The sequence below is a fragment of the Arthrobacter sp. UYEF21 genome, assembly GCF_040546085.1.
Lineage (GTDB): Bacteria > Actinomycetota > Actinomycetes > Actinomycetales > Micrococcaceae > Arthrobacter.
The window spans coordinates 56,002-171,344 of the sequence record NZ_JBEPNF010000005.1; the positions used below are offsets into that span (position 1 = coordinate 56,002).

A 115,343-nucleotide genomic window follows, 5' to 3' on the forward strand; every position below is an offset into this window, starting at 1 on the left:
TAGAGGCGGTCCGCCAAGACCACAAAGCGCAGGGCAACGGCCTGCTCGGTGATGGTTTCCACGTTCCGCCACACCACACCGTCGATGCCGTCGATGAGCTGCCTGTACCGGCTCGGGTGCACACCGGCGAGGTGTCCGATCAGTGCGCCGAATTCATCCTGGGCCACCGTCTTGCCGTCAAACTCGGCCTTCATCTGGGCCGAGAGCTGGCTGTTTTTCAGCGGCGCCGGGGCGGCCGGCAGGCCTCGATGGCGGAAGTCCTCCCCGTCGATGCGGATGACATCGAACTGGTCCGCCAGGACCTGGATCTCACGGGCGAAGTCGACGGCGGCAAATCGACCGTCACCCAGCGAGCCCGGCAGGGTGTTGGATGTCGCAGCAAGTTTGACGCCGGCGTCGGCCAATTCACGCATCAAACGGGACATCAGTACTGTGTCGCCAGGATCATCGAGCTCGAATTCGTCGATGCACACCAGTTTGTAGTGGCTAAGGGCCTCAACAGTCTTGCGGAAGGACAGGGCGCCCACCAGGTTGGTGTATTCCACAAAGGTGCCGAACGCCTTCGAGCCAGGGGCGGCGTGCCAGAGTGAAGCCAGCAGGTGGGTCTTGCCCACGCCGAATCCACCATCCAGGTAGATCCCTGCCCTTGTTTCGACCTTCTTGGCGAAGAGCTTCTTGAACAGCCCGGCGCCGTCGCCTGCTCCGACACCGGCGGCGAACGCTTCCAGCGCCTTGACCGCCCCGGCCTGCGAGGGCTGGTTGGGGTCCGGCCGGTAGCTGGCAAAGGAGACCTGGCCAAACCTCGGCGAAGGAAAAAAGCCCTTGAGGAGCTCATCCACCGACACCGCCGGAGTGCGTGCGGCGAGCTGTTCGATCTGTACCAAGGTGGTCCGTTCTGCTGGTGGGATGTCCCCAGAAAGGATACCGGCAATGGCCCGGGCCTCCCCCGCCGGGCTGCCGTCTATGACCCTGGCGTGACAAAGAGCATATGTCCCCCTGTTAACACGGAGCGGACACGGGGGCGTGCCGTGGCTAGGGTGGAAGGAGGTTTCCACTGCATATGTGCAGATCCGCCGCACGCCTCGATGAAAGGCCATCACCATGTCCTACGCCGTTGAACAGAACGAGAAGTTCGCCGCCTACGCCAATCCGGAGCGACTGGTGTCCACTGAATGGCTTGCCTCCGCGCTGGCGTCAGGCGCCGTTGCGGACGGCAAGCTCGTAGTGGTCGAATCCGATGAAGATGTCCTCCTCTACGAGACGGGCCATATCCCAGGATCCGTCAAGGTTGACTGGCACACCGACCTTAACGACGAAGTGACCCGCGACTACGTGGGCAGCGAAGCCTTCGCTGCCCTGGCCGCTTCGAAGGGCATCTCCCGTGACACCACGGTGGTCATCTACGGCGACAAGTCCAACTGGTGGGCCGCCTACGCTCTCTGGGTCTTCACCCTCTTTGGCCACGAGGACGTCCGGCTGCTCGACGGCGGCCGTGACAAGTGGATCGCCGAAGGCCGGGAACTCACCACCGAACGGCCCGCGCCTGCTCCCGGCGACTACCCGGTGGTGGAGCGTAACGACGCACCGATCCGCGCCTTCAAGGAAGACGTGCTGGCGCACTTCGGGAAGCCGCTTATCGACGTCCGCTCCACCGAGGAATACACCGGCCAGCGGACTCACATGCCGGCCTACCCGGAGGAAGGCACCCTCCGCGGCGGCCACATCCCCACCGCAGCATCCATTCCGTGGGCCCGCGCCGCAGCTTCGGACGGAACCTACCGCAGCCGCGACGAACTGGAGGCCCTGTACCTCGGCGAGGCCGGGCTGGTGGCGGGCGATGACGTGGTGGCTTACTGCCGCATCGGCGAGCGGTCAAGCCACACCTGGTTTGCCCTCAAGTACCTGCTCGGCTTTGACACCGTCCGCAACTACGACGGTTCCTGGACCGAGTGGGGCAACGCAGTCCGTGCACCCATAGTCAAGGGCGCGGAGCGCGGGACGGTCCCGGCGTAAGCTGGAACAAATGACTACACATGACCTGCCCGCCGCGCTGGCGGAAATCGTAGATGACTTCCAGGCGCTGACCGAGCCCGAGCGGCTTCAGTTGCTGCTTGAGTTTTCGCGTGAGCTGCCGGAGCTGCCGGACCGGCTGAAGGACCACCCAGAACTCCTGGAACAGGTGGTGGAATGCCAGTCGCCTCTGTTCCTGACCATCGAAATGGAAAAGAACGACGCCGGCCCGGCCGATGCCGTTCGCCTTTACTTTAAAGCGCCGCCGGAAGCCCCCACCACGCGGGGTTTCGCTGGGGTGCTGCACGAGGGACTCGACGGTCTCAGCGCTGCGGAAATCCTGGCTGTTCCGGACGACATGCCTGAGCTGCTGGGTCTGACCCGGGCCATCACACCGCTGCGGATGCGGGGCATGGCCGCCATGCTGGGCCGCATCAAGCGCAAGCTTTCCAGCACAGCCCGGCTCAAGGCCTAAGTGCCTGACCCAGGCTGACCATGATGGGACGCAAAAACTCTTCGCAGGGAACGCCGGCAACTGCAGCATTGACTGCGGCCGGCGTTCCTTTTGCGCTGCATCCGTATGTCCACGATACCGCCGCGGCCAGCTATGGCACGGAAGCTGCCGAAGCCCTGGGCATCGCGCCGGAGAAGGTTTTCAAGACCCTTATGGTCGAAGTGGAGGGCCGGCTGGCGGTGGGAGTGGTGCCGGTCAGCGGAAACCTGGACCTCAAGGCCTTCGCCGCGGCACTGGGAGCCAAGAAGGCTTCCATGGCAGACCCGGCGGCCGCCGAGCGCCGCACAGGCTACGTCCTGGGCGGGATATCGCCGCTGGGCCAGCGCCAGGCATCACCAACAGTGATTGACGGCAGTGCCCTCAGCCTCGGGACCGTGCTGGTTTCCGGGGGCAAACGCGGCCTGGACATCGAATTGGCCCCAGCCGACCTTATCCGGCTGACGTCCGCGGTGACCGCCCCAATCGGCACGCGCACGCTCTAGCCGCGTTCCTACTCCTGGCGCTGGCCGGGATTGGCGCGCGGTGCAAGCTGGGACCGGAGCCACGCTTTGACGAGGTTTTCCCAGCGCTCCGGATCCACGTTCCATTCCTTGGTGTGGCGGGCACCGTTAAACGTTTCGAACGTGACCATGCCCGGATTCCGTTCAGCCAGGAGGGCCGAAGGCTCATAGGGAACGTATTCGTCGTCCACGCTGTGGATGATTAGAGTGGGAGTCCGGACCTCCACGGCGCGCGCCACCCAGTCCATGGCCTTGAGGTCCACGGGTGCGGACAGCCCGGTCAGTCTGCGGCCCAACGGGTGGCCCAGCATCAGTTGCCCATAGCGGCCCACCAGGGACGGAATCCTGTTCAGCTGCGCGTGGTGCGCCAACACATTCACCCAGTTAATGACTGGCGCGTCCAGGACCATCGCCCGGATCAGCTGGCGGTGGCGCGACAGATCGGCCGTCTGCAGGCAAATGGCGCCACCCATGGACCAACCAAAAAGCACGATCTCCTCGGCACCGTTGGCCAAGGCATAGTCCATGGCGGCTTCCACGTCGTGCCATTCCGTGGAACCCAGGCCGTACCGGCCGTCCTCGGCAGAAGGGGCCAGCCCATCGTTCCGGTAGGAGACCAGAAGGCTGCTCAGCCCCAGTTCCCGCGCAGGAGCCACCGCGCGCAGCGCCTCTTGGCGGGTTGCCCCGCGGCCGTGAACCATAAGGGCCCAGGTCCGGGCAGAACCCTCTGCCCGCACCAGCCACGCCGGCGCCTGGCCGCCGTCGACCTCGATCACCACGTCCTCGGCCGCGATCCCCGCGGCAGCAGGATCCGGATAGAGCGCCCCGCTCCACCACCCGCGGCGGGCGGTGTCGAAGTCGCCGGCGTAGACGGCCTCCACCTCCCGCAGGACTGTGCCGTCGGCCGGCGCGTAGGACACGATCCGCCCGATCCGTGCGTGCCCTTTGCCGCCGTCGAAAAAGAAGCCGTAGACACCCTCCACTGTGGTCTCGGGCGTGGCGGCCAGAATAACCTTCGTTCCTTCGCCGTCGCGGATGACAGCCAGGACTTCCTGGTCGGATGCCCGCTGCCGGACCGGAGTGATGACGCGGCGGGCAAAATAGAGGGCGAGGGCGGAGGAGCCCGTCGCCAGCATGCCGGCCAGGGCCCCGCCACCAATGACGCCGCCGAGGGCCCACTTGGCACGGAGCGACATGCGGCCGTCAGCCTGCACCGGAGGGATCGCCGTTGGAGTTCGTGTGGAAGGTGCCATGGAACCATTCTTACCGCCGCGGGCGTGTTGGCCCTATTTCCAGTGCCCGTGGCGCCCCATCCGGTTGGCTCCGCGGGGATGCTGCAACGGACGCCTCACCGCCGGTCCGGCCCAAATAAGTGCAGTGGCCCGTGCGCACGACTAGGCTGATGCCATGAGCGATCCAATCGTCATTTTGACTGAAGAGCCCCTGGGTGCGGATGACCGCGTCAACATACAACGGCTGGTGGACGGTACAGACACCCCCCTTGTCCTGCTGGTCCCCGGAAACACCGAGCGGCATTTGCTGGTGGATTTCCTCGAGAATCTTTCCTTGCTGGATGTTGCCAAGGCCTTCCGCGAGCTGACCGCCCAAGCACCGGACCCCGGTGCTGAACGGGCCGAGGCCGCCGAGACACTCGCCGTCTCGCTGGCAGCCCTGGAAGGGCTGGGCAGCGGAGTCACTGGCGAAGTGGTGGATGGCGGCGCCGTCAACGGCCTTGTAGCCAAGGTCAAGCAGCTCGGCGCAGCCCAGGCGGTAGTGATCACCCGGCCCCATGCGGTTGCGGACACGTTCCATACGGACTGGGCCAACAAGGCCCAGGACGAGCTGGGCCTCCCCGTGCTGCACCTGTATGCCGGTTCGGGATTTATCGGCGACTCCTGAGCGTTGAGCAGACTATGAGCATCTTTGGAAAGAGCGTTTTCGGGAACAAAGCCACCGATTCGATCCCCGCATCGTCCTTGGACGCCGCCGCCGGCGGGCCGGAACCCGCCGTCCGGAAATCGGATGACGAGTGGCGGCAGGAACTGACACCCGAGGAGTATCACGTACTGCGGCAGTCGGGAACCGAGCGCCCCTTCACCGGCGAGTACGTGGACATCCACACAGAGGGGGTCTACCAATGCCGCGCCTGCGGGTCTGAGCTCTTCCGGAGCAACGAGAAATTCGACTCCCACTGCGGTTGGCCGTCCTTCTGGGCACCGCTGGCCGACGGTACCGTCCGCTACATCCACGACCGTACCCTTGGCATGGAACGGGTGGAAGTACGGTGCGCGAGCTGTGACTCCCACCTTGGCCACGTGTTTAAGGGCGAGGGCTACGGGACCCCGACTGACCAGCGCTACTGCATCAATTCCGTGTCCCTGAAGCTCATGCCCCTCGGTGCGGACGGCGACAGCTCCGCCGAGTCCTGATCCTGCCAACCAAGGGTCTGACCGCATCTCGGGCTGTCTAAGGGCACACTGAGCACGAGATTATCTTAGGCTTAGGCATAATTTGAGTTAGGGACTCTGGTTGCTTGCTACGCTCGCCGTAGATGCCCAAGCAACGAGAAAGGCAGTCGCACATGACCGTCACCATCACCGGCGCCCCCTCCCGAATCACCGCCGAAGTTCCCGCCTGGCTCCAGCTCAGGACCGCCGCCGAAGCGCTGCAGGCGCTGCAGGGCCAGGACGGTGCCGTGCCTGACCCGGACCACCACGCTGCCGCTGCCCTCGAAGTGGCTTCCATCACCGGGGCCGTCACAGAACTGGCGCCGCTCTTCCCGCACGACTCGACCTACCTTGACGCGGTGGTCGCGGACTTTGAGGCTTGGGCCAGGGCCGGCTTCGGCATGCCGGACTTCCTGTCCTCGCTGCTGGCCTTCCAGCCGCAGCTGCAGCGCCAGGACGGGCTGGCGCACGTTGTCATTTTTCCCATGTACACCCAGAACGGAAGCAGCAGCAGGCTGGTGGAAGCCGTCCTCGTAGAGGTCATCTGGCCCGACTTCGTAGCCGAGCTGGAGGCCGGCGACTACTCCAACAAACTCTTTGTGCCCATTCGGTTCCTGGACTTCACCCGCGGCTACAACAGCAACTCCGCCGTGCTGTTCCCGGAAACGGTGGCGGTGCAGGAAACGCCCACCTTTACCTGGGGCGCAATTTTCGCGGACCGTGAAGCTGCCCGGTTCCGCCGTGTCCTGCGGGCCGCTGCGGACGTCACCACCCTGGACCTGCCGGCAGGGGCCGTGGAGCTCCTGGCGGACCAGGAACTGGCCGAGACCACGTTTGTGATGTGGGACCTGATCCATGACCGGACCCACATGCGCGGCGACCTGCCGTTCGACCCGTTCATGATAAAACAGCGCATGCCTTATTTCCTGTACTCGCTGGAGGAGCTCCGCTGTGACCTCACCGCGTTCCGGGAGTCCGTCCGGATCGAAAGTGACGGCGACGCCCGGCCCGAAGCGCGCCGGCACGCGAAGCTGGTGCAGTACGCCATCATTTTCGACCGGATCTTCCGCTTTGCGATCACCGGAAGCCGTGTGCGCAACTACGACGGGCTCGGTGGCCAGCTGCTCTTTGCCTGGCTGCACCAGCACCACGTCCTCCACTGGACAGACACCCGGCTCCGTATCGACTGGGACCAGGTGGCGGATGCTGTGATCGCGCTCGGATCTGCCATCGACGACCTCTACTGGCGCTCCATCGACCGGCCCAAGACAGCCCATTGGCTTGCTGCCTATGAGCTGATTTCCGCCACCGTCACACCGAGCCCCGCATCAGTCTGGGCCAAGGGCCCGGACGCCCTCCCGGTGTCCGGTCCCCCGCGCGGGCTGACGGACCAGGTACTGGACGACGAATTCCCGCTGTCCATGTTCTACGAGGCGTTGGAGAAGAAAATGCGCCCCGTCATCGAGTCAACCGCCGGTATCACCGGAACCACCGCCCTATGAACCGGACCGGGAGGGAAAGTCAACCCTTAAAGGTACTGGTCACCGGCGGCAGCGGACCCTCCGGGATCGCGGTGGCACGGGCCCTGCAGGAGGCGGGATTCCGCGTCTTCACCGTGGGCTCCGACCGGGCAAGGATCGAAGCTGCTGCTGCAGAAGCGGGCGACGGCGTCACTCCCCTGGCGTGCGACCTTTCGGATTTGTCCGCTGTCCGGTCCCTCCGCGAGGCCGTTGGGCAGGAAGCGGGAGCGGTCGACGCCGTTATCCACCTGGTGGGCGGCTGGCGCGGCGCGAAAGGCATTGCAGATCAGAGCGACGCCGACTGGGACTTCCTGGAAAGCGGCGCCGTCACCACGGTGCGGAACGTGTCCCGGGTCTTCTTTGACGACCTGGCTGCCTCCGCGACGGGCAGGTTTGCCATCGTATCCTCCACCGCGGTGGAGAACCCGACGGCGGCGGCCGCCAGTTATGTGGCGGCCAAGGCTGCCGCGGAAGCCTGGACGATGGCCACGGCGGAAGGCCTGGCCCGCTCGGCCGCTGGCCAGGGCAGGGAGCTTCGCGGCGCCGCCGTCGTGCTGGTGGTGAAGTCGCTGGTGGACGCTGATCTGCGGCAGGAGCACCCGGAACGGACCTTCGCCGGGGCCACCGACGTCGAGGACCTGGCGGCCGCCGTCGTCGGACTCTTCAGCCGCCCCGCAGCCGAGCTGAATGGCCGGCGCCTGAGGCTTTAACCTGGCCCCTGCTTCCGGGACCCGGCCACCCCGGACCCGACCTCCTTAGACTGAGAACGTGAGCAAAGCAATGACAACCACGGCACACGCCGCCGCCCCGACCCACACCGCCACCGCACGGCTGCATGATCCCGATGTCCGCGGCTTCGCGTCGGACAACTACTCGGGCGTCCACCCGGAGGTCCTGGCCGCACTCGCGGCAGCCAACGAGGGCCACCAGGTGTCCTACGGCGAGGACGAGTACACGGCCCGCCTGCAGGAACTGATGGAAGAACACTTCGGCTTCGGCATCGAATGCTTCCCGGTTTTCAACGGCACGGGCGCCAACGTGCTGTCTCTGCAGTCGCTGCTCCCCCGCTGGGGCGCTGTGGTGTGCGCGTCGACCGCACATATCAACATGGACGAGAACGGTGCCCCCGAACGCATCGGCGGCATGAAGCTGCTGCAGGTCCCAACCCCCGACGGAAAGCTCACGCCGGATCTGATTGACCGCGAAGCGTGGGGCTTCGGCGATGAGCACCGGGCGCAGCCACTGGCCGTCTCCATCACCCAGACCACGGAACTGGGCACGTGCTACACCCCCGACGAAGTCCGCGCGATCGCCGAGCATGCCCACGCCAAGGGCATGAAAGTCCACATGGACGGCGCACGGCTGGCGAACGCGGCTGCCCACCTGGGCGTGCCCCTGCGGGCCTTCACACGCGACGCCGGCGTGGACATCCTTTCCTTCGGCGGCACCAAGAACGGACTGCTTTACGGCGAAGTGGTGGTGGCACTGAACCCTGAAGCGGCCCATGGCCTGGTGTTCCTGCGGAAGATGAACATGCAGCTCGCCTCCAAAATGCGCTTTCTGTCGGCACAGTTCATCGCCTTGCTCGAAGGCGACCTATGGCTGCGTTCAGCAGCGCACGCCAACGCCATGGCCGCCCGCCTTAGGGCTGCTGTGGAGACGATCGACGGCGTGGAGCCCACCCAGAAGACGGAGTCCAACGGCGTATTCGCCGTCCTGCCGGCCGGGGCGGCGGACCGGCTGCGGGAGTCGTTCCGCTTCTATGACTGGGACGAAGCCGCCCGTGAGGTCCGCTGGATGTGCTCCTTTGATACCAGCGAGGCGGACATCGATGCGTTTGTGGCCGCGATCCGCCGGGAACTTGCGGCCCATCCTGAGGGCAAGGCGGCCACATAGCATGGACCGGCCGACGGCGAGCCTGCCCTGCCTGCCCGCTGCTGTTGCGTAATCTGCGAGGGTGAACGCACTAGCCCAGGTTCCCCCGGAATTTCTCAACGCCTTGGGAACCCTCAGGAAGGCCCAATGCCGCGGTGAACTGCGCCTGGCGGAGATTCCGGCTCCGGCGCGGCTGGCACCGTACGCCGTGGCACTCGGAGCCGAGGTGATGGCGCCCGGTCCCGGCAGCGCCACCACCCCCGTGCATGGCCCGGCGGCCATGGCACTGGCCGCCGCGTCCGGCACCGAGGACAGCGACGACACCGAACTGGCCACGGGCCGCTTCATCCTGCTGCACGACCCCGAAGGCTCCGCGGTCTGGGACGGTGAATTCCGCATTGTCACTTACATCCGGGCCCAGCTTGAGCCCGAAATGGGCAATGACGAGATGCTCGGCACGGTGGCCTGGACCTGGCTGGTTGAAGCCCTCGAAAACCATAAGGCCCCCTACCGGGCGGCCGGCGGGACTGCCACCCGGGTCCTGTCGGAGAGCTTTGGCACACTTTCGGAACGGCCCGGCTCGATCGATATTGAGCTGCGCGCCTCCTGGACGCCGGCGTCCTCGGACGTCACTGCACATCTGGAGGCGTGGTCGGACATGGTCTGCACGTTCGCCGGCCTTCCGCCGCTGCCCGACGGCGTCTCCGCCCTTCCGCGCCGCCGCCGGAACTAGGACCGCCCATTGTCGGTAAACTGAAGGCACCATGACCCCTCACATTCCGGATAACACCACGGCCGGCGCTCCGGCTGCTGAAACCACTTCCCATATCACGGTGGAAGGCTTCGACAGCCAGGTCCCCGTTGTCATAGACCTCGATGCACCCCGCGACGGCGTGCCGCTGGTCATCGAAACCCAGTCCGGGCTGGAGCGGTGCGCGGCTGCCATCGCCGCCGGAACAGGACCGGCGGGGGTTGATGCCGAGCGTGCTTCAGGGTTCCGGTACGGCCAGCGCGCGTTTCTGGTCCAGATCCGCCGCGAGGGCTCCGGTACCTGGCTGATCGACCCTGAAGCGTTCGAGGACCTCGCCATCATCAACGATGCGCTCCAAGGGGTGGAATGGATCCTGCATGCGGCCAGCCAGGACCTTCCGTGCCTGCTGGAACTTGGCATGTGGCCGGACAAACTTTTCGACACGGAGCTGGCCGCACGGCTGGCTGGCTTGCCGCGCGTTGGGCTGGCCGCCGTCATCGAACAGCTGCTGGGTTTCGGCCTGGCCAAGGAACACTCTGCCGCGGACTGGTCCACCCGGCCCCTGCCTGAGCCGTGGCTGCGCTACGCCGCCCTGGACGTAGAAGTCCTGACGGAGCTGCGCGAAGAACTCGTCGAACTGCTCCAGGCGGACGGCAAGCTGGACTACGCGGAACAGGAATTTGCCGCGATCCTCGCCGCCGGAGTGGCGCCGCCACGGATTGACCCATGGCGGAAAACCTCTGGCCTGCATCAGATCCGCGACCGGCGCCAGCTGGCGGCGGTCCGTGAACTATGGCTGGAGCGCGATTCGCTGGCGCAGAAGCGTGACGTTGCCCCGGGCCGGCTGATTCCTGATTCCGCCCTGGTATCGGCGGCCAAAGCTATGCCCGCCACCGTGCCCCAACTTCTAGGTACCAAGGGTTTCCACGGCCGGGCCGCACAGCGCGAAGCGCCCCGGTGGCTTCGGTGCATTGCGGCAGCCAGGGACCGCGAGGAACTTCCGCCGCTGCACCTGCCCACCAACGCCCCTCCCCCGCCGCGTATTTGGGCTGACCGCGATCCCGAGGCCGCCGAGCGCCTCTCCACCGCGCGGCCGCTACTGCAGGCCAAGGCCGAAGAGCTGAACCTGCCAATGGAAAATCTGCTGACCCCGGACTACCTGCGTCGCGTGACGTGGCGTCCGCCGTCGGACCTCAACGAAGAAACGGTGGCCGCCGAACTCCGCTCCCTGGGTGCCCGCGAGTGGCAGATCGGTCTGGTCGCGCCGCTGATCACAGACGCGTTCCGCAACCCACAGCCGCTGCCGGACAAGGAAACCACAGCCGCGGCATCCACCGAATCCCCGGCCAGCTAATCCCAGGTTCGCCGTGGCTCGACGCGTCGGGCACCGGCCCGGCCGCCAGGACGGCCCCCGGGCTTGATGAAGCCAGGATCACCGCTTGCATGCGGTCACGCACCCGCAGCTTGGCCAGCAGCGAGGCGACTGGGTCTTGACCGTTTCCTGGCTCAAGTACAGGGCCGACGCGATCTCGGCGTTGTTCCGCCCGACGCTACAGTCCGCCCGGCCTGGATGATTTCCTCCGGCCGTGAACGCTTGAGCAGAATGCGCGCAGCTCCGCACCTTAGGGCTTCATAAACGTAGTCGACGCTGCCGAAGGTGGTCAGTACCAGGACCTTGGGGGCGTCCCTGCGGGCACCGTCACCAAGCAGCGCACGGGTGGCCTGGATACCGTCCACCAGCGGCTTTCGGACATCCATCAGCACCACATCCGGAGGAAGCCGCGCGACCAAGGCCGGGACTTCCGCCCCATCGGCGCCCTCCCCCACAACCGTCAAGTCCCCTGCCCCTTCGATAATGGCCCGCAGCCCGGAGCGGACCAGCGGCTCGTCATCCAGTGTGGGCAGCGTGATCATGTCTCTGTCCTTTCCATGGGAATTCCGAACTCAATTGCCACACACCATCCAATTCGCCGGCCCGGAACGTGCCGCCCAGCAGCACCGCTCGCCCCCGCAGGCGGGCCAGCCCGGCCCACCCTGATTGGCCTGACCCCGCTGCTTGGCCTGATTCGTGGAGAGCTCGTTGCTGAGGCGGATTCCCAGCCTTCCAGTGTCCCGCCCGCCCGACACTGGCACCGCGACTTCGCACGTCGCCCCGGTCCCATGCTCCAGGCCTGGAGGACGCGATACGCCTCGCGGGCAAGCAGCACCGGCACCGCCGACGTATCAGCGGTGACCTGCAGTTCCACAAGGAACCCCGCAGAGCGGTGCCGGTCCACCAGCTCCTCCAGCTCTGTGAGCGGGCGAGGGTCCAGGTCCGTCGTCGGGCGGGGGATCGAACCGGCCGCGGGGACAGGCTTCCGGTACTGGATCCCAGTCCCCGGACCTGCTGATGCCCCGATCGCTTCGGGATCAACAGGAGCCCGGAGCACGCCCAGTACATGGTCCAGTTCTCCCAACGCAGTCCTCCCTGCCTTCTCACGGCAACCACGGCCGCGGCTGCTTTGGCGGGGCCTTCGCAACCAGCCGATGGGCGATGCAGGATGCCAGGAGGTTGCGGCGGACATTGCGACCCGCACGCGGGAACAGTTTTCCGCGGACTTTCGTTTTGGTTTGTAGTCATGGTTCCAACATCCCGTTCGGGGAGCCGCCGTTCCTCCCCGGAAAGGGTGGTCCCCTTCCCCCATTCGGGGGAACCGGCAGTAGTGGGTCCTTGCACTTCGGTGCAGTTCCTTGCGCAGCATGTTACTCATGAGTAACGTAGTGCCTACTGCCGTCCGGGCGAGTGCTGCCCCTTTGCCTCCGGCCGGCGCCAATGTCTCGATGAGGAGTAAACGTGAGCCACCACGGAAGCAGCGGGTCACCGCGCACTGTCCGCGACGTCGTTTTTGTTGACGGCGTCCGTACCCCCTTCGGGAAGGCCGGCGAGAAAGGCATCTATGCCGGAACCCGTGCCGATGACCTGATGGTGAAGTGCATCCGCGAACTCTTGCGCCGCAACCCCACCCTGCCCGCGGCGCGGATCGACGAAGTGGCCGTAGCCGCCACCACCCAGACCGGAGATCAGGGCCTGACGCTCGGCCGCACGGCCGCCCTTCTGGCCGGGCTCCCCCGTACGGTGCCCGGCTTCGCCATAGACAGGATGTGCGCCGGCGCAATGACCGCAGTCACCACGACGGCGAGCGGCATCGGTTTCGGCGCGTACGACGTCGTGATTGCCGGGGGTGTGGAGCACATGGGCAACCACCCGATGGGCTCCGGCGCCGATCCGAACCCGCGCTTTATGGCCGAGCGCCTGGTTGATCCGGCCGCCCTGAACATGGGCAATACGGCGGAAAACCTGCATGACCGTTTCCCCGATATCACCAAGGAACGCACGGACGCCTACGCTGTTGCCTCCCAGGACAAGCTGGCGGCGGCGTACGCCCGCGAGCAGATCCAACCTGACCTCGTTTCTGTGGCGGCCCTGAAGCCGGGCCAGGGCTGGACGCTGAACAGCGTTGACGAGCCGCCCCGCCCAGGCACCACGCTGGCGGACCTCGCCGCCCTGCGCACTCCTTTCCGCGCCCACGGCCGCGTAACGGCGGGCAACGCCGCCGGCCTCAACGACGGCGCCACCGCAGCCGTTTTGGCATCCTCCGAGGCCGCCGCGGAGCTGGGCCTGTCCATCAAAATGCGCCTGGTCAACTACGCCTACGCAGGGGTTGAGCCGGAAGTCATGGGCATCGGGCCCGTTCCCGCCACCGAAAAGGCCCTGAAGAATGCTGGACTGGCCATTGAGGACATCGGGCTTTTCGAGATTAACGAAGCCTTTGCCGTCCAGGTGTTGAGTTTCCTGGACCACTTTGGCATTTCCGACGACGATCCCCGGGTTAATCGCTACGGCGGCGCCATTGCGGTGGGCCACCCGCTGGCCTCCTCCGGCGTCAGGCTGATGAACCAACTGGCGCGGCAGTTCGAGGAAGACCCGTCCGTCCGGTACGGCATCACCACCATGTGCATCGGTCTGGGCATGGGCGCCACCGTCATCTGGGAAAACCCGCACCACGCCGACTACAACGGCGCCGTCGCAGCAGAGGCCCACGAAGCAACTACTGAAGCAACCACCGAAGGAGCTGCCTCATGAGCGCCGCAGATTTCACCAAGCTTGCCGAACTATTTCCGAATGAAACTGTGACGCACTCCTACGTCCAGGACGTCGAACTGCCGGCGGCACCGAGCCAGCGAAGCCCTGGAGTCGTTGCACTGATCACCCTCGATAACGGCCTGGACCACTCGAAGCCCACCACCCTGGGCCCGAACACCCTGGTTGAACTGGGCACCGTCCTGGAGGGGCTAAAGGAGCGTGCCGCCCGCGGTGAGATCGTCGGCGTCGGCGTCACCGGCAAGCCCTACTTCCTGGTGGCCGGCGCAGACCTGTCCGCAGTCAAGTCACTGGAGAACCGCGAACACGGTTTGTGGATGGCCCAGCTCGGCCACGAGGTTTACACCACGTTGGCCAACCTCGGCGTACCCAGTTTCGCCTTCATCAACGGTGTTGCCCTGGGCGGTGGCCTGGAGATCGCTCTGCAGTCCACCTACCGCACCGTATCTACGGGGGCCGGCGCGCTGGCGCTGCCTGAAGCCTTCCTCGGCCTCGTGCCCGGCTGGGGCGGGGTCTACATCCTGCCGCGGCTGATCGGTCCGGAGAATGCGGTCAAGGTGATGATCGAAAATCCACTCAGCAACAACCGCACCCTCAGCGGGCCGCAGGCCTTCGAGCTCGGCATCGCCGATGCCTTGTTCGAACCGGCCGACTTCCTGGAGCAGTCCCTCCTCTGGGCTGCAAAGGTCATCACCGGCGAGGTCACTCCCGAGCGGGCCAACGCCGTCGACCCTTCCGACCCCGCCGTCGCCGCCCGCTGGTCAGCGGCCGTCAAAGCAGGGCGTGCGCTGGTGGAGGCCAAAACGTCCAACGCGTCCCCTGCGCCGGGCAAGGTCTTGGACATCCTGGAGGCTAACCGCACTACGAGCCAGGCCGAGTCGTCGGCCCTCGAGTGCGAGACCCTTGCCGGGCTGATGCAGAGCGATGAATTCCGCTCCACGGTCTACGCCTTCCTGGACCTGGTCCAGAAGCGGTCCAAGCGGCCGGCGGGCGCCCTGGACCGGAAGCTCGCACGGCCGGTAAACAAGGTAGGCGTGGTGGGCGCAGGCCTGATGGCGAGCCAGCTCGCGTTGCTGTTCGCCCGGCAGCTCAAGGTCCCCGTGGTCATGACCGACATCGACCAGGCCCGCGTGGACAAGGGGGTGGGTTACGTCCATGCCGAGGTGGACAAGCTCCTTGGAAAGAAGCGGATCAGCCCGGACGCAGCCAACCGCACCAGGGCACTGGTCACAGGCTCGGTATCCAAGGAAGCCTTCGCCGACGCCGACTTCGTCATTGAGGCCGTTTTCGAAGAGCTGAACGTCAAAAAGCAGGTCTTCGCCGAAGTGGAAGCCATCGTCTCGCCGGACTGCATCCTCGCCAGCAACACTTCATCCCTGTCCGTCACCGCCATGGCCGAGGACCTAGCCCACCCCGAACGGCTGGTCGGGTTCCACTTCTTCAACCCGGTGGCGGTCATGCCGCTGCTGGAAATCGTCCGTGCGCCCAAGACCGACGACGCCGTGCTGGCCACCGCGTTTGAGCTGGCCAAGGGCTTGCAGAAGACGGCCGTACTGGTCAAGGATGCGCGCGCCTTTGTGGTCAACAGGGTCCTGCTGCGCCTTATGGGCGAAGTGACAGCGGCGTTTGATGAAGGCACCCCCGCCGACATTGCCGACAACGCGCTCCGGCCCATGGGCCTGCCGATGACCCCGTTCACGCTGGGTGCCATGGTGGGCCTGCCGGTGGCCCAGCACGTCCAGGAGTCCCTGCACGCCGCGTTCGGCGACCGCTTTGAGGTGTCCGCCAACCTGCAGAAGCTGATCGACAACGGCGTAAAGTCGATCTGGGCCCCCACCGCTGAGGGCTCCCAGGAAATCCCCGCGTCCACCCTCTCTCTCATGTCCTTCGGCACGTCCCCCTCCACCGGAGCTGAAGTCCTGCACCGGGTCCAGGATGCCCTGGCAGAGGAAATCGGCCTCATGCTGGACGAGGGTGTGGTGGCCGGCCCCGAGGACATTGACCTGTGCATGATCCTTGGCGCTGGCTGGCCCATGTTCCTGGGTGGCATCACGCCGTATCTGGACCGCGTTGGCGCCTCGGAGCGGGTGAACGGCCAGCGCTTTCACGCACCGGGCGTTGCTTCCAGCACGGCCGCGGCCTCCCCGCCTCCCGCTCCCCCCGCCTGAAGAGTTTTTGGTCAGATAACGCCTCCTAACGGCCTTTAAATCCGTGTTATCTGACCAAAAACTCCAAGGTGAGGCTACTGGCCGCTCAAATCCGCCGCAGCCGGCCGGCGTCGAGCCGCACCAGCCGGTGCGCGATAGACCGTGCATAGTCCAGGTCGTGGGTGACCAGCACGACGGCGGTGCCCTCCGCCGTCGTGCTGCGGACCACCCGGTCCAGCACGGCCAGTCCATGGCCGTCAAGGGCTACCGTTGGTTCATCCAGCGCAAGGACTGATGGACGGCGGGCCAGCACTGTGGCAAGCGCAAGCAGGCGCTGCTGGGACGCGGGCAGCTCCGCAGGATGCCGTCCGGCAAGGTGCTCCAGGCCAACGGCGGCGAGGGCTAGCTGCACCGCCTCGTCCGCCCCTGACCGCCGGCGGTCCAGTCCGAAGCGGACTTCCCGTTCGACGGTCCGCTCAAACAGCTGGTCCCTGGGCTGCTGGAAAAGGAGCCCGACGTCGGCCGCCACACGTCCCACCGGCTGCCCTCCAATGTTCCGCCCCTTGACCAGCACGCTGCCTGCTGTTGGTTGCAGCAAGCCGTTGAGGTGCCGAAGCATCGTGGATTTTCCAGCTGCGTTGGGCCCTGTCACAGCCAGGATCTCGCCGGCGCTGACGGTCAGGCTGAGTCCGTGCAGGACCGGGTCAGCCGGCGGACTCGGCTTTGTCCTGAACCAGCCTCCACGCTTGGTCCGCCGGTACGTGAAAGCGATGTCTCGAAGTTCCACGGCCGGCGGACTGTCGACGGCGGCTGGATAGCTGTCTGCCCCCAGCGGCGGCATGCCGGTGTAGGGTCCGGGGCAGACCACGCCCGCCCTTTCCAGCACCCCGGCAGCCACGATTTCGGCCGGGGTGCCTCCCGCAGCTACGGCACCGCCGGCAAGCACCAGCCAGGTGTCGGCGTTGTGCAGGAAGGCATCGGCCCGCTGGCTCAGGATCACGACGGCGGTGCCGTCCTGGACCAGGCTCCACACCAGCGCTGCGAGGTCCGCGGCACCGTCCGCGTCAAGGGAGGCGAAGGGCTCGTCCATGATAAGAACTGCCGGGCGCGGAATGACAGCGCAGCCGATGGCCAGGCGGCGCAGCTGACCGCCTGAAAGCATGGCTGGGTCCTGGTCCAACAAGTGGGTCAGGCCGGTCAGTGCTGCTGTGCCCAGGACGGCGTCCGCCATCTTCCCGCGGTCCATCCCCGCGTTTTCGAGTCCAAAGGCCAGCTCCTCGGCAACCGTGGCACGGACCGTGGACAGGGCGGCCGCAGGATCCTGCGGCACCAGACCCACCTGGCGGCCCCAGCTGCCGGGATCGATACGGTGATCGGCAGCCGTCCCGGTGAAACGAAGGCGCGTTCCTGCGAGCTCAAGAAATCCGGTGAGGGACCCGCCGTTGCCGGGCAGCAGCCAGCCGGCGAGCAGGCGTCCTACCGTTGATTTTCCGCTGCCGGAGCCGCCCAGCACGGCGGTCATCGTGCCCGCGGCGAAGGACAGCTCAATGCCCGTCAGGACCGGTACCTGCTCCCCGGTGAAGACAAATTCTTCGATCCCCGCTGCCAGTGCCGGCGGTGAGGTATGCGCCACAGCTAAGCACCCGCCGTCGGCTGCAAGAGCCGCGCGGCGATGGCCGCCACCGCCGCGAGCAGCAGGACCAGGCGCACCCACCGCTGTGCCGGAGGATCCGGCACTTCCCGGTAACTGGTGTGCGGCCCGGCACTGCCAAAACCGCGGGCCTGCAAGGCCGCCGCGCGTGAGCCGGCCTCTTCCACGAGGGCCAGCACCAAGGGAACCGCCTGCCACCGGAACGCGCCCGCACGCCCGACAATTCCAGGCCTGATCACCAGGCCTCGCGCTTCCTGGGCTTGCCGGATCCGGGCCAGCCGCGAGCTGATGGCCGGCAACAGTGTCAGGGTGGAGGCGACCACAAACGCGAACCGCGCGTGGACGCCGCGAGTGGACAGGGAAGCCACCAGGTCCGGGACGCTCATGGTGAACGAACAGAGCAGCAGCACCAGCACTGCTGCGGAAATCTGCGCAGCCCGTTGGAGGGCAAACTGCAGTCCTTCGACGGTGACGCGGGCCGGTCCCCACTGCGCCAGGACCGTGGTGCCCTCAGGAAAGAACAGTCCGTGCAGGGCAAGCAGCGACAAAACCAATGGAATAAGGATGACCGCCGCCGCCGGCAGCATCCGGCGCGCGGCTCCCCCGGCGACTGACAGAACCGCGGCCGCGGCGATCACGGCGAGGGACAACGGCCAGCTTGCGGCCGCCGTCGTGATGATTGCGGTGCTGCCAGCGGCCGCGAGCGATGTCAGAGGGTGGAGGCGCATCAGGGCGTGGGTCAGGAATCCCGGACGACGGGCTGGTCGGTGGAATTGCCGGCGGGCTGGTCGATGGATTTGCCGGCGAGCTGGTCGATGGATTTGCCGGCGAGCACGCGGCGCCCCCGGACAAAAGGGAACTGCAGGAGGGTACGGCGTGGCAGGGCGTACACCAGGACGGCTACGAGCGTAAAGACGATGGCCTTGTCCATGGGGTCCGAGATCAGGGCCTGCTTGGTGATCGCGGCCAGGAGCGTGTCGCCCATGGAGCGGAAAGCGCTGACGATGGCGCCGGTGGCCAGCCCTGAGGTGCCGCCGAAGACGAACGCGGCCACGGGGGCGGAGACCACACCGCCGATGATGCCGGTCAGGAAGCCGGCCACCGGCGCCAGGTAGAAGCGACGGAACAGGCCGTAGCGGGCGGCGAGGCCGGCCAGGCAGCCGATCAGGGCGGCACCGGCGGCGAAGGGCAGGACTGTCGGGTTGAAGAATGACCAGACAATGCTGCTGAGGGCGCCCGTGGCAGCACCTGCGGCAGGTCCGGCCAGAACGGCAATCAGGACGGTGCCGATGGCGTCGAGGTAGAACGGCACCAAGGTGCTGCCCACGAACTGGCCCAGGACAATGTTCAGCACCAGGGCCACCGGAATCAGAACCAGCGTGGAGACGGGCAGCGTGGGCAGGACGCCGATGATCAGCAGCGCCGCGCCCACGAGGAAGCCGGACAGGGCGATCAGGGCTGAGGCGCTGCCCGGGCCGCCGGTGATGTCCGCGGGCTGGTTCAGCACCAGATAGATATAGGTGCCGGCAATGGCCACGGCACCGAGGATTTCGAGCAGGCGACGGTTCCGGGCAGTGGCCGGCGTGTGCGGCGGCAGTGTGAGGGGGTGCGATGACATGGCGTTCCTTCGAAGGATGCGGGCTGTGGCGCCCGGATGGCCCCGGGCGTTGCGGAACGCCGCCTATGTCACCTCGGCGGCAGCCGGGGGCGTCTGCGCCGGCCCGGTCCCGCCCATCATTCTACCGGGAAGGGCCCGGTCTCAGCCGACCCTGCGGGCCAGGCGCCCGAGGGAGGACACCAGTTCGTCGAAGGCCTGCGGCGGGTTGTTGTCCGAGACGATCCGGGCGTTGGGCGGATGCTTCCACAGGTTCCTGTAGTCGGCCACGGTGGTCCCCATCAACAGCGCCGATTCAACCTCGACATCCACGGTGGCCAGGCGGGTTGCATAGTCGAGGGTCCCGGCCGCCACACCGGCGGCGAAGTAGTCGTGGACGTGCGCCAGGTAGCCCTGGCCATGGAGCCGGTGAAACTCAAAGTAGAAGCGCAGGGCATCGGACAGGTGCCGTACCAGCGGACTGTCCGCAGTGCTCCTGAGCCCTTCAGGCTGCTTTGGCAGCACCAATTCCGGCTCGCCGCAGCCGGCAGCTTCCGCAAGCCGCCACACATGCTCGGGCCGCAGCTCGATCCGCTCAGTGGTGTCCAGTGAACAGACAATGGGCAGCCGGTCCACCGGCAAGCCGCGGTAGGCCGCATAAACTTCCTTGGCCGCCTGCGGATCAACGTGCGTATTCCATTCGGCTGTAGGCGTGGTGTTCCCCTGGTGGTAAAAGCTGCCGCCCATGATCACCACCTTGCCCAGCAGTTCGGGCAGCCGCGGTTCACGCCGGATGGCCAGCGCGAAATTCGTCAGCGGTGCCGTAATCAGGGCCGTCAGTTCCCCCGGACTGGCCCGGGCCGCCTCCACCCATAAATCGGCCGCGTGCCGCGGCGACACCGTCCCGGACGGCCGCGGCAGGACCGCATACCCAAGCCCCTGGGGGCCATGTGTCTCCGGTGTTGTCACCAGCGGAATGGTGAGTGGACCTTCCGCGCCGACCACGACCTCAACCCCGGTGCGGCCGCACAGTTCCAACATGGCCAGCGTGTTGCGTGCCACCTGGTGCGCATCCACGTTCCCGGCCGACGCCGTGACGGCCACAAACTCCACGTCGGGCAGCGAGGCCAGGTAGGCCAGCGCCAGGGCGTCGTCGATCCCGGTGTCAACGTCCAGCAGGAGCCTGGTCATCGGTGGGATCCCTAGAAGAGTGCCACTTTGGGGACCTTGGGAAAGATCCCGTCCAGTTCCTCAAGCTCCGCCGGCGTAGGCACCCATGCCACGGCCTCGGCGTTCTGGCGGATCTGTTCGGGCCTGGTGGCCCCCGCGATCACGCTGCTGACGGCAGGCTGCGCCGCGAGCCAGGAGAAGGCCACCTGAATCTCGGTCAGCCGGCGTTCCGCGGCGAAGTCGCTGAACCGCTGGAGCTGGCCCCAGTCGGCGTCGTGCACCATGTGGGTTCGGGTATGGCTGAGCCGGGAACCTTCCGGCGCCTTGTCCGGCGCGTATTTTCCGGTGAGCAGCCCGTTGGCCAGCGGGAAATACGGCAGGACGCCCAAGCCGTAGGCTTCCGCCACCGGAGTGACTTCCAGTTCGGCCCGCCGATCCAGGAGGTTGTAGTGGTTCTGGGTGGAGATAAAGCGCGCCCCGCCGGCTGCGCGGGCCACAAATTCGGCCTCGGCGATCTGCCAGCCGGCGCGGTTTGAGTGCCCGATGTAGCGCACCTTGCCGCTGGTGACGAGGTCATCGAGGGCGGACAGGGTTTCCTCGATGGGGGTCAGCGGGTCCGGAGTATGGAACTGGTAAAGGTCGATCCAGTCAGTACCGAGGCGGCGCAGTGAGGCTTCGGCGGCGCGGATGATGTAGCGCCGGGAGCCCCTGGCACCGTAGTCTGGTCCGTTGGCTCCGCGCATGTTCATCCCGAACTTGGTGGCCACCACGGCCTCATCGCGCCGGCCGGCCAGGGCCTTACCCAGCATCGTTTCGCTGAGTCCGGGCTCGCGCCCGTAGTTGTCGGCAACGTCGAAGAGCGTCACCCCGGCGTCGAGGGCGGCATGCACGACGGCGTCCGTCCCCTCCTGTGACTCGGTCACCGTTTGGGCGCGGCCCAGGTTGTTGCAGCCGAGCCCCACCACGGAGACGGTCAGCCCGGACTTTCCCAGGCGGCGGTATTCAGTCACGGAGATCCCCTAAACGCTGAAGCTGTTGGCGGGTTTCGCCGAGTGCTTGAGTTTGAAGTTGGCCGGTTCCTTGCAGGGTGCGGCGCCGATGCTCAGCTTGGTGAAGTCCAGGTCCTCACCACGGCTGCAGATCTTGATGGCGCTGACAGCCTTGTTCACCTCAGGGCAGAGGCAGAAGATGTTCAGCTTGTAGTCGCTGAACTCGGAGCGTTCAACGGTACCCAGTCCACGCCAGGCCAGATGGCTGATGAGGGCGTCCTTGGCTTTCTCCTCAAGGTAGCGGTCCCTCTCGGTGCCGTCCTTGGTCTTGAGGGCGAACTGGGCAACCACCCAGAACTGTTCTTCCTCAGGGATCTCGGCGTAGCCGTCCTCGCCACACTGGACCGCAAAGGCGTCCATCAGTCCCTCCGCGGCAGCGGCGTCCGCAACGTCTGTCTCTTCGGTCTTGCTCTGGTGGCCCACCACACCGTAGTTCATCACAAACTGGCTGTAGTCCTCGTCAAACCAGCCTTCGCGGAAGTGCAGCGCTCCCTCGTCGTCCCGTTTGTAGACCCTGATAATTCCGCTCATGCCCGTCCCTTCGTGAACCATTCGACGTGGGTGCCGTCGAACGGTGCGTGCTGTGCCTTGACGGCCTGATATAGCTCGTCCGCGGCCGCCTGGATATCGTCCACCAGCCGGTCCGGGTAGTTCATGGCGATCCGGTGCTCGGCGAACTCGTCCTGGTCGTCAATGAAGACGCCACGCCCCGCCATCCGGATGACGTCCAGGTCCATGTCGATGACATGGAACTCGGTGACGGCCGCCCGGATCTCCGTCCACTCATGGGCAACTGCCAGGTCGACGTAGACCCGGACCCCGCTGGGGTGGGCCGAATCGTAGAACGTTGCAACCCAGTCTCCGGAACGCGGTACCAGCAGCACGGCATCGGACTGGGTGTAGAACGCCGCACCGGGCCGGGAGCAGAACTCGTTCGTCCCTTGGAAGATCCACCAGCCGTGCCGGTCCTCCCCCAGGTAGCGCCCCGGAACCACCCAGTGGGCTTTGCCGTTCCATTTCCTGTTGCGCGCCACCACCAGCTGGCCGGGCTGCAGGTCGGCTGGAACCCGCGTGGTGCTGGTATGCGTCGCCGGTCCTCTTTCCGCTGCTGCGCCCGGATACTTCAGTGCGTCTTCTTCCCTCACAGAATCGGAAGACTGCCGGTGGTGGGGTGCTCCTGGCCGGGCAGGGGCCGCGCAAACGGGACCTTTGTGCCCAAAACCTGGGCGACGACGTCGTGCGTGACCTGCTGTGCTGTCAGTCCCACGCGTTCCATGACCTGGCTCCGGGTACCGTGATCCAGGAATTCAGCAGGAAGCCCCACCTCGTTTAAGGCGGTGTCCACCCCGGCCGCGCGCATCTCCTGCCGGATGCGTGACCCTACGCCGCCGGCCCTGACGCCATCCTCGATGCAAATGACCAGCCGGTGGTGGGAGGCCAGCGCAATGATGGAACGGCGCACGGGCAATACCCAGCGCGGATCCACCACGGTGGTGCTGATGCCCTGGGCGCCGAGCCGGTTGGAGACGTCCAAGGCGAGTTCGGACATTGCGCCGACGCTGACTATCAGGACATCGTTTTCGCTGGAACCTGCGGGGCGGCGGGCCAGCACGTCGACACCGTCGCTCAACCGTTCGAGGGCTTCCACTTCGGCGCCCACCGAGCCCTTGGAGAAACGCACCACTGTGGGGGCGTCGTTGATGGCCACAGCTTCGCGGAGTTCCTCCCGCAACCGGGAGGCGTCCCGTGGCGCGGCAAGGTGCAGTCCGGGCACAATCTGGACCATGGCCATGTCCCACATGCCGTGGTGGCTGGCGCCGTCCGGCCCGGTCACGCCGGCCCGGTCCAACACGATGGTGACGCCGGCCTTATGCAGGGCGACGTCCATCAGGAGCTGGTCGAACGCACGGTTCAGGAAGGTGGCATACAGGGCCACGACGGGGTGGAGGCCACCGAAAGCCATGCCCGCTGCGGAGGTGAGTGCGTGCTGTTCGGCAATGCCGACGTCGATCACGCGGTCCGGGTGCTTGGCGGCGAACTTGTGCAGGCCCACGGGGATCAGCATGGCCCCCGTGATGCCCACAATGTCAGCGCGCTCATCGGAGATGACCGAGATCTCGTCGGCAAAGACAGACGTCCAGGACTGTGCACCGGAGGCTCCGGTGGGTTCTCCGGTTTCGGGGTCGATAATGCCTACGGCATGGAACTGATCGGCCTCATGCGCCCGGGCCGGAGCGTAGCCATGGCCCTTTTCGGTCATGGCATGGACAATCACGGGCCCTGCATAGGTCCGGGCGGTGGAGAGGGCGTGCTCCATGGCCTGGAGGTTGTGGCCGTCCACGGGGCCGATGTACTTCATGCCGAGGCCCTCGAACATCCCCTGTGGAGCCCACCAGTCCTTGATGCCTTTTTTCATGGCATGCAGACTCTTGTAAGTGAACTGGCCCATCGGGCCGCCACTCTGGAGTTTTTTCTTCCACCAGTCCAGCGTGCCCTCATAGGCCGGAGCAGCGCGAAAGGAGTCGATAGTGGGGCGAAGCGAGGCCAGATAGTCCGCGAAGCCGCCGACCGTGGGCGCATATGAGCGGCCGTTGTCATTAACAACAATCACTACGCGGCGGCGTTTGTCCGCCGCAATGTTGTTGATGGCTTCCCAGGCCATGCCGCCGGTCAGGGCACCGTCACCGACGACGGCAACCACGTAGCGGTCACCTTCCCCGGTCAGCTGCCTGGCGCGGGAAATACCGTCCGCCCAGGACAGGGAGGAAGACGCATGCGAGCTTTCCACGATGTCGTGCTCTGACTCGGCGCGGGACGGGTAGCCGGACATCCCGCCCTGCTGGCGCAGGGTGCGGAAGTCCTGGCGACCGGTCAGGAGTTTGTGCACGTAGGACTGGTGGCCCGTGTCGAACACGATACTGTCCCGCGGCGAATCGAAGATGCGGTGCAGGGCCAGCGTCAGTTCCACAACACCGAGGTTGGGACCCAGGTGTCCACCCGTCTGGGAGACATTGGTGATCAGGAAACTCCTGACCTCATCAGCCAGTTCTTCGAGCTGCCCCTGGGACAGTCCGTTCAGGTCCTGCGGATTCCGGATGGTGTCCAAGATTCCCAATGACCCCTCCTTCGGGTGGTAGACGTGCCTAATAACTCTAACGCCTTGGTTGAAATGCAAAGCCGAAGCCCCGGCTGGTCGGTGACCGGCCGGGGCTTCAAAAGGCTGCTGCGTGGGTTCAGTTACCGGCTAGTTTGCGGAGATCTGGCGCAGGACGTACTGCAGGATGCCGCCGTTGCGGTAGTAGTCGGCCTCGCCCGGGGTATCGATGCGGAGTACTGCATCGAAGGACTTGGCGGAGCCGTCTTCTGCTGTGGCCGTGACCTTGAGGGTCTTGGGCGTGGTGCCTTCGTTCAGGGCGGTGACGCCCTCAACCGAGAAGGATTCCGTGCCGGTCAGGCCCAGGGTGGCGGCAGATTCTCCAGCCGGGAACTGCAGGGGCAGGACGCCCATGCCGATCAGGTTGGAGCGGTGGATGCGCTCGTAGCTTTCGGCGACGACGGCCTTGACGCCCAGGAGCGCCGTACCCTTCGCAGCCCAGTCGCGGGAGGATCCGGAGCCGTATTCCTTGCCCGCCAGGACTACCAGCGGGGTGCCGGCTGCCTGGTAGTTCTGAGCGGCGTCGTAGACGTTCGCCTGCGGACCGTCTGCCTGGCTGAAATCGCGGGTGAAGCCACCCTCGACGCCGTCGAGCAGCTGGTTCTTGATGCGGATGTTCGCGAACGTGCCGCGGATCATGACTTCGTGGTTGCCACGGCGTGAGCCATAGGAGTTGAAGTCCTTGCGCTCCACACCGTTGGCCAGGAGGTACTGGCCGGCGGGGGTGTCCGACTTGAAGGAACCGGCCGGGGAGATGTGGTCGGTGGTGACCGAGTCGCCCAGCTTCAGCAGCACGCGTGCGCCGGTGATGTCCTGGACGGGCTCCGGCTGTGCTTTAATGCCGTCGAAGTACGGGGGCTTCCGCACGTACGTGGAGTTCGGATCCCAGGCGAAGGTGTCGCCGGCCGGCGTGTCGAGCGCCTTCCAGCGTGCGTCGCCGTCAAAAACACCCTCGTAGCCGCGGGCGAACATGTCCTTGTCGATCGAGGAATCGATGACCTGCTGGACCTCGACCGGGTTGGGCCAGATGTCCTTCAGGAAAACGTCATTGCCGGCTTCGTCCTTGCCCAGGGAATCGGTGTCGAAGTCGAAGTCCATGGACCCGGCCAGGGCGTAAGCGATGACAAGCGGCGGGGAGGCCAGGTAGTTCATCTTCACGTCCGGGTTGATCCGGCCTTCGAAGTTGCGGTTACCGGAGAGCACCGCGGTGACGGAAAGGTCGTTGGCCTGGATGGCTTCCGAGATTTCGGCGTCCAGCGGGCCGGAGTTGCCAATGCAGGTGGCGCAGCCGTAGCCCACGATGTAGAAGCCGAGCTTCTCCAGGTACGGCGTCAGGCCTGACTTCTCGTAGTAGTCGGTGACTACCTTGGAACCGGGGGCCACGGAGGTCTTGACCCACGGCTTCGACACCAGGCCCTTGTCGACGGCGTTGCGGGCCAGCAGCGCGGCTGCCAGCATCACCGACGGGTTGGACGTGTTGGTGCAGGACGTGATCGAAGCGATGGAGACCGCTCCGTGGTCCAGTTCGAACTCGCGGCCATCTTCAGTCTTGATGTGCACCGGGCTGCTCGGACGCCCGTCGGCGCCGTTCGCGGCGGACACAACACGGCTGGTCTCGGTGGTGTGCGAGTCGGCGTGCGTGAAGGACGGTGCGTCCGAGGCCGGGAACGATTCGTCCAGGGACTCGTCCACGCTGCCGTCTTCGATGGCGACGTAGTTGTGGATGTCCTTGCGGAACTGCTCCTTGGCATCCGTTAGCTCGATGCGGTCCTGCGGACGCTTCGGGCCGGAGATGGACGGAACAACCGTGGACAGGTCCAGTTCGAGGTACTCGGAGAACTTGATCTCATGCGACGGATCGTGCCAGAGGCCCTGTTCCTTCGCGTAGGACTCCACGAGTGCCACATTCTCGTCCGAACGGCCGGTGAGCCGCAGGTAATCCAATGTGACGTCGTCGATCGGGAACATTGCGGCGGTGGAACCGAATTCCGGGCTCATGTTGCCGATGGTGGCACGGTTCGCGAGCGGCACCGCGGCAACGCCCTCGCCGTAGAATTCCACGAACTTACCAACAACACCGTGCTTGCGCAGCTGCTCGGTGATGGTCAGCACAACGTCGGTGGCGGTGGCGCCGGCCGGGATGGACCCGGTCAGCTTGAAGCCAACAACACGCGGGATGAGCATCGAGACAGGCTGTCCCAGCATGGCCGCTTCGGCTTCGATGCCACCCACGCCCCAGCCCAGGACACCCAGGCCATTGACCATGGTGGTGTGCGAGTCGGTACCAACGCAGGTGTCGGGGTAGGCCCGGACAACGCCGTCGATTTCGCGGGTCATGACCGTGCGCGCCAGGTATTCGATGTTGACCTGGTGCACAATGCCGGTTCCCGGCGGAACAACCTTGAAGTCATCAAAGGCCGTCTGGCCCCAGCGCAGGAACTGGTAACGCTCACCGTTCCGCTGGTATTCGATCTCCATGTTGCGCTCCAGTGCGCCGGAGTTACCGAAAACGTCAATCTGCACGGAGTGGTCAATGACCATTTCCGCGGGGGCCAGGGGGTTGACCCGCTTGGGATCGCCGCCCAGTTCCTTGACGGCTTCACGCATTGTCGCCAGGTCCACCACGCACGGGACGCCGGTGAAGTCCTGCATGATCACGCGGGCAGGCGTGAACTGGATTTCTGTATCGGGCTGGGCATTAGGATCCCAGCCCGCCAAGGCGCGCACGTGATCGGCAGTGATGTTCGCGCCGTCCTCGGTCCTCAACAGGTTTTCAAGCAATACCTTGAGGCTGAACGGAAGGTTTTCTGCACCTTCAACGGAGTTCAACCGGAAAATTTCGTATTCGGTTCCGGCTACATTAAGTTTGCCTTTTGAACCGAAGCTGTCCACAATGCTCATCGCAGGACTCCTCTCGCAACAGTTTCATCTTTGTCGTGCGGTACACCGCTTGCTAGTTAGGCAGGCCTAATCAGCGCAGGCCGCCAGAATTCAGGGGCCAGCCATGGGAATACCAGGCGCGACGCGGGATTACTACCGCCATCGTAGTCCACTCAGGCGTGCTGTCACTGGTGAGGCGTCAGCAACGCGACCGTCTCCAAGTGGTGCGTGTGCGGATACAGGTCAAAGCCGCGAAGCCCGGCCAAGGACCACCCCGCCTGCTGGAAGTACCCCACATCGCGTGCAAATGATGCCGGATCACAGGAAATGTAGGCCACCGCCCGGGGCCCCGCAGCTATCAGCTGGCTGACCACGGCCTTGCCGGCCCCCGCCCGGGGCGGATCCAGCACAATGGCGTCGAAATTCCGCTGTTTCTGGCGGAGAATGCGCTCCACCCGTCCCTGCACAATTTCCACCTGCGGCGCTTCGTGCAGGTTTTTGCGGGCGTCCCGACTGGTTCCCGGAGCACCCTCCACGGAGAGCACAGACCCGGTCTGGCCCACCGCGTCCGCCAGCGGTGCCGTGAACAGCCCGGCTCCCGCGTACAGGTCGGCCACCACGGAGCCCGGCGCGAGGAAGCCGCCGTTCTGGAGGAATTCTGTGACGGCACCCACAAGTGTCCCGGGCGCGTCGCGGTGGATCTGCCAGAAACCAGCACCGGTCACCCGGTAGTCGTGGCCGGCCGCTGACTCCTGGACCCATGTGCGGCCCCGCAATTGCCGGACTTCTTCGGTGAGGGGGTCGAAGGCGGCCACAGAGACATGGTCCGGAAGCTGGGACGCCACGGCATTGAGCCGCTTGGGGCTGGTGCCGGGAGCGGGGGCGAGCAGCACCAGGGGGCGCGAGCCGTTTGACGGCGCGGCCACCTCAACGCGCTCGATGCCTTGGAAATCCAGGTCCCACAAGCGCAGCTGGTTGATACCGGCGGCTGCCAGGGGCATCTCCCGGACAGGAATGATGTGGTCCGAACGGTGGGCGTGCATGCCCAGTTTCCCAGCGGTGGTGACCGAAAAACTGACGCGGGTCCGCCACCCCAGGCCGGTGCCGGCGTCGTACGTTGCGTCCGTCCCTGACCCTGCCTCCGCGCCCGCACCGCTCCCCTCAACGGCCTCCACCAGGTTTCCGGCGTCCTGGCCATCGGGCAAACGTTCGACGCCGGCGAGCCGCTTAAGCTGTTCGGCCAGGACCGCCGATTTAAGTCCGCGCTGGCGGGCCAGCGCGATATGGCCGAATTCGGCGCCGCCCACCGGCGGGTGCCCGTGCTGCCAGGAACGGAGGGCGTCCGCCGCGTGCCAGAAGTGGCCTACGCGGTCCGGGGAAGCGGCCAGCACCTCCACCACATCGGCGCGCCAGAATTTTGCTGACTCCCCCGCCTCGGTCAGGCGGGCACGTATCTTTTCGCCGGGAATGCCGTGCCGGACAAAGATCACCCTGCCCTCGTGGCGGGCCACGCAGTGGCCGCCGTGGGCCACCGGGCCAACGTCGAGCACCAGCTCGACGGCCTCTTGTGCGGGAGCGGCAGTGGAAGGGGACTGGGACTGGGTGCTCATTGGGTATCCTGCAGGTTCTTTGCTTCTTCGGATGATTTAAGCTGCCACGGGACGCTGGCCACCATCACGCCAGGTTCGAAGTGCAGCCGGGTCTTGATGCGCAGTGCAGTCTGGTTGTGAACCAGCTGTTCCCACCACTTCCCCACCACGTATTCCGGTATGTAGACCACAATCAGGTCGCGGGGGGAATCGCGCCGCATGTTCTTCACGTATTCCATGATGGGCGTGATGGTTTCCCGGTACGGACTGGCGAGTACAGTCAGCGGCACGGGGATTTCCAGCTTCTCCCAATCCGCCACCGTGTGCGCGGTTTCCTCGGCGTTGATGTCCACAGTGATGGCGTCCAGCCGTGACGGCCGCGACGCCCGTGCGTAGGCCAAGGCACGCAGCACAGGTTTGCGCACATGCGAGACGAGCAGGACGGCGTGCACGCGAGAGGGCAGGGCGCGAGGGGAGGAATCCTCATCCACCGCCAACTCCTTGGCAACGTTATCGTAGTGCGCCCGGATGCTCCACATAATCAGGAACAGGATGAACATGGCCAGCAGCGCGATCCAGGCGCCCTGTTCGAACTTGGTGATCAGGACGATCACCAGCACCAAGGCCGTCATGCCGAAGCCGATGCTGTTGATGGTGCGGGACTTCATCATCCGGCGCCGGATGGTCTTGTCCTTGGCGAGCTTAAGATGCCTCCCCCAGTGCCTGATCATGCCCAGCTGGCTCGCGGTGAATGAAATAAAGACACCCACGATATAAAGCTGGATCAGCTTGGTGACATCGGCGTTGAAGGAAATGATCAGCACCAGAGCTCCGGCAGCCAGGGCCAGGACACCGTTGCTGAACGCCAGGCGGTCTCCCCTGGTCCGCAACTGACGGGGAAGGTAGCCGTCCTGGGCGAGGATGGAGCCCAGGACCGGAAAGCCGTTAAAGGCGGTGTTCGAGGCGAACACCAGGATCACGCCGGTAGCCGCCACCACGATGTAGAAGGCGATGGACCCGGGCCCGAAGATGGTCTGGGCGATCTGGCTGATGGCCGGATTCTGGACGTAGTCTTCGGGCAGCGGCTGCCCGTCCAGGAGGAACTCCCGCGCCGGATCGAGCACGATGTGGACCTTCGTGGCGTTGGCCAGGAACATGATGCCGGCCAGCATCGCTGCACCGATGGTGCCGAGCAGCAGCAGGGTGGTGGCCGCGTTTTTGCTCTTGGGAACCTTGAAGTTGGGCACCCCGTTGCTGATGGCTTCGACACCGGTCAGGGCAGCAGCGCCGGAGGAGAACGCCCGCAGCAACAGGAAGGCGCCGGCAAGTCCTACCAACCCTTCGTCGAAACCGGGAGCCGGCACAATCTCGAAGGCCGCCGAGGGCGCCTCACCCAACTGGCCGGTGGCGACCTGGAAGATGCCCACCACAGTCATGCCCAGGATCGAGGCCATAAAAATATAGGTGGGGACGGCGAAAACGCTCCCTGCTTCCTTGATTCCGCGCAGGTTGACCAGCGCGAGGATAACGACGCCGATCGTGGCGATGAGCGCCTGTTGTCCGTGCAGGGAGGGCACTGCAGTGGTGAGGTAGGCGGCCGCCGAAGACATCGAGACCGCAACTGTCAGGACGTAGTCCACCAGGAGCGCCGATGCCACCGTCAGCCCGGCAAACCTGCCCATGTTTTCGTTGGCGATCTCATAATCCCCGCCGCCGGAGGGGTACGCGTGCACGTTCTGCCGGTAGGACGCGACGACGGTCAGCAGGACCACCATAACTGCCAGCCCCACCCACGGCGAAAAGGCCACGGCACTGACTCCGGCCAATGCCAGTGTCAGGAGGATTTCGTCGGGAGCATACGCCACGGACGACAAGGCGTCGGAGGCGAAAATCGGGAGTGCAATGCGTTTGGGCAGCAAGGTGTGGGCGAGCCTGTCATTCCTGAAGGGCCTGCCCACCAGCACCCGTTTCACGGCATTGAGTATTGTCAGCACTCCACAAAGCTAGTCTTATTCCCTGCCCATGTCATGACGGCGCCCGGGCGGCCTCTGCACGCGCGGTGCCGGTAGAGTTCTAGCAGCAGCAACAAGCTACGGAAGTTAAGGAGATACGGTGGCGCATTTCGTGATTATGGGATGTGGCCGGGTAGGGGCTACTCTCGCGCACACGCTGGAGGACGCCGGTCATTCCGTCGCCATCATTGACCAGGACGACCGCGCATTCCGCCGGCTTCGGCAGGGCTTCACCGGACGCAAAGTCACCGGGGTGGGCTTTGACCGGGACACCCTGCAGCAGGCCGGAGTGGCCGACGCCTACGCGTTCGCCGCCGTATCGAGCGGCGACAACTCCAACATCCTGGCCACCCGCGTCGCACGCGAGACCTTCCATGTCCCCCACGTCGTGGCCAGGATCTACGACCCCGGCCGGGCCGAAATCTACCAGCGGCTCGGAATCCCCACAGTTGCGGCCGTCCGCTGGAGCGCGGACCAGGTGTTGCGCCGCATTCTTCCGGAGCAGCACCTCGCAGGCGACTTCCGCGAACCCTCCGGCCGGCTGGTGCTCGCGGAAGTGGATCTCGACGCCGGGTGGATCGGCCATCGGATCAGTGAGATCGAAAAAGCCGCCGACGTCCGGGTGGCATACCTGACCCGGTTCGGCGAGGGCACACTGCCCGAATCCGGCACCTTGTACCAGGACGGCGATACCGTGCACGCCATGCTGCCGGTGGACCGCAGTTCCCAGGTCGCCCAGATCCTGGCCAAAGCACCCGCTAAGGAGTTGTAGTGAAAGTTGTTATCGTCGGCGCGGGCAGCGTTGGATCATCGATCGCCAGGGAACTGCTGGCGCACAAACACGACATCCTGCTGATCGACCTCAAGCCTGAGGTCATTGGACGCAGCGGGCTGCGCGGCGCGCACTGGCTCGTGGGCGACGCCTGCGAGCTCAGCACCCTGCAGGGCGCAAAGTTGGTGGACGCCGACGTCGTGGTTTCAGCCACCGGGGATGACAAGGTGAACCTGGTGGTCTCACTCCTGGCCAAGACTGAATTCGGCGTGGGCCGCACGGTGGGCCGGGTCAACAACCCCAAGAACGACTGGATGTTCAACGATTCCTGGGGCGTGGACGTAGCCGTCAACACCCCCCAGCTGATGACCGCGCTGGTCGAAGAGGCAGTGGAAATCGGTGACCTGGTCAGGCTGCTGACGCTTCAGACTGGTGTTTCCGCGCTGGTGGAGTTCACGGTGCCGCACGATTCCCATGTCATTGGCCTGACGGTGGGCGACATCCGGTGGCCCGAGGACTCCACGCTGGTGGCTATCCTCCGGGACCATGCGCCCATCACGCCGAGCCGCGACGACGTGATCGACGGCGGCGACGAACTGTTTTTTGTCACCACCATCGCCGCCGAGGATGAGCTGCGAGCACTGTTGTCCCCGGAATCAGCCCAGGCTGCGGATGATTCCGGGGACCCGGAAGGCGCCCAGGCCGCCGAGGTTCAGGCCCCGGAGGACGACGGCTTCGGCGGCTGATAATCGGCGCCGGCCGGCGCCGGCCGGGTGACCAGCCACGCAATCCAGACGCCGAGGATGTACAGCGGCGCCGCCATGATCAGCCGTGTGGTGGCGAGGGCGGCCAGGCCGTCCTCCCCCATCAGGTACAGGGGAACCTGGACCACCAGCCGAAGCACCAGGACCGCCACGATGATCCACGTGCCCAGGCGGTAGGCCTTGAGCCTGACGGGGTTCTTGCGCCAGTCAAGGCCTTCGTTGCGGATGAAGCCGAACAGCAGGCCGGCCACTGGCCACTTGATCGCGATGGAAATGACCATGGCCAGAATGTAGGCGGCGTTGGTGAAAAAGCCGGGCAGATAAAAGTCCTCCACCTTTCCGGTGGTGTTGGCGAACCAGGCCGAAATGCCTACTCCCACAATGCCGGCCAGCGCCTGGGTCAGCGGGCGGCGCTGGACAAGACGCAGCACGGAAAAGACTGCGGCCGAAACCAGCGCAGCCACCAGCGCCGGTGTCAGGTCACGGGTGATGGTGAACGCCACCAGGAACACCAGGCCCGGCACGATGCTCTCCGCTATGCCCTGGACTCCACCGGCGGTCTTGAGGACATCGATGCGGCCGTCGTGGGTGCGGTGGAGGCCTGCTTTAGCGGCGTAGTCCGCCGCGAGGCCCGCCATGGGGGACGGATCTGTTCCGGACGCCTCATCGCGTGACTGTTCTGTCCCGTACGGTTTGGGGCGGGACGGTTCCATGCCGGACGCCTCGGGGCGGGGTGGCTGGGTGCGGGACGGCTCAGGAGGGAAGGGGCCTGGTCCGGAGGGCGGCTCCGGCAACTGGGACGGGGTCATTCGTGCTCCTGGGAGGAAAGTATTTCGTAGCGCGGATTGAAGATGGTGGGCAGTCCGTGGCTTTGCGTCACCATGCCCTCGACGCGGACTTCCGTCCCGGCGTCGATACCCTGCACCCGGCGCCGTCCCAGCCAGACCACGCGCAGGCGCCCGCCACTGCCATGTACCGGCCCGGAGCCGGAACTCGGAACGTCAGCGTCCGTGAGAGTGGCTGTGAACGCCGGGCTCTGGTCTGCGGGCATGTAGGTTACCGATTCAATGTACCCGTGGCACACCACACGGCCCTTTTCCGGGAGCCGGCTGACAGGCATCCCGGCACCCGACGGGGACGGGTCCAGTGAACCTTGGCGGGAATCAGCCAATCTGCGTAACTTCCGGGCCGCGCTCGGGCTCCTTGAACTGGGGGCCGCGCTCGGGCTCCTTGAACTCGGGGCCGCCAGGCGGCGGATTGACGCTGGCATCCTTGGGCAGGCGCAATTGCAGCAGGTCGCGCGGCGGCATGGGGCTGTCGCCGCGGATTACCACAATCCGGCGGAACAGGGCCTCCAGCGGAGCGGCGGCCTCACGCTCCATCGCGGCTTCCCCGCCCAGGACGCCGCGCAGGAACCACCGCGGTCCGTCGACGCCGATGAAGCGGGCTACCCGGTAGCCCTGGCTCCCGTCCGGGGCACCGGCGGGCAGCTTCGCCACCAGCTCGGTTCCGAAGGCACCCTGGACCTCTTCGACCTGGCCGCCCTGGCTTCCCACGGACTGCCCGATCTGCTCGCGGATCTCTTCCCAGAGACCCTCAGTCTTGGGGGCAGCAAAAGCCTGCAGCTGCAGGCTGGAGCCGTTGAGGTCCATGGTCACAGCCACCACGCGCTGGGTGGCTTCCTCAACCTCAAGCCGGAGCTGGAGCCCCTCGCTCGGCGCGATCAGAAGCGCACCGAGATCCACGTAGCCGTCGCGGCTGGCGACCTCGGAAACATCAAAGGGGCCATTAACCCGTGGACCGGTGTCCGCCGAACTGTTCCCGGCAGAATCCTCTGATCCCGCTGAGGCGGGGGATTCATCCGGTTCGGCGGCCTGTTCTTTCTTGGATTTCCGGCCGAGCCCAAAAACCATGGGGTTGTCTCCTTAGTTGTGAAAGTGCCCGGCCGGCCTTTGGGGCCTGCCGCAAATATTCGCTGCCGCCGCCAGCCAGCTCCAGGGTGCCACAGTGTGGCGGGTGTCAGGCGTTTTGCGGGGTGAATCCGCCGGTGGATCCGAATCCGCCAGCTCCCCGCACCGATTCACTCAATTCGTTGACCGGGACAAACTGGGCGTACTCCACGCGCTGGATCACCATCTGTGCAATTCTATCGCCGCGCCGCAGCTGGATGGCTTCCCGGGAATCAGTATTCAACAAGGTGACCGAAATTTCCCCGCGGTAGCCGGCATCCACGGTGCCCGGTGCGTTGACGATGGTCAGCCCGAGCTTCGTGGCAAGCCCTGAACGGGGATGGATCAGGGCAACAAAGCCCTCCGGAAGGGCGATGGCGACACCCGTGGGCACCAGCTTCCGCTCCCCCGGCTGCAACACCACATCATCCCTGGCACGGAGGTCCGCACCCGCATCACCGGGGTGGGCGTAGGACGGAGCCTCCAGCCCGGCGTCGAGCATTTTCAGCTGGACTTGCAGGGTCGGGGCACCGGCGGCCACGGCAGCTTCCGGCGCAGAGCCTCCCGGCGCACTGTCAGGAACGGTCTTAAGAGTGGCAAGTTCGTCAGTCACAATCACTCACTCTAACGCCCAGCCGCACTTCCCTCCTAGATGCGCTGACGGCCAACTGGCCCAAGGCCTGGCTGAAAAGGCCCGGACGAGGACGCCAAGGTGAATTACCGGGCCAAAGATGAAAAGCTGATGGCATGCCCGAATCCAGTTCCGCTGCCCACGTCCCCAATACCCCCTCTGCAGGCACCCCGGCGGTCTACCGGGAGAAGCTGTGGCCCAATATCTGGATCTGGATCATCGCGGCGGGCGTCTCCGGCGCCGGCATCCTCGTCTTCGCCCCGATCAGCTTGGGGGCGGGTTACACGGCCGCAGGGGTGCTCTTCGCGATTATCGCTGTCCTGCTGGTGATTTCCACCCCCACCATCCTGGTCACGGACGACGCCCTCACCGTTGGCCGGGCCACCATCGAACGCCGTTTCATCGGCGCTGCAGGAGCCTTTCGGGGCAAGGAAGCCACCGCCGAGCGGGGCACCAGGCTCAATGGTCTCGCCTACCTGTGCATCCGGGGCTGGATCGACCCGGTGGTGCGGATCGAAATCACCGACCCGTCAGACCGGACGCCCTACTGGCTGACCTCGTCCCGGCGGCCCGAGGAACTCACCGCCGCCCTGTCAGGGAAATAGCTCCCGCCGGAGAGGTCGGCCGCGGGAAGCCCGGAGCCTGCCACGCACCGCAGGTTGCTGCCCCGGCGCACGAAAGTCGCGGAATATTGCGGCGCGCCCTTGCTCCTCACCCAAAACTGCGCCCTTGAGTGGCAGAGTTTCGATTGATAGTAATGCCAGGGTGGAGGATTTGTATGCAGGATCTACGGCTTGTAGGCGTACACGACGACGGAGAGCATCTCCTGTTGAGCGGTGCCGGCGGCGAGATGTTCCAGCTGCCGATCGATGAAGCACTGCGGGCGGCCAGCCGGTCTTCGGCGAAAGCAGCATCGGCGGCTGCGCCCATTGCCATGTCCCCGCGGGACATCCAGGCGAGGATCCGCAGCGGCGCCACCGCAGCGGACGTGGCGGAGCTCTCCGGGCTGCCCCTTGCCAAAGTGGAACGCTATGAGGGCCCTGTCCTCGCCGAGCGGGACTATGTGGCCCAACAGGCGCGCAAGGTTGAGGTGGCTTCGCCCTCCCCCGGCCATGACGCCTACCGCTCCGTATTTGGTGAGAATCCTGCCACCCTCCACGACATGGTCAACCACCGGCTATCAGCCCACGGGATTGAACCGTCCTCGGTGGAATGGGATTCGTGGCGGCGCCAGGACGGCAATTGGACGGTGGCGGCCCGGTTCAACGCCAAAACGGCTGGCACGGCCGGCATCGGCGAGGAGCCCCCGGCGCTGTGGACCTTCAGCCCCGCCCGCAGGTCATTGCAGAACGCCAACCGCTGGGCCCAGCAACTCAGCGAGCTGGAGCCCCTGGACGGCCCTGTTCCGGCCCGCCGGCTGACGGCGGTCTCGGACCGGCCTTTCGACTTTGAAACCGATGCCGAAGCGGCCGCCCGCAACGCAACGGGCCCGCAGCCCATTCTCCAGGCCAAGGAATCCGACGGACTGCTTGATATGCTCCGTTCCCGCCGCGGCCAGCGCCTGGGCGTGGACGAGGACGCTGACGATGCTTTGGCGCTGCTGCTGACCCACGGCGTCCCGGCAGCGCATCCCCGTCCGTCGGAGGTAGTGCCTGAGCCGGAGCATGGAGCCGGCGAAGACACGGAAGAGGACAACCGGGAACCGGCTGGCATCGAAAGCACCGGTCCAGACAACACGGCGCCGGCTGGCCAGCCGGAGGCCCTGACTCGCAGGCGTGACGGCCGGCCGTCCATGCTCGCCCGCCTGAGTCTCATTCCGCCGCACCGCAACGATGATGATCAGGACAACCTGAAACTGCACGACGGCGTCAGCACCGAAACCAGGGAAATCACCATTGTGGCGTCCTCCCCTTGCCCGGCAGGGCCCGCGGTACCGGCCGAAGGACCTACGCAACCCGGACACGCTGCCCCGAGCGTGGGGCTGGACGAGCTGCTGGGCGGCGGAAGCCCCCGCCGGGCAGCCTACGCTGCCAGTCCCGACGAAGCCGGGTCCGGCCAGCACCATAACAACGGTGCAGAACTGCCTGAGCGGCAGCCGGCTAAGCCCAAGCGCTCAACCGTCCCCAGCTGGGATGAAATCGTCTTCGGCACCAAGCGGGAATGACGCGTCAGCGTCCACGGACCTTGCCTTCAGCCTTAAAGCACAGGAGCGGAACTTCGCGTTCGGCTTTGGTCAGCGAACCGTGCTGGCCCACCACCTCCATCGCGGCCGGCCGCACGCGTCGCGTGTCGTAAAACGCCAAAGCGTCCCGCGCGGCAACCAGTACGTCCCCGATGCGGGGCCCGACGGCGGGACGCAGCGTCCCGAACAGGCCGCCTGCTATGGCGTCGTCCCGGGTGAAAGCCCAGATCCTGTCGCCGAAACGGGCTCGCCAGGCGTGCAGCAGGCGCTCCCGGCCATGGACGTCGGCGGGGTCTTCAAGGTAGAGGTGCACCATCCGCGGCTCCCCCGCGGTATGTCGCACACCATCGATAAGTGCCGGGTCCGCTGTGTAGTCGATCCGCTGCTGTTCCGGCACGTCCAGCATGCCGTGGTCCGCGGTGAGTAGGACGGTGGTCCCGGCGGGAAGGGACGCATTGAGCCTTTTGACCGTGGCGTCGAGCTCTTCGAGCTGGTGTTCCCATTGTTCAGACTGGCAACCGTGGCGGTGGCCGGCCTTATCCAGTTCGTTGACGTAGAAGTACATCAGCGCGGGGCCGGCAGCGGCCATGGCGTCGGCGGCGGCAGCGGTGCGGGCATGGGACGTGACGGCGGAGACGAAATTCCCGCCCCGGAGGGCTGCCTGGGTCATGGGCGAGTTCCCGAACTGCGGCAGGCTGACGGTGGTCACGCTGACAGACTCAGCGGCCCGCTCGAACACGGTGGGGAACGGCTGCCAGGCGAGAGGGTCAACCTTGGGATCCCAGTTGCCCAGCATGTTGACCACCTTGTCCTGCTCCGGATCAAGCACGTCGTAGCCCACCATGCCGTGCTGGCCGGGCGGGAGCCCGGTGCCGAAGCTGGCCAGCGCCGCGGCGGTGGTCGACGGGAAGGTGGAGTCCAGCCAGACCGGTACCTCGCCCTGCCCGGCCTGCAGCACGGAGCGCAGGAACGGCGTGTGGGCGGACTTCTGCTTCAGCAGATTCCGGCCGAGGCCGTCCGCCAGGACCACGCAGACGCGCGATGCCGGCGGCAGGCCCAGGGTGTTGGTGAAGCCTTCCACGCCAAGGCTTGCCGCTGCGCTGGTGAGGACCTCAGCGACGGAGCGCTGGCCAAAAGCGGGAGCGGGCGGCACGTTTGGCCGGGTCATCCCTTCGGACGGGGCTGCCGGGACGGTTGTTTTCCCTTGGGCCGGCATCTCAGCGCTGGTGCCCGCGGCTGAGCCTGTTGGCGAACACGCCCGTCCGGGGCCGTGGCTGGAGCGTCTGGGCGGCGTAGGGCACAGGCGCCGCTGAGCCGGTGTTGACGGCCCGCAGGGCGCGGGCGAAGAGTTTTGCGTCCTGCACGGCCTGGGAGCCGTCCGCTTCGGCGCTGATCCGCAGGACAATGTCCTCCTGGGCAATGGTGCCGCTGTAGCCGTGGTCGGCCTCGCACTGCGGATCGCCGCAACTTGCGGGTCCCATGTCCAGCCGCTGGCCCCCGGACCAGGCGATGGCGAGGGTGACCTCCCGGACCGGATCCGAGGGCTTGTAGTTCTGCGGCTGGGAATACATGTAACTGAGGACCACGGAGCGGATCTGCGCCACAGGCACTGATTCGGTGGAAATCTGCGCGACGATTTGTTCGCCGGCATCATCAAGCTGCTGGTCATCCACGTGCGTGATCACCAGCATGTCGGAGGTGAGGACCAGAACGGTGATGTGGCGGCGGACCTCGGCCCGGTCAAAGTGGGTTTCCAGGTGCACCAGGTGGGCCACGCATTCGCGGCCGTCCAGGGCGTCGTCTACAACGTCGGCCACCAGGGGCGGGTAGAAGCCGGCCTTCTGGAGCGCGCCGTCCAAGCTCTGGGCCTGCGGCGTGTGGCTGTGTGAGCTGTGAGGTCGGGTTGCCTGGTTGTCATTGCCGGGCGTGGATGGCGTCGACTGGGAAGGCTGTGAGCTCATTCCCCCATTTTCACAGATCGGCCGGGGACATGCTAACCGCGCTCAGCCCAGCATGGCCCGGCGGGCGCTATCCGTGCGCCGGGCGGCGTTGCCGATCCGGATGTCTGCCGCGAGGATGGACGCGCCGCGGGTGCCGCACAGGACGGGGTTGAATTCGACCAAGGCAATTTCCGGATGGTTGTCCTTCATCCAGGCCAGCCTGGCGGCGAGATCTTCCAGGGCGTCCACATCGACGGCCGGAAGGCCCTGGTAGCCGAAGAGTTTGCGGGCGGCCCGCGGTGCACGGATGAAGTCCTTGACGTCCGCGGCGGACAGCGGCGGCACGCGGTGTGCCCAGTCGTCCAGCAGGTTGACGGCGTCCCCGGCCAGCCCGAAGGAGATTACCGGCCCCAACAGAGGATCCTCAATGGCGCGGAACGTACAGGCCTGCCCCACAGGTGCCATGGACTGCACCTCCAGGGACGACGAACCGTAGGGGGACAGCGAGCGCCGCATTTGCACGATGTTCCGGCGCAGTGAGTCTGTATCCTCGATGTCCAGGCGCACTCCGCCCAGATCCAGCCGGTGACGAAGGGCCGGGTCGGTGGTTTTCAGGGCAACGGGCCAGCCAAGCCCCGCCGCGGCATCAACCGCTTCATCCGCCGACTCAAAACCTGCGGACGGCAGCACCGCAATCCCATAGTGCGCCAGGAGCGACGCCGTGGACAACGGATCCAGGGCTTTCAGCTCGGCTCCGTGGACGTCGTGGAGCAGGCGGTCCAGGAGGACCTGCGCACTGTCCGGGTCGCAGCCGGCGGGCTCCACGAAGTGGCCCGCCTCCCGGGCGAGCCACTCCGAATAGCGCACCACGGCGGCGAGCGCCGCCACTGCTGCGCCCGCGTTGGCGAAGCAGGGGACGGCCTGCCCCGCGGCCCCCACCATGCCTTCCACGTAGACGGAGGGGTCGAGGATTCCGGTGAACGCGGCCACCACTGGCTTGCCGGCCGCGGCCGAGCATTCGGCCAGGACCTCGCCGATCCGGTCCACGGTCAGGCCCCGGACGGGCAGCAGCGCGGCCACCACGGCGTGGACAGCGTCCGAGGCGAGAGTGTGTTGGAGGCTGCGTCGGAGGGCCGGCAGTGCGAGGGACATCCCGGCCTCGAGATCCACGTCGGTGACGATGCCGTCCACCGCCAGGCCGTGCGCCTCAGCACTGTCCGCCACAACTTTGCCCAACGCCTGGGAGTTACTGAGGATGGCCAGCCCGGGCCCGGCGGGCAGCGGTTGGCCGGAGACAATCTGGGCGACGTCCATTAGTTGTTCGATGGTCTGGACCCGGATCACGCCGGCCTGGCGCATCATCGCATCCAGTGCCCCGGCGGGCGCCTGTGTGGTCCGGACGGCGTGGCCTGGCGGCAGCCGAAGGCCCATGGTCTCGGACTTCGCCACCACCACCGGTTTGGTACGGGCGAGCCGCCGCGCGATCCGGGAAAATTTGCGGGGGTTGCCGATGGACTCCAGGTAGAGCCCCACTGCGGTGGTGTCGGCATCGTCCTCCCAGAACTGCATCATGTCGTTGCCGGAGATGTCGGCCCTGTTGCCGGCTGACAGGAAGGTGGAGAGTCCCAGCCGCCGCCGGCTGGACGCCGCGTACAGGGAGACTCCGATGGCCGCCGACTGGCTGAACAGTCCCAGCCCGCCACGGAGCGGCATGGCCGGGGCCATCGACGCGTTGAGCAGAACATCCGGGTGGGTGTTCACAATCCCCAGCGATGCCGGTCCGATCACCCGCATTCCGCTGGCCCGAGCCTTCCGCACGAGGTCCCGCTGGCGGGCCAGGCCGCGTTCGCCGTCGTCCGCGAATCCCGAGGACGCAATCACCAGCCCCTTGACCCCTGCGTCGGCGCACTGGTCCACCACGCCCGGTACTTCCTCGTAGGGAACAGCGATCACGGCAAGCTGAACCGGGTCCGGAACTTCGGCAAGGCGGCCGAACGACATCATGCCGGCGAGTTCCAGCGCCTCAGGATTGATGGCGTACACCGGCCCGGCAAAGCCGCCTTCAATGACGTGCTCCAGCAGTTGGTGGCCCACAGTCCCCCATTTGCGGCTGGCACCGATGACCGCAATGGACGACGGCGTCAGCAGGTCCCGGACGCTCCTCGCCTCGGCGCGGTGCTCGCGTGACTCCATCACGGCCCGTGATTTTTCCGTGGGACCGATGTTGAATTCCAGGCTGACAACGCCGTCGTCGAAATGGCGTTTGACGTCGTAGCCGGCGTCGGCGAAAACCATCAGCATTTTCCGGTTTTCGGGCAGCACTTCCGCCGTGAACCGGCGGATTCCGTTTTCGTGGGCGGCCGCGGCCAAGTGTTCCAGCAGGATGGAGCCGATCCCCCTGCCCTGATGGGCGTCGGCAATGTTGAAGGCGACTTCGGCCTCGGTGCGTTCATCGAGCCTGTCGTAGCGGCCGATCCCCAGGATTTCGCCGCCGAAGGTAATCACCAGCGCCACGCGGTCCGCGTAGTCCACTTCCGTAAAGCGCTTGAGCTCCTTGCTGGACAGCCGGGCTTTAAAGGAGAAGAAGCGCATGTAGATTGAGTTCTGCGACTGTCCGACGTGGAATGCCTGGACGGCGTCCGCATCACTGGGGTGAATGGGCCTCAGGTGCGAGGTGCCTCCGTCCCGGAGCACGACATCGGCTTCCCAATGTTCCGGATATTCGCCGTCCCCGGGCTGATCCACCATAGGCTTAGCCTAACCACAAAGCGACGCCGCAGGCCGTCTGCCCAAAAAATCCTGCGCCAAACCAGAGCACCGCCAGTTACCCAGAAGGATCCACCAGCCCCATGGCCCGCCGCCAAAGCCCAGCCCCTGCAGGGGAAGCCACCCAGGATTTCGTCGATAATATCGTGGACATCGATGTCACGTCCGAAATGGAAGGTTCGTTCCTGGAGTACGCCTATTCGGTGATCTACTCCCGGGCACTGCCGGACGCGAGGGACGGACTCAAGCCGGTGCAGCGCCGGATCCTGTACATGATGAGCGAGATGGGCCTCCGGCCGGACCGTGGCCACGTTAAGAGCGCCCGGGTGGTGGGCGAAGTCATGGGTAAGCTCCATCCCCACGGCGACACGGCGATTTATGACGCCATGGTGCGCATGGCCCAGGACTTCTCGCTGCGCCTGCCGCTGATTGACGGCCACGGCAACTTCGGCTCGCTCGACGACGGACCGGCGGCTCCCCGGTACACCGAAGCCCGCCTCGCGGCGGCAGCCCTGACGCTGACGGACCACCTCGACGAAGACGTAGTGGACTTCGTCCCCAACTACGACAACCAGCTGACCCAGCCGGACGTGCTTCCTGCCGCATTTCCCAACCTGCTGGTCAACGGTGCCACGGGCATCGCCGTTGGCATGGCCACCAACATGGCCCCGCACAACCTGGTGGAGGTCATCTCCGCGGCACGGCACCTGATCGCGCATCCGGACGCCACCCTCGATGACCTCATGCGGTTCGTCCCCGGGCCGGACCTTCCCACGGGCGGCCGGATTGTGGGCCTGGACGGCATCCGCGACGCCTACGCCACCGGCCGCGGTTCGTTCAAAACGCGCGCCAAAGTGGAGATCGAGCAGCTCTCGGCCCGGCGCACCGGCCTGGTGGTCACCGAATTGCCGTACATGGTGGGTCCGGAAAAGGTGATCGAGAAGATCAAGGATGCCGTCAACGGCAAGAAACTGACCGGCATCAGCGACATCGTGGACCTCACGGACCGCAAGCATGGCCTTCGCCTGGTCATCGAGTTGAAGAACGGGTTCAACCCGAACGCCGTACTGCAGCAGCTGTACCGCTACTCCCCCATGGAAGACTCGTTCGGCATCAACAACGTGACGCTGGTGGACGGCCAGCCCCAGACCCTCGGGCTCGTGGATCTGCTGTCCGTCTACGTCGGCCACCGCATCGACGTGGTCCGCCGGCGGACGGCGTTCCGGCTAGGCAAGAAGAAGGACCGGCTGCACCTGGTGGAGGGTCTGCTGATCGCCATCGTGGACATTGACGAGGTCATCCAGATCATCAGGTCCTCTGACGAGGTCTCCGCCGCCCGCGAACGGCTCATGTCCATCTACGACCTCTCGGAAATCCAGGCCAACTACATCCTGGAGCTGCGGCTGCGCCAGCTGACCAAATACTCGCTGATCGAGCTCGAGAAGGAACAGGACGAGCTGCGCCGCGAAATTGCCGAGCTCGAAGCCATCCTCGGCTCCGAGCAGCGGCTGCGTGAACTCGTGTCTACGGAACTCGGCGAGATCGCCGAGAAATACGGTACGCCGCGCCGGACCGTCCTGCTCGAATCGGAGGCTGTCTCCCCGACGGTGGCCGCTGCCCTGGCCGCGGCTCCCGGCAATAAGGGCAAAGCTGCGCCGCTGGCCCTGGAGATCGCCGACGATCCCTGCTGGGCGATCCTCACGGCGTCGGGCCAAATCGCGCGCACGTCCAACCAGGAACCGCTCGCCGAGTCAGGCCCCCGCGTCAGGCACGATGTGTTCCGGTCGGTGGTCAAGACCTCCGCCCGCGGTGAAATCGCCGCTGTCACCTCGCAGGGGCGGATGCTGCGGCTCCAGGTCATGGACATGCCGGTGCTGCCGCCGATGTCCGGCCTGCCCAACCTTGCCGGGGGTGTCCCGGCGAAGGACTTCATCACCTTGCTGAAGGGTGAATCACTGGTGGCCTTTGCACCGCTGGATGGGATCCTGGCCATCGGTACGGCCCAGGGTGTGGTCAAGCGGGTCCAGCCGGACTACCCCCTGAACCGCGAGGACTGGGAAGTGATTGCGCTGAAGGACAAGGACGTGGTGGTGGGCGTGGCCCCGGCCGGGTCCGAGGACACGGACCTGGTGTTTTTGACCCGTGAAGCGCAACTGCTCCGGTTCGGCGCCGCCAACGTCCGCGCGCAGGGCAGAACGGCCGGCGGCATGGCCGGCATCAAGCTCGGTGCCGGCGACCAGGTCGTGTTCTTCGGTGCTGTGGCGCCGGACGATGACGCCGCCGTCGTGGTGACCATCGCAGGTACCGACGGCGCCCTGCCGGGGACCGCACCCGGCGCCGCCAAGGTGACGGCCTTCGCTGAGTACCCTGCCAAGGGCCGCGCCACCGCCGGTGTCCGCGCCCACCGCTTCCTTAAGGGTGAAGACACGCTGCTGCTTGGCTGGGCAGGGCATGGGCCGGCGAAAGCCTCCTCACTGGCCGGTGTTGCGAGGTCGTTGCCGCAGGAACACGGGAGGAGGGACGGTTCGGGCATTCCGCTGTCCCAGGCCGTGGACGCAGTGGGCCCGGGCATGGCATGGGCGGATCCGTCCTAGACTGCTGCCATGCCTATCATTCCTGATCAGAAGGACTGGACCTGGGTGCTCTCCCGGCCGTGCCCGGAGTGCTCCTTCGACGCTTCCACCGTCACCCCGGCTACCGTGCCGGGCAGCGTGGCCAGCATGCTGCCGCGCTGGCGGGCGGTCCTTCGCCGGCCCGAGGTTGCAGAACGCCCGGATGCGGGCACCTGGTCAGCCCTGGAGTACGCCTGCCATGTCCGCGACGTGTTTTCCCTTTTCGACCAGCGGCTGAACCTGATGCTCGCTTCCGACGACGCACGGTTCGAGAACTGGGACCAGGACCGCACCGCCGTGGAACAGGACTACGCCAACGCCGACCCTGCCGTGGTCAGTGCGGCACTGGCGGCAGAGGGCGAGCAGATCGCGGCGTCTTTCGCGGGCGTCCGCGAGGAGGAGTGGGGCAGAAAGGGACTCCGCAGCAACGGCTCGGAGTTCACGGTCCTGACGCTGGCGCAGTACTTCCTGCACGACGTCGTCCATCACCTCCATGACGTGGACGGCTGACTACAGCGCTTTATCCCACGCCATGCTGCGGTTCACCGCGTGGCTGGCCAGCTGATACGCCGCCACTTCACCGGCAGCACTGTCCAGGACCACGGCGCTGAGGTCCTGACGGGCCTGCGGGTGGCTGACAGTGAAGGACCAGGATTCCTCATCCCGGGGGTTCGCTGCCCCAGTGGTCCCGGAAGGCCGCATTCTGCGCCAGACGAACGAGTTCGTGCGGCGGCCTCCAGGAGCGTGGCCTAAAGCCGTGTGCCTTGTCTGAGTCCCGGTTCTTCGAGATCCCGGCGTACACCCGGAGGATTCCCGCACCGTCCAGGCCCGGCACCGTGTGGCTGGCCGCCGGATTCTTCCGCGACTGCACCTGTTGCTGCAGATCGGCCTCGCGTTCGTACCAGACGGGTTCTCGGTGGTCCGGGCAATCAGCGCCGCCCCAGGCCGGCACGTCAAAGTCTGCGGCCAGCAGCCAGTGCAGCGTGGAAAGTCCACCCAGGGCTCCCTCATGGCATCAGGCATGACATCAGGTTAGCGAAGGCTCCCCTCCGGTTGCGGAAGCCGGCGCCGCCCGCGGCGCCGGCCAGTGACGCGGCGGACAAGTCCAGGAGCGTGTCAGCGGGATCGATGTCAGCGGGGTTGTGGGTGACCATCACCACCGTGCGGCCCTTGAGGCCCGCGCGCAGGTCGGCCAGCATTTCCCGTCCAGCCTCCGCGTCCAGGTGGGCAGTGGGCTCATCCAGCAGGATCACCTCGGCGCCCGTCAGGATGGTCCGGGCCACGGCAAGCCGCTGCCGTTCGCCGCCGCTGAGGAACGAACCGCCGGGGCCGATCCGGGTATCCACCCCGTCCGGCAGCCGCGACACCAGGGCATTGAGTCCGACGGCGGTTAACGCCGCCGCCAGCTCCGCGTCACTGGAGGCGGAGGTGCCGTTCCCGCGGGCAGGCAGGCCCAGCAGCAGGTTGCCGCGAAGCGTCGAATCGAACAGGTGCGCCTCCTGCGGGCACCAGGCTGCCGTCCCAGTCACGGCGGCCCGGCCGGCGGCGGCCGGGAGGAATCCCAGCAGGACCGCGAGCAGGGTGGACTTACCCGCACCGGAAGGGCCGGTAACGGCCAGCCACGAACCGGGCCCGGCAACGGCCGACACTCCGGCGAAGACTGTTCCCCCTCCGGGCCACGAAGCCGCTAGGTTGTCCAGCTCCACGCCGGCAGCAGCACCGCGGCGGGGCGGGAGCTGGTGGACTCCGTCGCCTTCCGGAGCCTCCGCGTTAGTGGCGTCCAGCACACCTGACTCCGCGACCCGTTGCATGACTGCACGCAGCGCAGGATACTGGCGGACCGCCGTCGCCATGGCTGCGTAGGGTTCCACGAGGGCCAGCTGCAGGAGCACCATGACCGCAGCCGTGGCCGGTTCCATGGCACCGGCAATGACCTGGGGTGCGGTCAGCACGGCATCGGCCAGGGCCGCCGTTCCGCAGGCAGCCACCGTGATGGCCTGGCCAAGGCCTTCCGCCCAGGCTGAGCGCTGTGATGCCCTGGTTGCCCTGCGGTCCTCGGCGCGGAGCGCGTCAAGAACTGTTGCGGCGATGCCGTTCGCGTGGAGTTCCGCCCTGGCGTCCAGGGCTGCGGAGGTGCGCCGCAGTACTCCCGCCCGCAGGCGCTGTTCCGCTGTGGCCGACCGGCGGTCGCCCCAGAGTGCGGCCAGCGGTGCCACAACCAGGCTCAGTACTGCTGCCGTGGCAACGGCCGGCAGAGCGGCCGGCGCCACCAGCGTTGTGGCCAGCAGGGCAGACCCGGCCACGGCGAGCGCCGTGACGGGTGGCAGCACAACGCGCGGCAGCAGGTCCCGGACGGTGTCGACGTCGTCAATCACCGTGCCGAGGACATTGCCGCCCTGCAGGAGCCGCCGCAGGGACAAGGCCTTGCGGCTCAGCGATTCCCAGAGCCGGCCACGGAGCCTGGTCAGGGCGCCAAAGACGGCGTCGTGCAGCAGGAGCCGTTCCCAGAAACGAAGGACGGCGCGTCCGATCCCGAAGAACCGCACCCCCACGATCGCGGTGAGCAGGTACAGGATGGGCGGCTGCTCGCTTGCCCCGATGATGAGCCAGCCGGAGAGCCCGGACAGGGCCACGGCAAAGAGGGCTGCGAAGGTCCCCGCCACGGCGGCACCGGTGAACCGGCCCGCAACCGGCGCCAGCAGGCCGGCGAGGAGCCGGTTTGTGGGCGTGGGCCGTCCATCCCCTGCGACGGGCATGGCAGCAGGCAGGGCCGCAGTCCCGGGACTGTGCTGATCCTCGCGGACCCCGTCTGCGGGACTGCTGTGTTCGGTGGTGTGCCCAGCAGCGTGCGGCATGCCGGTGATCCCGGACGGTGCCGTGATGCCGCGCGCCGAGACGGGAACCAGATGGTCCGCCAGTTCGCGGGTCTGCTCGTCGTGGGCCACCAGGATGACCGTCACCTGTCCCCGGAGCTCCCGGATTGACTCCTGCACCAGCGCCGCCGAGACAGCGTCCAAGTGGGCGGTCGGCTCGTCAAGCAGCAGGACATTGGCGCCGGCACGCAGCCGCGCCAGGCCGCGGGCCAACGCCACGCGACGCAACTCCCCCGGGCTCAGCTCGGCCGGATGATGGCCGGCGAGGTGGCCCGCGGCAGCAGCGGCCAGGCACTCCAAGGCGACGTCCTGCACGCCCTGCAGGTGCTGGACTGGTCCGGCACTGTCGGAGGACCTGGCACTGCCGGAAAGCGAACTGACTGTTCCGCCATTGACGTAAAGCATGACCTCGTCGAGCACGGAGTCCGCCACCATGACCGGGTGTTGCGGAACCCACGCGACGGCGCCACGGTCCAGGCCGGAAATATGGCCGGACACGGTGGTCCCGCCGCCGTCGCCCACGGTGCCGGCCAGCACGCCAAGGACCGTGCTTTTACCGGCGCCGCTGGGACCATCCAGCGCGGTGATCTGCCCGTGCGGGGCGGTAAAGGCCAGGGGCCCGACGGCGGCAGCGGACCTGCCAGCATGCGTGACAGTGAGGTCGGTGACCGTCACTCCCCGGGAGACGTGCGCTGCGAAGCGGCCGCCGCCGTCGTCCGCCGGCAGCGGCCGTGGCTCCGGTGCTTCGGTGACGGTCCGCGTCGCGGCGAGGGCCGCCCGGCCGTCGTCGCTGGCGTGGTGCGCGGTGCCCAGCTCGCGGAGGGGCAGGTAGCAGTCCGGCGCGAGGATGAGGGCCAGCAGGCCAGCTTCGAGGACCATGTCGCCGTGCACCAGCCGGACGCCGATGAAGACGGCCACCACGGCCACCGAAATCGTGGCGATGAGCTCCAGGGCCAAAGCAGAGAGGAACGCCGTCCGCAGCGTGCCCATGGTCCGTGAACGGTATTCCTCCGAGATCTCCTCGAGCGCTTTGCGCTGCGCGGTGGCACGGCCCAGGCCCACCAGGACCGGCAGGCCTTTGGCAAGTTCCAGTATGTGCGCGGACAGCCGGGTGAGGGTTTGCTGCGCCTCGCGGACATGGTCCTCGGTGTACCGGCCGATCAGCACCATAAACAGCGGCACGAGCGGAACCGTCAGAACCACCACCACTGCGCTGACCCAGTCCGCGAAGAGGATGCGCGCGCCGAGCAGCAGCGGGATCGTGGCGCAGTTCACGAGGGCCGGCAGGAACTGCGTGTAATAGTTGTCCAGCGCGTCCAGGCCCCGCGTCGCCAGGACTGCCAGGCCGCCGTCGGCCGGCCCGGTGCTGCGTGCACCATTACGCAGGGCGCGCGCCAGGAGCCCGGACCTGAGCTCCTCCTTGATGCCCAATGCGGCGCGGCGCGCGGCAATACCTTGCGCCCACACCGCGGCGGACCGCAGGACGACGCCGGCCAGGCCCCAGGGCAACTGGTCCTGCCAGGATTCATTCCCGGTGGCCAGTCCGGCGAGCATGGCTGCCACCGCTTGCCCCGTCAGGACCAGGGAGAGCGCCTTCAGCGCAGCAAGCAGGCCAAGCCAGTAGATGGCGGAACGGGTGGCCGGTCCGGCCGGAATATCGGGGCGCACGCCGGGTCAGCCCTTCGTGGTGAAGGCCCTGACGGCAATGGCCGGCAGGAAACTGTGGGCCGGCGGGATGTGTGCGGCGCTCACGCGGCGGCGGAAAACCCAGTAGGTCCACGCCTGGTAGACGATCACCAGGGGCAGGCCCACCGCCGCCGCCACGCTCATGAGCCCCAGCGTGTAGTCGGAGGAAGACGCATTGGCGATCGTCAGGTCAAACGCCGGGTCCAGCGTGGAGGGCAGCACCACCGGGAACACGGCGCCAAAGATCGACGCGCTGCCCAGGAGCAGGAAGGCCCCCATCGCCATGAACGCCCTGCCCTCGGCTCCGCGCCGTGCCAGGAACCACGCGGCCACGGCCGCCACAACGGCCAGGATCACCACCGCCCAGGTCCACGGCTTGCCTTCCAGGAACTGGATAACAAGTGCCCAGGCCGCCAGGGGAAGCAGGAGGACCGGAAGCAGCCGGACGAACCAGGCGCGCGCCCGGTGCCGCACGTCGCCGTCGGTCTTCAGTGCCAGGAACGCCAGGGCGTGCAGCAGGGAGAACCCAACCACGGCCAGCCCGCCGAGCACGGCGTATCCGCTGAACCAGGCCATGGCACCGCCTTCCCTGTCACCGTTCGCGTTCAGCGGCAGGCCGGTGGTGGTCAGGGCCAGGGCGGCGCCAACGCCGAACGCGGCGAAGAAGGAGCCCAGGGCAATGGCCCAGTCCCAGCGCGTCCGCCAGCTGTCGCTGTCCATTTTCCCGCGGTATTCGAAGGCGACCGCACGGAAAATGAGGGCCACCAGCACCACCAGGAGCGGGAGGTAGAGGGCGGAAAACAGCGAGGCGTACCAGTGCGGGAACGCCGCGAACGTGGCGGCGCCGGCCGTGATCAGCCAGACCTCGTTGCCGTCCCAGACCGGGCCCACGGTGTTCAGCAGCACCCTTCGGTCGGTGTTGTTCCGTGCGAAGAGCTTCATCAGCATTCCCACGCCGAGGTCAAAGCCTTCCAGGAAGAGGTACCCGGTCCACAGCACCGAGATGACAATGAACCAAATGGTGGGCAGGAGCTCCATGTTGAATATCCTCTGCTCTTCTTAGTAGGCGAATGCCAGGACGTCGTCGGCCGGTTTCGCCGGGCCGGTGCCGTGGGGGCCGGGGTAGCCGTCCTCGTCTTCATCGGCCGGAGCATGGGCCAGTTCCGGCATCGCGGAGACCACGCCGCCACGGATGTACGTGACCAGGAGTTTGACCTCCACCACCAGCAGGGAGGCGTAGACGGCGGTGAGGACGATCAGCGAGGTCAGCAGTTCACCGGCAGAGACCCCCGGCGACACCGCGGCCGCGGTGAACATAAACACCTGGTCGATGCCGTTCAGGTCCGGGTTGGGTGCCACCACAAACGGCTGCCGGCCCATTTCGGTGAAAATCCAGCCGGCGGCGTTGGCGCCGAACGGGGCGAGGATGCCGAATACTGCCAGGCGCATCAGCCAGGGCGCTGCGGGGACCGTACCCTTTCTGGTCAGCCACAGGGCCCCCAGGGCGGCAAGGGCAGCCAGGCCACCAAAGCCGATCATCATCCGGAAGCCCCAGTAGGTGACTTCCATGACCGGGACATACTGGATCTCCTGGCCGGCCCGCTCGCCGTAGATCGGGTTGTCCGGCAGGTGGGTTCCGTAGTCGGCCTTGTACTGGTCGAGGAGACCGTTGACCCCCCGAACCTCGGTGGTGAAGTCGCCGTTGGCGAGGAAGGACAGGATGCCAGGAATCTCGATCAGGGCCACAATGTCATCGCAGTTCTTCGAGCCAAGGTTTCCCACGCTGAGCACGGAGAACCCCGTGCCGTCGTGGCAGGCGGCTTCGGCCGCAGCCATCTTCATAGGCTGCTGCTCAAACATCAGCTTGCCCTGCAGGTCGCCGGTGAGGGCGGTACCGGCGAAGGAGAGCATGGCGACGACGGCGCCGATCCGCAGGGAGCGGATCCAGACTTTGTAGTCGGTCAGGTCGCGGCCCGGGATGGCAGCTTCGCCGGGAACCACCTTGCCGTACGGGCCGATGGTGTCGATGCCGTCCTTGCGCCTGCGCCAGAGGTGGTACCAGGCGATGCCCAGGAGGAAACCGCCGGCCACGGCCAGGGCTCCCATCAGGGTGTGCGGGAAGGCCACCAGTGCGGTGTTGTTTGTGAAGACTGCCCAGGCGTCCGTCATCACCGGCCGGCCGTCGATGATTTCCGCGCCAACAGGGTGCTGCATCCAACTGTTGGCCACGATGATGAAATAGGCCGAAAAGACCGATCCCACTACGGCAATCCAGAGGCAGGCCAGGTGGATGGCCGGCTTCAGTTGCTTCCAGCCGAAGATCCACAGCCCAAGGAACGTTGACTCCACGAAGAAGGCCAAGAGGGATTCGAGCGCGAGGGGAGCCCCGAAGACGTCCCCCACGAACCGGCTGTATTCGCTCCAGGCCATGCCGAACTGAAACTCCTGCACAATGCCGGTGGCGACGCCCATGATGAAGTTGATCAGGAAGAGCTTGCCCCAGAACTTGGTCATCCGGAGGTACTCCACCTTGCCGGTGCGGTACCAGAGGGTCTGCATCACGGCGACCACCAGGCCCAGGCCAATGGTGAGCGGCACCATCATGAAGTGGTAGACGGTGGTGATGCCGAATTGCCAGCGTGCGATTTCCAGAGCTTCCACAGCAGTCCCTCGGTTGGCGGTTACACATTTCTACGTTACGTAGAACAATGACTTCTACAGAGTGTAGAACAATGGGCCGGGCATTGATAAACCAAGAGTTCCATCTCACTCCGACCCTAACGAGGTCGCGCCACGCCGAGTGTTCTACCGTACGTAGAAACTCTGGCCAAAAACAGGTAACTTGGTACCGTATCTGAAAAGACACATTTGCAGTCACCGCGGCAATCAGCCGACCGGTGCAGGGAATCGAGAAGGATGTAGGCAATGGCAAGTCTTGGGGAACTGGAACGGGCAGTGATGGATCTGCTCTGGGCGGGCCACGATGCAGCCACCGCAAATACCCTGCGCGACAAGCTGGCAACGAGCACCGAAGCAAAAGGGGACGCTGCGGGCCATGAGGGCAAGGAACTTGCGGTCACCACTGTGCTGACTGTCCTCTCCCGGTTGGAGAAGAAAGGTCTCGTTGAGCGGGAGCGCGGCACCAGGCCGCACCGCTACCAGGCGGTTTCCAGCCGGGAAGAACACACAGCCGAACTGATGCACGAAGTGCTGGGCTCCGCCCCAGACCGTGAAGCGGTCCTGGCACAGTTCATCGGGTCCGTAACACAGAGTGAAGCCGAAACGCTGCGCAAACTGCTCGGTCATATCTAGCAGGCCATGTTCTGGACCTCATACCTGCTGGCGGTCCTTGCGATAGTCCTGGCGTGGCCGGTGCCTGTCTTTCTTTCCCGCGCCCAGTGGCCCGGCCGGGCGCCCTCCACCGCGATGCTCCTCTGGCAGGCAATCGCCCTTGCCGGCGGGCTCTCGATGATCGGCGCGATGCTGGTGTACGGGCTCGAACCGGTGGGCGACAACCTGATTGCCGGGCTGCGGGCCCTCGCAGGCATGGTGCTGTTCAATGCGGCCACCACGGCGCTCGGATTCTGGCATCTCTTTGCCCTTTCCGCCGCAGCCCTGCTGACCGCACACCTCGTCTTCACCCTCTTGCTGACGTACTACAAGATCGAGCGGCAGCGTCGGCGCCACCGTGAACTACTGGCCCTCCTGGCCTCCCCTGCCGCGGACGGGACGGGAACCGTGGTCATCAGCCACGACTCGCCGGTGGCGTACTGCCTTCCCGGCGGGGCACGCTCTGTCACTGTCCTGTCCGACGGCCTGATGGCCGCCCTTGAACCGGCCGAACTACGGGCAGTCCTGATCCACGAGACCGCCCACCTGAACCAGCGCCACCATCTGCTGCTCTGGGCCTTCGCCGCCTGGCGCCAGGCACTCCCCTGGCTTCCCACCACCAGGCTGGCCCAGGAGTCCGTGAACTCGCTCATCGAGATGCTGGCCGATGACGTGGCGCTCAAGACTGAGAGCAGGGCAACCCTCATCAAGGCGATAGCGATAGTGGCCAGCGGTTCAGCGGGGGCTGCCGGTGGTTTCCAGCCTGTGGGCCAGGCACGCCTTGCGCTTGAGGGACTGGAAGCGGCGGCCGGCGTCACCGGCTCAGACTCAGCCCGCACCACAGCCTCCCGGGTCAGCCGGCTGCTCTCACCACAGCCTCAGCTGTCCTCCACCGCCCGCGGCGCGGTGCTTGCGGGCTGCGTCCTGCTCCTTGCCCTGCCCACGGCGCTGCTGATCGTGCCGGGCCTGCTGGGCTGACCCTGGCTGCCTGACCCCGCCTGCCGGTCAGGCGTCGATCCGCTCCCGGTCCAGGCTGGAGGCACCGGCGATGATGAAGTCCTTACGCGGGGCAACGTCGGAACCCATCAGCAAATCGAAGGTGTCCTCGGCCTGCTTGGCGTTGTCGATGCCCACCTTGCGAAGGGTCCGGTGCCGGGGGTCCATGGTGGTCTCCGCCAACTGTTCCGCGTCCATTTCGCCGAGGCCCTTGTACCGCTGGATTGGCTCCTTGTAGCGTTTGCCCTCCTTTTCCAGCCGGGCCAGGAGGACATGGAGCTCCGCCTCGGAGTAGGTGTAAATCATTTCATTGGCCTTCTGGCCGGCGTTGATGACTTCCACGCGGTGCAGCGGCGGGACGGCGGCAAAAACACGGCCGTTCTCGATCATCGGCCGCATGTACCGGAAGAACAGTGTCAGCAGCAGCGTCCGGATGTGGGCGCCGTCGACGTCGGCGTCGGTCATGAGGATGACCTTGCCGTACCGGGCCGCGCTGATGTCGAAGCTGCGGCCCGAACCGGCACCCACCACCTGGATAAGTGCCGCACATTCTGCATTGGAAAGCATGTCCCCAACGGATGCCTTCTGGACGTTCAGGATCTTGCCGCGGATGGGCAGCAGGGCCTGGAAATCGGAGGACCGTGCCAGCTTGGCGGTACCCAGCGCGGAGTCACCTTCGACGATGAACAGTTCGGAACGCCCGACGTCGTCAGTCCGGCAGTCCGCAAGCTTGGTGGGCATGGAGGACGTTTCCAGGGCGTTCTTGCGCCGCTGTGTTTCCTTGTGGACCCGTGCGGAGATGCGCGACTTCATCTCGCTGACGATTTTTTCCAGCAGCAGCGCCGAGTGGGCTTTGTCGCTGCGGTTTGCGGAGTTGAGCTTCGCGGTGATCTCCTGCTCCACCACCTTCGAGACGATGGCCCGCACGGCTGAGGTGCCCAGGATCTCCTTGGTCTGGCCCTCAAACTGCGGCTCCGCCAGCCGGACCGTCAGGACAGCCGTCAGGCCGGCGAAGATGTCATCCTTCTCGATCTTGTCGGTGCCCGCCTTAAGCTTGCGGGCGTTGGCCTCCACCGCCTTCCGGAACGTCTTGACCAACGCCTGCTCGAAGCCTGACTGGTGGGTTCCGCCCTTAGGTGTGGAAATGATGTTCACAAAGGTGCGCACCGTGCTGTCATAGCCGATGCCCCACCGCAGCGCCACGTCCACTTCACAGTCACGCTCCACCTCGGCGAGCTGGCTGTGGCCACGCTCATCGATTACCGGGACTGTCTCCTTGAACTTGCCCGAGCCGTGGAGCCGCCAGATGTCGGTGACGGCGGGATCGGCGGCGAGGAAGTCGACAAACTCGGAGATGCCACCGTCGTGGTGGAAGACCTCCTCATGGGCTCCGCCCTCACCGGGAGTGCCGGCCAGCCTGCGCTCGTCGCGGACCGTGAGCTTGAGCCCCGGCACCAGGAACGATGTCTGCCGCGCCCGGGCGGCCAATTCGTCGTACGAGAACTTCGCGTCAGGTGTGAAGATCTGGCGGTCCGCCCAGTAGCGGATCCGCGTTCCCGTCACACCCCGCTTGGCCTTGCCGATGACGTCAAGCACGGAGCCATCCATAAATGGTTCGAAAGTCGACGCGGGGTCAATTTTGCTGCCCTGATCCTTGAAGCGACCGGGTTCACCGCGCCGGAACGACATTTTGTACGTTTTGCTGCCACGGTCCACCTCCACGTCCAGGCGGGCGGACAACGCGTTCACCACGGAGGCACCCACGCCGTGCAGGCCGCCGGAGGCGGTGTAGGAGCCACCGCCGAACTTGCCGCCCGCATGCAGCTTGGTGAACACCACCTCGACGCCGGTGAGTCCTGTCTTCGGCTCCACGTCCACGGGGATGCCGCGGCCGTCGTCGTGGATTTCCACCGAGTTGTCCGCGTGCAGGATGATTTTGATGTCATGCCCGAAGCCCGCCAGCGCTTCATCCACCGAGTTGTCGATGATCTCCCAGAGGCAGTGCATCAGTCCGCGGGAGTCGGTGGAACCGATGTACATGCCGGGGCGTTTGCGGACGGCTTCGAGGCCCTCCAGGACAGAAAGGTGCCGGGCGGTGTAATCAGAACTTGGTGCCACGGGTTGTGAACTCCTTCAGTGACGGAACATCTGGCGCTGGGAACGCACGTTCCAGCCTAGTCGGCGTGGCAGCGGACGGCCTGCTGCCACACCATGCCAGGGCTGTGGGCGGGGCCACTCGGCATCTTGCCGCGACGCACATTTGCGGCTTGAGCCATTCTTGCGGCTACGCGGACAGCGAACTTGACCCGTCCTTGCGATGGGATTGCTACGAATGCTGGTTATATAGACATACAGATCTACCAAGGAGGCCGACATGACAACAGCAGTGGCAGACCGCACACTCAACGCACTGGACCGGTGCGATCGTTGCGGAGCTCAGGCATACGTCCGCGTTGTACTTCAGACCTCCGGCGGTGAGCTGCTCTTCTGCGGCCACCATGCCCGTGCAATCGAGGCAACGCTCAGGCCGTTGAGCTCCGACTGGCACGATGAGACAGGCAGGCTTCACGAGAAGGCTCCCGTAGCCGTCGACTGACCTGACAAACACACCATCAGGACCTCCTCCTTTGGGAGGGGGTCCTGTTTTGTTAAGCCCTGCCCCACGACCCCGTGTTTCGCAAAAACGCGGGGCCAGCCCCGCCCAGGCATCCGAGAATGCTTGGCGGACACTGACCCCGCGTTTGGTGGGTCCTGATCTAGTCCAGGTAGTCCCTGAGCACCTGCGACCGCGACGGGTGGCGGAGCTTGGACATGGTCTTGGACTCAATCTGGCGGATACGCTCACGCGTGACGCCGTAAACCTTGCCGATTTCGTCTAAAGTCTTCGGCTGGCCGTCGGTCAGGCCGAACCGCATGGCCACTACCCCGGCTTCGCGTTCGGACAGGGTATCCAGGACCGAGTGCAGCTGTTCCTGCAGCAGCGTGAAGCTCACGGCATCTGCGGGGACTACAGCCTCGGAATCCTCAATAAGGTCACCGAACTCGGAGTCGCCGTCCTCGCCAAGAGGCGTATGGAGGGAGATTGGTTCACGGCCGTACTTCTGGACTTCGACGACCTTCTCCGGGGTCATGTCCAGTTCGAGGGCAAGCTCCTCCGGCGTTGGTTCGCGGCCGAGGTCCTGAAGCATCTGACGCTGGACGCGGGCCAGCTTGTTGATGACCTCGACCATGTGCACCGGGATGCGGATGGTGCGGGCCTGGTCGGCCATGGCCCGGGTGATGGCCTGGCGGATCCACCAGGTCGCGTACGTGGAGAACTTGAAGCCCTTGGTGTAGTCGAACTTCTCCACTGCGCGGATCAGGCCAAGGTTGCCTTCCTGGATGAGGTCCAGGAACAGCATGCCGCGGCCGGTGTAGCGCTTTGCCAGCGAGACCACCAGGCGGAGGTTGGCTTCGAGCAGGTGGTTCTTGGCCCGCTTGCCGTCGTGGATGACAAACTCAAGTTCACGCTTGAACTTGGGTTCCATCGAGCCGTCGTCTGCGTTGATCTTCTCTTCGGCGAAGAGTCCGGCTTCGATCCGGAGGGCGAGGTCCACTTCCTGCTCTGCGTTGAGCAGCGCAACCTTACCGATTTGCTTGAGGTAGTCCTTGACGGGGTCAGCCGTGGCTCCGGCGGACATCACCTGCTGGACGGGGGCATCATCGTCGTCGGCATCCGAGTAGACGAAACCCTTGCCCGTGGCGGCCGATGCGGCCTTGGCGGCGTCAATCTCGCTGTCGTCGGCGCTTTCGATGCTGATGTCGTCAGGGTCTTCGACATCGTCGTCATCGGAATCCGATGCGCCGCGCGCAGCTTTCCCGGCGGCTTCGGCAGCAGCTTTAGCGCCGGGCTTTGGGCCGCGCTTCTTGGGTTCAGGCTTACCGTCGCCGGCGGATTCACCGGCGGTGGCATCCTTGACGGCTTTGTTGGCTGCCCGCGTTGCTGCTCGCTTGGCGTTCGTTGCAGCCTGCTTCTCCTCAGGGGACAAGTCCTGGGCGGCGGGTTCCTTCTTCGCGGAAGACGGGGTCACAGAAAACCTTTCTAGCGGCGGTCTGTGGAATCACCATACGGGCAACACCACTATGACCCTGTCAAGTCCGTGATCAACATCAGGTGCAACCACAACCGGCAGAGCCTACAAGTAGAACTGCCGGGGCGGCTGTAATGTTCCCGTCAGGGCGCCATTACAGGCACTTGATACACGGACCCAACCGGGTCTCGGCAACCATTGTCTCACGGTTTTCCGGAACCGGACTCAAAGCAGCGGCAGGACCTAGGCTGCGTCCGGTTCGAACTGCCGCCAGGCGGCCTCCTTCCGCGCAGCCCAGCCGCAGAGCGTTCCCCGCCGCACCAGTTCCAGCATGAGTTCGGCCAGCCGGTAGCCCGGCTCTACCTCAAGGGCCTGCTTAAGATAGGCGGCGGCGTAGGATCCACGGCCCCGGCACCACGCGATCCACCCCCGTCCGGTCAGGGCAGCTGCGCCGGGCTGCCCGCCACACGCTGAGAGTTGTCCCAGGACTGCGTCCAGGCTGTTCAGTGTGTGCCAGGCGGGAATTTCAGGCTCAAGCCCCAACAGGACCTCGCCGTATCCTGGCGACGGCTGCCCGTCATCGGCCTCGCCCGCGGCTTGCCGGGCCGGCTGGAAAGCGTTCTGGCCGGCTGCTTCAACGGCGGTCCCCTGGCCCGTGTGGATAGGCCCAACCGGCACCAGGCCGCAGCCGGACTCGAAGATACCGAACACTTCCGCGCCGGCAAGTGCGGCCGAAGTGCCGGCCGCGGCCATGACCAGGACGGCATCACGCCAGGCCGGGACGGCGAGCGAGGCGCGGAGGAACGCAACGTCGTCTGCCGGCAACATCCGGCCGGTTTCGTTGGTCAGGACGAATCCCCAGTGGGCCAGAAGCCTAGTGAATTGTTCCCTGCTCCCCCGGCGCCGTTCCAGCTGCGCTGCCCACGCTTCTTCCGACGCCAGGATGGCGGCGCGCTCGTCGCCGGAAACCGTGGGGGCCGGGAGGGCGCCGTTCTCCGGCGCCGGTCCCACGCTGCTTCCCCGAAAGACCATTTCGGCGTTCAGCATGCTGTCCCGGATTGCCTGCACGGATCTGCCCGGTGCCGGGCAGCACAACTCATCAGCGCATCTTGCGTTTCGCCAGTAGGTGTCTCCGACGTACCAGGCGTCGCGTACTGTCATCCCCGCGGCGTCCAGGTGGGATTCCAGGGCGTTCAGGAGCCCCCAGTACGTTCCGGGCGGTTCCGTCCAGCCGTCATTGCTGAAGATGGCCAGCAGGGCGCCATCGGCATTCTGGTCTGCCGCCAGGTAGTCGCGGACGGTCCGGGCGTAGGCCCGCGGGTCCGCCAGAGTCTCGGGACCGGGGAGGTCCAGCCGCAGGGTGGCTCCCAGCCTGTTTCCGTGCAGGGTCATGGCCACCAGGCTGTCTGCCGGCCAGTAGCCCAGGGAGTGTGGAATGAACCCGAGGATGTCTTCAGGGCCTCGGACGGTCAGGTGTTCTGGAGGTTTCATGACTCCAGCTTTGGCGCACCGGCGGCACGTGTAAAGCGCCTACTTCCCCTATGTCAACAACCGGCCCTGTGGGGGACGAGTGTCAGTCTTTGGCCGCCCCGTCCCGGTGGCGCCGCTGGGCCAGGTTCTCCCGCCGCTGCCGCGCCATGGCCTGGAGCAGCGGAGCAACCACTACACCGTCCGCGGCCATCTGCCGCCGTACTTTGCGCCGGCATACCACCATCATGATGGCCCCGAAGCCCAGCAACAGGAAGTGGACGCTCAAGGCGATCCGGAACGGTTCCAGCCCGTACAGGACACCGTCGGAATAGCCGCTGGCCAGGAGGAGGTCCAGCACCAGGCCGATCATAAAAATCGCCACCAGGGCCGCGATGAAACCTCCCACGTTAACGATCCCCGTGGCGGTCCCGATCCGGTGTGCGGGGTTGAACGTCCGGGCGAAATCAAAGCCGATCATGGACCCCGGACCGCCGATCGCCAGCACCACCACCAGGACGGCCAACAGCCACAGCGGGGACCGGCCCGGCGTCAGCAGGACTGCGGCCCAGGCTGCCGCCGTCGCGCCCGAGATCAGCAGCACCATGGTGGACCTGCGGAGTGGGTGCCGGGCGACAAAACTGCCGATGAAGGGGCCTACGGCGAGTCCGGCTGCAACATAGAGGGTCATGAGTCCCGCCACGGTTCCGGCATCCAGCCCTTGCCCGGAGATAAGGAACGGATAACCCCATGTCATGGCGAAGACGGTGCCGCTGAACTGGATGGTGAAGTGGCTCCACATGCCCAGCCTGGTCCCCGGCTGGCGCCAGGCCCGGGCCAAGGAGACTCCGGTGGCTCGCAGGCCCCGCTGGACCTCCGGCGCGCCGGCTCCGTGCGGCTGGTCCTTCAGGAGCACCACCACTAGGACCACGGCCAGTCCGGACATGCCGGCGAGCATAAGGAAGCCCGGCGTCCAGCCGAAGGAATGCAAGACGTAGGCGAACGGCAACACGCTGAACAGCTGTCCCAACTGGCCGGACATCCCGGTCAGCTGGGTGACCAGGGGCACCCGCGCCGGCGCGAACCACAGGGGAATCAGGCGGATCACGGAGATGAACGTCATGGCGTCGCCGGCACCCACCAGCACCCGCCCCGCTACTCCGCCGGGAATGCTGACCGCGAAGGCCAGCTGGAGCTGTCCGAGACCCATCAGGATAGCCCCGCCGGCGATCATGGCCCGTGAACCGAACCGGTCCACCAGGACGCCCACCGGTATCTGCAGCGCCGCGTAGACCAGAAGTTGCAGCACCGTGAAGAAGGAGATGGCGGATGCGCCGGCATTGAACCGTTCGGTTGCCTCCAGCCCCACCACGCCGAACGACGTGCGCTGGGAGACGGCCACCAGATACGCAAAGATGCCAATGGTCCAGATCAGCCAGGCTCGGGGTGAAGTCACTATCTCATTATGCCCGGGCTGCTTCGCTGGCCGGGGCACCTGTGTGATCGATGGACGCGCCTGTCCGGGCCAACACAGGACAGGCTGTTGACGGGCCAGCTAAATGCCGGGGTTCTCGCGCGCCAGGTAGGCCTCCACGGCAGCGCCGAGTTCATCCCCGTTAGGCAGTTCGTCGTTTTCGTCGGCCAGGAGCGAGCGCCGGACGGTGCCGTCGGCCTTCTCGTCGTACCGTTCCTCCAGCCGGGAGACCACCTGCCGCACCTCATCCGAGGCTTCGACCTGCTCGGCAATCTGGCGGCCCACTTCCCGGCCGGCTTCACGCAGCCTGTCGGTGGGGAGCATCAGGGACGTGGCCGCGCCCAGGAATTCGAGCCCGGCGACGGCGGCGGTGGGGTATTCCGCTTCGGCGAGGTAGTGCGGAACGTGGATCACGTAGCCGGCAACGTTGCGCCCGGCGTCCATCAGGCGCAATTCCAGGATGTGCCCCACGGCTGCCGGAACATCAACGGTGGGTTTCCAGACGGAAATGCCTTCGATGAGTTCGGGCCGGTTGCCGTGGACGGTGACACCCACCGGCCGCGTGTGCGGCACCGGCATGGGAATGGAGTGGATCCATGTCACCAGATTTACATCCAGTTTTTCCACGATTCCGACGACGGCGCGTGCGAACCGCTCCCACTGGAGGTCGGGTTCAAAGCCAGCCAGCAGGAGGAAGGCATTGCCCAGCCCGTCCTTAAGCTTGTAAAGGGCCAGCTTCGGCGCCTGGTAATCCTGGAGATGATCCTCTACGAAGGAGATGTGCGGCCTTCGGGACCGGTAGTCGATGAGCTGGTCGGCATCGAACACTGCCACCGTTTCGGTGTCCAGAGTGTCCAGCAGCTCCGCATTGATCTGCTTCACCACATGGCCGGCATCGGCGAAGCCGGTGAAACCCATCACCAGGTCCAGCCCGCGGAGCGCCGGACTGTGGAACAGCTCGATGTTGCTCGCGTAGAGCGCATCGGGGTCCAGCAGTGAGCCGGAAATCCGTTCAAGCACGGCGTCTTCCTTTCGAGGAATTCGGATGGATAAGTTATACAACGCCGCCGGGCCGTCCGGCATTCCGCCGGTTGGTGTGGCGCAGGTCTCAGGAGATTCCGCTCCCGCTGCCCCCAGCGGCTACGATCGACCAATGGCCTGCCGGACGGGTTTCGCCGGCACCCCGGCTACGTCCTGATCGGACGGCCACCGGATTTCCATGGCCAGCGCCAGACATCCATTTCTGCGCGAACAGCCTTTCGAGAATTGAGGACTTACCCCGTGGTCAAGAATACTGAAATCAACCTTAGTACCCTTGCGAAGGGCCTGTTGAGGGCCCCCAGTGACGCCGTTGTCATCGGCGTGGGACAGGGATCGGACGGCCCCGTGCTGCTTGATAACCCGCTGACCGCGAAGTCAGCTGAGGCGCTGGCCGATTCCCTCAAGGCTCTGGGGGTCACCGGCGCAGCGGACCAGGTGGTCCGGCTGCCCGGCCTTTTGGAGACGGGAGCCAGCGTGCTGGTTCTTGCCGGTGTTGGCAAAATTGCCGCGGGTAAACCCCTCTCCGAAGAGGCACTCAGGCGCGCCGCAGGCTCTGCCGTGCGCCAGCTCTCCGGCCTGCCCACCGTGGTGCTGGCATTCCCGACGACGGGACTCGCCGACGTCGCAGCAGTTGCCGAGGGTGCCGCGCTGGGCGCCTATGCCTTCACCGAGCACCGGTCCACCAGCAACGGACTCAAAGACCCAGTCCGCAACGCGGTGATTTACACGGACGTGACCGTCAACGACGAACTCCGCTCAGCCCTGACCCGGGCAGCCCTGGTCGGCCAGGCCGTCAACGCCACCCGGTCCCTGGTCAACCAGCCCCCCAGCCACCTCTACCCGGAATCGTTCGCCGAGGCGGCGAAGGAGCTCTCCAAGGGCCTGCCGGTGAAGGTAACGGTCTGGGATGAAAAGCGCCTGGAGAAGGAAGGCTTCGGCGGCATCATGGGCGTGGGCAAGGGCTCCACCCGCCAGCCGCGCCTGGTGAAGGTGGAGTACTCCCCTGCTAAGGCGACCAAAAAGATCGCCCTCGTCGGCAAGGGCATCACGTTCGACACCGGCGGGATTTCGCTGAAGCCGGCCCTCGGCATGGGCGACATGAAGAGCGACATGGCGGGCGCCGCCGTCGTACTTAACACTGTGCTCGCGATCGCTGGTCTTGGCCTTGCCATAAAAGCCACGGCGTGGCTTTGCATCGCCGAAAACATGCCATCCGGTGCGGCTTCACGACCCGCCGACGTGCTCACCATGTTCGGCGGCAAGACCGTGGAGGTACTGAACACCGACGCCGAAGGCCGCCTGGTCATGGCCGATGGCATCGTCGCCGCGAGCCGAGAATACCCCGATGCCATCATCGATGTCGCCACACTCACCGGCGCGCAGCTTATTGCCCTCGGCAACCGCACGGCCGGGGTCATGGGTTCGGACAGCGTGACTGCCCCGCTCAAGGCCGCCGCCGACCGCGCGGGCGAACTGGTGTGGCCCATGCCGCTGCCCGAGGAGCTGCGCCAGAGCATCGACTCCCAGGTGGCGGACCTGGCCAATATCGGCGAACGCCACGGCGGCATGATGACCGCTGCGGTTTTCCTGCGCGAGTTTGTGGGAAAGGGCAAGGACGGCGAGCAGATCCCCTGGGCGCACATCGACATTGCCGGCCCGTCCTTCAACAACGGCAGCCCGTACGGCTACACGCACAAGCAGGCCACGGGCTGTACCGTCCGGACCCTGCTGGCCTACGTCGAAGACGTCCTCGCGGCGGCCTGACCAACTCAAGGGGCTATGACGCGGCTTTGTGACACCAGGGTGATCCTGTAGGTCACAAGGCCGCGTGACACTCACCACAAGCGCCCCACAAACACGGCGGCGAGGTGGAGCATGGACAAGTGGTTCGCTAAGGTGAACCACCGTAGTCACAAATGAAAGCGAACCAGCCTGCTGGCATAATCACGGCAGTACAAGTTCCAAGACCAGATGATGCGCAAGCTCGCGTCATCGTTCACGCGAGGGAGCGTCTAAGTGGCCGATCAGGCAACTGCGCAAGAATTCGACATCCTGGTACTCGGTGGCGGAAGCGGCGGCTACGCCACCGCCCTCCGGGCCGTTCAGCTTGGCTTCACCGTTGGTCTGGTGGAGAAAGCGAAGCTGGGGGGTACGTGCCTGCACAACGGCTGTATCCCCACCAAGGCCCTGCTGCACTCCGCAGAACTGGCCGACCACGCCCGTGACTCCGCCAAGTACGGCGTGAATGTCACCCTGGACAGCATCGACATCACCGCTGTCAACGCTTACAAAGACGGGATCATCGCCGGCAAGTTCAAAGGACTGCAGGGGCTGATCAAGTCCAAGGGCATCACCGTCATCGAAGGCGAAGGCAAGCTGACCGCCCCGGACACCGTCACCGTCAACGGCACCGCCTACAAGGGCAAGAACATCGTGCTCGCCACCGGTTCGTACTCCCGCACACTCCCGGGCCTGGAAATCGGCGGCAAGGTCATCACCTCCGACGAAGCCCTCACCATGGACTACATCCCGAAGAGCGCCATCATCCTGGGCGGCGGCGTGATCGGCGTCGAGTTCGCTTCAGTCTGGAAGTCCTTCGGCGTGGACGTCACCATCATCGAAGGCCTCCCCTCGCTGGTGCCGAACGAGGACGCGACGATCGTCAAGAACTTCGAGCGCGCGTTCAAGAAGCGCGGCATCAAGTTCTCCACCGGCGTGTTCTTCCAGGGCGTGGAGCAGAACAACGACGGCGTCAAGGTCACCCTGGTGGACGGCAAGACCTTCGAAGCCGACCTGCTCCTGGTTGCTGTTGGCCGTGGCCCCGTCACGGCCAATCTGGGCTACGAGGAAGCCGGCCTCACCATTGACCGCGGCTTCGTCATCACCAACGAGCGCCTGCACACCGGCGTTGGCAACATCTACGCCATCGGCGACATCGTCCCGGGCGTCCAGCTGGCACACCGCGGCTACCAGCAGGGAATCTTCGTCGCCGAGGAAATCGCCGGTCTCAAGCCGGTCGTTGTCGAAGACATCAACATCCCCAAGGTGACCTACTCCGAACCGGAAATCGCGACCGTCGGCTACTCCGAGAAGGCAGCCAAGGAGAAGTTCGGCGAGGACCAGGTGGAAACCCAGGAATACAACCTCGCAGGCAACGGCAAGAGCTCCATCCTGGGCACCAGCGGCCTGGTCAAGCTGGTCCGCCAGAAGGACGGCCCCGTCGTCGGCGTGCACATGATCGGCGCCCGCATGGGCGAGCAGATCGGTGAGGCCCAGCTGATCGTGAACTGGGAAGCCTACCCGGAGGACGTCGCACAGCTGGTGCACGCCCACCCGACCCAAAACGAGTCCCTCGGTGAAGCCCACCTGGCACTCGCGGGCAAGGCCCTGCACGGCTAACACCCCCCCGTTTTACCGCAAGACATCAGAGTTTGATGCACCCGGCTCAATCTGCCGGGTGCACTAAGCTCGAACAAGGCAGCAATCATCCGCACTAAAGATCAATAAGGAGAACGGGGACGATATGTCTGAATCCGTTAACTTGCCCGCCCTCGGTGAGAGCGTCACCGAAGGAACCGTCACCCGCTGGCTCAAGCAGGTAGGTGACCGGGTAGAGGTGGACGAACCGCTGCTCGAGGTTTCCACCGACAAAGTAGACACCGAAATCCCCTCTCCGGTAGCCGGCATCATCGAGGAAATCCTCGTGGCCGAAGACGAGACCGCCGACGTCGGCGCTCCACTGGTCCGCATCGGCGACGGGTCCGGCGGCGGCGCAGCCCCCGACGCAACACCTGCCGCTGAAGAAGCGCCCGGAGCTCCGGCACAAAAAGCCGCAGCTCCGGCAGAGGAAGCTCCCGCCGCACCGGCTGAAGAAGCTCCTGCCGCGGAAGCCCCCGCTGCATCCGGCGGCGAAAGCCACGACGTTACCCTGCCCGCCCTGGGCGAAAGCGTCACCGAAGGCACAGTGACCCGCTGGCTGAAGGCCGTGGGCGACACCGTTGCTGTCGATGAGCCGCTCCTCGAGGTATCCACCGACAAGGTTGACACCGAGATCCCCTCCCCAGTTGCCGGCACCCTCCAGGAAATCCGGGTGAACGAAGACGAAACCGCAGAGGTCGGCGCTGTCCTCGCCGTCATCGGCTCCGGCGCGGCCGCTCCCGCAGCTGCCGCTCCGGCCAAGCCGGCACCCGCTGCCGCGCCTGCAGCCCCCGCCCCGGCCGCAGCCCCGGCACCCAAGGCAGAAGCGGCTCCGGCTGCTCCTGCCCAGGCTCCGACCGCTGCCCCGGCCCCGGCTGCTGTTCCAGCCGCGGAGTCCGCTGCCGGCAGCGAGTCGGGTTATGTCACCCCGTTGGTCCGCAAACTGGCCAACCAGCACGGCGTTGACGTCTCCTCACTGTCCGGCACCGGCGTCGGTGGCCGCATCCGCAAGCAGGACGTCCTGGCGGCAGCAGAAGCGAAGGCCGCCCCGGCTGCAGCTCCAGCCAAGCCGTCTGCCGCTCCTGCCAGCGCCGCTGCTCCCGCCGCTTCCACGCTGCGCGGCACCACGCAGAAGGCTCCCCGCATCCGCCAGGTCATTGCCCGCCGCATGCGCGAGTCCCTGGACGTGTCCGCCCAGCTGACGCAGGTGCACGAGGTGGACATGACGAAGATCGCCAAGCTGCGCACCGCGGCCAAGAACGGCTTCCTCGCCACCAACGGAGTCAAGCTGACGTACCTGCCCTTCATCGCCAAGGCTGTCGCCGAGGCACTGAAGCAGCACCCTAAGCTGAACGCTGAATACAACGAAGAGGCCCAGGAGATCACCTACCACAATGCCGAGCACTTGGCGATTGCGGTGGACACGGAAAAGGGTCTCCTCGTTCCCGTGATCTCCAACGCAGGAGACCTGAATCTGGCCGGCCTGGCCGGAAAGATCGTCGATGTTGCTGACCGCACCCGCCAGGGCAAGATCGGCCCGGACGAGCTTTCCGGCGGCACCTTCTCCATCACGAACATCGGCAGCGTGGGAGCCCTCTTCGACACTCCGGTCATCAATCAGCCAAATGTGGCCATCCTTGGCACCGGCGCGATCGTCAAGCGCGCGGTAGTCGTGGCTGATGAGAACGGTGACGACTCGATTGCCATCCGCTCCATGATGTACCTCTCCCTGACCTACGACCACCGCCTGGTGGACGGCGCGGACGCAGGCCGCTTCCTGCAGACCCTGAAGGCACGCCTTGAAGAAGGCGCCTTCGAGGCTGACCTGGGACTCTAACACCAGGTAAACGAACGACGGCGGTGCAGGGCTCCGGAGGGAAACTTCCAGAAGCCCTGCACCGCCGTCGTTCTTGAGCATTGCCCTGCGAAGGGGGCCTGCGTGGCTTTGCTACAGGAGGTAGAACAGACTGGCTAAGCTTGAACCATGACTATTCTCTTCAGCATTCTGCTGTTTCTGCACATCGTCGGCGCAGCCATGATCGTGGGGTACTGGATCGCCACGATCAAGCAGCCCACCGTGCACCCCCGCCAGCGCGACGGAGCATTCCTGCAGCTGCTCACCGGCATCGCCATGATGGGTATCCTTCCATTCATGCCCGACGCCCACCCCAACTACGCCAAGCTTGGCATCAAGTTCGTCATTGCCGTCGTGGTCGCAGTGCTGGCCGTCATCGGCACCCGCAAGGTCAAGAAGGGTGAACCGGTTTCCACTGGCCTCGCCCACGGGGTTGGCGGTCTGGCCCTGGTTAACATCGCGATCGCCACCATCTGGAACTGATCCCCCACTGCGCCACTTACGACGGCGCCGCTCCCTTCTCCGGGGAGCGGCGCCGTCGCGTTTTAATGACCGCCCGCGGTCATAATCCACTGAGAGCGGACAGCCCGTGCGCGGGTGCCCTGGAATCCCTAGGATAGGAACCGGCGGGGCCGGGCAAAGGCCGGCCCCGGTTCAAATCGACTTGAGGAGTGGACATGGCAGCAACACGCACCGCGCACACAGTATGGAACGGCGACCTGATGTCCGGATCAGGCCAGACCACGCTGGACAGCTCCGGCCTGGGCACTTTTGACGTCACTTGGAAGGCGCGCACGGAAGCCGCCGAAGGCAAGACCAGCCCGGAAGAACTGATCGCTGCGGCCCACGCCAGCTGCTTCTCCATGGCTTTCAGCAACGAACTGGCCAAGGCCGGCCACGCACCTGAGGAAGTCAACACCAAAGCGGACGTCACGTTCGTTCCCGGCACGGGCATCACCGGCAGCCACCTGACGGTGTCAGCAAAGGTTCCCGGCATCACTGAAGAAGAGTTCCAGCGGATCGCCGGCGAGGCCAAGGTCGGTTGCCCTGTTTCGGGCGCCCTCGCCAGCATCGAGATCACCCTGGATGCGAGCCTCGAGGCCTAGTCCACTTAGCGGCGTGCACAGCCACTGACAACAAGAGGCCCTGCCCCGCCCGGATGACCGGACGTGGCAGGGCCTTTTGTGATGGCTGGCGAAGAAACCCCGTCAGCCACCGTGCCGGCGGGCCGGCAGCGGGGCGGGCCGCAGGCGGCGGTAGCCTTCGCGCGCCGGGGGCGTGTCCGTGGGCAGCTCCTGGATCATTTCCTTGAGGGCGCCGATGCCGTATTCCAGCTGCGGGTCCGTACCGGCGGCATAGGCGTGCGGCGGGAATGTCACTTCAATGTCGGGGTCCACACCGTAGTTCTCCACGGACCACCCCACCCCGCCGCCGAACCAGGTGGCGTACCGCGGCTGGGTGACGCCGGTGCCGTCGGCCAGGGAGAACCTGTTGTCGATCCCCACCACTCCGCCCCAGGTGCGCGTGCCGATCACGGGGCCGATCCCCCGCAGCTTGGACACCTGGGTGATGATGTCGCCGTCGGACCCGGCAAACTCGTCGGCGAGGATGATCACCGGGCCCCGCGGGGCGTGGTGCGGGTACGTCCTGGGGCGTTCGCCGCGCGGCATGCTCCACCCCGTGACCTTCCGGCCGATCAGCTCGGCAACCAGCTGCGACGTGTGGCCGCCACGGTTGCGCCGGACGTCCACGATCAACCCGTCGAGGGCGGTCTCGGTGTCCAGGTCGCGGTGGAGCTGCGCCCAGCCGTTGGCCATCATGTCCGGGACGTGGAGGTACCCGTAGCGTCCGCCGGAAGCCTCCCGGACGGTTCTCCGGTTCGCCGCCACCCATTCCTGGTAACGCAGGCGCTCCTCGTCCCTGACCGGGACCACTGCGATGCGTCGCTGTTTCCCTTCCCCCGCTCCGTGGCCGGGGCCGTTCCGGAGGGTGAGCTCAACTGGGCGCCCGGCGGCGCCCACCAGCTGCATCGCTGGAGACAGCGTGCCGGACAGCGGAACGCCGTCAATGGCCAGCAGCACGTCTCCGGCGATGGCGGCAGCGCCCGGACGGGTCAGCGGGGAGGTGGCAAGCGGATCGGATGACTCACCGGCCAGAATGCGGGTGATTTCCCAGCCGGCGGGTGTGAAGGCGAGGTCGGCGCCGAGCCGTCCCTGGCCGTTGCTGCCGTTTTCCGTCACCATGGCCGGCCGGACGTAAGCGTGTGAGGTGCCCAGTTCCCCGTGGAGTTCCCAGAGCAGGTCCACCAGGTCGTCATGCGATCCCAGCCTGTCCACCAGCGGACGGTACCGCTTATGGATCGACTCCCAGTCCTGCCCGGCCATATCCTCTGCCCAGAAGAAATCGCGCTGCAGGCGCCACGCCTCGTCAAAGGCCTGGCCCCAGACGCTGGCCGGGTCCATCATCACGCGGATCCTGCCCAGGTCAACCTTGACGAGCTGGCCTGATTCCTCGTCGGCCTTCGCATCAGAGGGAACAACACTGACCTTCTTATCGCTGACCAGCACCACTTTTTTGCCGTCCCCGGATAGGCGGTAGCTGTCCAACGCCTCAACCAGCGTGGCGGGCTTGCGCCGGGCGAGGTCAAACCGGACCAGGCTGGGGCGGGCGTCCTGATCGTCCTTGCTGGCCTTGCCGTCGCCCGTAACGCCCGCAAGTGCCCAGTCCAGCCAGAGCAGGGCGCCGTCCGTGGCGGTCAGCGCGGTGTAGTTGCCCTGCGGTACGGGAACGCCGATGACGCGGTGGGACAGGCCCTCCGGGTCCACCCGGACCGGTGAAACTTCTGCCTCGTCAGTTTTCGCTTCCGGGCTGGCGGCCGGTTCCAGGTCAACGTCCGGGCCAAAGGGCGACGGCGTGGCTGCCGCCAGTGCCACGAGGTAAGGCTTGATGGGGCTGGGGAACGAGAGGTCGAACGAGTGGCCGTCGTATACCGGGTCAAAGCTCCGGTTGGACAGGAACGCCAGGAATTTCCCGTCCGGCGTGAAACTCGGCGATGCGTCGCAGAATCGGCCGTCAGTGACTTCAACTATGCCGTCGCCCAGTTTCATCACGCCGGCCAGGCGGAGCCGGCTCCTGGAGCCGAAGGAGGTGACCGGTTCAGACCACGCCAACCACTGCGAGTCGGGCGACCACGCGAGTTCCTCAATAGTGCCCTCGCCGATGCTGGTGACCAGCGAAAGATCACCAGTGGACGTGTTGGCCACAAAAACGTCGCCGAAAGCGGTCCCCACGGCAATCCACTTGCCGTCCGGGCTGGCTTCCATGGCGCTGGCGCGCGAAGGCTTTGGAAAAGCGATACGGAGCGGTTCGCTCCGCGGCCCGGCAGCGGCCGCGGACCCCGCGGTGCCGCCGGCAGAATCGGCACCGGACTCAGCACCGGATCCACCGTGCTCTGCGTCATCGGGCACCTGTATCACGACGTCGGCAGTCACCAGGGCGGCCGCGCCCGCCGCCGGAACAGGCCGTGGCAGAGCTGCGGAAGCTCCGCCGGACGCTTCGGTTGTGGCTGCACCCGGAGCTGCCGCCGTGGCCGGAGCTGCCGTCCCGGCAGGAACCGCAGGAGCGGGAACCGCCGGCGCGCCAACCTCGGCGGCGATTTCCTTAATGTAGATGGCTTCCACACCGTCGTGGTCGCCCACGTAGGCGAGGCGGCCGCCGTCGAGCGGACGGGGCAGCCGTGCCCGGACCCCGGGGGTGGCCTCAACGATGCGGGAGGGGCCGTCCTTGTGCCGGAGCCAGTGGAGGGTGCCGTGCGTCTCGACAGCGCTGGCGGACCCGGTGGCATCCGGCAGCACCGCGCCCAGGTGTTTGGCTGCCTTCAGCAGGCCCGGGCGCCGCGATTGCGAGGCTGAGCCCAGGGTGATGTCCAGCCGCACCGGGTCCGAGGACAGATCGTGGAGGACCCAGAGCTCACCCGCGGATTCGAAGATCACCCGTTTACCGTCGCTTGCGGCGTGCCGGGCGTAGAAGTCCTCGTGGTCGGTGTGGCGGCGCAGGTCGCCGCCGCCGGGCAGTACCGAATACAGGTTGCCGTACCCCTCGTGGTCGGACAGGAACGCCACACGGCCGCCAACCCAAAGAGGGTCCGTGAGGTTGCCGTCCAGCCCGGGAACCAGGCGTTCGAACTCACCGTTCCCGTCGGCATCAATCCAGAGCTTGCCGGCGGTGCCGCCGCGGTATCTCTTCCACCAGGCAGGTTCACGCGAGAGCACGCTTGCCAGGACAACCGGGCGTTCGTCCCCTACTTCCGGTCCGAACGCCACGGATTCGACGGGTCCGAAGGGGAGTTCCGCCGCCCAGCCGCCGGCGACGGGCACGCTGTAGGCGTAGGTATGCCGGCTTTCGGCCTGGCGGAAGGCGCTGGTCACGACGACGTCACCGCCGGCGGTGAAGCCCTTGACCTTGGTGCTGCCATGGCCGAAATAGGTCAGCTGACGGTAGCCGCCGCCGTCGACGTCCGCCGTCACCACTTCCGGCGCGGTCCCCTGGATAACAGTCCAGACGAGCCGCTTGCCGTCCGGCGTGAAGCGCGGGTTCCGGGCGGGCAACTGCAGTGACGAAACACGCCACGCCCGGCCCCCGCTGAGCGGCGCGATCCAGACGTCGTCCTCGGCCACAAACGTGACCAGATCGCCGTGGACGTGCGGAAACCGGAGGTAGCTCGAAGAAGTCATCGTTCGATCATAGTCAACCCGCGCTGGGGTCCATGGGAGGCGCCGCAGTTCCGTCTGGCTGTGCGGCATGGTGAGATGGGTCATGCACATTGTGATTGCCGGTGCCTCCGGGCTGATCGGGACTGAGTTGTCCGCAACGTTGCGCGCGGCCGGCCATGAGGTGGTCAGCCTGGTCCGCCGTGAACCGTCATCCGCCGCTGAAGTGCGCTGGGATCCCGCCGCGCAGCGCCTGGATCCGGCGGTGCTGGCCGGCGCCGGCGCCGTGATCAATCTGTCCGGGGCCGGTATCGGCGACAGGCCGTGGACCCGCCGCCGGATCAAGGAGCTGCTCAGCTCACGGCTGGGCGCAACGCGCACCCTGACTGAGTCCATGGGCAAGCTTGATGACCCGCCACGGGCATTCATTAGCCAGTCCGGTGCTGATTTCTACGGCGATTCGGGGTCCGCGCAGCTCCGGGAAGATGCCTCGCCGGGGTCCGGCATCCTCGCCCAAATCTGCGTGGAGTGGGAGGCCGCCGCCCATCAGGCGCCCGCCGGCGTCCGCGTGGTAACGCCCCGCACCGGGATTGTGTTAAGCCGCTCCGGCGGCTCGATGGGACGGCTGTTACCGCTGCTCCGGCTTGGCGTGGGCGGTCCGCTGGGCAATGGCAGGCAGTACTGGCCGTGGATCACTTTGCCGGACGTCGCCTCCGCTTTTGAGTTTCTGGCGGGCTCGGACATCCGCGGCCCGGTAAACCTGTGCGCACCGCAGGAAGCAGACGTGAACGCGTTGATCGCTGCGCTGGCCTCGGCCCTGCACCGTCCGGCTTTTTTCCGGGTGCCGGCACCGGTGCTGCGGCTGGTGTTGGGCAAGATGGCCGACGAACTCCTGCTGTCCGGCCAGCGGATGGAGCCGGCGGTGCTGGAAGCGGCCGGCTTCCGATGGCAGCATCCGGCCCTCGCCGAAGCTGCTGCCTGGGTAACCGGACCCTAGGGGTCAGGTGGCCAGGTAGCCTGACACCGGGCGTCAGGAACCCGGCAGGACATCCGCAATCCGCCACTGCCCATCCACGGCGACCAGTACAAGCCGAAGGGCCTGTTCCGCACCCGGGGCAGCGGTAGCCACGACCTGGCCGGAGCTGTCCTGTTCCACATAGGAAGATGTTGCGGACGTGACACCCACTACCGCCCGGCCTGCCGAACTCCCCGGCTGGACCTGGACATTTGAGACTGTGCTGGTGAAGCCGGCCAGGAGGTGTCCGGATGCCTGGAGCTCGTCCATAAGGTGTGCATCGGCGGCGGCGGCCGTGGAGCCCGGGGCGTTGACAAGGTCCAGAAGCTCCAGCCGGCCCGAGCTGAAAGCCAACGACCGAACTGCAGCCAGCCCTTGGACTGCCTCGGCTGGCTCAATCGAGCCCAGCTGCGCCGCGACGGCTGCCGGAATCCCCCTGTCAGCATCTCCAGTCGCCGCCGGCCCGGCCATGTGAACAGCGGAACCGTTCTGCGTACTGTCTGTGACCTCAGTGCCAGCCGGACGCGGTCCTGGCCTGGTCAGGCCTTCCAGGGGTCCGCCCGGGCCGAACGCGCCGGCAGTCCAAATGGCACCTGCCATCACCACGGCAGCGGCCGCGGACAGCAGCACGGTCCCACGTCTGTTAGCCGCCCTCCCCGCCCGGCCGCCCCGCCGTTGCGGACCTTGTCGTTGGGGATCTGGGCGACCGGGACCTGAGCGTTGGGCATCTGGGGTTTGCGGGCCGGGGGCTTGCGGACCTGAGGCTTGCGGACCCGGGCCGCGGGCAGGGAAGTCCGGCGCCCGCCGCTCGGCACCAGGTTCCACAGCGTGCCGGCCGCGCAGCGCACGTTTCTCCACTTCCGCCGTCCGGGCAGCCGTGGCCTGCCCGGCCATCTGGGTAGTCTTGGCCCGCATTACCGCCCTGGCCGCGCGCGGTCGCGCCGCGAACTCATCGTCCCCCTCGGGGAAAGGCAGCAGCTGGCGTGCCCCGGTGAGGCCGGACCAGCGCGACGTCGAGAGCCTGCGCCGCCAAGCCCGCAGCCCGTTACGGACGGCGCCGTCCGGGCGGTCCGGGATGCGACGCCGGGTCAGCAGCTGCGGGATAACGGTGGCGTGGACGGAGGAAGCGAGGTCTACGGGCAACGGCGGCGCGCTGCGGTAGATCGCCGTCGCCAGTTCCACGGCACCTGGCCGCAGCCGCCGGTCCTCGTTGAGGCCGGCTTCCAGGGCAGCGGCCAGTTCGGGGGGCACCTCCGGGAGCAGGAGCGACAACGGCGGCCGGTCGGCCGTCCGGCGCGGCGGCTCACCCGTCAGGCAGTACCACCCCAGCGCCGCCACCGAATACACATCGCGCTCCGGTTGAAGTCCGGCCCGCACGGCATCCACCGGGGCCGGGTCCATAAAGCCGGCTGTGCCGTGGTCTGGCACTGCCACAGCGTCTCCCACCATCCTGGCTATGCCGACGTCGGCCAGCAGCGGCTTGCCGTGACCGGTAAACAGGACGTTTCCCGGCGAGACATCGCCGTGCGTAAAGCCATTGGCGTGCAGGTAAGCCAGCACCTGGGCAATCGGAGTCAGAATAGTCACCGTCTCCCCCACTGGGAGTTTGCGCCGGCTGGCTATGAGCTCTGCCAGGGAACCGCCGGGCGCATAGTCCAGCAACAGGCCGATTCCACCGTCGCCCGCCTCCCCGGATCCTGCTGCTCCCTGTTTCGGCGTGAACCGGACCGCGTCGTGTGCCCTGATGAGATGTTGGTGGTCGAGCACCGAAAGGATCTGGATTTCGCGTCGGATGTCCTCCTCTGCGGCGGCATCCGGTAGTCCGACGTCAATGCCGTGCGCACTCCGGCCGTGCTTGACGCCAAGACATTTCAGTGCAAAGTCCCGGCCAGACCTTTCGTCCGTGACCAGCCACACTGTTGAACTTCCGCCGCGGCCCAACACACGCCCCACCAGGAAGCCGGGAACATCCGGGGCAGTGAAATCATCCATGAGCCATGTCTAGCGGAATCCTCAGCTCGCTGCAGAAGTTATCCACAGGCTGCGCCGCCGCTGGGTCAGCCAGCGCGGCATGAGACCTATGCCACTTATATCTGGCCCCTCACGGACCGGGGTCTAAGCTGGATGCCATGACTCTTGAGTTTTCACAGGTGGGTCTCGCCCCGGACTTCGTCGATTATGTCCAAGGTTGGGATTTGCAGCGCGAAATCCACGCCAAAGTCGTCGCAGCCGAGGCGCCCAGCACAGTCCTCATCCTTGAACATGGCGCTGTTTATACGGCAGGCAAGCTCACCGAAGAGCACGAGCGCCCGTTGGACGGCACCCCGGTGGTCCCCGTGGACCGCGGGGGGAAGCTGACTTGGCACGGCCCTGGCCAGCTGATCGCTTATCCCATCCTAAGACTGAAGAACCGGTCGGGCATCCGTGACTACGTCGAGCGGCTTGAAGCCGTGATGATCGCCGTTATGGCCGACTACGGTATCAACGCCGAACGCATCAAGGGGCGCGCAGGTGTGTGGATCACCGCGGACAGCAAGGGTCCGGACCGGAAGATTGCCGCCATCGGCATCCGCGTCCTGGACGGGGTCACCATGCACGGAGTCGCCATCAACTGCAACAACGACCTGGCACCCTATGCCCAGATCATTGCCTGTGGCATCACCGACGCCGGCGTCACCACGATGTCCATCGAAGCTGGCAAAAACATCAACCCGAGCGATATCGCGGACCGGTTTATGGACGAGTTCCGCAAACACGAAGAAGCGCTCGTTTCAAACCCCGAAGGAGCACTCCTGTGACATTGGCACCAGAAGGCCGGAAGCTGCTGCGCGTTGAGCAGCGTAACGCGGCTGTACCCGTGGAGCGGAAGCCGGAGTGGATCAAGGCCAAGGTCCAGATGGGTCCTGAGTATGTCCAGCTCAAGAACCTGGTGAAGAAGGAAGGCCTGCACACGGTGTGTGAGGAGGCCGGCTGCCCCAACATTTTCGAGTGCTGGGAAGACAAGGAAGCCACGTTCCTGATTGGCGGTTCCGAGTGCACCCGGCGCTGTGATTTCTGCCAGATCGATACCGGCAAACCCTCCCCGGTGGACATGTTTGAACCCACGAAGGTGGCCCGCTCGGTCCAGGCCATGCAGCTGCGCTACGCCACCGTCACGGGTGTGGCCCGTGACGACCTCGCCGATGAGGGTGTGTGGCTGTACGCCGAGACGGTCCGGAAGATCCACGAGCTGAACCCCGGTACCGGTGTGGAGCTGCTGATCCCGGACTTCTCCGGCAAGCCCGAGCACATTGCGGCGATCTGCGATTCCAAGCCGGAGGTCTTCGCCCACAACGTCGAAACCGTGCCCAGGATCTTCAAGCGGATCCGGCCCGCGTTCCGGTACGACCGGTCCCTGGATGTCATCACGCAGGGCCGGAAGCTGGGCATGGTCACCAAGTCCAACCTGATCCTGGGCATGGGCGAGACCCGCGAGGAAATCTCCGAGGCCCTGCGGGACCTGCACGAGGCCGGCTGTGACCTGATCACCATCACCCAGTACCTGCGCCCGTCCGAACGGCACCTGCCGGTGGACCGCTGGGTCAAGCCCCAGGAGTTCGTGGACCTGCAGAACGAGGCCGACGAGCTCGGCTTCCTCGGTGTCATGAGCGGCCCGCTGGTCCGGTCCTCGTACCGTGCCGGGCGGCTCTGGGCCACCGCGATGCGTAAGAAGGGCTGGGAAATCCCCGCCGAACTCGCCCACATCGAGTCCTCCGGCAGCACCCGCCAGGAAGCCAGCTCACTGCTGGCCGCACGTTCCTGAGCCGCCAGTTTGTTGTGCCTTGAGGGCCGGCACCGGAGAATATCCGGCGTCCGGCCCTCGGCCACAAATCACGTAGAATTGAGGCACTATGGCGAACTCCCCTGATTCCAGTAACACGACGCCGGCGGCCGAAGGCGCCCCGAAGCGTGGTCTCTTCTCGCGCAAGCCAAAGGAAGCAAAGGTCAAAAAGCCCAGCCGCCTTAAGCAGATCGGCGAAGTCTTTAACATGACCCGCCGCCATGACCCCATGGTCCCGTGGCTGATGCTGCTGGTGTTCCTGGGCGTTGTGGCCGTCAGCTTCCTGGTGGGCTTCTGGCTCGATAACTGGATCACCGGCCTCCTGATCGGCATCCCCCTTGGCCTGCTCGGCGCCACCCTGATCCTGTCCAGGCGCGCCGAACGCGCAGCGTTCGCCCAGATCGAGAACCAGCCCGGCGCTTCGGGCGCTGCGCTGGGCACGCTCAAGCGCGGCTGGGTCACCGAAGACCAGCCCGTCGCAGTCAATCCCCGCACCCAGGACGCTGTGTTCCGCGCCGTCGGCCGTCCCGGCGTCGTCCTCGTCAGTGAAGGACCCACCGTCAGGGTCAGGCCGCTTCTGGACGCCGAACGCAAGCGACTGGCACGGATCCTCCCGAACGTCACGGTCCACGTGATCGAGAGCGGCCGCGGTGAAGGCCAGGTTCCCATCAGCCAGGTAGCCAAGAAAATGGGGAAGCTGAAGAACGAACTGACCAAGCTCGAGGTGAACGCAGTGTCCAAGCGCATCTCGTCTCTGGGCAACCGCCTCCCCATCCCCAAGGGAATCGATCCCTACAAAGCGCGCCCCAACCGCGGACGCTAAGACATTTGAACCGCCCCGGTCCCGGCTCAAGCCGGGCACCGGGGCGTTCTTATTTGTGTCACCAACCGTGCGCCAACGCATCCTGAGATCGGAGAAGCCCATGAAAATGCCGCTGAAGACTGGTGTAATCCGCGCCTTCCGAATCCTGGCAGTGGCCGAGGCGTTCAGCTGGGCAGCCCTGCTGGTCGGCATGTATTTCAAGTGGATCGCCAACACCAGTGAGCTCGGCGTGGAAATTGCCGGCCCGATTCACGGCGCACTCTTTGTCTGCTACGGAGTGGCAGCCCTCGCCCTGTGGCGGCTGCAGCGCTGGCCGTTCACCGTGGCGTTGTTTGCCGGGATCTCCGCTGCCTTCCCCTTCGCCACCATCACCTTTGAGCTTTGGGCCGGGAAACGCGGTTACCTCACAGACGCCGCAGCACGCACAACGGACGTCAAGGAAACCGCCGGAGTTTAGAGGCGGACCAACACCGTATTCATGGCTTTGTCGTGCAGGCCACGGTGGTCCGGATCAAAGATCACGGCCGGGATGACGAGGCACAGAAGCACGGTACGTACCAAGGCCGCCAGCGGACCTGCCGGCGCCCCGCCCATCCGGACCACGTGGATCCCCACCACCCGGTGGCCGATGCTGTAGCCGAGGGTACCCACCAGCAGCATCTGCTCAGCGGCGAAGACGGCCAAGGTGGCCCAGGAGTCACCGCCGAAGGCGAAGTTGCTGATCAGCAGGGCAACCGCCCAGTCCAGCATGATGGCCACAATGCGCCTGCCGGCCCGGGCTATCGAGCCGGAGCCGGATTCGGGCAGCCCCAGCCGCTCCCCGGGGTACTTAGAGATGCCGGAGGTGTCCGGTCCGGTGAGCCAGGAGCCGATGTCGTTGCGATCTACCACCGTCCAAGCTTACCGACTCCCCGCGTTCACAGAGTGGAAGCCGCTGGACCACACTATGGACAGCAGATAGCGTTGCCTGATCAGGGCATTCTGTAACCTGCCCGAAACAATGTGGACACCGACGAGAAATGACGTGTCCATAGGCTGGTAGCAGTTTCAAGCAATACCCCCAAGCAGGGAAACAATGTTTCCCTGCTTTTCGGATTGCGCTTTGTGGCTTGCCAGCCAGATATTACATATGCGTTAGGAGCATAGATGTTCAAGAATGCGGACGAAGTCCTCAAGTTCATCAAGGACGAAGATATTAAGTTCGTCGATATCCGCTTCACCGATCTCCCTGGTGTGCAGCAGCACTTCAACGTGCCGGCAAAGAGCGTGGACGCAGACTTCTTCGTCAACGGCCAGCTCTTTGACGGATCCTCCATCCGCGGCTTCCAGGGCATCGCCGAATCGGACATGCAATTGATCCCGGACGTAACCACCGCATTCCTGGACACCTTCCGCATGGAAAAGACGCTCGCGCTGAACTTCTCCATCGTGAACCCGCGCACCGGGGACCCCTACCACCGCGATCCCCGCGGCGTGGCCGAGAAGGCTGAGGCCTACCTCGCCTCCACCGGCATCGCCGACACCGCGTTCTTCGCCCCCGAGGCCGAATTCTTCGTTTTCGACAACGTCCAGTACCAGTCCTCCCCCGAGGGCAGCTTCTACAAGATCGACTCCGAAGAAGCACACTGGAACACCGGCCGTGAAGAGGAGGGTGGAAACCTCGGCTACAAGACCCCCATCAAGGGTGGCTACTTCCCCGTTTCCCCCACCGACAAGCAGGCTGACCTCCGCGACGCCATGTGCATCGCCCTGGACGAAGCCGGACTTGAGGTCGAGCGCAGCCACCACGAGGTTGGCTCCGCCGGCCAGGCTGAAATCAACTACAAGTTCACCACGCTGACCCACGCCGCTGATGACCTGCAGAAGTTCAAGTACGTCATCAAGAACACCGCTGACGCCTGGGGCAAGTCCGTGACCTTCATGCCGAAGCCGGTCTTCGGCGACAACGGTTCGGGCATGCACTGCCACCAGTCGCTGTGGAGCAACGGCGATCCGCTGTTCTACGACGAGAAGGGCTACGCCGGCCTTTCGGACATGGCCCGCTGGTACATCGGCGGCCTGCTGAAGCACTCGGACGCCGTGCTGGCTTTCACCAATCCGACGGTCAACTCCTACCGCCGCCTGGTCAAGGGCTTCGAAGCGCCCGTGAACATGGTTTACTCGCAGGGCAACCGCTCCGCCGGTATCCGCATCCCGATCACGGGCTCCAACCCCAAGGCCAAGCGCATCGAGTTCCGTGCGCCGGACCCCTCCTCCAACCCGTACCTGGCCTTCGCTGCCCAGCTGATGGCCGGCATTGACGGCATCCGCAACCGCATCGAACCGCCGGCTCCCATCGACAAGGACCTCTACGAGCTCCCCGCCGAGGAAGCCAAGGACATCCCCAAGGCTCCGGGAACGCTGGAAGAGGCCCTCGAGGCACTCCGCGAGGACAACGAGTTCCTGCAGGCCGGTGGCGTGTTCACCCAGGACCTGATCGACACCTGGATCGACTACAAGTATGAGTACGAGATCCGCCCGCTGTCCCTGCGCCCGAACCCGTACGAGTTCGAGCTCTACTACGGCGTCTAAGACACCCTGCGGCTGACCCGCTCAGCCCAGGAAGTCAGGCCACGAAGTCCGCCCGGGCTGCCAGCATGCGTGCTGGCAGCCCGGGCGGACTTTTGCGTATCTGTACCTGTGATCACACCGAAAGGCGGAGGCTGGCCCCAGACGTGCTGAGACCAGGAGCCAGCCCCCTGACATGTGCTCCCCGAGACGAAGACTTTTCAAGCCTTCCCCCCAACAAGGTTTGAAGAACACCGCCACCCACATAATCTGTCAATGTGCGCCGGGAGGCAACGCTGTGGGAGCCGTGTCCGGCTAATTCATCCGATGAAGCTGCTGTACATGACCCGCTGCGGGCCCGAACTGCCGCCGAGGTACCGTCCGTGGTCCACGAATCCGGCATGCCGGTAAGCCGCCAGTCCCGCCGGGTTGCCCTCGTTGACAGACAGAACGACGCCGGACTCTCCGCTCCCGTGCCCCGCCGTCAGTTTCGCGGCGGATGCCACAGCCGCGGCAGCAGCGAGCCGCCCCAGTCCCCTGCCCTGGCACCGGCGGTCGATCACGAACCCGCGCAGCAACCAGGCGGAGTCGTCATCCGGCCAGCCGGCGAGGGTAGCGGCTCCCGACTGCAGGGTCAGGACACCTATGGCGGTCCCATTGGAGTCAATGGCAAATGGATGCCGGCCGTCCTCTTCCAGTCCCACGAGGACCATTCGCAAGGGGTCACCGACAAAACGCCGCTGGGCGTCATCGACTTCGAGTTCGCCTATCTCACCCAGCTTGACGGCGCGGGCGTCGCCGTCAATATCCTTCAGCGGCAACAGCCACACGTTTTCAGGCATCAACGCAGCCTAGCCGGCGCATGTCGTAGACCCTGCTGCTGCACAGGCCGGACCTGCCGTTCCGGACGTTCCAGCCAGGATCACAGAACTTTGGACAGGAAGTCCCGGGTCCGTTGCTGCTGGGGATTTCCGAACAACTGCTCCGGTTTCCCTTGTTCGCAGATGACACCGTCCGCCATGAAGAGCACCCGATCCGCGACCTCGCGGGCGAAGCCCATCTCGTGCGTCACCAACACCATGGTCATACCTTCGCCGGCCAGGTCCTTGATGACCTGCAGGACCTCGCCGACCATCTCGGGGTCGAGCGCGGACGTAGCTTCATCGAAGAGCATGATGTCCGGGTTCATGGCCAGCGCCCGGGCGATCGCAACACGCTGTTTTTGGCCGCCGGAGAGGGACGCCGGCCGGGCGTCGGCCTTCTCGGCCAGCCCGACGCGTTCCAGCAGCTTCAGGGCGCTGGCCCGGGCCGCCTCCTTGCCCTGTTTCTTCGACTCCACCGGGGCCAGCATGATGTTCTCGATCACGGACATGTGCGGAAACAGGTTGAAGTGCTGGAAGACCATGCCGATGTGACGGCGGACCTCGTTGATGTCCACCTTGGGGTCCGACACGTCAAAGCCATCCACCGTGACATGACCGGCTGTAATGTCCTCGAGCTTGTTCAGGCAGCGAAGGAACGTGGACTTGCCTGAACCCGAGGGCCCGATCACACACACCACCTCGCCTTCCGCAACCTCGGCGGTAATGCCTTTGAGGACCTCGTGCGCCCCAAAGGACTTCTTGAGGTCCCTGACCGAGATCTTGCTGGCGGCACTTACTGCTGTGCTCATTTGTTGAACCTCTTATCTGCAACGTTGGCCAGTTTGGTCAGGAGCATGATCACTACGAAGTAGAGAACAGCGACAATCAGCAGTGTTTCGGTGATCCGGAAGTTCCCGGCGTAGATCTGCTGGCCCTGGTAAAGGAGCTCTGCGAAGCCGATCGCGAGCAGCAGTGAGCTGTCCTTGAGCATGATGATCAGCTGGTTTATCAGTGAGGGGGTCATGATCTTGAACGCCTGCGGGACCACAACCTTCTGCATGGACTTTGCGTAGCCCAGGCCCAGGCTGCGGCTGGCTTCGAGCTGGCCCGGATCCACAGACTGAATGGATCCTCGGACGATTTCCGTGATATACGCACCGGAGTTCAGGCTCAGGGTGAGGACGCCCGCCACCCAGATATCGATCGGCTGGCCGGTCAGCTGAGGGATGCCGAAGTAGAAGAAGAAGGCCCACACCAGCAGCGGCGTGCCGCGGAAGACGCTAACAAAGGTCGTTGCGATGCCACGGAGGAGCACACTGGTGGAGATCTTCAGGAAACCCATAAGCAGGCCGATCAGCATGGCAATCGCGAACGAGATGGCGGTCACCAGCACCGTGTTGCCAAGGCCCTTCATGAGCGCGGGGAAGCTGTTGCCCAGCAAATCCCAGAAGCTGGACGGGGTAGCCTTCGTCGGGTCCTTGAGGTACTTGTCCAGGATCCCCTGGTACTTGCCGCTAGACTTCAGCTCCCCCAGGCCTGTATTGAACGCCTGCAGCAGCTCCGGGTTCTTGCCCTTGTTGACGGCGAATCCGTAGGAGCCTCCCTTTTCCTTCTCTGTGACCGCCTTCAGCCCGTTGTTCTGGCTGATCCCATAAGCCAGGACAGGGTAATCGTCAAAGACGGCGACGGCGTTCCCTGACTTCACGAGCTCATACATGGTGGCGGACTGGTCCAGCGATTTGACGGCGAAGCCGTACTGGTCCGCGATGGACTTGGCGTACGTTTCGCCTTCGCTCCCGGTCTTGGCCGTGACGGTCTGGCCCTTGAGGTCCCCGTAACCCTTGATGTCCGAGTTGGACTTGGCGACGGCCATCTGGACACCCGACTCGAAGTAGGGGTCGGAGAAATCGTAGATCTGCTTGCGGGGCTCCGTGATGGACATTCCGGCGATCACGCCGTCCACCTGGTTGGAGGAGAGCGCTTGGAGGGCAGCGTTGAAGCCAAGCGACTTGATCTCAACGGCGAAACCCTGTTTTTGGGCAATCTCGCGGATGATGTCCATGTCGATGCCGGTCAGTTCGCCGCCGGCATCGCGGAATTCGAACGGGGCAAACGTTGTGTCCGTGCCGATGACGAAGGTCTTCCCCGAAAGGCTCGAGGGTGCGGCGGCCGCATGGGCTGAACCGACGGTGGCCTCGGTTGCCTCTGTCGGCGCGGCTGCGGCGCCGACAGCACCGAAGAGCATGGCGGCTAAGGCCAGCAACGCGCCTATGACCGTGGCCGTCCGCGGCCTTGCGGCCCCGGTCTGCTGGAGTCTGGACAAGTTCAAACATCCCCTAGGTAAGTGCGGCAGCCGGTCTTTGGACCGGCAAACTAACCCCTAGAGGCTACCTGTATTTGGCCGTCTTCATTACCCGCGCACGCCCAGCGCAACCGCCGCGGCGCTCGTCCGGCCGCCTAGTGGCCGTAGAACACCCGCTCGAAGACCGCACGTGCACGCCTGCTCAGGCGCAGGTAGTCCTCTTCCAGGGCCGCGGCGTGGCCCGGTTCGTACCCGCACCACCGTGCCACGGCTTCGAGGTCCCGTCGTGAGGACGGCAGCAGGTCCGAAGCCCTGCCGCTCCAAATCACGTTGGCGGAACGGATCCGGCTGGCCAGCCGCCACGCATCCGCAAGCAGCTTCGCATCATCCGTGGCGAGCAGCCCCAGGGAGGCCGCCGCATCTAGAGCCTCCACCGTTGAGGTTGTCCGCAGTTCAGGGTGTCTATCTGCGTCCTGGAGCTGCAGGAGTTGCACCAGCCACTCGACATCGCTCAGTCCCCCGCGCCCAAGTTTCAGGTGGCGGGCCGGATCCGCCCCGCGCGGCAGCCGTTCGGCTTCCACCCGCGCCTTGACCCTGCGCACCTCCCGGACATCGTGCGCCGAAATATTCTCCGGATACCTCATCGGATCGATGAGGGCCAGGAAGTCGCGGGCCAGCGCGTCATCTCCGGCCATGGGCCTTGCCCGCAGCAGCGCCTGCGCTTCCCAGATCAAAGACCACCGGCGGTAATATTCAGCGAAGGAATCGAGGGAACGCACCATGGCGCCGTTCTTCCCCTCCGGGCGGAGATCCGCATCCATCTGCAGCACCCGCTCGGCCATGATGGCGGGTTTGAGCGGCTGGGTCAGGAGGCTGGACACCTTGGACACAATCCGTGCGGCCTGCTCCTGCGCTTCCTCCTCCGTAAAGCCCGGTAGGGCGCGGTGCACGTACATCACATCGGCATCAGAGCCATAACCAATCTCCCGCCCGCCCTGCCGGCCCATGGCAACAATGAGCACGGCTGTCTTCAACGCTGCCTTCGAGGACACAATGCCCTCGGCCACGCGGAGGGCACCCAGCACTGCTGCCCTGTCCGTGTCCGCCAGGGCTGCACCCACCTCGTCCTGGTTAAGCAGCCCGGCAGAATCAGCAATGGCAATCCGCAGGATCTCGCGCCGCCGGATCAGCCGGATGAGCCGCATGGCGCTTTCCGGATCTGCGTGGCGTGACATTTTGGATGTGATCTCCTGCCACTGGGCTTCAAAGCCCAGCGGGACGAGGTCCTTGTTGGTGCCCAGCCATGCCACCGATTCCGGCGATACCTCCAGCAGGTCAGCGATCAGGCGGGAGTTGGAGAGCACGTGGCACAGCCGTTCGGCAGCGGCCGTGGAATCGCGGAGCATGCCCAAATACCAGTGCGTGGTTCCAAGCGCTTCGCTGACCCGCCGGAACGCGAGCAGCCCGGCGTCGGGATCAACGCCTTCGGCGAGCCAGTCCAACAGGATGGGCAGCAGCTGGCGCTGCAGTGCGGCCCGCCGGCTAACCCCGGCCGTGAGCGCCTGGATATGCCGCAAGGCGCCCTTCGGGTCACCGTAGCCCAGGGCGGCGAGGCGGCCCTGGGCTGCCTCCGGGGTCAGCTTGGCGTCTTCGCTGCTGAGTTTGGCTGCAGTATTGAGCAGCGGGCGGTAAAAGATGCGTTCGTGCAGTTCGCGGACGGACTTTTTGGTCTTCTGCCACTGCGCGAGCAGCGCATCCGGGTGCGGCCGGTCAGTGGAAAAAGGGCCCAGGACTGCCTTGGCGAGGGCTCGGAGGGCTGCCTCGCTGACTGGCATAAGGTGCGTCCGGCGGAGCTGGAAAAGCTGGATCCGGTGTTCCAGGAGCCGTAGGTAGCGGTAGGCCTGGTCGAAGGCGGCAGCGTCGGACCGGCCAATGTAGCCGCCGGCCGAGAGCGCCGTGATGGCCGCTGTGGTGTCCCTGCGGCGGAGGGACACGTCGGATTTCCCATGTACCAGCTGGAGCAGCTGGACGGTGAACTCGACGTCACGGAGGCCGCCCCGGCCGAGCTTGATCTGCCGCTGTTCCTCGGCGGCGGGGATGTGTTCGGTGACCCGGCGGCGCATCGCCTGCACTGACTCGACGAACCCTTCGCGCCCGGCAGAACTCCAGATGAGCGGCGCTACGGCATTTTCATAGCGTTCCCCGAGTTCTTTGTCGCCGGCGATGGTGCGCGCCTTCAGCAGTGCCTGGAACTCCCAGCTTTGCGCCCAGCGGGCGTAGTAGGTTTCGTGGGACGCCAGGGTCCTGACCAGCGGCCCGGACTTCCCTTCCGGACGGAGGTTCGCGTCCACTTCCCAAAGACCGGGCTCGCGTGCCACCGAGGAGATCGCCCGGGAAATGCCGGCGGCCAGGGCGGTACCGATGGTGCTGGCCCGGGCATCGTCCAGGTCGCCGGCATCGATCACGTAGATGACATCGACGTCGGAAATGTAGTTCAGTTCCCGGGCCCCGCACTTGCCCATGCCGATGACGGCCAGGCCGACGCCGGCCACTTCGTCGGCGCTGAACTGCTCTGCGGCCTCCGCCCGGGATACCGCCAGGGCGGCCTCAATGGCGGCCCCTGCCAGATCCGCGAGTTCAGCCCCGACGGCCGGCATAAAATCCAGCGGGTCGGCGGCGCACAAGTCCTTGACGGCAAGGTCCACCACCCCGCGCCGGTAGGCCGTCCGCAGTGCCGCATAGGCTTCGGTGCCGGTTATCCCGGCCAGCGGCCGGGACGACCGTGAGTCGGCCCGGACGGACGACAGGAGGGCTGCTCGGAGCTGCTCCGGATCTGCCGGCAGCGGTTCCGGGCTGGCCGTGACCTCGAAGGCTACCAAGTGTTCCGGATGGCGGATGAGGAACTCGCCCAGCGCTTCGGAGGCCCCCAGTACACGGTAGAGCGGCTCGCTGGTCTCCGGATCGGCGGCCGCCAGCTCCCGAAGCCGCGGGTGCTTTTCAATCAGCCTGACCAGGGACTGCAGCGCGACATCCGGGTTGGCGGCCATTTGCAGGCCGGCGAAGATCCTGTCCTGGTCCAGGCCGTCCAGTTCAGGGGCAGCCAGAAACCTCTCTCCCTTCTCCAGGTCACTGAAGCCGGCCGAGATCAGGCGGCGGGCGAAGCTCACAACCACCGCCTACAGAATGCCGAGGTTGCGCTGCAGTTCGTAGGGCGTCACCTGGAGCCGGTAGTCCTGCCACTCCGCGCGCTTGTTGCGCAGGAAGTGCTCAAAGACCTGTTCGCCCAGGATCTGCGGCATCAGTTCCGATTCCTCCATGATCCGGATGGCGTCGTGGAGGCTCGCCGGAAGCGGATCATGCCCCATGGCCCGGCGCTCCGCGGAACTCAGCGACCAGACGTCATCCTCGGCCGCGGCCGGGAGTTCGTAGCCTTCCTCGATTCCCTTCAACCCCGCGCCCAGCAGGACCGCGTAGGCCAGGTAAGGGTTGGCAGCAGAATCGATTCCCCGGTATTCGATCCTGGCGGACTGTCCCTTGCCCGGTTTGTACAGCGGTACGCGGACCAGCGCAGAGCGGTTGTTGTGGCCCCAACTCAAGTAGCTTGGCGCCTCGCCGCCGCCCCAGAGCCGTTTGTAGGAGTTCACGAACTGGTTGGTTACGGCCGTGAATTCGGGGGCATGCTTCAGGATTCCGGCGATGAATTGGCGCGCTGTTGTGGAGAGCTGGAATTCCGCGCCGGCCTCGTAAAATGCGTTGGCGTCGCCCTCAAACAGGGAGAAGTGCGTATGCATTCCGGACCCGGGGTGCGGGGTAAACGGCTTGGGCATAAAGGTTGCGTAGGTGCCCTGCTGCAGGGCCACCTCCTTGATGACTGTCCGGAAGGTCATGATGTTGTCCGCCGTCTGGAGGGCGTCCGCGTACCGGAGGTCGATCTCGTTCTGGCCCGGACCCGCTTCGTGGTGGCTGAACTCCACCGAGATACCGACAGATTCCAGCATGGTGACTGCCGTGCGGCGGAAGTCCTGGGCCACGCCGCCGGGGACATGGTCAAAGTAGCCACCCTCGTCCACCGGAACAGGCGACCCATCCGGGCCGGGTTCCTGGGACTTCAGGAGGTAGAACTCGATTTCGGGATGGGTGTAGCACGTGAACCCCATGTCCGCGGCCTTGGCCAGCGTGCGTTTGAGGACGTTGCGCGGATCCGCGGCCGACGGTTCGCCATCCGGGGTGAGGATGTCGCAGAACATTCGCGCAGTCTGCTCAGTCTCACCGCGCCACGGGAGGATCTGGAACGTGGCCGGGTCCGGCTGGGCCAGCATGTCGGCTTCGAATACCCGGGCCAGGCCTTCGATGGCTGAGCCGTCAAAGCCGAGGCCCTCCTCAAAGGCGCCCTCAACCTCGGCCGGGGCGAGCGCCACTGACTTGAGTGAACCCACGACGTCGGTGAACCACAGGCGTACAAACCGTACGTCGCGCTCCTCGATTGTGCGCAGGACAAACTCTTGCTGGCGGTCCATGGTGGCCTCTTCTCCGGTCAACGTTCATGCTCCGGGTCCGCGGAAGCGGCAGCCGGCAGCAGTTCACCATAACTTTACTAAGCAATCGACACCGATGCTGGAGCCGCCACCGCACGTAACGCAGGGTTAACATCCCAGCGCCTCCCGGCCCACCGGACAAAATGGCAAATACGCCTTCTCGGGAGCCCCGGCTATGACGGGGATCACAGGCTGCGGTCCTGTCCGCGGGTGGCTAGGACCGCGGGTGCCGCACTACGCTCTTGCCATGGCCTCAACCAATAGCTCTGACTCAAGCGCGTCCGTTGACGTACCCGCACCTTACGGAAACGGGCCGGCACCGGCGCAGGCGCCGTCGTCGGGCGCTCCAGCCAAGCCGGCAGCCAAAGTCCGCATCCACCACCTGCAGCAGGCCAAACGGGACGGCACCAGGTTCGCCATGCTGACTGCCTACGAGCAATACAGTGCTGAGATCTTCGATCAGGCCGGTATTGAGGTGCTCCTGGTGGGAGACTCCGCATCCAACAACGTCTTTGGCAACGAGACCAGCCTCCCCGTGACGGTGGATGAACTCCTCCCCCTCTGCCGGGCTGTGGCCCGTTCAGCCAAGCGCGCCCTGGTGGTGGCGGACCTGCCGTTCGGCAGTTATGAAGTCTCAGCCCAGCAAGGCGTGGCTAGCGGCGTCCGGTTCCTTAAGGAAGGGCTGGCGCACGCCGTCAAAATCGAGGGCGGGAAGTACTACGCCGAAACTGTGCGCGCCATGGTCCAGGCCGGCATCCCGGTCATGGCCCACATCGGGTTCACCCCGCAAAGCGAACACGCCCTGGGCGGTTACCGTGTGCAGGGCCGCGGTGATGACGCGCAGCGCCTGATTGACGACGCCGTGGCGCTGGCTGAGGCGGGTGCGTTCAGTATCCTGATGGAAATGGTGCCGGCGGAAACCGCGGCCGCCGTTGACGCGGCCGTGAGCGTGCCGACCGTCGGCATTGGCGCCGGTAACGCCACCACCGGGCAAGTGCTGGTCTGGCAGGACATGGCTGGACTCCGGGGCGGCCGCATGGCGAAGTTCGTCAAGCAGTACGCCGATCTCCGCGCCACACTCGGCGATGCTGCCAAGGCCTACGGCGAGGACGTACGTTCAGGCCAGTTCCCCGGCCCGGAGCACTCCTTCTAAAGCAGCGGCTTCCGGGTTGGCACCTTACCCCTCAGCCCTGTGCAGCGCCCTCTTCGACCTTAATGGCGGACTTCTCGAACTCCAGGGTGATCTTGTCCGACACCAGCACCCGCCCGAGTCCAGGTTGGTATTCCATTTGAGCCCGAAATCCTGGCGGTTTATCCTACGGGTACCTTCAAAGCCGGCCCGGAGGTTGCCCGCGGGGTTCCGTTCAACGCCGACGAAGTCGATCGGGATCGAAATCTCCCGGGTGATGCCCCGGATAGTTACGGCTCCACTGACAATGAAGTGGCCCTCGTCAACCTGATCCACGCGGTCGCTCACAAACGAAATCTCCGGGGACTGGGGAGCGTCAAAGAAGTCGTTGGTCCGCAGGTGCTGATCGCGGTCGGCATTGCGGGTGCCAATGCTCGCGACTTTGATGGTCAGCTCAACGATTGAGCGTTCGGGCGCCTCTGAGTCCACCATGATGGAGCCTTCGATGTCATTAAAGGCCCCGCGCACTTTCGTGACCATTGCGTGGCGGGTGGAAAAGCCGATACGCGTATACGCCGGGTCGAAGCGCTACTGTCCTGAGTATTCTGGCTTGAGTCCGGCCATGATGTGCCTCCTTGCGGTACCACCGGTCCGTCGTCCGGGCGTGTGTAGTAACTCTCCCAGCCGAAAGCCCCGTTGGGGAGTTGCAGCGGCCCTCAAAAACCGACGGCGGCACGGGGGTGCCGCGGCCCCCTTCAGTCTTCGTCGCCCTTTTCCCACGCCGCGTTGCGGGCCCGTACCTTTGCGAGTGCGTGCTCAGCTTCCTCCCGCGTTTTATACGGGCCAATCAGCTGGGTCCAATCTGACTGGGCGTCTTCTTCCACCTCGTGTGTTTTCACGTTGAACCAGTACTCAGTCATCGGATGCTCCTTCGTTCCGTCGGGCAGCAGGCCCCGGCTGTGACCCGCGTAACCCAAGTGACCACGGGTGCAGTTTAAGCCCTCGCGTTTCTTGGCGTTCTACGGTCCCTTATATGATCAATCTATGCCTTCCCTAGCCTCGACTGCACCCACCGGCACGCTGACCCGCGGAACGGTCAGCCTCCAACTGTCCGTTCCGGCGTCCATTCCGCGCCCGGAGTACGTGGGCAAGCCTGGCCCGGCCAAGTTCACCGGCTCCGAGGTCAAGTCGGCCGAGACCATCGAGAAGATCCGTACCGCCAGCCGGATCGCCGCGCAGGCGATCGTTGAGGTGGGCAAGCACGTCAAGCCGGGAGTCACCACCGACCAGCTGGACAAGGTGGGCCATGAGTTCCTGCTGGACCACAAGGCATACCCGTCCACCTTGGGTTACCGGGGATTCCCCAAGTCTCTGTGTTCGTCGCTGAATGAAGTCATCTGCCATGGCATTCCGGACAGCACCGTGGTTCAGGACGGCGATATCCTCAACATCGATATCACGGCCTTCATTAACGGGGTTCACGGCGACACAAACTACACCTTCCCGGCGGGCGACGTCGACGAGGAATCACGCCTCCTGGTGGAGCGGACGCAGGAGTCCCTCAACCGGGCCATCAGGGCCGTGGCGCCCGGCCGCGAAATCAACGTCATCGGCCGCGCCATCCAGTCGTACGCGAAACGTTTCGGCTACGGCGTGGTGCGGGACTTCACGGGTCACGGGGTGGGCGAAGCCTTCCATACCGGCCTGATCATCCCCCACTACGATGCCGCCCCTGCCTACAACACGGTGATCGAAGCAGGAATGGTGTTCACGATCGAACCCATGCTGACACTCGGCACCGTCGAATGGGACATGTGGGAAGACGACTGGACGGTTGTCACCCGCGACCACAAACGGACCGCGCAGTTTGAACACACCCTGCTGGTCACGGAATCCGGCGCGGAGATCCTGACGCTCCCCTGAATCCCCCGGTCAGCCGACCGGCCCGCCCGCCCTGCCACGAACGGATAAGACATTGGCCAAGAAGGACGAGAAGTCGCACAAAAAAGCTCCGCTGATCGGCATCGACATCGGCGGTACCGGAATCAAGGGCGGTATTGTCGACCTGAAGAAGGGCAAAGTCCTCGGCGAGCGGTTCCGGGTGCCCACTCCCCAGCCGGCCACCCCCGAGGCAGTTGCCGACGTCGTGGCGCAGGTCGTGGCCGAACTCTCCGGCCGCCCGGAGGCCCCGGCACCGGATTCGCCTGTGGGCGTTACATTCCCCGGCATCATCCAGCACGGCGTGGTGCATTCTGCGGCCAACGTGGACAAAAGCTGGCTTAACACAGACATCGACGCCCTGCTCACGGCCCGCCTGGGACGCCCGGTTGAGGTCATCAACGACGCCGACGCCGCGGGGCTGGCGGAGGCGCGCTTCGGTGCCGGCGCCGGGATTGACGGCACTGTCCTGGTGATCACCCTCGGCACCGGGATCGGTTCTGCTTTCATCTTCAACGGCCATCTGGTGCCCAACGCGGAGCTGGGCCACCTGGAGATCGACGGCTTCGACGCCGAGACCAAGGCTTCCGCCGTGGCCCGCGAGCGGGACGGCCTGAGCTGGGAGGAATACAGCGTACTGCTGCAGCGCTATTTCGCCCACGTCGAGTTCCTGTTCTCGCCCGAGCTGTTCATTGTGGGCGGCGGCATCTCCAAGCGCGCGGACGAGTTCCTGCCCAAGCTGAAGCTGCGCACTCCCATCGTGCCTGCTGAGTTGAAGAACGAGGCCGGAATCGTGGGCGCCGCCGTCGAAATTGCCTTGAAGCACAAGTACGTTAAATAGCTATTGGCTGGTTCTGATGCGGCTTCGCCTGCGGTGATGGTTGTTACCGGTGCCAGCAGCGGCATCGGGGCGGCTATCGCCCGCCGTGCCGCACAGGAGGGGTACGCCGTCGTCGTGAATTTTCCAGCCTACGCCGCAGGTGCCAGCTTAGTGGTGCGACACATTACTGGAAGCGGCGGGACGGCTGTTGCCGTCCAGGCGGATGTGAGCGACCCCGCCGCAGTGGAGGCCCTCGTCGACGCAGCCGACCAGCTGGGCAAATTCGCCGCGGGTGTAAACAAGGCCGGCATCACCGGGAACCTGATCGGCAAACTCGCCGACGTTCCCGCCGAGACGGTGCGGCGCGTGATGGACGTGAACGTGTCCGGCCCGATCTACGTCTGCCAGGCGGCCGTCCGCGGGCTGGGACGGAACACCGGCGGCAACGGCGGTTCCATCATCAACATCTCTTCCACGGCCACCAAGGCAGGTTCACCGGGAACGTGGGCGCACTATGCCGCGTCCAAGGGCGCCGTAGACGTCCTCACGGTGGGGCTGGTGGCCGGCCCGCAGTGACGGTGCTGGCTGCGTCTGCCCTCAGCCGCCGTACGGGAGCTTACAGGGGACTCTTTGCGGAGTTCTTAGTGCTCTTTGCAGGCTGTACCGGGATTTCTTCCGCGGACTCGTGGCGGAGCAGCGCAATGGCGGTCTCGAAGTCTTCAAGGGATTCGAAGGCCTGGTACACGCTGGCGAACCGCAGGTACGCCACCTGGTCGAGCTTCTGCAGCGGGCCGAGGATGACGAGGCCAACTTCATGCGCATCAATCTCTGCGGCCCCCGAGGCGCGGATCTGCTCCTCAACCTCCTGCGCAAGGAGCGCAAGGTCATCTTCGCTCACCGGGCGGCCCTGGCAGGCCTTGCGGACGCCGTTGATGACCTTGCTACGGCTGAACGGCTCGCCGACGCCGGAACGCTTAATGACGGACAGGCTGGTGGTTTCGACGGTGGTGAACCGGCGTCCGCACTCGGGGCACTGGCGGCGGCGCCTGATGGCTGAACCGTCGTCGGCCATGCGGCTGTCGACAACGCGGGAGTCCGGGTTGCGGCAGAACGGACAGTACATGGTGTCCCCTCCCTCGATCGTCAGGCATCAGTCTACGACCGGATGGTGTCTAACACCAAGCCTGTAACTACTACATGTAGTGAAGGCCAGTACTACATGTAGTACTTTCGCCCCGTCCCGGCGGTAATCAGGCGTTCCCCGTGAACCGGGCCGTCACGGCCTGGCCGTGGGCAGGGAGGTCCTCCGCCGCGGACAGGCTCACGATGTGACCGCTGACTTCGGCAAGGGCAGCCCGGCTGTAATTGACCACCTGGATGGCGCGCAGGAAAGTGGTGACGTTCAAGCCGGAGGAAAACGCCGCCGTACCGCTGGTGGGCAACACGTGGTTGGACCCCGCGCAGTAATCCCCCAGGCTGACGGGACTGTAGTCCCCCACAAAGATCGCACCGGCGTTCCGGATCCTGGCGGCCACCGTGGCCGCGTCCGCGGTCATGATTTCCAGGTGTTCCGCGGCATACGCGTCACAGGCGGCGATGCCCTGTCCGAGGTCCTCCACCAAAACGACGCCCGACTGAGGTCCGGACAGGGCCTCGCACACACGCTGCGAATGCTTGGTGGCGGCCGCCTGCCGGTCCAGTTCGACGCGGACTGCCGCGGCAAGGTCCTCCGAATCGGTGATGAGCACCGAAGCGGCCTGTGGGTCGTGTTCGGCCTGGCTGATCAGGTCCGCGGCCACAAGGTCAGGCTGGGCGGAGGAATCGGCCAGGATGGCAATTTCCGTGGTTCCGGCCTCGGAGTCGATGCCCACCACGCCCTTGACCAGCCGCTTCGCGGTGGCCACAAAAATGTTTCCGGGACCTGTCACTACGTCAACGGGTTCCAGCGCGGGCCCGGCGTCGCCGGCGTCCACGCCATAGGCGAACGCAGCGATGGCCTGCGCGCCGCCGATGGCGTACACCTCGCTGATGCCGAGCAGGGCCGCCGCCGCAAGAATGGTGGGGTGCGGGAGGCCGCCGAAGTCCTTCTGCGGCGGGGACGCCAGGGCGATGGACTCCACCCCGGCGGCCAGCGCGGGGACAACGTTCATGATGACCGACGACGGGTAGACGGCCAAGCCGCCCGGAACGTAAAGCCCCACCCGCGAAACCGGTACCCAGTTCTGGCTCACCAGCGCACCGTCGCCAAGTTCGACGTTGACGTTGCGCGGCCGCTGGGCGTCGGCAAACTGCCGGGCACGGCTGATGGATTCCTCCAGCGCGCTGCGGACGGCCGGATCCAGATCCGCCAGCGCCTTAGCCAGTGCTTCGGCAGGGACCCCGGGATGGACCTGGTCCACGCCGTCGAACCGAAGGGCAAGGTCGCTGAGGGCGGCAAAACCGTCCTGCCTGACAGCCTTGATGATGTCGAGGACTTTTTCTTCCGCGTCCGCCACCGTGTTGTGCCGGGCACGAGGCACGGCGGCACGCAAGCCGGCCAAGGTCAGGCCCCGTCCGCGCAGATCGACCGTGCGGAAGCTCACGGTTGTGGTTGGCGGGGTGGCGGGAGATTCAGGAGAAATGGTCACCTGATTATTTTACGCGCCGGGCGCCGTGCCTTCGGCGCGGGGTGCACTCCCGCCGTTTGGTCCCTTCTTCAGCAGGTTCAGTAGGCTCAGGCCAAACACGCAGGTTGCGGTTGCCGCCGGCCACAGCAGCACTACAGACCACGAGCGGAGGGAGAAGGCCACGCTGGAACTGAAGGTTGTGTCCGCCGGGACGCCCCACAGCCGGCCCGCCATCATGCCCGTCTGCCAGGCAATGAGTGCGCCGGCGAATCCGCCGGCCAGGCTGAGGAGGAAAGCCGGTTGCGCTGCCCGGCCGCCTTTGTCCGTAAGGAAGACGGCCATCAGGCAGCCGGCGAAAACGAGGAGGCCGCCGAGAGTCAGGTCCCGCGGCAGCCATGCGTCCGGATTGGTCCCGTCACCGAAGGCGGGATTGCGGGTGATCAGGTTCAGACCGCCCGGGGCGAGCAGCCACCACAAAAGTCCCACGGGGATACCACCGGCCGCGGCAGCAACAAACCACTTCCACGGCAACCGGGCGGACCGGTGGCTGATGTGTTCACTCATGAAACAAACCTTAACAAAGGTTCGATGCACGAGGTCACATGACGTGGGTTGTCAGCCGATTCCGCCGCGCCCGGCCGGACCAATACCCTTAAGGGAGAGTCCAGATCAGCATGTTTCCAAGGAGCGGTTTACACCATGTCAGATGCATCGCCGTTTGAGGGCACGTTCAAGGAAATGTTCCGGCGCCACGCGGCCGGCGTCGCCATCATCACGGTGAACTACAAGGGTGAGCCGTACGGTTTTACCGCCACGTCGGTTGCGTCGCTGTCAGCACAGCCGCCGCGGTTCACCTTCAACATGGCACGGAGTTCAAGTTCCTGGCCGGCCGTTGCCAACGCCACCCACCTCGGCGTCCACATGCTGGGCCTGGAAAACCAGGCCCTGGCCGACCGGTTCGCGCGCACGAAGGACCGCTTCGGCGGAGACCACTGGGAACTTGGCCCGCACGATGTCCCGGTCCTTAAGGACGTCGCCGGGTGGCTCATCGGCAAGATCCAGATGCGGCTCTCCTTCGAGAACAACGCCGTGGTGGTTGTCGAAGTAGTGGCGGGCGCCGTCGGCGCGGACGGCTCGCCGCTCCTCTACCACGCGGGCAGCTATGGCCAGCCGGTCCCGCTGGACTACGAAATCTAGCCAGAGAGACTAGTAGTCCAGGCAGGTTGGCCCAAGGAGGACCTTCAAGTCCCCGAACAGCGATGGGCTTGGATTGACCCTGAGATGGACTGGCAGGGCCATGACTTCGGTGCGCGTATCCCCCTGCAGGTGCAGCCGGACTTCGGAGTTGCCCCGGTGGTTCCGCAGGACGTCCCCCAGCTCGGTGACCACTGTTTCGGTGGCCTTGTGGGTTGCCATGGAAATCTGCACGGGACCGTTTGTGCCTTCACTGAGGTCCGGGACACTGAGTTCCATACAGTTTAAAGCCACGGCACCGTCGTCGCGCCGCTGCAGGCGGCCCTTGACCACCACAATCAGGTCCTCAGCCAGTACTGATGCGATGGGGCCATAGACCTGGCCGAAAAACATAACCTCCATCGAGCCGCCGAGGTCCTCGATTTCGGCACGTGCGTAGGCGTTGCCGCTGGCCTTGGCGATCCTGCGGCTGAGCGAGGTGATCATGCCCGAGATGGTGACAATTGCGCCGTCGTGCGGCCCGTCATCGGCGATGATCGAGGTGATGCTCTGGTCCGCGTGCTGGCTGAGGAGGCCTTCGAGTCCCTGGAGCGGGTGGTCCGAGACATAGAGTCCCAGCATGTCCCGTTCGAAGGACAGCTTGTCCTTCTTCTCCCATTCGGGCAGGTCGGGAATCTCAATGCTCAGCGAGGCCTCGGACTCGGCTTCCTCGAAGCCGGCGAAGAGGTCGAACTGGCCGATCGCTTCATTGCGCTTGAGTGTGATGACCGAATCGATGGCCTCCTCATGGATCATCGCCAGGGCGCGCCGATGGTGTTTGAGGGAGTCGAACGCGCCGGCCTTGATCAGGGACTCAATGGTGCGCTTGTTGCACACCACGGCGGGAACCTTGACCAGATAGTCCTTAAAGGACGTGTAGGCGCCCTCCTTTTCGCGCGCGGCCACCATCGCTTCGACGGCGTTGACCCCCACGTTGCGGATGGCCCCCATGCCGAAGCGGATGTCGGTGCCAACAGGCGTGAAGTTCAGTGCCGACTCGTTGACATCCGGCGGCAAGACGGTGATTCCCATGCGGCGGCATTCGTTGAGGTAGATAGCGGATTTGTCCTTGTCATCGCCAACCGACGTCAGCAGGGCTGCCATGTACTCCGGCGCGTAGTGTGCCTTCAGGTAGGCGGTCCAGTAGGAAATCACGCCATACGCGGCTGAATGCGCCTTGTTGAACGCGTAGTCGGAGAAGGGGAGCAGGATGTCCCAGAGAGTCTTCACGGCCTCCATGGAATAGCCGTTGTCCTGCATGCCCTGGGAGAACCCGGCGAACTGCTTGTCCAGCTCCGATTTCTTCTTTTTACCCATTGCGCGGCGGAGGATGTCGGCCTGGCCGAGGGAATAGCCGGCGAGCTTCTGCGCCACGGCCATCACCTGCTCCTGGTACACGATCAGGCCGTAGGTGCCGCCGAGGATCTCTGCGAGGGGTTCCTTCAGCTCCGGGTGGATCGGAATGACTTCCTGGATCCCGTTCTTGCGCAGTGCGTAGTCCGTGTGGGCGTTGGCGCCCATCGGACCGGGGCGGTACAGGGCGAGCACAGCGGAGATGTCTTCGAAGTTGTCAGGCTTCATCAGCTTCAGGAGCCCGCGCATCGGCCCTCCGTCAAGCTGGAAAACGCCCAGGGTGTCGCCCCGGGCCATCAGTTCGTAGGAGGCGACGTCGTCAAGGGCCAGGCTGTCCAGGTCGAGGTCGTGGCCGCGGTTGAGCTTGATGTTTTCCAGGGCGTCGGAAATGATCGTCAGGTTCCGCAACCCCAGGAAGTCCATCTTGATCAGGCCCAGGCCTTCGCAGGTGGGGTAATCGAACTGCGTAATCACCTGGCCGTCCTGGATGCGCCGCATGACGGGGATGACGTCAATAATGGGGTCCGAGGACATGATGACGCCGGCCGCGTGCACACCCCACTGGCGCTTCAGTCCCTCAATACCGAGGGCCGTCTCAAAGACCTTGGCTGCTTCGGGGTCCGTGCCGATCAGCTGCCGGAAGTCGCCGGCCTCGCTGTAGCGCTTGGAGTCCTTGTTCTGGATGTCCGCCAGCGGAATGTCCTTGGCCATCACGGCCGGAGGCAGGGCCTTGGTGAGCTGCTCGCCCATGCTGAACGGGTAGCCCAGCACCCGGGACGAGTCCTTCAGGGCCTGCTTGGTCTTGATGGTGCCGTAGGTCACGATCATGGCCACGCGCTCGTCACCGTACTTGCGGGTGACGTAGTCGATCACTTCGGACCGGCGGCGGTCATCGAAGTCGACGTCGAAGTCAGGCATGGAGACACGGTCCGGGTTGAGGAACCGCTCAAAGATCAGGCCGTGGTGGAGCGGATCAAGGTCGGTGATCCGCATCGCGTAGGCCACCATGGAACCGGCTCCGGAACCACGGCCCGGACCGACGCGGATGCCGTTGCTCTTGGCCCAGTTGATGAAGTCGGCCACCACCAGGAAGTAACCCGGGAATCCCATGGAGGTGATGACTTCGAGCTCATAGTCAGCCTGCGTGCGGACCTTGTCCGGGACGCCGCCCGGGTACCGGAACTCCAGGCCGGTGGCCACTTCCTTGACCAGCCAGGACGTCTCGTCCTCGCCCGGCGGGCAGGGGAACCGCGGCATGTAGTTTGCGCCCGTGTTGAACGAGACTTCGCAGCGCTCGGCGATCAGCAGTGTGTTGTCGCAGGCGTCAGGGTGGTCCCTGAAAAGCTCCCGCATTTCCTGCGGTGACTTCAGGTAGTAACCGCTGCCGGAGAACGCGAACCGCGAGCCGCCATTGTCATACGTGGGCTCCAGCAGGGTGGAACCGGACTGGATCGCCAGCAGGGCCTCATGCGCCTTGGCATCATGTTCGTGCGTATAGTGCAGGTCATTGGTGGCCACCAGTGGCAGGTTCAGGTCCTTGGCCAGCCGCAGCAGGTCCCCCGTGACCCGCCGTTCGATGTCCAGGCCGTGATCCATGAGTTCGCAGAAGTAATTCTCCGCACCGAAAATGTCACGGAATTCCGAGGCGGCCTCCAAAGCCTCGCGGTACTGGCCAAGGCGCAGCCGGGTCTGGACTTCTCCCGACGGGCAGCCCGTCGTGGCGATCAGGCCCTCCGAATACGTGTTTAGGAGTTCCCGGTCCAGCCGCGGCCACTTGCCGAAGACGGCATCCAGGGAGGCGATGGAAGACGCCCGGAAGAGGTTCCTCATGCCGGCGTTGTTGTAGCTCAGCAGTGTCATGTGGGTGTACGAACCACCACCGGAGATATCGTCTTTGCGCTGGTGCTCCTCGCCCCAACGGACACGGCTCTTGTCCGTCCGCGCGGTGCCGGGGGTGACATAGGCTTCGACGCCGATGATCGGCTTGATGCCCTGGTCCGTTGCACGTTTCCAGAAGTCGAAGGCGCCGAACAGGTAGCCGTGGTCAGTGGTGGCGAGTGCTGGCATCCCCAGGCGTTCGGTCTCATCGAAGAGCTCCCCCAGACGGGCGGCACCGTCCAGCATGGAGTATTCGGTGTGGTTGTGAAGATGGACGAACGAGGCATTGCTGGAAGTCACCGCACCATTCTAAGCGCTGGCGGGCGGCCCCTGGCCCAGCGGCGCAGCCGGTAGGGACTAGGTGATGAGGAACTCAGCGGCAAGCGGGCGGCAACCAGGCCGCGTGGCTAGGCTTGGCCTGATTCGAGAACTTCCAGGGCATAGGCAAGGTCCTGGGGGTATTCGCTGGTGACGGTCACACGCTCGCCAGTGACGGGGTGGTCGAAGCCGAGCTGGCGCGCATGCAGCCATTGCCGCGTCAGGCCCAGGGTTGCCGCAAGCCGCGGGTCAGCCCCGTAAGTAAGGTCACCGGCGCAAGGGTGCCGGAGCGCTGAAAAGTGCACCCTGATCTGATGCGTGCGTCCCGTTTCCAAGTGCACCTCCACCAGGGTTGCTTTGCCGAAGGCTTCCAATACTTCGTAGTGCGTCACCGACGGACGGCCGTCCTCAATCACCGCGAACCGCCAGTCGTGTCCGGGGTGGCGGCCGATGGGTGCGTCAATGGTGCCCTCCAGCGGGTCCGGGAGTCCCTGGACCACGGCGTGATATACCTTCTCCACGGTGCGTTCCTTGAAAGCCCGTTTCAGGGCCGTATAAGCGCGCTCGGTCTTGGCCACAACCATCACACCCGACGTGCCGACGTCGAGCCTGTGGACGATTCCCACGCGCTCAGGCGCGCCCGACGTCGAGATGCGGTACCCCGCCCCGGCAAGACCTCCCACCACAGTCGGTCCCACCCAGCCGGGAGAAGGATGCGCTGCCACGCCTACCGGCTTGTCCACCACCACGAAATCGTCGTCGTCGAGCAGGATTTTCAGGCCTTCCACAACTTCCTCCACCACTTCGAGCGGGTCCCGTCGATCAGGCACCGTCACTTCCAGGACGTCCCCGGCCACCAGGCGCGCGGACTTGCCGAGCTTTTTCCCGCGGCTGACCACATTGCCTTCGGCAATAAGGGTCGCCGCCAGGGAACGGGAAATCCCCATCAGCATGGCCAGCCCAGCATCGGCCCGTGTTCCACCGGATTCCTCATCCACCACCACACGCTCAGGCATCATCGGCTTTTTCCCGCGCGGCAGCGACGTGCCGTGAACCGTCCAGCGAGATCCCCCGCAGTGTCAGGATACAAATGATGGACACAGCGGAAACCACCGCCGAATCGGCAATATTGAAGATCGCGAAATTGGGCAGCTGGATGAAGTCCACCACGTGCCCCATGCCGAAGGAAGGTTCGCGGAACAGCCGGTCTGTCAGGTTGCCCAGGGCACCGCCCAGGAGCAGCCCCAACGCAAGTGCCCACCAGGCGGAGCCGAGCTTGCGCACCTGGAACAGGATGGCTATGGATACCCCGGCCATGATGATGGAAAACACCCAGGTTACGTTCTCGCCGATGGAGAAGGCCGCGCCGGAGTTCCGGATAAAGTACCAGTGCAGGAGCGGCGGCAGGACAGGGATGCGCTCCCCCTCCACCATGGAGGTGGTCACCCAGATTTTGGTCAGCTGGTCGAAGACGTAAGCAAAGATTACAAAGCCTGCGAAGAGGGAGAACAAGAGCGTCTTCCCTGGGCGGGGCGTTGAGGGAACCGGGTGTGCAGCGTCGGCGGCAAGATCGTCAGTCATGGTGCTTTCATTTGTAAAACCGATGTTAATCACAAAAACCGGCGGCCGAGGAAACCTCAGCCACCGGCTTTCAGAATACTTGCTTGACTGACTAGTTCGCTTCGACCTCGGGGGCCGCGACGGAACCGCGGGCGTCAAGGTCGCGCAACTGGCCTTCGATGTAGGCCTTCAGGCGTGAGCGGTAATCGCGCTCGAATCCACGAAGCTGCTCCACCTTGCGCTCCAGAACCGAGCGCTGCTGCTCCAAGGCGCCGAGGATCTTGCGTGACTTCTCCTGGGCATCGTTGACCAGGCTGCTGGCCTCGATCTGGGCCTCAGCGATGATCTTGTCCTTCTGCGACTGGCCATCGGCGACGTGGCGGTCGTGCATCTGCTGTGCCATGGCGAGCAGGCCGGCCGCGGACTCGGCGGAAACAGACCTTCCGCCGGCCGGTGCGGGGGCAGCGGCCGGAACGGCTGCAGCGGTGGCCACCGGCTCGGCTTCCTTCTTCTTCACAGCGTCGGCAGGTTTCGAGTCGACTGCGGCCTTCGCCGGAGCCTCAACCTTGTCTGCCTTGACGGGCGCGGGGACCTTCTCAACCACCGGGGCGGCTGCAGCGGAGCTGGCCGGCACGGCGGAACCGGATTCGGCAAGCTTCTTGCGGAGCTCGTCGTTCTCCTGGTTCAGGCGCCTGAGTTCCACAACGATTTCGTCCAGGAAGTCGTCAACTTCGTCCTGGTCGTAGCCTTCGCGGAACTTGGTCGGCTGAAAGCGCTTGTTGACAACGTCTTCTGGCGTCAAAGCCATCTGGTCACCTCATTGGTCTAGTTAGTCAGTAGGCCTTCCGGCCGTCAAAACTACGGTACCTAAATTTTGTCTGGTTCCTCTAATTCAACACTGGGTGTCAAACCGGAGATTTCTTTCGCGTCACAAGGATAAGTTCGCTTCCGGAACTTAGCCTGTGCCCGCTAGGTCTTGTCGAAGATTACGCGAAACCCCTGGTCACCGCCATCGCGATGCTCACGGCGATGAAAAGGACCAGGAAACCAAGGTCCAGTGTCACGCCGCCAAGCCTCAGCGGCGGGATCAGCCTTCGGAGCCCCTTGAGCGGCGGATCGGTAATCGAATAGACAGAATGGGCGGCCACGAGGGCAATTCCGCGGGGACGCCACTCCCTGGCGAACATCTGGACCCAGTCAAAAACCAGGCGGATGATCAGCGCCACTAGGAACAGCAGGAGGATGATATAGACAAGTCCGAAAACAATTCCCATGACTTAACTCATATCTCCATGTCCATTCCGGATACCGCAGTGCCCTGCCAACGTTTCTTGTCTATTTCAGCACGGATGCCAGACAGGTGTACCTGCCTGGCATCCGCAATAAGCTTTATGGGCTAACTTTGGTTGAAAAAGCTGGCCTGGGTCTCGCTGATCTTCTTGTCGTCGCCGATGACCTCAATGTATGACGGCGAAAGCAGGAAGACCTTGTTAGTAACCCGCTCGATGCTGCCCCGGAGCCCGAATACAAGCCCGGCTGAGAAGTCTACGAGGCGCTTTGCGTCCGCTTCACCCATGTCGGTGACGTTCATGATGACCGGAATGCCGTCACGGAAACTCTCACCGATGAGTTTGGCGTCGTTATAGGACCGCGGGTGGATCGTGGTGATCTGCCGAAGCCCGGACGTTTCTTCGCGGCTCGAGGCCGCGCGCTTGATGGGGGTCACTGGTGCGCGGTATTCCTCTTCAGGGGCGTGCGACGTCTCACGGCTGACTTCGCGGATCGGCGCCGGAGCCCGGCGTTCCTCGCGGTCAGCTTCCATGGGATCGTCCTCGTCCTTACGTGTTGTGGTGTGTTCGGACTCGTAGTGTTCATCGCCATCGGCGAGCCCAAGATAGATCATTGTCTTGCGCAGAGCGCCGGCCATGGTCGACTCCTAATCGTGTCCGTAGGCGGGCCGCCCAATAACTTGACAGCATTGGAATCCCCCGCCACTCACTTCCTATGTGTTCGACGCTACCCCACGTCGGGACGCGATCCGAGAATATCGGAACCGATTCGCAGGTGTGTCGCCCCGAACCGGATTGCCACTTCGAGGTCCTGGCTCATACCGGCGGAAATGGCTCCGGCGCCCGGATGCCGGGCCACCATGGACGCTGAAATGCCAGCGAGTTTTTCAAAAGCCGCCTCTGGACTGGCGCCCAGCGGGGCAACAGCCATCACACCTACCAGTTCCAGGCCGTCGGCCGCGGCCAGCCGGTCGGCGAGCAGCGGCACTTCAGCCGGCGCGGCGCCACCGCGGTGGGCGCCGGCGTCGTCCTCGAGACTGACCTGGATGAAGCACTGCAGGGCGTCCCTGCCAGTCCTGTCCTGCTCCACCGCGATGGCCCGCTGCAGGATGTCAATCAGGGCCGGCCGGTCTACGGAATGGAGTGCGCGGGCATATTTGACCACCGACTTGGCCTTTTTGCTTTGCAGTTGTCCGACGAAATGCCAATTGAGCCCAAGCTCAGCCAGTTCCGCTGCCTTCGATGAGGCTTCCTGGTCCCTGTTCTCGCCAACGTCCCGGACGCCCAGCGCGGCAAGGCGCCGGATGTCCTCCACCGGATGGAACTTGGTGACCACAATCAGCGTGGGCAGCTCACCGGCACGGCCGGCCGAGGCTGCAGCCAACCCGATACGACGCTGAACAGCCGCGAGCCGCTCCGCCAGCTGGGTCATCCGTGCTGAGTCTTCCATGGTCAGCCCTCACCCATGGGACCACACGAGGCCGGCAAACCGACCGGTGGCGTTGGACCTCCGGTAGGAGAAGAGCTGGTCGCTTTCCAGCGTGCACGGGCCCGCATATTCGATGACGACGCCCGCCGCCTCCAGTTGGCTGCGCGCCCCGGCAGGGAGATCCAGCCCATCAGTGCCCCAGGACGTAGTGCTCCACGTTGACGGCACCTGTTGGGCCACTTCGGAACGCAATTCAGCGGGGACTTCGTAGCAGTTGCCACAGATGGACGGTCCGAGCCAGGCACGGATGGCGGTGGCCCCTTCCGCCCGCATCCGCTCCACTGCCGCAGGCAGGATGCCGTTGGCGATCCCCGGGCGGCCCGCGTGCACGGCGGCCAGGACAGGACCGTCCGGCCCGTGGCCTACGAGCACTGCCGGGATGCAGTCGGCCACCATTACTGCCAGCGGCAGTCCCCGTGACACCATGCCGTCCGCGGTAGGGGCAGGCGTATCGGAGTCCATCATTTCCACGACTGTGCCATGGACCTGCTCCATAAAACGCAGGGATCCGGCAGCCAGGTCCGCTGCCTTCTCCAGCGTCCTGCGGCGCTGGTGAACGTCTGCGGCGTCGTCCCCGACGTGTAGGGCGAGGTTGCCGGCGTGAGTGTCCGTGAACGCCACACTCACGCCGGGTGAGACTTCAGCCCGCCAAAGGAACAAGCCGTGCCCTACTTCAGGAAGTCGGGGACATCCAGGTCATCTGCACGGTTGCCCGAGAGATCCGGCTCCACTACTGAGGGAAGGTCGACGTCGAAACCTGAGTCGGCGGGGACGGCCGACGGACGCTGCTGGCCCCAGTTGCTCAGTCCGGACGCGCCCACTCCGGCGTGGACGGGCTGGACGTTCATCTGGTGGCTGCCGCCGCCTAACGTGGGCGCCTGGGCGGGCGCGGGAGCCGCGGCAGGCCGCTGCGGTGCTACCTGCGGCTGGGACTGGTCCATCGAGGGCGAGGTGGCCTTGACATCATCGAATCCGGCGGCGATGACCGTAACACGTGCCTCGTCACCGAGGGCGTCGTCGATCACGGCACCGAAAATGATGTTGGCTTCGGGGTGGGCCACTTCCTGGACCAGGCGTGCTGCTTCGTTGATTTCAAACAGGCCGAGGTCTGAGCCGCCCTGGATGGAGAGCAGCACACCGTGGGCGCCGTCGATGGACGCTTCCAGCAGCGGTGAGGCGATGGCCAGTTCCGCTGCCTTCACGGCGCGGTCTTCGCCGCGGGCGGAGCCGATGCCCATCAGGGCGGAGCCTGCACCCTGCATGACCGACTTGACATCGGCGAAATCGAGGTTGATCAGGCCGGGCGTGGTAATGAGGTCAGTGATGCCCTGGACACCGGACAGCAGGACCTGGTCAGCGGATCGGAATGCGTCCAGGACGGAGACGTTTCGGTCGCTGATGGAAAGGAGCCTGTCGTTCGGGATCACGATCAGGGTGTCCACCTCGTCGCGGAGGGCGTCAATGCCCGCCTCGGCCGAGCCGGCACGGCGGCGGCCCTCAAACGTGAACGGCCTGGTGACCACGCCGATGGTCAGCGCACCAAGGGAGCGGGCGATGCGTGCCACCACGGGCGCGCCGCCGGTACCTGTGCCGCCACCTTCGCCAGCGGTCACAAACACCATGTCTGCGCCACGGATGACTTCTTCGATCTCGTCAGCGTGGTCCTCGGCAGCCTGCTTGCCCACCTCAGGATTCGCCCCTGCGCCGAGCCCACGGGTTAGCTCACGCCCGACGTCGAGCTTGACGTCGGCGTCACTCATCAGCAAGGCCTGGGCATCAGTGTTGATGGCGATGAATTCAACACCCCGGAGGCCGACCTCGATCATGCGGTTGACTGCGTTCACGCCACCGCCGCCGATGCCGACGACCTTGATGACGGCCAAGTAATTCTGCGGAGCTGCCACGTTACGTGTCCCTTGTTCGTGTCCTATTGCGAAAACTGTGGAGTCGGGCTTGAAGCCTGCAACCTTAACCTTCGAGTTGAAGGTTATAGTTATGTCAAGTAACTCATGTTGGAACGCTATTTCCTATGGTTCGGACATTCAATAACCGGCGCCGCGTGTCGCGGGAATACCGTGAAATATTGCGACTTCCACGAGAGAGCGTTCAGCGCGTCACCGGATGCCGGGGCGCGCTCACATCGTACACGCGCACGGGGTTCTTCGGGTCCGCGGGAACCTTAAGCAATGCCTCGAGTACTTTGGCTTTGAGTTTCTTGTCCCCTTCGTTGCCCCAGATGATGCTTTGACCGTCCACCAGTTTGAGCTCCACAGCGTCCACGGATTGGGCGGAGGCGTTGGACAGCCTTGCGAGGACGTCCGGCGGGAGCGCCCCCAGGACGGCGGCGGTGGCCTGGAAGAGATCCTTGCCGATGGCACCGGCCCCGCCGTCGATGACAGGCAACGAAACAGACGTCGGATCCGCCGTGGCGGCAAGCACCACGCCGTCCACATCAACCATCTGGTACTGCTCCCCCTGCTTGACCAAAGCCACCGGAACTCGTTCCAGCACCTGCACAACCAATTCCGACGGCGGCCGCGCCTGCGTCGACACGGATTTGACCTGGACCAGCGGCTCCAGCAGCCGGCCCACCTCGTCGTCGTTGACCTGCGGCAGAGGTTTGCCCTTCAGCGGCTTCAGCGCGGCCTGGACCTGCTCCCCGGTGACAAGCTTGGTCCCCGTTACTGAAATGGTGCCCACCGCCAGGATGGGAGAAAAGATGGCGGCAGCCAGCAGTGCCGCGACCAGCGCCAGCACAGTTCCCAGGGCAACAAGCAAGTGCCGCTTCCGGCGCTTACCCGGCCGCTCCGGAAATACCAGCACGTTGTCGCCACCGGCCGGCGTCTTTTCCCGGGCGGCAAACGTGTCCGGGTTCTTCCCCTTAGTGCGCGCTGCTGCGGATGGTGCCTCCGGCGCTCGGGTGGCACTTTTGGACGCGGAAATCACTTCCGGTTCCGCCGGCGTCTTGGCCGCCGCTTGCCGGCGCGGCGAGGCGTAGGTGGGCCGGCGCGGACTACCCATCGAGGGCCCGCACGATCTGCGGCCCGAAACCGGTCACGTCTCCGGCTCCGACGGTCAGGATGATATCGCCCGGCCCGGCGGCCGCCACGAGGGCTGCCACCGCTTCGCCGGCCGCCACCAGGCGGCCGCCGGAGGCCAGGTGATCGGCGATGAGCTGGCTGGTGACCCCGGGGACGGGATCCTCGCGGGCGGGATAAATGTCCAGTACCAGCGCGGTGTCTGCCAGGTTCAGTGCATCGGCGAACTCGACGGCGAACTCCCTGGTACGCGAGAACAGGTGCGGCTGGAACAGGACGTGTACGCCGTGCCCGTCCGCTACGGACCGCGCCGCAGTCAGGGCCGCCCTGACCTCGGTGGGGTGGTGCGCATAGTCATCAAAGACGCGCACGCCGCGTCCCTCGCCCTTCAGTTCAAACCGCCGGGACGCGCCGGAGAAGTGCGCCAGGGCGCGCGCTGCAGCAGCGGCGTCGACCCCAAGCTCCAAGGCGACAGCGACGGCAGCGCATGCGTTGAGTGCGTTGTGCCGGCCCGGGACCTGCAGCTCCAAGGCGAATCGACCGTCGGCCGAGGAAACCTCGACGTGCCCGGGGCCGCCGTCGTGCAGTACCAGGTCTGCTTGGTCAGAGGTTCCATACAGGACCACCCTGGTGTTGCCACGGGCCACAGTACGTTCCGCGAGGGCCAGGGCGCCGTCGTCGTCCGCGCAGGCGATCAGGACACCGTCCGCCGGCAGCAGTTCCGTAAAGCGGTCAAAGGATTCGTAGACAGCTTCGGGCGTGCCGTAGTGGTCCAGGTGATCGGGTTCGACATTGGTGACCACGGCGATTTTCGGCCGGTAGTTCAGGAAGGAACCGTCCGATTCGTCCGCTTCGGCCACAAAAATGCCGGCAGCGCCGTGCGCCGCATTGACGCCGAGCGCCGGCACATTCGCGCCGATGGCAAACGAGGGGTCAAGTCCGGCCCCCTGCAGCAGGACCGTGATCATGGAAGTGGTGGTGGATTTCCCATGGGTCCCGGCGACGGTCACCACAATGTCATTCCCCATGGTGGCCGCCAGCGCCTCCGAGCGGTGCAGCACCGGCAGGCCGGACTCGCGCGCAGCGAGCAGTTCGGGGTTGTCCGCCCGGATGGCCGAACCTGCCACCACGGTCTGGGCATCGCCAAGGTTGTGGGCGCCATAGCCCACGGAGACTCGGGCCCCGGCGGCAGCCAGGTCCGCCATGACCGGCAGGTCTTTGGCGTCGGAGCCGCTTACGGTGACGCCGCGGGCCACCATGATCCGGGCCACCGCGGACATGCCCACGCCGCCGATGCCGATGAAGTGGACGCGGCCCAGTGACTCCTGGCTGCGGATGCTTGCGGGGATCATGCGGATACCGCTTCCAGGACAAGATCAGCCATGCGCTGATCGGCGTTTCGGATGCCAAGCCGGCGGGAGCTGGCGGCCATCGTGGCCAGCCGGGCGGCGTCGGTGGCCAGCGGGATCAGTTTCTGCGCTATCCACTGCGCGGTGAACTCCTTGTCCGTGACCAGGAGGGCGCCACCGGCGTTCACCAGCCCCGCCGCGTTGAGCGCCTGCTCGCCGTTGCCGATGGGCAGGGGGACAAATACTGCCGGCACTCCCACTGCGGCCACTTCGCAGACGGTAGCTGCACCGGAGCGTGCCAGCAGCACGTCAGCTGCGGCGTACACCCGTTCCATTCCGTCCACGTACTCAACCTGCCGGTAGCCGGCTGCGGTGAGCGGGCCGCCGTCGGGCCCCAGGACCGTCTTTCCGCGGCCGGTGATGTGAAGCGTCTGGATCCCGGCGGCGCCCAGCTCCCGGGCCGCAGCAGCCACGGCCCGGTTGATGCTTTGGGCGCCGGAGGACCCGCCCGTCACAATCAGCGTGGGCCTGCTCGCGTCCAGGCCCAGTGCTTCGCGCGCGGCAGCACGGGCGGAGTCCCTGTCGAGGCCGGAAATTTCGCTCCGCATGGGCATGCCGACGTGGCGTGCGTGCCGCAGGCGGGTGGTTTCAAACGCTGTGGCCACGTGCCGGGTCAGGAACGATCCAACGCGGTTGGCCAGGCCGGGCCTGGTATTGGCTTCATGGATCACGATGGGAATCCCCCGGCGGCGGGCGGCAAGGTAGAGCGGAGTGCACACATAGCCGCCCACGCCCACCAGGACGTCAGCCGAAGACTCGTCCAGGATACGGCCTGACTGCCGTACCGCCCCGGCCAGCCGCGAGGGCAACTTCAGCAGGTCCAGGGAAGGTTTGCGGGGAAACGGAACCCGGTCGATAGTGGCCAGCTCGACGCCGGCGGCAGGCACCAGCCGGGTTTCCATACCCGCCGGCGTACCCACAGCGAGCAGTCTGGCTCCCGGGGCCGCGGACCGGAGCGCGGCCGCGATGGCCAGGAGCGGGCTGATGTGGCCGGCGGTTCCGCCGCCCGCCAGGACAATGGACAGGTTCTGGGAAGTCATCTGGTGCTAGGTACGCTTTCTTGCGGTCTTGGTGCTGCGGGTGGATCCGCCGGCCTTTTTGGCGCCGAACTTCAGCATTCTCTTGGGCCGGATGGCGGGCGCCATTTGTTCGCGGGCCAGCGACAACACCACCCCCACGGCACAGAGGGACATCAGCAACGCCGAACCGCCGTAGGAAATGAACGGCAGCGGCACCCCGATGACGGGCATCAGGCCCGTCACTACGGCCATGTTGACGGTGGCCTGCCCCAGCAGCCACACCATGATGGTGCCGGCCAGGACACGGTGGAACATATCGTCCTGGGCCACCACCACGCGGTAAATGGCGGCACCGAGGATGGCGAAGAGAACCAGCACGACGACGGTGCCCACCAGGCCGAGTTCCTCGCCGATAATGGCAAAGATGAAGTCGTTGTGGGCTTCCGGAATCCAGCTGTACTTTTGCCGGCTTTGGCCTAGGCCCACACCAAACCAGCCGCCGGACGCAAGCCCGTAGAGCCCGTTGGTGGCCTGGTAGTTGGCGTCGATTCCTTCGGCACAGGACTGGCCCGTCCACCAGGAGGTGATGCGGCACATCCGGTTCGAACTGGTGACGGCCATAACTGCTGCGCCCGCGCAGCCCAGCACGGCGGCAAACCCGAACATGTACAGCGGCACGCCGGCGAAGAACAATGCGGCGGCCGTGATCATCATGATGATCATCGCCGTGCCCAGGTCGTTGCCCCACAGCACCAGGCCGATCACCGCACCTGCCAGCGGCACGGCCGGGACGAACACATGCTGCCAGAGACGGAGCAGTTTGCCCTTCCTGGCCATGACCGTCGCCATCCACAGCGCCAACGCCAGTTTGGAGGCTTCAGACGGCTGGAACGTTATCCCACCCAGGTCAATCCAGTTTTTGTTGCCGTTGACTTCGTCACCGACCAGCTGGACCAGGACCAGGAGGACAAGGGCGGCGCCCAGTACCGGCCAGGCCAGTCGCTTGAGCCAGACCACGTTGACGCGCGACAGCACAAACATGGTGAAGATGCCGATTGCGGCGAACATGCCCTGCTTGAGGGCATCACCATAGGGCGACTTTCCGGCGGCAATGGACTCAACGCTGGAGGCCGACAGCACCATCATGATGCCGATGGCGGTCAGGGCCAGCGTGGAGCCCAGGATGAGGTAGTAGGTTGAGCCGTTGCGGGACGTCCCTGTTCCTTCAAGGGCATACCAGAAGCCTCGGTACCAGCCCTGGATCCGGACCGGCATTGTGGTCCTGGCCGGCGGCGTCGCAGATCCTGCGGGCCGGGTAGGGGTGTTCCTGGACGTTGCGGGCCTGGCGCCGGTGGGCGAAGCTGGTTTGCCGGAGCGCGGCTGTGAAGCCTTGGGCCGGGTGGGTGTGCTGACCATTGTTACTCCTCGCCGGTCTGGGTGTGCCCTTCCACCAACTCGCGGACAGCTTCGATGAAGGCGTTGCCGCGGTGAGCGTAGGAAGAGAACTGATCCATGGAAGCAGCTGCCGGTGCCATCAGTACGGTATCGCCTGACACGGCCAGCTGCGCCGCTGACGCAACGGCCCGGAACATCACGTCCGCCCCGGAAACCGGAGAATTGGCCGCGCCGGCTCCGCCCGTTGCGGCAGTCTGCATAATTTCAGTGTCGCCCGCCGGGGTGGTGATCACGGGGACATCCGGCGCGTGTCGCTGCAGGGCGTCTGCCAGCGGAGTGGTGTCGAGGCCAATGAGCACCACTGCCTTCAGCCGGGCCGCCTGGTCCCGGACGAGCTCGTCGTAGCTGACCCCCTTGGAGAGTCCACCAGCAATCCAGATCACGTTCTCGAAGGCAGCCAGCGACGCCGCTGCGGCATGGGGGTTCGTGGCCTTGGAATCGTTAACCCAGTGGACACCGTTCTGGCGTGCCACCGTCTGGATGCGGTGGTTGCCCGGCACATAGTCCTGGATGCCCCGGCGCACAGCAAGGGCATCCACTCCGTAGGCGCGGACCAGGGCGGCCGCTGCGAGGGCATTGGCCACCATGTGGCGGGGAGCAAACTGCCCCAGGTCCGCCATGGAGGCCAGCTCGGCAGCGCTGTCCTTGCGCTGTTCGATAAAAGCGCGATCCACCAGAAGGCCTTCCACCACGCCAAGCATGCTGATGGCCGGGGCGACTGTGGTGAAGCCAACGGCCCGGCAGCCCTCCACCACGTCGGCGTCTTCCACCATCCGTTCAGTTTCGATCTGCTCGGCGTTGAAGATGCAGGCCTTTTGGGTCCGCGCATAGACCTTCGCTTTGTCAGCGAGGTAGGAGTTGTAGGAGCCGTGCCAGTCAACATGGTCTTCAGCCACGTTGAGGCAGACACTGGCCACGGGCGACAACGACTCCGCCCAGTGCAGCTGGAAGCTGGACAGTTCAACGGCGAATACGTCGTACTCAACGGGATCACGGAGGGCATCGAGGATGGGCGTGCCCACATTGCCCACGGCAATGGCCTTCAGGCCGGCGGCCTGCAGCATCGATGCCGTCAGGCCAACCGTGGTGGTCTTGCCGTTCGTGCCGGTGATGGTCAGCCAGTCAGCCGTCTTGTGACCCTCCCGGACGCGCAGCCGCCAGGCGAGTTCGACGTCGCCCCACACCGGAATGTGAGCGCGCGCCGCGGCGGCGAGGAGCGCCTGGTCAGGGCGCCAGCCCGGCGAGGTCACAATCAGGTCGGGGAAGCTGCCATCCACCTTGGGGATTCCGCTGACGGCCGCTTCGCCGAGGAGCACGTCCACGGCGCCGACTATCTTCAGGGTGTCGGCCTGCGCCTCGGCGGTCTCTGTGGTGGCGGCGTCGACCACTACCACCCGGGCACCGAGTTCGATGAGCGTGTCCGCTGCAGCGAAGCCGGAAACCCCGATCCCGGTGACCACAACACGCAGGCCCGCCCAGTCGGAGTCCCAGCTGACAAGGTGTTCGAGTCGGGGGGAAACAATCACAGGAGCACTACCCACTCAGCGTAGAAGACACCCAGGCCGACGGCTACGAAGAGCCCGCCCAAGATCCAGAAACGGACAACGACTGTGACTTCGGCCCAGCCTTTAAGCTCGAAGTGGTGTTGCAGCGGCGCCATCTTGAAGACGCGCTGGCCGCCGGTGATTTTGAAGTAGCCCACCTGGATGATGACCGACAGGGTAATCAGGACGAACAGGCCGCCGATGATGCCCAGCAGCAGTTCGGTGCGGGACAGGATGGCGAAGCCGGCAACGGCGCCGCCGATAGCCAGGGAGCCGGTGTCACCCATAAAGATCTTGGCCGGCGACGTGTTCCACCAGAGGAAGCCCACCAGTGCCGCGCTGAGGATGGCTGCCAAAAGCGCCAGGTCCAGGGGGTCACGGACGGAGTAGCAGCCGCTGCCGGCTTGTCGTGGGGAACCGCAGGCCTGGTTATTCTGCCAGATTCCCATCAATGTGTACGCGCCGAAGACCATCACCGCCGCTCCGGCTGCCAGACCGTCCAGACCGTCCGTCAGGTTCACGCCGTTGGTTGTTCCCGTGACGATCAGGTTGGACCAGAGGACAAAAAGAATGGCGCCGACAACCGTGCCCGCGAACGCGAGGTCCAGCCAGGGAATGTCACGGACCAGGGAGATTTTGGTCGAGGCCGGCGTGAGGCCCTGGGAGTCGGGAAAGTTCAGCGCCAGGATCGCGAAGCCTATGCCTACCGCCGCCTGGAGGATGAGCTTGGCCTTCGTGTCCAGCCCCAGGCTGCGCTGGCGTGAAATTTTGATGAAATCGTCCAGGAAGCCCACCAGGCCCATGCCGACCATCAGGAACAGCAGGATCAGGGCGGACGCCGATGGGCCGGCAGAGCCAGGGTTCATCAGCCACATGATCAGGTGGGTCAGTCCGTAGCTGAGCAGGACTGCGCCCACCACCACGGTTCCGCCCATGGTGGGCGTGCCGCGCTTGGTGTGGTGCGAGGTGGGTCCGTCGTCGCGGATGAATTGTCCGTAGCTCTTGCGGACAAGCAGTCGGATGAACAGCGGGGTTCCCACCAGTGCGAACAACAGGGCAAGTCCTGCGCCGATCAGCAGTGCAATCACAGCAACTCGCTCCTTTCGTCGGCAGGTTCCGTGGTTTGTGGGGGTAATGCTATCCGATCGCCCAGGTGCCGAAGCCCCACGCTGTTGGACGACTTGAAGAGCACCAGGTCACCGGGTTCAAGCTCCACGTTGAGGAGGTCGTAGGCGTCCTCGACGGTTTCGGCAAAGACACATTCGTCGCCCCAGGAGCCTTCCTGGACAGCGGAAACGTACAAAGCCCGCGCCTCGCGGCCAACAACCACCAGCCGTGAAATGTTCAGGCGCACCACTTGGGTGCCCACCGCAGTGTGCTCACGGATCGAGTCAGGCCCCAGCTCCAGCATGGCGCCCAGGACAGCCCAGGTGCGGCGCCCGCGGCCCAGATCGGCCAGGGTGCGCAGAGCGGCCCGCATGGATTCCGGGTTGGCGTTGTAGGCGTCATTGATGACTGTGACGCCATCAGGGCGTTCCGTCCGTTCCATCCGCCAGCGGCTGGCCGGCGACTGTGTGGAGAGGGAAACAGCGATGTCCGTGCCCGGCACTCCGGCTGCGTGCGCGGCCGCTGCTGCGGCGAGCAGGTTTCCGATGTGGTGGGCACCGATGAGGCGGCTGCTTACGTGCACTGCTTCTGCGCCGGGCAGGACGAGGTCGAATTCAGGGTTGCCGAAAGCATTGGTGTCCGGATGGTCAGCCCGCACTGTGGCGTCAGGGCGTTCCTCGGCGGAGAAACCCAGCACGGGAGCGCCGGTGCGGGTGCGCATCGCCGCTACCCGGTCGTCGTCGAGATTCAGGATGGCAGTGCCTGTTGGCGCAAGGGCCTCCACCAGCTCTCCCTTGGCCCGCACGATGTTTTCCACCCCGCCGAACTCCCCGGCGTGGGCGGTGCCAATGCCGAGGACCACTCCGATGTCAGGCTTGACCATATCGGCGAGGTAGCGGATATGCCCGATGCCGGTGGCACCCATCTCGATGACCAGGTAGCGTGTCCCGGTGGTTGCCCGGAAGACGGTGAGTGGCACGCCCACCTCGCCGTTATAGGAACCCTGTGGGGCAACCGTGGCGCCCTGCGTCGTGAGGATCCCCGCGAGGAGGTCCTTCGTGGTGGTTTTCCCGGCCGAACCGGTGATGCCGATAACAGTGAGGGTTTCGCCCGTAGCGGCCCGGGCCGCACGGATGCGGCGGACTGCTTCCGCAGCAAGCGCGCCCATGGCCAACACGGCGTCCTCGACCAGGACAGCCGGGTAGTTGGCGCCGTCCGCCCCGGCGACGGGGCGCTCCGCGAGAACCAGGACAGCACCCTGGCCGAAGGCAGCTGCGACGAACTCATGGCCGTCCGCGTGCTCGCCGGGTTTCGCGACGTAGAGGGAGCCTGCCGTGGCTTCGCGCGAATCGGTGACCACCGAAAGCGGGGTGATCCCCGGATCGGCGTCCAGGCGGCCGTTTGTGATTTCGGCGATTTCCGCCGCAGTAAGTGCAATCATCTCGGTTTAGGACTCTATCCGCTCGCCTTGGAGAACGTTGAATCCCTTGGCTGTCAAGGCGTTCCGGAGTTCCACCCTGTCATCGAGTGCAAGGTTGACTCCCTTGACTTCTTGCCAGACCTCGTGACCGCGGCCGGCAACCAGGATGGTGTCCTGCGGGCGGGCCAGCTCAACAGCCCGTTGAATAGCCACGTCCCGGGGATAAATCTCTTCGATGACGCATTCCAGCGCGTCCTGTTGTTGCGCTGCCTGGGCGCCCGCAAGCACGTCCGCCCGGATGGCTGCGGCATCCTCGTCGTGGGGATCGTCATCGGTGACGATCACAATATCGGCAAGCTGGGCGGCTACGGCCCCCATGGCCGGACGCTTTCCCTGATCGCGCTGTCCGGTCGCCCCAAAAACAACAATCACCCGGGAACCGGGCAGCGGTGACCTAACGGCCTCGAGGGCGCGTGCCAGGGCATCGGTGTTGTGGGCAAAATCGACGACGGCCGCGGGCTCCTCGGAGACGAGCTGCATGCGGCCAGGTACCGCCACGGTAAAGGGGTCATGGGCTGCAAGGGCTGACTGTACGGCGGCGCCGTCCACTCCGCTGGCCAGGACCATGACCGTGGCAAGCGCCGCGTTGGCGACGTTGAAGGCGCCGGGCAGGCCGGTGTGGACCTGCTGCGTGGCGCCGCCAGGCCCGCGCAGCGTGAACTCGGTGCCCAGGCCCCGCGCGGCGGTAGCGGTGACCGTCCAGTCTGCCGAAGCTCCGCCCGGAGCCGTCGCGAGGGTGGTGACCGGGATTCCGGTCGAGGCGGCGAGCCTTCGGCCCCATTCGTCGTCGACCGTCACCACGGCCGCCCGGGCACGGCGGGCGCTGAACAGTTCAGCCTTGGTGGCGAAGTACTCATCCATGGTTCCGTGCAGGTCCAGGTGGTCCTGGGTCAGGTTCGTGAAACCGGCGACGTCGAAGACTACCCCGTCAACGCGTTGGAAGGACACTGCGTGGGACGACACTTCCATCGAGGCTGCATCCAGTCCCCGCTCGCGCATGAGAGCCAGCAGCCCGTGAACATCCGTTGATTCGGGTGTGGTCAGGAGGCTCGGAATGGCCTCCCCGCCGGCCAGGATTTCGATGGTGCCGATCAGGCCCGTGCGCTGTCCGAGAGCCCGGAGCAGCGAATTGATGAAGTACGTGGTGGTGGTCTTGCCGTTCGTACCGGTGACGCCGAACAGGTGCGGCGGCTGGCCCGGGTCCGGCTGGCTGCGGTAGATCATGGCGGAAAGAG

97 protein-coding genes and 1 pseudogene (2 of these 98 only partly in view) are annotated in these 115,343 nt (G+C 65.5%); 38 read left to right on the forward strand and 60 right to left on the reverse strand.

Annotated features, from left to right (window positions below; all coding sequences use genetic code 11):
- On the reverse strand, positions 1–884 hold the 5' portion of the coding sequence (gene zapE, locus ABIB27_RS07605) for a cell division protein ZapE (RefSeq protein WP_354253751.1). It extends 154 nt beyond the left edge of the window; the window shows 884 of its 1,038 coding nt (coding positions 1–884); its start codon is at positions 882–884; the stop codon falls past the left edge of the window.
- A 217-nt stretch (positions 885–1,101) separates the two neighbouring features.
- Here zapE and ABIB27_RS07610 point away from each other — a divergent pair, with 217 nt between their 5' ends.
- The 3 genes from ABIB27_RS07610 to ybaK are packed head-to-tail and all read left to right on the forward strand — an operon-like array spanning position 1,102 to position 3,006.
- On the forward strand, positions 1,102–2,013 hold the full coding sequence (locus ABIB27_RS07610; protein WP_354216673.1) for a sulfurtransferase: 912 nt from the start codon (positions 1,102–1,104) through the stop codon (positions 2,011–2,013).
- A gap of 10 nt (positions 2,014–2,023) precedes the next feature.
- The gene (locus ABIB27_RS07615) at positions 2,024–2,485 is read left to right on the forward strand and encodes a SufE family protein (protein WP_354253752.1); all 462 of its coding nucleotides are present in this window, start codon (positions 2,024–2,026) and stop codon (positions 2,483–2,485) included.
- A gap of 23 nt (positions 2,486–2,508) precedes the next feature.
- Complete coding sequence (gene ybaK / locus ABIB27_RS07620; protein ID WP_354216704.1) at positions 2,509–3,006, forward strand: Cys-tRNA(Pro) deacylase; 498 nt, start codon at positions 2,509–2,511, stop codon at positions 3,004–3,006.
- Between the two features lie 8 nt (positions 3,007–3,014).
- On the opposite strand, the gene ABIB27_RS07625 is transcribed toward ybaK, so the two are convergent.
- Positions 3,015–4,277 carry an alpha/beta hydrolase family protein gene (locus ABIB27_RS07625; RefSeq protein ID WP_354216671.1) on the reverse strand — a complete coding sequence of 421 codons (1,263 nt, stop codon included), beginning with the start codon at positions 4,275–4,277 and terminating at the stop codon, positions 3,015–3,017.
- Between the two features lie 154 nt (positions 4,278–4,431).
- Between ABIB27_RS07625 and ABIB27_RS07630 the strand changes: the two genes are divergently transcribed.
- From ABIB27_RS07630 to ABIB27_RS07660, 7 genes are all read left to right on the forward strand, one after another.
- Entirely contained in the window at positions 4,432–4,923 is a 492-nt protein-coding gene (locus tag ABIB27_RS07630) for a hypothetical protein (protein ID WP_354216670.1), read from the forward strand.
- A gap of 14 nt (positions 4,924–4,937) precedes the next feature.
- Positions 4,938–5,453, forward strand: coding sequence for a peptide-methionine (R)-S-oxide reductase MsrB (msrB, locus tag ABIB27_RS07635; RefSeq protein ID WP_354216669.1), 516 nt, complete (start codon positions 4,938–4,940; stop codon positions 5,451–5,453).
- Positions 5,454–5,605: 152 nt separating this feature from the next.
- Positions 5,606–6,973, forward strand: a complete 1,368-nt coding sequence (locus tag ABIB27_RS07640; protein WP_354216668.1) for a DUF6421 family protein — start codon at positions 5,606–5,608, stop codon at positions 6,971–6,973.
- Positions 6,970–7,701 carry an SDR family NAD(P)-dependent oxidoreductase gene (locus ABIB27_RS07645; protein ID WP_354216667.1) on the forward strand — a complete coding sequence of 244 codons (732 nt, stop codon included), beginning with the start codon at positions 6,970–6,972 and terminating at the stop codon, positions 7,699–7,701. Before ABIB27_RS07640 ends, ABIB27_RS07645 begins: the two co-directional genes overlap by 4 nt.
- Before the next feature lie 70 nt (positions 7,702–7,771).
- Complete coding sequence (locus ABIB27_RS07650) at positions 7,772–8,887, forward strand: threonine aldolase family protein (protein ID WP_354216703.1); 1,116 nt, start codon at positions 7,772–7,774, stop codon at positions 8,885–8,887.
- 61 nt (positions 8,888–8,948) lie between these two features.
- On the forward strand, positions 8,949–9,599 hold the full coding sequence (locus ABIB27_RS07655) for a DUF3000 domain-containing protein (protein WP_354216666.1): 651 nt from the start codon (positions 8,949–8,951) through the stop codon (positions 9,597–9,599).
- Between the two features lie 31 nt (positions 9,600–9,630).
- Positions 9,631–10,971, forward strand: a complete 1,341-nt coding sequence (locus ABIB27_RS07660) for an HRDC domain-containing protein (protein ID WP_354253753.1) — start codon at positions 9,631–9,633, stop codon at positions 10,969–10,971.
- 152 nt (positions 10,972–11,123) lie between these two features.
- Here the strand turns inward: ABIB27_RS07660 and ABIB27_RS07665 are convergent, their stop codons facing one another.
- A complete protein-coding gene (locus ABIB27_RS07665) occupies positions 11,124–11,531 on the reverse strand; it encodes a response regulator (protein WP_354216664.1) in 408 nt (135 codons plus the stop codon).
- A gap of 919 nt (positions 11,532–12,450) precedes the next feature.
- Between ABIB27_RS07665 and ABIB27_RS07670 the strand changes: the two genes are divergently transcribed.
- Positions 12,451–13,740 carry a thiolase family protein gene (locus ABIB27_RS07670; protein ID WP_354216663.1) on the forward strand — a complete coding sequence of 430 codons (1,290 nt, stop codon included), beginning with the start codon at positions 12,451–12,453 and terminating at the stop codon, positions 13,738–13,740.
- A complete protein-coding gene (locus ABIB27_RS07675) occupies positions 13,737–15,926 on the forward strand; it encodes a 3-hydroxyacyl-CoA dehydrogenase NAD-binding domain-containing protein (RefSeq protein ID WP_354216662.1) in 2,190 nt (729 codons plus the stop codon). Before ABIB27_RS07670 ends, ABIB27_RS07675 begins: the two co-directional genes overlap by 4 nt.
- A gap of 85 nt (positions 15,927–16,011) precedes the next feature.
- On the opposite strand, the gene ABIB27_RS07680 is transcribed toward ABIB27_RS07675, so the two are convergent.
- The 11 genes from ABIB27_RS07680 to ABIB27_RS07730 all read right to left on the reverse strand — a co-directional run bounded on the left by ABIB27_RS07680 (position 16,012) and on the right by ABIB27_RS07730 (position 30,986).
- Positions 16,012–17,538, reverse strand: coding sequence for an ABC transporter ATP-binding protein (locus tag ABIB27_RS07680; protein WP_354216661.1), 1,527 nt, complete (start codon positions 17,536–17,538; stop codon positions 16,012–16,014).
- Between the two features lie 2 nt (positions 17,539–17,540).
- A complete protein-coding gene (locus ABIB27_RS07685) occupies positions 17,541–18,284 on the reverse strand; it encodes an energy-coupling factor transporter transmembrane component T (protein ID WP_354216660.1) in 744 nt (247 codons plus the stop codon).
- 11 nt (positions 18,285–18,295) lie between these two features.
- Positions 18,296–19,174: an ECF transporter S component gene (locus ABIB27_RS07690; RefSeq protein WP_354216659.1), complete on the reverse strand. Its 879-nt coding sequence runs from the start codon at positions 19,172–19,174 to the stop codon at positions 18,296–18,298.
- Positions 19,175–19,315: 141 nt separating this feature from the next.
- On the reverse strand, positions 19,316–20,341 hold the full coding sequence (locus tag ABIB27_RS07695) for a nucleoside hydrolase (protein ID WP_354216658.1): 1,026 nt from the start codon (positions 20,339–20,341) through the stop codon (positions 19,316–19,318).
- 11 nt (positions 20,342–20,352) lie between these two features.
- Positions 20,353–21,330, reverse strand: a complete 978-nt coding sequence (locus ABIB27_RS07700; protein WP_354216657.1) for an aldo/keto reductase — start codon at positions 21,328–21,330, stop codon at positions 20,353–20,355.
- A 9-nt stretch (positions 21,331–21,339) separates the two neighbouring features.
- The gene (locus ABIB27_RS07705) at positions 21,340–21,900 is read right to left on the reverse strand and encodes a hypothetical protein (RefSeq protein ID WP_354216656.1); all 561 of its coding nucleotides are present in this window, start codon (positions 21,898–21,900) and stop codon (positions 21,340–21,342) included.
- Positions 21,897–22,514: a DUF402 domain-containing protein gene (locus tag ABIB27_RS07710; protein ID WP_354216655.1), complete on the reverse strand. Its 618-nt coding sequence runs from the start codon at positions 22,512–22,514 to the stop codon at positions 21,897–21,899. Before ABIB27_RS07710 ends, ABIB27_RS07705 begins: the two co-directional genes overlap by 4 nt.
- Positions 22,511–24,484, reverse strand: coding sequence for a 1-deoxy-D-xylulose-5-phosphate synthase (dxs, locus tag ABIB27_RS07715; RefSeq protein ID WP_354216654.1), 1,974 nt, complete (start codon positions 24,482–24,484; stop codon positions 22,511–22,513). The genes ABIB27_RS07710 and dxs overlap by 4 nt, the downstream gene beginning before the upstream one ends.
- Positions 24,485–24,613: 129 nt before the next feature.
- On the reverse strand, positions 24,614–27,424 hold the full coding sequence (gene acnA, locus ABIB27_RS07720) for an aconitate hydratase AcnA (RefSeq protein ID WP_354216653.1): 2,811 nt from the start codon (positions 27,422–27,424) through the stop codon (positions 24,614–24,616).
- Positions 27,425–27,588: 164 nt separating this feature from the next.
- Positions 27,589–29,013, reverse strand: a complete 1,425-nt coding sequence (locus ABIB27_RS07725) for a class I SAM-dependent RNA methyltransferase (protein ID WP_354216652.1) — start codon at positions 29,011–29,013, stop codon at positions 27,589–27,591.
- On the reverse strand, positions 29,010–30,986 hold the full coding sequence (locus ABIB27_RS07730; RefSeq protein ID WP_354216651.1) for an APC family permease: 1,977 nt from the start codon (positions 30,984–30,986) through the stop codon (positions 29,010–29,012). Before ABIB27_RS07730 ends, ABIB27_RS07725 begins: the two co-directional genes overlap by 4 nt.
- A gap of 118 nt (positions 30,987–31,104) precedes the next feature.
- Between ABIB27_RS07730 and ABIB27_RS07735 the strand changes: the two genes are divergently transcribed.
- Both ABIB27_RS07735 and ABIB27_RS07740 read left to right on the forward strand, forming a co-directional pair.
- Positions 31,105–31,776 carry a potassium channel family protein gene (locus ABIB27_RS07735; protein ID WP_354216650.1) on the forward strand — a complete coding sequence of 224 codons (672 nt, stop codon included), beginning with the start codon at positions 31,105–31,107 and terminating at the stop codon, positions 31,774–31,776.
- Entirely contained in the window at positions 31,776–32,522 is a 747-nt protein-coding gene (locus ABIB27_RS07740) for a potassium channel family protein (protein ID WP_354253754.1), read from the forward strand. Before ABIB27_RS07735 ends, ABIB27_RS07740 begins: the two co-directional genes overlap by 1 nt.
- Here the strand turns inward: ABIB27_RS07740 and ABIB27_RS07745 are convergent.
- The 4 genes from ABIB27_RS07745 to dut all read right to left on the reverse strand — a co-directional run bounded on the left by ABIB27_RS07745 (position 32,489) and on the right by dut (position 35,102).
- Positions 32,489–33,349 (reverse strand): DUF3159 domain-containing protein, encoded by an 861-nt coding sequence (locus ABIB27_RS07745; protein WP_354216648.1) that lies wholly within the window; start codon positions 33,347–33,349, stop codon positions 32,489–32,491. The two genes, ABIB27_RS07740 and ABIB27_RS07745, sit on opposite strands and share 34 nt — an antisense overlap.
- Positions 33,346–33,711: a single stranded DNA-binding domain-containing protein gene (locus ABIB27_RS07750; RefSeq protein WP_354216647.1), complete on the reverse strand. Its 366-nt coding sequence runs from the start codon at positions 33,709–33,711 to the stop codon at positions 33,346–33,348. The genes ABIB27_RS07745 and ABIB27_RS07750 overlap by 4 nt, the downstream gene beginning before the upstream one ends.
- On the reverse strand, positions 33,704–34,453 hold the full coding sequence (locus ABIB27_RS07755) for a DUF3710 domain-containing protein (RefSeq protein WP_354253755.1): 750 nt from the start codon (positions 34,451–34,453) through the stop codon (positions 33,704–33,706). Before ABIB27_RS07755 ends, ABIB27_RS07750 begins: the two co-directional genes overlap by 8 nt.
- 106 nt (positions 34,454–34,559) lie before the next feature.
- On the reverse strand, positions 34,560–35,102 hold the full coding sequence (dut, locus tag ABIB27_RS07760) for a dUTP diphosphatase (RefSeq protein WP_354216645.1): 543 nt from the start codon (positions 35,100–35,102) through the stop codon (positions 34,560–34,562).
- 134 nt (positions 35,103–35,236) lie between these two features.
- Between dut and ABIB27_RS07765 the strand changes: the two genes are divergently transcribed.
- The gene (locus ABIB27_RS07765) at positions 35,237–35,725 is read left to right on the forward strand and encodes a DUF3093 domain-containing protein (RefSeq protein WP_354253756.1); all 489 of its coding nucleotides are present in this window, start codon (positions 35,237–35,239) and stop codon (positions 35,723–35,725) included.
- A gap of 173 nt (positions 35,726–35,898) precedes the next feature.
- Positions 35,899–37,284, forward strand: coding sequence for a septation protein SepH (sepH, locus tag ABIB27_RS07770; RefSeq protein WP_354253757.1), 1,386 nt, complete (start codon positions 35,899–35,901; stop codon positions 37,282–37,284).
- A 4-nt stretch (positions 37,285–37,288) separates the two neighbouring features.
- Here sepH and ABIB27_RS07775 read toward each other — a convergent pair whose 3' ends face one another.
- From ABIB27_RS07775 to ABIB27_RS07785, 3 genes are read right to left on the reverse strand one after another with little or no spacing between them, the layout of a single operon-like run.
- Complete coding sequence (locus ABIB27_RS07775; RefSeq protein WP_354253758.1) at positions 37,289–38,470, reverse strand: alkaline phosphatase family protein; 1,182 nt, start codon at positions 38,468–38,470, stop codon at positions 37,289–37,291.
- A gap of 49 nt (positions 38,471–38,519) precedes the next feature.
- Positions 38,520–39,263 carry a DUF5998 family protein gene (locus ABIB27_RS07780; RefSeq protein WP_354216641.1) on the reverse strand — a complete coding sequence of 248 codons (744 nt, stop codon included), beginning with the start codon at positions 39,261–39,263 and terminating at the stop codon, positions 38,520–38,522.
- 42 nt (positions 39,264–39,305) lie between these two features.
- Positions 39,306–41,990, reverse strand: a complete 2,685-nt coding sequence (locus tag ABIB27_RS07785) for a bifunctional acetate--CoA ligase family protein/GNAT family N-acetyltransferase (protein ID WP_354216640.1) — start codon at positions 41,988–41,990, stop codon at positions 39,306–39,308.
- A 101-nt stretch (positions 41,991–42,091) separates the two neighbouring features.
- Between ABIB27_RS07785 and ABIB27_RS07790 the strand changes: the two genes are divergently transcribed.
- Both ABIB27_RS07790 and ABIB27_RS07795 read left to right on the forward strand, forming a co-directional pair.
- A complete protein-coding gene (locus ABIB27_RS07790) occupies positions 42,092–44,602 on the forward strand; it encodes a DNA gyrase/topoisomerase IV subunit A (RefSeq protein ID WP_354253759.1) in 2,511 nt (836 codons plus the stop codon).
- A 9-nt stretch (positions 44,603–44,611) separates the two neighbouring features.
- On the forward strand, positions 44,612–45,130 hold the full coding sequence (locus tag ABIB27_RS07795; protein ID WP_354216638.1) for a DinB family protein: 519 nt from the start codon (positions 44,612–44,614) through the stop codon (positions 45,128–45,130).
- On the opposite strand, the gene ABIB27_RS07800 is transcribed toward ABIB27_RS07795, so the two are convergent.
- From ABIB27_RS07800 to ABIB27_RS07815, 4 genes are all read right to left on the reverse strand, one after another.
- Positions 45,131–45,322 carry a hypothetical protein gene (locus ABIB27_RS07800; protein ID WP_354216637.1) on the reverse strand — a complete coding sequence of 64 codons (192 nt, stop codon included), beginning with the start codon at positions 45,320–45,322 and terminating at the stop codon, positions 45,131–45,133. It lies immediately after the preceding gene.
- 305 nt (positions 45,323–45,627) lie between these two features.
- Complete coding sequence (gene cydD, locus ABIB27_RS07805; protein ID WP_354253760.1) at positions 45,628–49,161, reverse strand: thiol reductant ABC exporter subunit CydD; 3,534 nt, start codon at positions 49,159–49,161, stop codon at positions 45,628–45,630.
- A gap of 6 nt (positions 49,162–49,167) precedes the next feature.
- Positions 49,168–50,217, reverse strand: a complete 1,050-nt coding sequence (gene cydB / locus ABIB27_RS07810) for a cytochrome d ubiquinol oxidase subunit II (protein ID WP_354216635.1) — start codon at positions 50,215–50,217, stop codon at positions 49,168–49,170.
- Positions 50,218–50,238: 21 nt separating this feature from the next.
- Positions 50,239–51,840 (reverse strand): cytochrome ubiquinol oxidase subunit I, encoded by a 1,602-nt coding sequence (locus ABIB27_RS07815; RefSeq protein WP_354216634.1) that lies wholly within the window; start codon positions 51,838–51,840, stop codon positions 50,239–50,241.
- 264 nt (positions 51,841–52,104) lie between these two features.
- Here ABIB27_RS07815 and ABIB27_RS07820 point away from each other — a divergent pair, with 264 nt between their 5' ends.
- Both ABIB27_RS07820 and ABIB27_RS07825 read left to right on the forward strand, forming a co-directional pair.
- On the forward strand, positions 52,105–52,491 hold the full coding sequence (locus ABIB27_RS07820) for a BlaI/MecI/CopY family transcriptional regulator (protein WP_354216633.1): 387 nt from the start codon (positions 52,105–52,107) through the stop codon (positions 52,489–52,491).
- 6 nt (positions 52,492–52,497) lie between these two features.
- On the forward strand, positions 52,498–53,487 hold the full coding sequence (locus ABIB27_RS07825) for a M56 family metallopeptidase (protein WP_354216632.1): 990 nt from the start codon (positions 52,498–52,500) through the stop codon (positions 53,485–53,487).
- 27 nt (positions 53,488–53,514) lie between these two features.
- Here the strand turns inward: ABIB27_RS07825 and ABIB27_RS07830 are convergent, their stop codons facing one another.
- Entirely contained in the window at positions 53,515–55,623 is a 2,109-nt protein-coding gene (locus ABIB27_RS07830; RefSeq protein ID WP_354216631.1) for a DNA gyrase/topoisomerase IV subunit B, read from the reverse strand.
- 256 nt (positions 55,624–55,879) lie between these two features.
- On the opposite strand from ABIB27_RS07830, the gene ABIB27_RS07835 reads away from it, so the two are divergent.
- The gene (locus ABIB27_RS07835; protein WP_354216630.1) at positions 55,880–56,101 is read left to right on the forward strand and encodes a DUF7455 domain-containing protein; all 222 of its coding nucleotides are present in this window, start codon (positions 55,880–55,882) and stop codon (positions 56,099–56,101) included.
- Between the two features lie 160 nt (positions 56,102–56,261).
- Here the strand turns inward: ABIB27_RS07835 and ABIB27_RS07840 are convergent, their stop codons facing one another.
- The 4 genes from ABIB27_RS07840 to ABIB27_RS07855 form a co-directional block, all read right to left on the reverse strand.
- Positions 56,262–57,575: an RNA polymerase sigma factor gene (locus tag ABIB27_RS07840; RefSeq protein WP_354216629.1), complete on the reverse strand. Its 1,314-nt coding sequence runs from the start codon at positions 57,573–57,575 to the stop codon at positions 56,262–56,264.
- Between the two features lie 243 nt (positions 57,576–57,818).
- Positions 57,819–59,066: a DUF4192 domain-containing protein gene (locus ABIB27_RS07845; RefSeq protein ID WP_354253762.1), complete on the reverse strand. Its 1,248-nt coding sequence runs from the start codon at positions 59,064–59,066 to the stop codon at positions 57,819–57,821.
- Between the two features lie 82 nt (positions 59,067–59,148).
- Complete coding sequence (locus ABIB27_RS07850; protein WP_354216627.1) at positions 59,149–60,498, reverse strand: MFS transporter; 1,350 nt, start codon at positions 60,496–60,498, stop codon at positions 59,149–59,151.
- 99 nt (positions 60,499–60,597) lie between these two features.
- On the reverse strand, positions 60,598–61,536 hold the full coding sequence (locus tag ABIB27_RS07855; RefSeq protein WP_354216626.1) for a proteasome assembly chaperone family protein: 939 nt from the start codon (positions 61,534–61,536) through the stop codon (positions 60,598–60,600).
- Positions 61,537–61,561: 25 nt separating this feature from the next.
- On the opposite strand from ABIB27_RS07855, the gene ABIB27_RS07860 reads away from it, so the two are divergent.
- From ABIB27_RS07860 to ABIB27_RS07885, 6 genes are all read left to right on the forward strand, one after another.
- Positions 61,562–61,714 carry a hypothetical protein gene (locus ABIB27_RS07860; protein ID WP_354253763.1) on the forward strand — a complete coding sequence of 51 codons (153 nt, stop codon included), beginning with the start codon at positions 61,562–61,564 and terminating at the stop codon, positions 61,712–61,714.
- Positions 61,715–61,797: 83 nt separating this feature from the next.
- Positions 61,798–63,321: a leucyl aminopeptidase gene (locus ABIB27_RS07865; protein WP_354253764.1), complete on the forward strand. Its 1,524-nt coding sequence runs from the start codon at positions 61,798–61,800 to the stop codon at positions 63,319–63,321.
- Positions 63,322–63,573: 252 nt separating this feature from the next.
- Positions 63,574–64,956 carry a dihydrolipoyl dehydrogenase gene (lpdA, locus tag ABIB27_RS07870; protein WP_354216624.1) on the forward strand — a complete coding sequence of 461 codons (1,383 nt, stop codon included), beginning with the start codon at positions 63,574–63,576 and terminating at the stop codon, positions 64,954–64,956.
- A 124-nt stretch (positions 64,957–65,080) separates the two neighbouring features.
- Positions 65,081–66,811 carry a 2-oxoglutarate dehydrogenase, E2 component, dihydrolipoamide succinyltransferase gene (sucB, locus tag ABIB27_RS07875; RefSeq protein WP_354216623.1) on the forward strand — a complete coding sequence of 577 codons (1,731 nt, stop codon included), beginning with the start codon at positions 65,081–65,083 and terminating at the stop codon, positions 66,809–66,811.
- Between the two features lie 147 nt (positions 66,812–66,958).
- Positions 66,959–67,312, forward strand: coding sequence for a hypothetical protein (locus tag ABIB27_RS07880; RefSeq protein WP_354216622.1), 354 nt, complete (start codon positions 66,959–66,961; stop codon positions 67,310–67,312).
- Positions 67,313–67,506: 194 nt separating this feature from the next.
- Complete coding sequence (locus ABIB27_RS07885; RefSeq protein ID WP_354216621.1) at positions 67,507–67,935, forward strand: OsmC family protein; 429 nt, start codon at positions 67,507–67,509, stop codon at positions 67,933–67,935.
- A 102-nt stretch (positions 67,936–68,037) separates the two neighbouring features.
- On the opposite strand, the gene ABIB27_RS07890 is transcribed toward ABIB27_RS07885, so the two are convergent.
- Complete coding sequence (locus ABIB27_RS07890; protein ID WP_354253765.1) at positions 68,038–71,562, reverse strand: S41 family peptidase; 3,525 nt, start codon at positions 71,560–71,562, stop codon at positions 68,038–68,040.
- A gap of 82 nt (positions 71,563–71,644) precedes the next feature.
- Between ABIB27_RS07890 and ABIB27_RS07895 the strand changes: the two genes are divergently transcribed.
- Complete coding sequence (locus ABIB27_RS07895) at positions 71,645–72,535, forward strand: TIGR01777 family oxidoreductase (protein ID WP_354216619.1); 891 nt, start codon at positions 71,645–71,647, stop codon at positions 72,533–72,535.
- Between the two features lie 33 nt (positions 72,536–72,568).
- Here ABIB27_RS07895 and ABIB27_RS07900 read toward each other — a convergent pair whose 3' ends face one another.
- Entirely contained in the window at positions 72,569–74,545 is a 1,977-nt protein-coding gene (locus ABIB27_RS07900) for a serine/threonine-protein kinase (RefSeq protein ID WP_354216618.1), read from the reverse strand.
- Between the two features lie 137 nt (positions 74,546–74,682).
- Between ABIB27_RS07900 and lipB the strand changes: the two genes are divergently transcribed.
- From lipB to ABIB27_RS07920, 4 genes are all read left to right on the forward strand, one after another.
- On the forward strand, positions 74,683–75,351 hold the full coding sequence (gene lipB / locus ABIB27_RS07905) for a lipoyl(octanoyl) transferase LipB (protein ID WP_354216617.1): 669 nt from the start codon (positions 74,683–74,685) through the stop codon (positions 75,349–75,351).
- Positions 75,348–76,355: a lipoyl synthase gene (lipA, locus tag ABIB27_RS07910; protein WP_354253766.1), complete on the forward strand. Its 1,008-nt coding sequence runs from the start codon at positions 75,348–75,350 to the stop codon at positions 76,353–76,355. The genes lipB and lipA overlap by 4 nt, the downstream gene beginning before the upstream one ends.
- A gap of 88 nt (positions 76,356–76,443) precedes the next feature.
- Entirely contained in the window at positions 76,444–77,196 is a 753-nt protein-coding gene (locus ABIB27_RS07915) for a DUF4191 domain-containing protein (protein WP_354216897.1), read from the forward strand.
- 106 nt (positions 77,197–77,302) lie between these two features.
- Positions 77,303–77,653, forward strand: coding sequence for a DUF3817 domain-containing protein (locus tag ABIB27_RS07920; protein ID WP_354216903.1), 351 nt, complete (start codon positions 77,303–77,305; stop codon positions 77,651–77,653).
- On the opposite strand, the gene ABIB27_RS07925 is transcribed toward ABIB27_RS07920, so the two are convergent.
- Positions 77,650–78,087: an RDD family protein gene (locus ABIB27_RS07925; protein WP_354216896.1), complete on the reverse strand. Its 438-nt coding sequence runs from the start codon at positions 78,085–78,087 to the stop codon at positions 77,650–77,652. The genes ABIB27_RS07920 and ABIB27_RS07925 overlap by 4 nt on opposite strands.
- Before the next feature lie 255 nt (positions 78,088–78,342).
- On the opposite strand from ABIB27_RS07925, the gene glnA (ABIB27_RS07930) reads away from it, so the two are divergent.
- Positions 78,343–79,767, forward strand: coding sequence for a type I glutamate--ammonia ligase (glnA, locus tag ABIB27_RS07930; RefSeq protein ID WP_354216895.1), 1,425 nt, complete (start codon positions 78,343–78,345; stop codon positions 79,765–79,767).
- 296 nt (positions 79,768–80,063) lie between these two features.
- On the opposite strand, the gene ABIB27_RS07935 is transcribed toward glnA (ABIB27_RS07930), so the two are convergent.
- From ABIB27_RS07935 to glnA (ABIB27_RS07955), 5 genes are all read right to left on the reverse strand, one after another.
- A complete protein-coding gene (locus ABIB27_RS07935; RefSeq protein ID WP_354216894.1) occupies positions 80,064–80,585 on the reverse strand; it encodes a GNAT family N-acetyltransferase in 522 nt (173 codons plus the stop codon).
- Between the two features lie 80 nt (positions 80,586–80,665).
- Complete coding sequence (locus ABIB27_RS07940) at positions 80,666–81,415, reverse strand: amino acid ABC transporter ATP-binding protein (RefSeq protein WP_354216893.1); 750 nt, start codon at positions 81,413–81,415, stop codon at positions 80,666–80,668.
- The gene (locus ABIB27_RS07945; RefSeq protein ID WP_354216902.1) at positions 81,412–82,851 is read right to left on the reverse strand and encodes an amino acid ABC transporter substrate-binding protein/permease; all 1,440 of its coding nucleotides are present in this window, start codon (positions 82,849–82,851) and stop codon (positions 81,412–81,414) included. Before ABIB27_RS07945 ends, ABIB27_RS07940 begins: the two co-directional genes overlap by 4 nt.
- A 212-nt stretch (positions 82,852–83,063) precedes the next feature.
- A complete protein-coding gene (locus tag ABIB27_RS07950; protein WP_354216892.1) occupies positions 83,064–86,075 on the reverse strand; it encodes a bifunctional [glutamine synthetase] adenylyltransferase/[glutamine synthetase]-adenylyl-L-tyrosine phosphorylase in 3,012 nt (1,003 codons plus the stop codon).
- Between the two features lie 9 nt (positions 86,076–86,084).
- On the reverse strand, positions 86,085–87,425 hold the full coding sequence (glnA, locus tag ABIB27_RS07955) for a type I glutamate--ammonia ligase (RefSeq protein WP_354216891.1): 1,341 nt from the start codon (positions 87,423–87,425) through the stop codon (positions 86,085–86,087).
- Between the two features lie 265 nt (positions 87,426–87,690).
- Between glnA (ABIB27_RS07955) and panB the strand changes: the two genes are divergently transcribed.
- Positions 87,691–88,596 carry a 3-methyl-2-oxobutanoate hydroxymethyltransferase gene (panB, locus tag ABIB27_RS07960; RefSeq protein WP_354216890.1) on the forward strand — a complete coding sequence of 302 codons (906 nt, stop codon included), beginning with the start codon at positions 87,691–87,693 and terminating at the stop codon, positions 88,594–88,596.
- Between the two features lie 186 nt (positions 88,597–88,782).
- On the opposite strand, the pseudogene ABIB27_RS07965 reads toward panB, so the two are convergent.
- Both ABIB27_RS07965 and ABIB27_RS07970 read right to left on the reverse strand, forming a co-directional pair.
- Positions 88,783–89,112: pseudogene (locus ABIB27_RS07965) on the reverse strand (YceI family protein); the annotation flags it as partial.
- Between the two features lie 215 nt (positions 89,113–89,327).
- Entirely contained in the window at positions 89,328–89,492 is a 165-nt protein-coding gene (locus ABIB27_RS07970) for an SPOR domain-containing protein (protein ID WP_354216889.1), read from the reverse strand.
- A 124-nt stretch (positions 89,493–89,616) separates the two neighbouring features.
- On the opposite strand from ABIB27_RS07970, the gene map reads away from it, so the two are divergent.
- The 3 genes from map to ABIB27_RS07985 are packed head-to-tail and all read left to right on the forward strand — an operon-like array spanning position 89,617 to position 91,906.
- Positions 89,617–90,495 carry a type I methionyl aminopeptidase gene (gene map, locus ABIB27_RS07975; protein WP_354216888.1) on the forward strand — a complete coding sequence of 293 codons (879 nt, stop codon included), beginning with the start codon at positions 89,617–89,619 and terminating at the stop codon, positions 90,493–90,495.
- A 52-nt stretch (positions 90,496–90,547) separates the two neighbouring features.
- Positions 90,548–91,351, forward strand: coding sequence for a polyphosphate--glucose phosphotransferase (ppgK, locus tag ABIB27_RS07980; RefSeq protein ID WP_354216887.1), 804 nt, complete (start codon positions 90,548–90,550; stop codon positions 91,349–91,351).
- 36 nt (positions 91,352–91,387) lie between these two features.
- Positions 91,388–91,906: an SDR family NAD(P)-dependent oxidoreductase gene (locus ABIB27_RS07985; RefSeq protein WP_354216886.1), complete on the forward strand. Its 519-nt coding sequence runs from the start codon at positions 91,388–91,390 to the stop codon at positions 91,904–91,906.
- Positions 91,907–91,946: 40 nt separating this feature from the next.
- Here the strand turns inward: ABIB27_RS07985 and nrdR are convergent, their stop codons facing one another.
- From nrdR to ABIB27_RS08000, 3 genes are all read right to left on the reverse strand, one after another.
- Complete coding sequence (nrdR, locus tag ABIB27_RS07990; protein WP_354216885.1) at positions 91,947–92,453, reverse strand: transcriptional regulator NrdR; 507 nt, start codon at positions 92,451–92,453, stop codon at positions 91,947–91,949.
- Positions 92,454–92,580: 127 nt separating this feature from the next.
- Positions 92,581–93,957 (reverse strand): histidinol dehydrogenase, encoded by a 1,377-nt coding sequence (gene hisD, locus ABIB27_RS07995; RefSeq protein WP_354216884.1) that lies wholly within the window; start codon positions 93,955–93,957, stop codon positions 92,581–92,583.
- A 9-nt stretch (positions 93,958–93,966) separates the two neighbouring features.
- The gene (locus tag ABIB27_RS08000; RefSeq protein ID WP_354216883.1) at positions 93,967–94,500 is read right to left on the reverse strand and encodes a hypothetical protein; all 534 of its coding nucleotides are present in this window, start codon (positions 94,498–94,500) and stop codon (positions 93,967–93,969) included.
- A 135-nt stretch (positions 94,501–94,635) separates the two neighbouring features.
- Between ABIB27_RS08000 and ABIB27_RS08005 the strand changes: the two genes are divergently transcribed.
- Positions 94,636–95,133, forward strand: a complete 498-nt coding sequence (locus tag ABIB27_RS08005) for a flavin reductase family protein (protein WP_354216882.1) — start codon at positions 94,636–94,638, stop codon at positions 95,131–95,133.
- A 9-nt stretch (positions 95,134–95,142) separates the two neighbouring features.
- Here the strand turns inward: ABIB27_RS08005 and dnaE are convergent, their stop codons facing one another.
- From dnaE to ABIB27_RS08090, 17 genes are all read right to left on the reverse strand, one after another.
- Positions 95,143–98,700, reverse strand: a complete 3,558-nt coding sequence (gene dnaE / locus ABIB27_RS08010) for a DNA polymerase III subunit alpha (RefSeq protein ID WP_354216881.1) — start codon at positions 98,698–98,700, stop codon at positions 95,143–95,145.
- A gap of 107 nt (positions 98,701–98,807) precedes the next feature.
- Positions 98,808–99,734: an RluA family pseudouridine synthase gene (locus ABIB27_RS08015; protein WP_354216880.1), complete on the reverse strand. Its 927-nt coding sequence runs from the start codon at positions 99,732–99,734 to the stop codon at positions 98,808–98,810.
- Positions 99,727–100,299, reverse strand: a complete 573-nt coding sequence (gene lspA / locus ABIB27_RS08020) for a signal peptidase II (RefSeq protein WP_354216879.1) — start codon at positions 100,297–100,299, stop codon at positions 99,727–99,729. Before lspA ends, ABIB27_RS08015 begins: the two co-directional genes overlap by 8 nt.
- Positions 100,300–100,390: 91 nt before the next feature.
- A complete protein-coding gene (locus tag ABIB27_RS08025) occupies positions 100,391–101,086 on the reverse strand; it encodes a DivIVA domain-containing protein (RefSeq protein ID WP_354216878.1) in 696 nt (231 codons plus the stop codon).
- A 178-nt stretch (positions 101,087–101,264) separates the two neighbouring features.
- Complete coding sequence (locus ABIB27_RS08030) at positions 101,265–101,552, reverse strand: YggT family protein (RefSeq protein ID WP_354216877.1); 288 nt, start codon at positions 101,550–101,552, stop codon at positions 101,265–101,267.
- A gap of 122 nt (positions 101,553–101,674) precedes the next feature.
- Positions 101,675–102,205 (reverse strand): cell division protein SepF, encoded by a 531-nt coding sequence (locus tag ABIB27_RS08035; RefSeq protein ID WP_354216876.1) that lies wholly within the window; start codon positions 102,203–102,205, stop codon positions 101,675–101,677.
- Between the two features lie 89 nt (positions 102,206–102,294).
- Positions 102,295–103,017, reverse strand: a complete 723-nt coding sequence (locus ABIB27_RS08040; protein ID WP_354216875.1) for a YggS family pyridoxal phosphate-dependent enzyme — start codon at positions 103,015–103,017, stop codon at positions 102,295–102,297.
- Positions 103,018–103,026: 9 nt separating this feature from the next.
- On the reverse strand, positions 103,027–103,716 hold the full coding sequence (locus ABIB27_RS08045) for a purine nucleoside phosphorylase YfiH/LACC1 family protein (protein WP_354216874.1): 690 nt from the start codon (positions 103,714–103,716) through the stop codon (positions 103,027–103,029).
- A gap of 8 nt (positions 103,717–103,724) precedes the next feature.
- Positions 103,725–104,960, reverse strand: a complete 1,236-nt coding sequence (gene ftsZ, locus ABIB27_RS08050; protein WP_354216873.1) for a cell division protein FtsZ — start codon at positions 104,958–104,960, stop codon at positions 103,725–103,727.
- 202 nt (positions 104,961–105,162) lie between these two features.
- The gene (locus tag ABIB27_RS08055) at positions 105,163–106,077 is read right to left on the reverse strand and encodes a cell division protein FtsQ/DivIB (RefSeq protein WP_354253767.1); all 915 of its coding nucleotides are present in this window, start codon (positions 106,075–106,077) and stop codon (positions 105,163–105,165) included.
- The gene (gene murC, locus ABIB27_RS08060; protein ID WP_354253768.1) at positions 106,070–107,446 is read right to left on the reverse strand and encodes a UDP-N-acetylmuramate--L-alanine ligase; all 1,377 of its coding nucleotides are present in this window, start codon (positions 107,444–107,446) and stop codon (positions 106,070–106,072) included. Before murC ends, ABIB27_RS08055 begins: the two co-directional genes overlap by 8 nt.
- Positions 107,443–108,543 carry an undecaprenyldiphospho-muramoylpentapeptide beta-N-acetylglucosaminyltransferase gene (gene murG, locus ABIB27_RS08065; protein WP_354253769.1) on the reverse strand — a complete coding sequence of 367 codons (1,101 nt, stop codon included), beginning with the start codon at positions 108,541–108,543 and terminating at the stop codon, positions 107,443–107,445. Before murG ends, murC begins: the two co-directional genes overlap by 4 nt.
- 6 nt (positions 108,544–108,549) lie before the next feature.
- Positions 108,550–109,938: a putative lipid II flippase FtsW gene (ftsW, locus tag ABIB27_RS08070; RefSeq protein WP_354216868.1), complete on the reverse strand. Its 1,389-nt coding sequence runs from the start codon at positions 109,936–109,938 to the stop codon at positions 108,550–108,552.
- Between the two features lie 2 nt (positions 109,939–109,940).
- Complete coding sequence (murD, locus tag ABIB27_RS08075; protein WP_354253770.1) at positions 109,941–111,503, reverse strand: UDP-N-acetylmuramoyl-L-alanine--D-glutamate ligase; 1,563 nt, start codon at positions 111,501–111,503, stop codon at positions 109,941–109,943.
- Positions 111,500–112,609: a phospho-N-acetylmuramoyl-pentapeptide-transferase gene (gene mraY, locus ABIB27_RS08080; protein ID WP_354216866.1), complete on the reverse strand. Its 1,110-nt coding sequence runs from the start codon at positions 112,607–112,609 to the stop codon at positions 111,500–111,502. Before mraY ends, murD begins: the two co-directional genes overlap by 4 nt.
- Positions 112,606–114,069 (reverse strand): UDP-N-acetylmuramoyl-tripeptide--D-alanyl-D-alanine ligase, encoded by a 1,464-nt coding sequence (locus tag ABIB27_RS08085; RefSeq protein WP_354216865.1) that lies wholly within the window; start codon positions 114,067–114,069, stop codon positions 112,606–112,608. Before ABIB27_RS08085 ends, mraY begins: the two co-directional genes overlap by 4 nt.
- Before the next feature lie 6 nt (positions 114,070–114,075).
- On the reverse strand, positions 114,076–115,343 hold the 3' portion of the coding sequence (locus tag ABIB27_RS08090; protein WP_354216864.1) for a UDP-N-acetylmuramoyl-L-alanyl-D-glutamate--2,6-diaminopimelate ligase. The gene runs 370 nt beyond the window's last position; only the last 1,268 of its 1,638 coding nucleotides appear in the window; its start codon lies beyond the right edge, outside the window — the gene reads right to left on this strand; it ends in the stop codon at positions 114,076–114,078.

Bases quoted from the DNA above. Each gene is read 5' to 3' on its own strand.
- ABIB27_RS07610 (WP_354216673.1), top strand. From the start codon at position 1,102: ATGTCCTACGCCGTTGAACAGAACGAGAAGTTCGCCGCCTACGCCAAT.
- ABIB27_RS07615 (WP_354253752.1), top strand. From the start codon at position 2,024: ATGACTACACATGACCTGCCCGCCGCGCTGGCGGAAATCGTAGATGAC.
- ybaK (WP_354216704.1), top strand. From the start codon at position 2,509: ATGGGACGCAAAAACTCTTCGCAGGGAACGCCGGCAACTGCAGCATTG.
- ABIB27_RS07625 (WP_354216671.1), bottom strand. From the start codon at position 4,277: ATGGCACCTTCCACACGAACTCCAACGGCGATCCCTCCGGTGCAGGCT.
- ABIB27_RS07630 (WP_354216670.1), top strand. From the start codon at position 4,432: ATGAGCGATCCAATCGTCATTTTGACTGAAGAGCCCCTGGGTGCGGAT.
- msrB (WP_354216669.1), top strand. From the start codon at position 4,938: ATGAGCATCTTTGGAAAGAGCGTTTTCGGGAACAAAGCCACCGATTCG.
- ABIB27_RS07640 (WP_354216668.1), top strand. From the start codon at position 5,606: ATGACCGTCACCATCACCGGCGCCCCCTCCCGAATCACCGCCGAAGTT.
- ABIB27_RS07645 (WP_354216667.1), top strand. From the start codon at position 6,970: ATGAACCGGACCGGGAGGGAAAGTCAACCCTTAAAGGTACTGGTCACC.
- ABIB27_RS07650 (WP_354216703.1), top strand. From the start codon at position 7,772: ATGACAACCACGGCACACGCCGCCGCCCCGACCCACACCGCCACCGCA.
- ABIB27_RS07660 (WP_354253753.1), top strand. From the start codon at position 9,631: ATGACCCCTCACATTCCGGATAACACCACGGCCGGCGCTCCGGCTGCT.
- ABIB27_RS07665 (WP_354216664.1), bottom strand. From the start codon at position 11,531: ATGATCACGCTGCCCACACTGGATGACGAGCCGCTGGTCCGCTCCGGG.
- ABIB27_RS07675 (WP_354216662.1), top strand. From the start codon at position 13,737: ATGAGCGCCGCAGATTTCACCAAGCTTGCCGAACTATTTCCGAATGAA.
- ABIB27_RS07685 (WP_354216660.1), bottom strand. From the start codon at position 18,284: ATGCGCCTCCACCCTCTGACATCGCTCGCGGCCGCTGGCAGCACCGCA.
- ABIB27_RS07690 (WP_354216659.1), bottom strand. From the start codon at position 19,174: ATGTCATCGCACCCCCTCACACTGCCGCCGCACACGCCGGCCACTGCC.
- ABIB27_RS07695 (WP_354216658.1), bottom strand. From the start codon at position 20,341: ATGACCAGGCTCCTGCTGGACGTTGACACCGGGATCGACGACGCCCTG.
- ABIB27_RS07705 (WP_354216656.1), bottom strand. From the start codon at position 21,900: ATGAGCGGAATTATCAGGGTCTACAAACGGGACGACGAGGGAGCGCTG.
- acnA (WP_354216653.1), bottom strand. From the start codon at position 27,424: ATGAGCATTGTGGACAGCTTCGGTTCAAAAGGCAAACTTAATGTAGCC.
- ABIB27_RS07725 (WP_354216652.1), bottom strand. From the start codon at position 29,013: ATGAGCACCCAGTCCCAGTCCCCTTCCACTGCCGCTCCCGCACAAGAG.
- ABIB27_RS07745 (WP_354216648.1), bottom strand. From the start codon at position 33,349: ATGACCCCGTCCCAGTTGCCGGAGCCGCCCTCCGGACCAGGCCCCTTC.
- ABIB27_RS07755 (WP_354253755.1), bottom strand. From the start codon at position 34,453: ATGGTTTTTGGGCTCGGCCGGAAATCCAAGAAAGAACAGGCCGCCGAA.
- ABIB27_RS07765 (WP_354253756.1), top strand. From the start codon at position 35,237: ATGCCCGAATCCAGTTCCGCTGCCCACGTCCCCAATACCCCCTCTGCA.
- sepH (WP_354253757.1), top strand. From the start codon at position 35,899: ATGCAGGATCTACGGCTTGTAGGCGTACACGACGACGGAGAGCATCTC.
- ABIB27_RS07775 (WP_354253758.1), bottom strand. From the start codon at position 38,470: ATGACCCGGCCAAACGTGCCGCCCGCTCCCGCTTTTGGCCAGCGCTCC.
- ABIB27_RS07780 (WP_354216641.1), bottom strand. From the start codon at position 39,263: ATGAGCTCACAGCCTTCCCAGTCGACGCCATCCACGCCCGGCAATGAC.
- ABIB27_RS07785 (WP_354216640.1), bottom strand. From the start codon at position 41,990: ATGGTGGATCAGCCCGGGGACGGCGAATATCCGGAACATTGGGAAGCC.
- ABIB27_RS07790 (WP_354253759.1), top strand. From the start codon at position 42,092: ATGGCCCGCCGCCAAAGCCCAGCCCCTGCAGGGGAAGCCACCCAGGAT.
- ABIB27_RS07795 (WP_354216638.1), top strand. From the start codon at position 44,612: ATGCCTATCATTCCTGATCAGAAGGACTGGACCTGGGTGCTCTCCCGG.
- ABIB27_RS07800 (WP_354216637.1), bottom strand. From the start codon at position 45,322: ATGCGGCCTTCCGGGACCACTGGGGCAGCGAACCCCCGGGATGAGGAA.
- cydB (WP_354216635.1), bottom strand. From the start codon at position 50,217: ATGGAGCTCCTGCCCACCATTTGGTTCATTGTCATCTCGGTGCTGTGG.
- ABIB27_RS07820 (WP_354216633.1), top strand. From the start codon at position 52,105: ATGGCAAGTCTTGGGGAACTGGAACGGGCAGTGATGGATCTGCTCTGG.
- ABIB27_RS07825 (WP_354216632.1), top strand. From the start codon at position 52,498: ATGTTCTGGACCTCATACCTGCTGGCGGTCCTTGCGATAGTCCTGGCG.
- ABIB27_RS07835 (WP_354216630.1), top strand. From the start codon at position 55,880: ATGACAACAGCAGTGGCAGACCGCACACTCAACGCACTGGACCGGTGC.
- ABIB27_RS07845 (WP_354253762.1), bottom strand. From the start codon at position 59,066: ATGAAACCTCCAGAACACCTGACCGTCCGAGGCCCTGAAGACATCCTC.
- ABIB27_RS07860 (WP_354253763.1), top strand. From the start codon at position 61,562: ATGGATAAGTTATACAACGCCGCCGGGCCGTCCGGCATTCCGCCGGTT.
- sucB (WP_354216623.1), top strand. From the start codon at position 65,081: ATGTCTGAATCCGTTAACTTGCCCGCCCTCGGTGAGAGCGTCACCGAA.
- ABIB27_RS07880 (WP_354216622.1), top strand. From the start codon at position 66,959: ATGACTATTCTCTTCAGCATTCTGCTGTTTCTGCACATCGTCGGCGCA.
- ABIB27_RS07885 (WP_354216621.1), top strand. From the start codon at position 67,507: ATGGCAGCAACACGCACCGCGCACACAGTATGGAACGGCGACCTGATG.
- ABIB27_RS07890 (WP_354253765.1), bottom strand. From the start codon at position 71,562: ATGACTTCTTCGAGCTACCTCCGGTTTCCGCACGTCCACGGCGATCTG.
- ABIB27_RS07895 (WP_354216619.1), top strand. From the start codon at position 71,645: ATGCACATTGTGATTGCCGGTGCCTCCGGGCTGATCGGGACTGAGTTG.
- ABIB27_RS07900 (WP_354216618.1), bottom strand. From the start codon at position 74,545: ATGGATGATTTCACTGCCCCGGATGTTCCCGGCTTCCTGGTGGGGCGT.
- lipB (WP_354216617.1), top strand. From the start codon at position 74,683: ATGACTCTTGAGTTTTCACAGGTGGGTCTCGCCCCGGACTTCGTCGAT.
- ABIB27_RS07915 (WP_354216897.1), top strand. From the start codon at position 76,444: ATGGCGAACTCCCCTGATTCCAGTAACACGACGCCGGCGGCCGAAGGC.
- ABIB27_RS07920 (WP_354216903.1), top strand. From the start codon at position 77,303: ATGCCGCTGAAGACTGGTGTAATCCGCGCCTTCCGAATCCTGGCAGTG.
- glnA (WP_354216895.1), top strand. From the start codon at position 78,343: ATGTTCAAGAATGCGGACGAAGTCCTCAAGTTCATCAAGGACGAAGAT.
- ABIB27_RS07935 (WP_354216894.1), bottom strand. From the start codon at position 80,585: ATGCCTGAAAACGTGTGGCTGTTGCCGCTGAAGGATATTGACGGCGAC.
- ABIB27_RS07940 (WP_354216893.1), bottom strand. From the start codon at position 81,415: ATGAGCACAGCAGTAAGTGCCGCCAGCAAGATCTCGGTCAGGGACCTC.
- ABIB27_RS07945 (WP_354216902.1), bottom strand. From the start codon at position 82,851: ATGCTCTTCGGTGCTGTCGGCGCCGCAGCCGCGCCGACAGAGGCAACC.
- glnA (WP_354216891.1), bottom strand. From the start codon at position 87,425: ATGGACCGCCAGCAAGAGTTTGTCCTGCGCACAATCGAGGAGCGCGAC.
- panB (WP_354216890.1), top strand. From the start codon at position 87,691: ATGGCCTCAACCAATAGCTCTGACTCAAGCGCGTCCGTTGACGTACCC.
- ABIB27_RS07970 (WP_354216889.1), bottom strand. From the start codon at position 89,492: ATGACTGAGTACTGGTTCAACGTGAAAACACACGAGGTGGAAGAAGAC.
- map (WP_354216888.1), top strand. From the start codon at position 89,617: ATGCCTTCCCTAGCCTCGACTGCACCCACCGGCACGCTGACCCGCGGA.
- ABIB27_RS07985 (WP_354216886.1), top strand. From the start codon at position 91,388: ATGGTTGTTACCGGTGCCAGCAGCGGCATCGGGGCGGCTATCGCCCGC.
- nrdR (WP_354216885.1), bottom strand. From the start codon at position 92,453: ATGTACTGTCCGTTCTGCCGCAACCCGGACTCCCGCGTTGTCGACAGC.
- ABIB27_RS08000 (WP_354216883.1), bottom strand. From the start codon at position 94,500: ATGAGTGAACACATCAGCCACCGGTCCGCCCGGTTGCCGTGGAAGTGG.
- ABIB27_RS08005 (WP_354216882.1), top strand. From the start codon at position 94,636: ATGTCAGATGCATCGCCGTTTGAGGGCACGTTCAAGGAAATGTTCCGG.
- ABIB27_RS08015 (WP_354216880.1), bottom strand. From the start codon at position 99,734: ATGCCTGAGCGTGTGGTGGTGGATGAGGAATCCGGTGGAACACGGGCC.
- lspA (WP_354216879.1), bottom strand. From the start codon at position 100,299: ATGACTGACGATCTTGCCGCCGACGCTGCACACCCGGTTCCCTCAACG.
- ABIB27_RS08025 (WP_354216878.1), bottom strand. From the start codon at position 101,086: ATGGCTTTGACGCCAGAAGACGTTGTCAACAAGCGCTTTCAGCCGACC.
- ABIB27_RS08030 (WP_354216877.1), bottom strand. From the start codon at position 101,552: ATGGGAATTGTTTTCGGACTTGTCTATATCATCCTCCTGCTGTTCCTA.
- ABIB27_RS08035 (WP_354216876.1), bottom strand. From the start codon at position 102,205: ATGGCCGGCGCTCTGCGCAAGACAATGATCTATCTTGGGCTCGCCGAT.
- ABIB27_RS08040 (WP_354216875.1), bottom strand. From the start codon at position 103,017: ATGGAAGACTCAGCACGGATGACCCAGCTGGCGGAGCGGCTCGCGGCT.
- ABIB27_RS08055 (WP_354253767.1), bottom strand. From the start codon at position 106,077: ATGGGTAGTCCGCGCCGGCCCACCTACGCCTCGCCGCGCCGGCAAGCG.
- murC (WP_354253768.1), bottom strand. From the start codon at position 107,446: ATGATCCCCGCAAGCATCCGCAGCCAGGAGTCACTGGGCCGCGTCCAC.
- murG (WP_354253769.1), bottom strand. From the start codon at position 108,543: ATGACTTCCCAGAACCTGTCCATTGTCCTGGCGGGCGGCGGAACCGCC.
- ftsW (WP_354216868.1), bottom strand. From the start codon at position 109,938: ATGGTCAGCACACCCACCCGGCCCAAGGCTTCACAGCCGCGCTCCGGC.
- ABIB27_RS08085 (WP_354216865.1), bottom strand. From the start codon at position 114,069: ATGATTGCACTTACTGCGGCGGAAATCGCCGAAATCACAAACGGCCGC.